General features: G+C 68.4%; 113 protein-coding genes and 1 pseudogene (2 of these 114 cut by a window edge). 48 read left to right on the plus strand and 66 right to left on the minus strand.

Annotation, left to right across the window (positions count from 1 at the left end; translation table 11 throughout):
- Positions 1 to 108, plus strand: the 3' portion of a protein-coding gene (locus tag PFX90_RS16280; protein ID WP_285713720.1) for a 2OG-Fe(II) oxygenase. Its footprint begins 612 nt before the window's first position; 108 of the gene's 720 nt are visible here — the last part of the coding sequence; the start codon falls outside the window, past its left edge; it ends in the stop codon at positions 106 to 108.
- On the opposite strand, the pseudogene PFX90_RS17155 reads toward PFX90_RS16280, so the two are convergent.
- The 14 genes and pseudogenes from PFX90_RS17155 to PFX90_RS16350 all read right to left on the minus strand — a co-directional run bounded on the left by PFX90_RS17155 (position 105) and on the right by PFX90_RS16350 (position 14,010).
- A pseudogene (locus PFX90_RS17155) lies at positions 105 to 543 on the minus strand (ParA family protein). The gene PFX90_RS16280 and the pseudogene PFX90_RS17155 overlap by 4 nt on opposite strands.
- Positions 544 to 654: 111 nt before the next feature.
- The gene (locus PFX90_RS16290) at positions 655 to 1,713 is read right to left on the minus strand and encodes a DUF3667 domain-containing protein (protein ID WP_285713721.1); all 1,059 of its coding nucleotides are present in this window, start codon (positions 1,711 to 1,713) and stop codon (positions 655 to 657) included.
- 70 nt (positions 1,714 to 1,783) lie between these two features.
- Positions 1,784 to 2,515 (minus strand): ParA family protein, encoded by a 732-nt coding sequence (locus PFX90_RS16295; protein WP_285713723.1) that lies wholly within the window; start codon positions 2,513 to 2,515, stop codon positions 1,784 to 1,786.
- Positions 2,516 to 2,716: 201 nt separating this feature from the next.
- A complete protein-coding gene (gene rpoZ, locus PFX90_RS16300; protein ID WP_285713724.1) occupies positions 2,717 to 3,061 on the minus strand; it encodes a DNA-directed RNA polymerase subunit omega in 345 nt (114 codons plus the stop codon).
- A gap of 96 nt (positions 3,062 to 3,157) precedes the next feature.
- Entirely contained in the window at positions 3,158 to 4,369 is a 1,212-nt protein-coding gene (locus PFX90_RS16305) for a methyl-accepting chemotaxis protein (RefSeq protein WP_285713725.1), read from the minus strand.
- 20 nt (positions 4,370 to 4,389) lie between these two features.
- Positions 4,390 to 4,767: a response regulator gene (locus PFX90_RS16310; RefSeq protein WP_285713726.1), complete on the minus strand. Its 378-nt coding sequence runs from the start codon at positions 4,765 to 4,767 to the stop codon at positions 4,390 to 4,392.
- 112 nt (positions 4,768 to 4,879) lie between these two features.
- Complete coding sequence (locus PFX90_RS16315) at positions 4,880 to 5,170, minus strand: hypothetical protein (RefSeq protein WP_285713727.1); 291 nt, start codon at positions 5,168 to 5,170, stop codon at positions 4,880 to 4,882.
- Positions 5,170 to 7,398: a chemotaxis protein CheA gene (locus PFX90_RS16320; protein WP_285713728.1), complete on the minus strand. Its 2,229-nt coding sequence runs from the start codon at positions 7,396 to 7,398 to the stop codon at positions 5,170 to 5,172. The genes PFX90_RS16315 and PFX90_RS16320 overlap by 1 nt, the downstream gene beginning before the upstream one ends.
- Complete coding sequence (locus PFX90_RS16325; protein WP_285713729.1) at positions 7,389 to 7,829, minus strand: response regulator; 441 nt, start codon at positions 7,827 to 7,829, stop codon at positions 7,389 to 7,391. The genes PFX90_RS16320 and PFX90_RS16325 overlap by 10 nt, the downstream gene beginning before the upstream one ends.
- Positions 7,826 to 8,701 (minus strand): CheR family methyltransferase, encoded by an 876-nt coding sequence (locus PFX90_RS16330; protein ID WP_285713730.1) that lies wholly within the window; start codon positions 8,699 to 8,701, stop codon positions 7,826 to 7,828. The genes PFX90_RS16325 and PFX90_RS16330 overlap by 4 nt, the downstream gene beginning before the upstream one ends.
- A 14-nt stretch (positions 8,702 to 8,715) precedes the next feature.
- The gene (locus tag PFX90_RS16335; RefSeq protein WP_285713733.1) at positions 8,716 to 9,324 is read right to left on the minus strand and encodes a HEAT repeat domain-containing protein; all 609 of its coding nucleotides are present in this window, start codon (positions 9,322 to 9,324) and stop codon (positions 8,716 to 8,718) included.
- Positions 9,315 to 10,430: a chemotaxis-specific protein-glutamate methyltransferase CheB gene (gene cheB, locus PFX90_RS16340; RefSeq protein WP_285713734.1), complete on the minus strand. Its 1,116-nt coding sequence runs from the start codon at positions 10,428 to 10,430 to the stop codon at positions 9,315 to 9,317. Before cheB ends, PFX90_RS16335 begins: the two co-directional genes overlap by 10 nt.
- Positions 10,431 to 10,450: 20 nt before the next feature.
- The gene (locus PFX90_RS16345; RefSeq protein WP_285713735.1) at positions 10,451 to 12,022 is read right to left on the minus strand and encodes a chemotaxis protein CheW; all 1,572 of its coding nucleotides are present in this window, start codon (positions 12,020 to 12,022) and stop codon (positions 10,451 to 10,453) included.
- Positions 12,023 to 12,045: 23 nt separating this feature from the next.
- On the minus strand, positions 12,046 to 14,010 hold the full coding sequence (locus PFX90_RS16350; protein WP_285713736.1) for a methyl-accepting chemotaxis protein: 1,965 nt from the start codon (positions 14,008 to 14,010) through the stop codon (positions 12,046 to 12,048).
- A 215-nt stretch (positions 14,011 to 14,225) separates the two neighbouring features.
- On the opposite strand from PFX90_RS16350, the gene PFX90_RS16355 reads away from it, so the two are divergent.
- The 4 genes from PFX90_RS16355 (at position 14,226) to chrA (ending at position 17,274) form a co-directional block, all read left to right on the plus strand.
- Positions 14,226 to 15,026: a helix-turn-helix domain-containing protein gene (locus tag PFX90_RS16355; RefSeq protein WP_285713737.1), complete on the plus strand. Its 801-nt coding sequence runs from the start codon at positions 14,226 to 14,228 to the stop codon at positions 15,024 to 15,026.
- 61 nt (positions 15,027 to 15,087) lie between these two features.
- Complete coding sequence (locus tag PFX90_RS16360; protein WP_285713738.1) at positions 15,088 to 15,432, plus strand: hypothetical protein; 345 nt, start codon at positions 15,088 to 15,090, stop codon at positions 15,430 to 15,432.
- Positions 15,429 to 15,779, plus strand: a complete 351-nt coding sequence (locus PFX90_RS16365) for a hypothetical protein (protein ID WP_285713739.1) — start codon at positions 15,429 to 15,431, stop codon at positions 15,777 to 15,779. The genes PFX90_RS16360 and PFX90_RS16365 overlap by 4 nt, the downstream gene beginning before the upstream one ends.
- Before the next feature lie 151 nt (positions 15,780 to 15,930).
- Positions 15,931 to 17,274, plus strand: coding sequence for a chromate efflux transporter (gene chrA / locus PFX90_RS16370; protein ID WP_285713740.1), 1,344 nt, complete (start codon positions 15,931 to 15,933; stop codon positions 17,272 to 17,274).
- Here the strand turns inward: chrA and PFX90_RS16375 are convergent.
- The 4 genes from PFX90_RS16375 to PFX90_RS16390 form a co-directional block, all read right to left on the minus strand.
- Positions 17,271 to 18,074: a lipid II flippase family protein gene (locus PFX90_RS16375; RefSeq protein ID WP_285713741.1), complete on the minus strand. Its 804-nt coding sequence runs from the start codon at positions 18,072 to 18,074 to the stop codon at positions 17,271 to 17,273. The genes chrA and PFX90_RS16375 overlap by 4 nt on opposite strands.
- Before the next feature lie 21 nt (positions 18,075 to 18,095).
- On the minus strand, positions 18,096 to 18,869 hold the full coding sequence (locus tag PFX90_RS16380; protein ID WP_285713742.1) for a sulfite exporter TauE/SafE family protein: 774 nt from the start codon (positions 18,867 to 18,869) through the stop codon (positions 18,096 to 18,098).
- Positions 18,870 to 18,964: 95 nt separating this feature from the next.
- Complete coding sequence (locus tag PFX90_RS16385) at positions 18,965 to 19,132, minus strand: YezD family protein (protein WP_285713744.1); 168 nt, start codon at positions 19,130 to 19,132, stop codon at positions 18,965 to 18,967.
- A gap of 147 nt (positions 19,133 to 19,279) precedes the next feature.
- Complete coding sequence (locus tag PFX90_RS16390) at positions 19,280 to 19,720, minus strand: RrF2 family transcriptional regulator (RefSeq protein WP_285713745.1); 441 nt, start codon at positions 19,718 to 19,720, stop codon at positions 19,280 to 19,282.
- 142 nt (positions 19,721 to 19,862) lie between these two features.
- Here PFX90_RS16390 and PFX90_RS16395 point away from each other — a divergent pair, with 142 nt between their 5' ends.
- The 3 genes from PFX90_RS16395 to PFX90_RS16405 all read left to right on the plus strand — a co-directional run bounded on the left by PFX90_RS16395 (position 19,863) and on the right by PFX90_RS16405 (position 24,090).
- On the plus strand, positions 19,863 to 21,065 hold the full coding sequence (locus PFX90_RS16395; protein WP_285713746.1) for a phospholipase D-like domain-containing protein: 1,203 nt from the start codon (positions 19,863 to 19,865) through the stop codon (positions 21,063 to 21,065).
- A 67-nt stretch (positions 21,066 to 21,132) separates the two neighbouring features.
- Positions 21,133 to 22,284 (plus strand): GGDEF domain-containing protein, encoded by a 1,152-nt coding sequence (locus PFX90_RS16400; RefSeq protein WP_285713748.1) that lies wholly within the window; start codon positions 21,133 to 21,135, stop codon positions 22,282 to 22,284.
- Positions 22,285 to 22,341: 57 nt separating this feature from the next.
- Positions 22,342 to 24,090 carry a DUF1963 domain-containing protein gene (locus tag PFX90_RS16405; protein WP_285713749.1) on the plus strand — a complete coding sequence of 583 codons (1,749 nt, stop codon included), beginning with the start codon at positions 22,342 to 22,344 and terminating at the stop codon, positions 24,088 to 24,090.
- 48 nt (positions 24,091 to 24,138) lie between these two features.
- On the opposite strand, the gene PFX90_RS16410 is transcribed toward PFX90_RS16405, so the two are convergent.
- Positions 24,139 to 25,659 carry a replicative DNA helicase gene (locus tag PFX90_RS16410; protein WP_285713751.1) on the minus strand — a complete coding sequence of 507 codons (1,521 nt, stop codon included), beginning with the start codon at positions 25,657 to 25,659 and terminating at the stop codon, positions 24,139 to 24,141.
- A gap of 137 nt (positions 25,660 to 25,796) precedes the next feature.
- On the opposite strand from PFX90_RS16410, the gene PFX90_RS16415 reads away from it, so the two are divergent.
- From PFX90_RS16415 to PFX90_RS16425, 3 genes are read left to right on the plus strand one after another with little or no spacing between them, the layout of a single operon-like run.
- Positions 25,797 to 26,330: a UPF0262 family protein gene (locus tag PFX90_RS16415; protein ID WP_285713752.1), complete on the plus strand. Its 534-nt coding sequence runs from the start codon at positions 25,797 to 25,799 to the stop codon at positions 26,328 to 26,330.
- Between the two features lie 5 nt (positions 26,331 to 26,335).
- On the plus strand, positions 26,336 to 27,049 hold the full coding sequence (locus PFX90_RS16420; RefSeq protein WP_285713753.1) for a glycoside hydrolase family 25 protein: 714 nt from the start codon (positions 26,336 to 26,338) through the stop codon (positions 27,047 to 27,049).
- The gene (locus tag PFX90_RS16425; protein WP_285713754.1) at positions 27,028 to 27,471 is read left to right on the plus strand and encodes a cytidine deaminase; all 444 of its coding nucleotides are present in this window, start codon (positions 27,028 to 27,030) and stop codon (positions 27,469 to 27,471) included. The genes PFX90_RS16420 and PFX90_RS16425 overlap by 22 nt, the downstream gene beginning before the upstream one ends.
- Before the next feature lie 219 nt (positions 27,472 to 27,690).
- Here the strand turns inward: PFX90_RS16425 and PFX90_RS16430 are convergent, their stop codons facing one another.
- Positions 27,691 to 28,830 carry a M14 family metallopeptidase gene (locus tag PFX90_RS16430; RefSeq protein ID WP_285713755.1) on the minus strand — a complete coding sequence of 380 codons (1,140 nt, stop codon included), beginning with the start codon at positions 28,828 to 28,830 and terminating at the stop codon, positions 27,691 to 27,693.
- Entirely contained in the window at positions 28,827 to 29,486 is a 660-nt protein-coding gene (locus tag PFX90_RS16435) for a hypothetical protein (protein WP_285713756.1), read from the minus strand. Before PFX90_RS16435 ends, PFX90_RS16430 begins: the two co-directional genes overlap by 4 nt.
- Before the next feature lie 119 nt (positions 29,487 to 29,605).
- Between PFX90_RS16435 and galE the strand changes: the two genes are divergently transcribed.
- The 3 genes from galE (at position 29,606) to PFX90_RS16450 (ending at position 31,548) form a co-directional block, all read left to right on the plus strand.
- A complete protein-coding gene (gene galE, locus PFX90_RS16440; RefSeq protein WP_285713901.1) occupies positions 29,606 to 30,610 on the plus strand; it encodes a UDP-glucose 4-epimerase GalE in 1,005 nt (334 codons plus the stop codon).
- Positions 30,611 to 30,715: 105 nt separating this feature from the next.
- On the plus strand, positions 30,716 to 30,841 hold the full coding sequence (gene ykgO / locus PFX90_RS16445; RefSeq protein WP_017666014.1) for a type B 50S ribosomal protein L36: 126 nt from the start codon (positions 30,716 to 30,718) through the stop codon (positions 30,839 to 30,841).
- Positions 30,842 to 30,930: 89 nt separating this feature from the next.
- Entirely contained in the window at positions 30,931 to 31,548 is a 618-nt protein-coding gene (locus PFX90_RS16450; protein WP_285713758.1) for an HAD family hydrolase, read from the plus strand.
- 142 nt (positions 31,549 to 31,690) lie between these two features.
- On the opposite strand, the gene PFX90_RS16455 is transcribed toward PFX90_RS16450, so the two are convergent.
- Complete coding sequence (locus tag PFX90_RS16455) at positions 31,691 to 32,035, minus strand: DUF8200 family protein (protein WP_285713759.1); 345 nt, start codon at positions 32,033 to 32,035, stop codon at positions 31,691 to 31,693.
- A gap of 210 nt (positions 32,036 to 32,245) precedes the next feature.
- Here PFX90_RS16455 and PFX90_RS16460 point away from each other — a divergent pair, with 210 nt between their 5' ends.
- Together PFX90_RS16460 and recQ are read left to right on the plus strand one after the other, a co-directional pair.
- Positions 32,246 to 32,797, plus strand: coding sequence for a winged helix-turn-helix transcriptional regulator (locus PFX90_RS16460; RefSeq protein ID WP_285713760.1), 552 nt, complete (start codon positions 32,246 to 32,248; stop codon positions 32,795 to 32,797).
- Positions 32,798 to 32,873: 76 nt separating this feature from the next.
- Positions 32,874 to 34,673 (plus strand): DNA helicase RecQ, encoded by a 1,800-nt coding sequence (gene recQ / locus PFX90_RS16465; RefSeq protein ID WP_285713761.1) that lies wholly within the window; start codon positions 32,874 to 32,876, stop codon positions 34,671 to 34,673.
- Between the two features lie 113 nt (positions 34,674 to 34,786).
- Here the strand turns inward: recQ and PFX90_RS16470 are convergent, their stop codons facing one another.
- Together PFX90_RS16470 and PFX90_RS16475 are read right to left on the minus strand one after the other, a co-directional pair.
- A complete protein-coding gene (locus PFX90_RS16470; RefSeq protein WP_285713762.1) occupies positions 34,787 to 35,548 on the minus strand; it encodes a hypothetical protein in 762 nt (253 codons plus the stop codon).
- 396 nt (positions 35,549 to 35,944) lie between these two features.
- Positions 35,945 to 37,435: a YifB family Mg chelatase-like AAA ATPase gene (locus PFX90_RS16475; RefSeq protein ID WP_285713763.1), complete on the minus strand. Its 1,491-nt coding sequence runs from the start codon at positions 37,433 to 37,435 to the stop codon at positions 35,945 to 35,947.
- 284 nt (positions 37,436 to 37,719) lie between these two features.
- Between PFX90_RS16475 and PFX90_RS16480 the strand changes: the two genes are divergently transcribed.
- The 7 genes from PFX90_RS16480 to PFX90_RS16510 all read left to right on the plus strand — a co-directional run bounded on the left by PFX90_RS16480 (position 37,720) and on the right by PFX90_RS16510 (position 43,129).
- Entirely contained in the window at positions 37,720 to 38,730 is a 1,011-nt protein-coding gene (locus PFX90_RS16480; protein ID WP_285713764.1) for an alpha/beta hydrolase, read from the plus strand.
- Positions 38,731 to 38,806: 76 nt separating this feature from the next.
- Positions 38,807 to 38,941 (plus strand): 50S ribosomal protein L34, encoded by a 135-nt coding sequence (gene rpmH / locus PFX90_RS16485; protein WP_026092078.1) that lies wholly within the window; start codon positions 38,807 to 38,809, stop codon positions 38,939 to 38,941.
- Positions 38,942 to 39,185: 244 nt separating this feature from the next.
- Entirely contained in the window at positions 39,186 to 39,587 is a 402-nt protein-coding gene (gene rnpA, locus PFX90_RS16490) for a ribonuclease P protein component (RefSeq protein WP_285713765.1), read from the plus strand.
- Complete coding sequence (yidD, locus tag PFX90_RS16495; protein ID WP_285713766.1) at positions 39,584 to 39,793, plus strand: membrane protein insertion efficiency factor YidD; 210 nt, start codon at positions 39,584 to 39,586, stop codon at positions 39,791 to 39,793. The genes rnpA and yidD overlap by 4 nt, the downstream gene beginning before the upstream one ends.
- Positions 39,794 to 39,875: 82 nt before the next feature.
- A complete protein-coding gene (gene yidC, locus PFX90_RS16500; RefSeq protein ID WP_285713767.1) occupies positions 39,876 to 41,675 on the plus strand; it encodes a membrane protein insertase YidC in 1,800 nt (599 codons plus the stop codon).
- Positions 41,676 to 41,684: 9 nt separating this feature from the next.
- Entirely contained in the window at positions 41,685 to 42,365 is a 681-nt protein-coding gene (gene yihA, locus PFX90_RS16505) for a ribosome biogenesis GTP-binding protein YihA/YsxC (RefSeq protein ID WP_285713768.1), read from the plus strand.
- 8 nt (positions 42,366 to 42,373) lie between these two features.
- Positions 42,374 to 43,129, plus strand: a complete 756-nt coding sequence (locus PFX90_RS16510; RefSeq protein WP_285713769.1) for an energy transducer TonB — start codon at positions 42,374 to 42,376, stop codon at positions 43,127 to 43,129.
- A gap of 7 nt (positions 43,130 to 43,136) precedes the next feature.
- Here the strand turns inward: PFX90_RS16510 and PFX90_RS16515 are convergent, their stop codons facing one another.
- From PFX90_RS16515 to PFX90_RS16545, 7 genes are all read right to left on the minus strand, one after another.
- Positions 43,137 to 43,865 carry a thermonuclease family protein gene (locus tag PFX90_RS16515; protein WP_285713770.1) on the minus strand — a complete coding sequence of 243 codons (729 nt, stop codon included), beginning with the start codon at positions 43,863 to 43,865 and terminating at the stop codon, positions 43,137 to 43,139.
- Between the two features lie 35 nt (positions 43,866 to 43,900).
- Positions 43,901 to 45,802 carry a CshA/CshB family fibrillar adhesin-related protein gene (locus PFX90_RS16520; RefSeq protein ID WP_285713771.1) on the minus strand — a complete coding sequence of 634 codons (1,902 nt, stop codon included), beginning with the start codon at positions 45,800 to 45,802 and terminating at the stop codon, positions 43,901 to 43,903.
- 47 nt (positions 45,803 to 45,849) lie between these two features.
- Complete coding sequence (locus tag PFX90_RS16525) at positions 45,850 to 51,018, minus strand: hypothetical protein (protein WP_285713772.1); 5,169 nt, start codon at positions 51,016 to 51,018, stop codon at positions 45,850 to 45,852.
- Between the two features lie 37 nt (positions 51,019 to 51,055).
- A complete protein-coding gene (locus tag PFX90_RS16530) occupies positions 51,056 to 52,105 on the minus strand; it encodes a hypothetical protein (RefSeq protein WP_285713773.1) in 1,050 nt (349 codons plus the stop codon).
- A 71-nt stretch (positions 52,106 to 52,176) separates the two neighbouring features.
- Entirely contained in the window at positions 52,177 to 52,668 is a 492-nt protein-coding gene (locus tag PFX90_RS16535; RefSeq protein WP_285713774.1) for a hypothetical protein, read from the minus strand.
- Between the two features lie 81 nt (positions 52,669 to 52,749).
- On the minus strand, positions 52,750 to 53,739 hold the full coding sequence (locus PFX90_RS16540) for a hypothetical protein (RefSeq protein WP_285713776.1): 990 nt from the start codon (positions 53,737 to 53,739) through the stop codon (positions 52,750 to 52,752).
- A 283-nt stretch (positions 53,740 to 54,022) separates the two neighbouring features.
- On the minus strand, positions 54,023 to 54,442 hold the full coding sequence (locus tag PFX90_RS16545; protein WP_285713779.1) for a VOC family protein: 420 nt from the start codon (positions 54,440 to 54,442) through the stop codon (positions 54,023 to 54,025).
- A gap of 301 nt (positions 54,443 to 54,743) precedes the next feature.
- On the opposite strand from PFX90_RS16545, the gene PFX90_RS16550 reads away from it, so the two are divergent.
- Both PFX90_RS16550 and PFX90_RS16555 read left to right on the plus strand, forming a co-directional pair.
- Entirely contained in the window at positions 54,744 to 55,406 is a 663-nt protein-coding gene (locus PFX90_RS16550; RefSeq protein ID WP_285713780.1) for a glutathione S-transferase family protein, read from the plus strand.
- A complete protein-coding gene (locus PFX90_RS16555) occupies positions 55,406 to 56,293 on the plus strand; it encodes a S1/P1 nuclease (protein ID WP_285713781.1) in 888 nt (295 codons plus the stop codon). The genes PFX90_RS16550 and PFX90_RS16555 overlap by 1 nt, the downstream gene beginning before the upstream one ends.
- On the opposite strand, the gene PFX90_RS16560 is transcribed toward PFX90_RS16555, so the two are convergent.
- Both PFX90_RS16560 and PFX90_RS16565 read right to left on the minus strand, forming a co-directional pair.
- A complete protein-coding gene (locus PFX90_RS16560) occupies positions 56,290 to 56,901 on the minus strand; it encodes a LysE family translocator (RefSeq protein ID WP_285713782.1) in 612 nt (203 codons plus the stop codon). The two genes, PFX90_RS16555 and PFX90_RS16560, sit on opposite strands and share 4 nt — an antisense overlap.
- Entirely contained in the window at positions 56,898 to 57,365 is a 468-nt protein-coding gene (locus PFX90_RS16565; RefSeq protein WP_285713783.1) for a cupin domain-containing protein, read from the minus strand. Before PFX90_RS16565 ends, PFX90_RS16560 begins: the two co-directional genes overlap by 4 nt.
- 29 nt (positions 57,366 to 57,394) lie before the next feature.
- Here PFX90_RS16565 and dapE point away from each other — a divergent pair, with 29 nt between their 5' ends.
- Genes dapE through PFX90_RS16580 form a run of 3 tightly spaced genes read left to right on the plus strand, consistent with a single transcriptional unit; the run spans position 57,395 to position 60,302 of the window.
- Positions 57,395 to 58,546: a succinyl-diaminopimelate desuccinylase gene (dapE, locus tag PFX90_RS16570; RefSeq protein ID WP_285713785.1), complete on the plus strand. Its 1,152-nt coding sequence runs from the start codon at positions 57,395 to 57,397 to the stop codon at positions 58,544 to 58,546.
- Positions 58,547 to 58,555: 9 nt separating this feature from the next.
- Entirely contained in the window at positions 58,556 to 59,890 is a 1,335-nt protein-coding gene (locus tag PFX90_RS16575; protein WP_285713786.1) for a dicarboxylate/amino acid:cation symporter, read from the plus strand.
- A gap of 13 nt (positions 59,891 to 59,903) precedes the next feature.
- Entirely contained in the window at positions 59,904 to 60,302 is a 399-nt protein-coding gene (locus PFX90_RS16580; protein ID WP_285713788.1) for a GFA family protein, read from the plus strand.
- A gap of 10 nt (positions 60,303 to 60,312) precedes the next feature.
- Here PFX90_RS16580 and PFX90_RS16585 read toward each other — a convergent pair whose 3' ends face one another.
- From PFX90_RS16585 to dapB, 7 genes are all read right to left on the minus strand, one after another.
- Positions 60,313 to 60,750: a hypothetical protein gene (locus tag PFX90_RS16585; protein WP_285713790.1), complete on the minus strand. Its 438-nt coding sequence runs from the start codon at positions 60,748 to 60,750 to the stop codon at positions 60,313 to 60,315.
- Between the two features lie 76 nt (positions 60,751 to 60,826).
- Positions 60,827 to 62,605: a vWA domain-containing protein gene (locus tag PFX90_RS16590; protein ID WP_285713791.1), complete on the minus strand. Its 1,779-nt coding sequence runs from the start codon at positions 62,603 to 62,605 to the stop codon at positions 60,827 to 60,829.
- 86 nt (positions 62,606 to 62,691) lie between these two features.
- Positions 62,692 to 63,339, minus strand: a complete 648-nt coding sequence (nth, locus tag PFX90_RS16595; RefSeq protein WP_285713792.1) for an endonuclease III — start codon at positions 63,337 to 63,339, stop codon at positions 62,692 to 62,694.
- 3 nt (positions 63,340 to 63,342) lie between these two features.
- Complete coding sequence (locus PFX90_RS16600; protein WP_285713793.1) at positions 63,343 to 63,990, minus strand: DUF6891 domain-containing protein; 648 nt, start codon at positions 63,988 to 63,990, stop codon at positions 63,343 to 63,345.
- Positions 63,991 to 64,000: 10 nt separating this feature from the next.
- The gene (locus tag PFX90_RS16605; protein ID WP_285713794.1) at positions 64,001 to 64,969 is read right to left on the minus strand and encodes a YwqG family protein; all 969 of its coding nucleotides are present in this window, start codon (positions 64,967 to 64,969) and stop codon (positions 64,001 to 64,003) included.
- Between the two features lie 3 nt (positions 64,970 to 64,972).
- Positions 64,973 to 66,163 (minus strand): M48 family metallopeptidase, encoded by a 1,191-nt coding sequence (locus tag PFX90_RS16610; protein WP_285713795.1) that lies wholly within the window; start codon positions 66,161 to 66,163, stop codon positions 64,973 to 64,975.
- A 57-nt stretch (positions 66,164 to 66,220) separates the two neighbouring features.
- On the minus strand, positions 66,221 to 66,949 hold the full coding sequence (gene dapB / locus PFX90_RS16615; protein ID WP_285713903.1) for a 4-hydroxy-tetrahydrodipicolinate reductase: 729 nt from the start codon (positions 66,947 to 66,949) through the stop codon (positions 66,221 to 66,223).
- A 143-nt stretch (positions 66,950 to 67,092) separates the two neighbouring features.
- Here dapB and PFX90_RS16620 point away from each other — a divergent pair, with 143 nt between their 5' ends.
- Positions 67,093 to 67,803 (plus strand): NAD-dependent deacylase, encoded by a 711-nt coding sequence (locus PFX90_RS16620; RefSeq protein ID WP_285713796.1) that lies wholly within the window; start codon positions 67,093 to 67,095, stop codon positions 67,801 to 67,803.
- Here PFX90_RS16620 and PFX90_RS16625 read toward each other — a convergent pair.
- The 6 genes from PFX90_RS16625 to mutM form a co-directional block, all read right to left on the minus strand.
- Positions 67,784 to 68,122 carry a hypothetical protein gene (locus PFX90_RS16625; RefSeq protein WP_285713797.1) on the minus strand — a complete coding sequence of 113 codons (339 nt, stop codon included), beginning with the start codon at positions 68,120 to 68,122 and terminating at the stop codon, positions 67,784 to 67,786. The genes PFX90_RS16620 and PFX90_RS16625 overlap by 20 nt on opposite strands.
- 111 nt (positions 68,123 to 68,233) lie before the next feature.
- A complete protein-coding gene (locus tag PFX90_RS16630) occupies positions 68,234 to 68,998 on the minus strand; it encodes a HesA/MoeB/ThiF family protein (RefSeq protein WP_285713799.1) in 765 nt (254 codons plus the stop codon).
- A complete protein-coding gene (locus PFX90_RS16635; RefSeq protein WP_285713800.1) occupies positions 68,995 to 69,411 on the minus strand; it encodes a DUF983 domain-containing protein in 417 nt (138 codons plus the stop codon). Before PFX90_RS16635 ends, PFX90_RS16630 begins: the two co-directional genes overlap by 4 nt.
- Positions 69,412 to 69,651: 240 nt before the next feature.
- Positions 69,652 to 71,055 (minus strand): chromosomal replication initiator protein DnaA, encoded by a 1,404-nt coding sequence (gene dnaA, locus PFX90_RS16640; protein ID WP_285713802.1) that lies wholly within the window; start codon positions 71,053 to 71,055, stop codon positions 69,652 to 69,654.
- 525 nt (positions 71,056 to 71,580) lie between these two features.
- Complete coding sequence (gene rpsT, locus PFX90_RS16645) at positions 71,581 to 71,841, minus strand: 30S ribosomal protein S20 (protein WP_017665476.1); 261 nt, start codon at positions 71,839 to 71,841, stop codon at positions 71,581 to 71,583.
- 151 nt (positions 71,842 to 71,992) lie between these two features.
- The gene (mutM, locus tag PFX90_RS16650; RefSeq protein WP_285713803.1) at positions 71,993 to 72,808 is read right to left on the minus strand and encodes a bifunctional DNA-formamidopyrimidine glycosylase/DNA-(apurinic or apyrimidinic site) lyase; all 816 of its coding nucleotides are present in this window, start codon (positions 72,806 to 72,808) and stop codon (positions 71,993 to 71,995) included.
- 71 nt (positions 72,809 to 72,879) lie between these two features.
- Between mutM and PFX90_RS16655 the strand changes: the two genes are divergently transcribed.
- The 7 genes from PFX90_RS16655 to PFX90_RS16685 all read left to right on the plus strand — a co-directional run bounded on the left by PFX90_RS16655 (position 72,880) and on the right by PFX90_RS16685 (position 80,221).
- Positions 72,880 to 73,635, plus strand: coding sequence for a class I SAM-dependent methyltransferase (locus tag PFX90_RS16655; protein WP_285713805.1), 756 nt, complete (start codon positions 72,880 to 72,882; stop codon positions 73,633 to 73,635).
- A gap of 4 nt (positions 73,636 to 73,639) precedes the next feature.
- On the plus strand, positions 73,640 to 75,196 hold the full coding sequence (gene ubiB, locus PFX90_RS16660) for a 2-polyprenylphenol 6-hydroxylase (RefSeq protein WP_285713806.1): 1,557 nt from the start codon (positions 73,640 to 73,642) through the stop codon (positions 75,194 to 75,196).
- A complete protein-coding gene (locus tag PFX90_RS16665) occupies positions 75,193 to 76,344 on the plus strand; it encodes a hypothetical protein (RefSeq protein WP_285713807.1) in 1,152 nt (383 codons plus the stop codon). Before ubiB ends, PFX90_RS16665 begins: the two co-directional genes overlap by 4 nt.
- 76 nt (positions 76,345 to 76,420) lie before the next feature.
- The gene (locus tag PFX90_RS16670) at positions 76,421 to 78,082 is read left to right on the plus strand and encodes a bifunctional phosphopantothenoylcysteine decarboxylase/phosphopantothenate synthase (protein WP_285713809.1); all 1,662 of its coding nucleotides are present in this window, start codon (positions 76,421 to 76,423) and stop codon (positions 78,080 to 78,082) included.
- Positions 78,079 to 78,531, plus strand: coding sequence for a dUTP diphosphatase (dut, locus tag PFX90_RS16675; RefSeq protein ID WP_285713810.1), 453 nt, complete (start codon positions 78,079 to 78,081; stop codon positions 78,529 to 78,531). The genes PFX90_RS16670 and dut overlap by 4 nt, the downstream gene beginning before the upstream one ends.
- Before the next feature lie 146 nt (positions 78,532 to 78,677).
- Positions 78,678 to 79,211 (plus strand): hypothetical protein, encoded by a 534-nt coding sequence (locus PFX90_RS16680; RefSeq protein ID WP_285713811.1) that lies wholly within the window; start codon positions 78,678 to 78,680, stop codon positions 79,209 to 79,211.
- Between the two features lie 290 nt (positions 79,212 to 79,501).
- On the plus strand, positions 79,502 to 80,221 hold the full coding sequence (locus tag PFX90_RS16685) for an RBBP9/YdeN family alpha/beta hydrolase (protein ID WP_285713812.1): 720 nt from the start codon (positions 79,502 to 79,504) through the stop codon (positions 80,219 to 80,221).
- A 4-nt stretch (positions 80,222 to 80,225) separates the two neighbouring features.
- Here PFX90_RS16685 and PFX90_RS16690 read toward each other — a convergent pair whose 3' ends face one another.
- From PFX90_RS16690 to secB, 5 genes are all read right to left on the minus strand, one after another.
- On the minus strand, positions 80,226 to 80,618 hold the full coding sequence (locus PFX90_RS16690; RefSeq protein WP_285713813.1) for an energy transducer TonB: 393 nt from the start codon (positions 80,616 to 80,618) through the stop codon (positions 80,226 to 80,228).
- Positions 80,619 to 80,724: 106 nt separating this feature from the next.
- Entirely contained in the window at positions 80,725 to 81,396 is a 672-nt protein-coding gene (locus PFX90_RS16695) for a DUF4136 domain-containing protein (RefSeq protein ID WP_419180114.1), read from the minus strand.
- 128 nt (positions 81,397 to 81,524) lie between these two features.
- On the minus strand, positions 81,525 to 82,541 hold the full coding sequence (trpS, locus tag PFX90_RS16700; RefSeq protein WP_285713816.1) for a tryptophan--tRNA ligase: 1,017 nt from the start codon (positions 82,539 to 82,541) through the stop codon (positions 81,525 to 81,527).
- Between the two features lies 1 nt (position 82,542).
- Positions 82,543 to 84,162 carry a murein biosynthesis integral membrane protein MurJ gene (gene murJ, locus PFX90_RS16705; RefSeq protein WP_285713817.1) on the minus strand — a complete coding sequence of 540 codons (1,620 nt, stop codon included), beginning with the start codon at positions 84,160 to 84,162 and terminating at the stop codon, positions 82,543 to 82,545.
- Between the two features lie 45 nt (positions 84,163 to 84,207).
- Entirely contained in the window at positions 84,208 to 84,744 is a 537-nt protein-coding gene (gene secB / locus PFX90_RS16710; protein WP_285713818.1) for a protein-export chaperone SecB, read from the minus strand.
- A 253-nt stretch (positions 84,745 to 84,997) separates the two neighbouring features.
- On the opposite strand from secB, the gene PFX90_RS16715 reads away from it, so the two are divergent.
- From PFX90_RS16715 to PFX90_RS16725, 3 genes are all read left to right on the plus strand, one after another.
- A complete protein-coding gene (locus PFX90_RS16715; RefSeq protein ID WP_419180115.1) occupies positions 84,998 to 85,654 on the plus strand; it encodes a Tim44/TimA family putative adaptor protein in 657 nt (218 codons plus the stop codon).
- Positions 85,655 to 85,709: 55 nt separating this feature from the next.
- The gene (mltA, locus tag PFX90_RS16720; protein ID WP_285713820.1) at positions 85,710 to 86,888 is read left to right on the plus strand and encodes a murein transglycosylase A; all 1,179 of its coding nucleotides are present in this window, start codon (positions 85,710 to 85,712) and stop codon (positions 86,886 to 86,888) included.
- 137 nt (positions 86,889 to 87,025) lie between these two features.
- Positions 87,026 to 87,478 (plus strand): Smr/MutS family protein, encoded by a 453-nt coding sequence (locus tag PFX90_RS16725; RefSeq protein WP_336426504.1) that lies wholly within the window; start codon positions 87,026 to 87,028, stop codon positions 87,476 to 87,478.
- Here the strand turns inward: PFX90_RS16725 and mhpA are convergent.
- From mhpA to PFX90_RS16740, 3 genes are read right to left on the minus strand one after another with little or no spacing between them, the layout of a single operon-like run.
- Positions 87,465 to 88,913: a bifunctional 3-(3-hydroxy-phenyl)propionate/3-hydroxycinnamic acid hydroxylase MhpA gene (mhpA, locus tag PFX90_RS16730; protein WP_285713822.1), complete on the minus strand. Its 1,449-nt coding sequence runs from the start codon at positions 88,911 to 88,913 to the stop codon at positions 87,465 to 87,467. The two genes, PFX90_RS16725 and mhpA, sit on opposite strands and share 14 nt — an antisense overlap.
- Before the next feature lie 6 nt (positions 88,914 to 88,919).
- On the minus strand, positions 88,920 to 89,759 hold the full coding sequence (locus PFX90_RS16735; protein ID WP_285713823.1) for a fumarylacetoacetate hydrolase family protein: 840 nt from the start codon (positions 89,757 to 89,759) through the stop codon (positions 88,920 to 88,922).
- Between the two features lie 4 nt (positions 89,760 to 89,763).
- Complete coding sequence (locus tag PFX90_RS16740; protein WP_285713824.1) at positions 89,764 to 90,711, minus strand: VOC family protein; 948 nt, start codon at positions 90,709 to 90,711, stop codon at positions 89,764 to 89,766.
- Positions 90,712 to 90,851: 140 nt separating this feature from the next.
- Here PFX90_RS16740 and PFX90_RS16745 point away from each other — a divergent pair, with 140 nt between their 5' ends.
- Positions 90,852 to 91,490, plus strand: a complete 639-nt coding sequence (locus PFX90_RS16745; protein ID WP_285713826.1) for a TetR/AcrR family transcriptional regulator — start codon at positions 90,852 to 90,854, stop codon at positions 91,488 to 91,490.
- Here the strand turns inward: PFX90_RS16745 and PFX90_RS16750 are convergent.
- The 5 genes from PFX90_RS16750 to PFX90_RS16770 are packed head-to-tail and all read right to left on the minus strand — an operon-like array spanning position 91,474 to position 94,169.
- Positions 91,474 to 91,845 (minus strand): hypothetical protein, encoded by a 372-nt coding sequence (locus PFX90_RS16750; RefSeq protein ID WP_285713827.1) that lies wholly within the window; start codon positions 91,843 to 91,845, stop codon positions 91,474 to 91,476. The two genes, PFX90_RS16745 and PFX90_RS16750, sit on opposite strands and share 17 nt — an antisense overlap.
- Entirely contained in the window at positions 91,845 to 92,525 is a 681-nt protein-coding gene (locus PFX90_RS16755) for a dihydrofolate reductase family protein (RefSeq protein ID WP_285713829.1), read from the minus strand. The genes PFX90_RS16750 and PFX90_RS16755 overlap by 1 nt, the downstream gene beginning before the upstream one ends.
- Positions 92,525 to 93,004, minus strand: coding sequence for a VOC family protein (locus PFX90_RS16760; protein WP_285713830.1), 480 nt, complete (start codon positions 93,002 to 93,004; stop codon positions 92,525 to 92,527). Before PFX90_RS16760 ends, PFX90_RS16755 begins: the two co-directional genes overlap by 1 nt.
- Before the next feature lie 14 nt (positions 93,005 to 93,018).
- Positions 93,019 to 93,804, minus strand: a complete 786-nt coding sequence (locus PFX90_RS16765; RefSeq protein WP_285713831.1) for a VOC family protein — start codon at positions 93,802 to 93,804, stop codon at positions 93,019 to 93,021.
- Positions 93,801 to 94,169, minus strand: coding sequence for a DUF1428 domain-containing protein (locus PFX90_RS16770; RefSeq protein WP_285713833.1), 369 nt, complete (start codon positions 94,167 to 94,169; stop codon positions 93,801 to 93,803). The genes PFX90_RS16765 and PFX90_RS16770 overlap by 4 nt, the downstream gene beginning before the upstream one ends.
- A gap of 79 nt (positions 94,170 to 94,248) precedes the next feature.
- Here PFX90_RS16770 and PFX90_RS16775 point away from each other — a divergent pair, with 79 nt between their 5' ends.
- The 3 genes from PFX90_RS16775 to PFX90_RS16785 all read left to right on the plus strand — a co-directional run bounded on the left by PFX90_RS16775 (position 94,249) and on the right by PFX90_RS16785 (position 95,735).
- Entirely contained in the window at positions 94,249 to 94,965 is a 717-nt protein-coding gene (locus tag PFX90_RS16775) for a winged helix-turn-helix transcriptional regulator (RefSeq protein ID WP_285713834.1), read from the plus strand.
- A 186-nt stretch (positions 94,966 to 95,151) separates the two neighbouring features.
- Entirely contained in the window at positions 95,152 to 95,421 is a 270-nt protein-coding gene (locus PFX90_RS16780; protein ID WP_285713835.1) for a GlsB/YeaQ/YmgE family stress response membrane protein, read from the plus strand.
- 17 nt (positions 95,422 to 95,438) lie between these two features.
- Entirely contained in the window at positions 95,439 to 95,735 is a 297-nt protein-coding gene (locus tag PFX90_RS16785; protein ID WP_285713837.1) for a hypothetical protein, read from the plus strand.
- A 113-nt stretch (positions 95,736 to 95,848) separates the two neighbouring features.
- Here the strand turns inward: PFX90_RS16785 and PFX90_RS16790 are convergent, their stop codons facing one another.
- A complete protein-coding gene (locus PFX90_RS16790) occupies positions 95,849 to 96,391 on the minus strand; it encodes a sigma-70 family RNA polymerase sigma factor (protein ID WP_285713838.1) in 543 nt (180 codons plus the stop codon).
- A 209-nt stretch (positions 96,392 to 96,600) separates the two neighbouring features.
- Between PFX90_RS16790 and PFX90_RS16795 the strand changes: the two genes are divergently transcribed.
- A complete protein-coding gene (locus PFX90_RS16795) occupies positions 96,601 to 97,203 on the plus strand; it encodes a DUF4142 domain-containing protein (protein ID WP_285713839.1) in 603 nt (200 codons plus the stop codon).
- Between the two features lie 65 nt (positions 97,204 to 97,268).
- On the opposite strand, the gene PFX90_RS16800 is transcribed toward PFX90_RS16795, so the two are convergent.
- The 4 genes from PFX90_RS16800 to PFX90_RS16815 all read right to left on the minus strand — a co-directional run bounded on the left by PFX90_RS16800 (position 97,269) and on the right by PFX90_RS16815 (position 101,996).
- Positions 97,269 to 98,729, minus strand: a complete 1,461-nt coding sequence (locus PFX90_RS16800; protein WP_285713840.1) for an alpha,alpha-trehalose-phosphate synthase (UDP-forming) — start codon at positions 98,727 to 98,729, stop codon at positions 97,269 to 97,271.
- A 110-nt stretch (positions 98,730 to 98,839) separates the two neighbouring features.
- Positions 98,840 to 99,571 carry a trehalose-phosphatase gene (gene otsB, locus PFX90_RS16805; RefSeq protein WP_285713841.1) on the minus strand — a complete coding sequence of 244 codons (732 nt, stop codon included), beginning with the start codon at positions 99,569 to 99,571 and terminating at the stop codon, positions 98,840 to 98,842.
- Positions 99,568 to 100,869, minus strand: a complete 1,302-nt coding sequence (locus tag PFX90_RS16810) for a cation:proton antiporter (RefSeq protein ID WP_285713842.1) — start codon at positions 100,867 to 100,869, stop codon at positions 99,568 to 99,570. Before PFX90_RS16810 ends, otsB begins: the two co-directional genes overlap by 4 nt.
- Before the next feature lie 362 nt (positions 100,870 to 101,231).
- A complete protein-coding gene (locus tag PFX90_RS16815) occupies positions 101,232 to 101,996 on the minus strand; it encodes a hypothetical protein (protein WP_285713843.1) in 765 nt (254 codons plus the stop codon).
- Between the two features lie 414 nt (positions 101,997 to 102,410).
- Here PFX90_RS16815 and PFX90_RS16820 point away from each other — a divergent pair, with 414 nt between their 5' ends.
- Positions 102,411 to 103,163 (plus strand): Crp/Fnr family transcriptional regulator, encoded by a 753-nt coding sequence (locus PFX90_RS16820; RefSeq protein WP_285713844.1) that lies wholly within the window; start codon positions 102,411 to 102,413, stop codon positions 103,161 to 103,163.
- A 27-nt stretch (positions 103,164 to 103,190) separates the two neighbouring features.
- Here PFX90_RS16820 and PFX90_RS16825 read toward each other — a convergent pair whose 3' ends face one another.
- Positions 103,191 to 103,565, minus strand: a complete 375-nt coding sequence (locus PFX90_RS16825; protein ID WP_285713845.1) for a response regulator — start codon at positions 103,563 to 103,565, stop codon at positions 103,191 to 103,193.
- A 12-nt stretch (positions 103,566 to 103,577) separates the two neighbouring features.
- On the minus strand, positions 103,578 to 105,716 hold the full coding sequence (locus tag PFX90_RS16830) for a PAS domain-containing sensor histidine kinase (RefSeq protein WP_285713847.1): 2,139 nt from the start codon (positions 105,714 to 105,716) through the stop codon (positions 103,578 to 103,580).
- Positions 105,717 to 105,879: 163 nt separating this feature from the next.
- Here PFX90_RS16830 and PFX90_RS16835 point away from each other — a divergent pair, with 163 nt between their 5' ends.
- From PFX90_RS16835 to PFX90_RS16845, 3 genes are all read left to right on the plus strand, one after another.
- The gene (locus PFX90_RS16835) at positions 105,880 to 106,122 is read left to right on the plus strand and encodes a hypothetical protein (RefSeq protein ID WP_285713848.1); all 243 of its coding nucleotides are present in this window, start codon (positions 105,880 to 105,882) and stop codon (positions 106,120 to 106,122) included.
- Positions 106,123 to 106,277: 155 nt separating this feature from the next.
- Positions 106,278 to 107,012, plus strand: coding sequence for a Crp/Fnr family transcriptional regulator (locus PFX90_RS16840; RefSeq protein WP_285713850.1), 735 nt, complete (start codon positions 106,278 to 106,280; stop codon positions 107,010 to 107,012).
- A gap of 126 nt (positions 107,013 to 107,138) precedes the next feature.
- A protein-coding gene (locus PFX90_RS16845) for a hemerythrin domain-containing protein (RefSeq protein WP_285713851.1) crosses the window boundary here: on the plus strand, positions 107,139 to 107,475 show its 5' portion. Its footprint extends 230 nt past the window's final position; 337 of the gene's 567 nt are visible here — the first part of the coding sequence; its start codon is at positions 107,139 to 107,141; its stop codon lies off the right edge, out of view.

Here is a 107,475-nt window from a genome sequence, read left to right on the forward strand (position 1 = left end):
TTCAACCGGCTGAACCTTTTCGCGGTCCCCCAATACCACTCGGTCTCCGAAGTCAGCCGCGCCGCGCCCTGCGCGCGCTATTCGGTGACCGGCTGGCTGCGGGGCTAGGCGGGCAGGGCTGCGGTCTTCGCGGCGCGTTGCGCCAGCTTGCGCTCGATCCCGTCCCACAGCCGCGCGAAGGCACCCACCGGCCGCCGCTGCACGGCGCATTGCTCGATCACGTTCACCATCGGGATCGCAGGCCACGCCGGGTTGGCCGCCAGCGCCTCGCGGTGGAGCGTGCGCCGCCGGTCGATCATCGAGAGCACCGGCAGGATCGGCGCCAGCCTGTGGCGCTGGCCCATCCGCAGCAGCATCGCAGCGAGCTCACGCAGCGAGCTGTCGGCCGGCAGCAGGTCGAGCCCGACAAAGCAGCTGGGGTGGATCAGGGTGTGGGCGGGGATGTCGCCGGCAAACAGGCTGCGCGCTGCACCAAGCGAGGTTGGTGGCTATTGTCGTCTTGCCGACGCCGCCCTTTGCGCTGTAGACCGCGATCACCGCCATCTCGCACTCCTGCGTGTGCACCTGCCCTTCGTAAGTTAAGGCGCAAGCGGACCGGCGAGGTGTTTCCGCCGCGGCACAGGCCGAGCGCTAATGCTTGCGCGCCGACGGCGCTCAGAAGGCTCCGAGAAGGCCTAGAATAATCACGAACAGCAACACCACGATCTGCATGCAGAACACAAGCGCGCAGAACCGCCAGAACGCCGAAAAGCGGCTGAGGCCATAGGCATTGCGAAGCTGCTTGTAGAGGTGGAGGGGGGCGCCAATCGCGAACAGCAAAAAGGCCCAGCCGCCGCCATCCGGAATCGTGCTGAGGATCGACATGACGATGAACAACAGCGACATGAAGCTCAGGGAGTAGGTGACGAATACCGCGTGGTCATAGGCCTTGAACTGCCGCCGCCATGCGAACATCAGCCACAGGAACGGCACCGATAGAGGGATCAGCAGCCAGCTGAATTTGTACCCGTTGGCCTGGAGCTTGTAGAGCATAAGGCCCGGGTTCTTCTTCCATTTTTCCAGCAGAACCTTGTCAAACCACGGCATGCCCGTGTTCACGCTGACGACCTTATCCTTCGCGTCGCTCGGGCTTCCTGCCTTGGCAAAAACCAGATTCAGCCCCTTGAGCTCGCTGTCGATCTGTGAGCGGCGGGGGCTTTTGGCGGGTAGGGTGGCGCGCTCCTTTTCAAGCGCTTCCATCTGCTTGCGCACTTCGGTCTGAACCGGATTGTCGCCGTCCGATCCGAACAGATCGTTTGCAATATCGGTTGGCGCTCCGATGCCGACCATCTGGAACACCGCGAACATGGCAAAGACGGTGAACAGGAACATCGCCATCGGGCTGACGAATTTCGCCCGCTCGCCCGCGATGTAGCGGCGGGTGAGCTGGCCGGGCTTGAAGGTCAGCAGCGGCAGCGTCTCCCACAGCTTGCCGTCGAGGTGCAGCACCCCGTGCATGATGTCGTGGCCGATCGCGGCAAGGCTGCGGTGGATGTGGGCCTTCTGGCCGCATTCGGGGCAGAAATTGCCCGAGAACACGGTCTGGCAATTGGCGCAGGTGACCGGCCCGGCGTGGGCGTGCTCCCCCGCCTCGCCGGCCTTCTCGCGGTCGAGCGTGCGGCCGAGCAGCCCGCCCTCGATCGCCGTCCCCAACCCTTCGCCGAAATCGCTCATGCATTGCGCCCCTGCTTCGCCGCGAACTATAGGCGCAATTGCCGCGGGCACGAAAGCGGGGATTTGGCCCCTATTTGCTCGCGAGCTTGCGCTCGATCGCCGTCCACAGCTGCGCGATCGCGCGCGCGGCGGGCGAGCGCGGGGCGAAGGCGCCGACCGGTTGGCGCAGGCTCGCGCATTGTTCGACCGCGCTTGCGAGCGGGATCGCTGGCCAGGTCGGGTTCGCCTCGCGCGCGGCCTTGTGGAGCGAGCGGCGCAGGTCCAGCATCGAGAGCACCGGCAGGATCGGCGGGTGCCCCTTGCCGGTCCCGCGCACTTCCTCGACCACCACCTCGAAGGCGCGGGCCGAGAGCGGCGAGGGTGGCAGCGGCACGATCACCAGATCGGCAGCGCGCATCACCTGCGCGGAAAGCTCGTTGAGCACCGGCGGGCAATCGAAGATGATCCGTTCGTAGTTCTTGCCCAGTGCCTCGGCGAGCCGCGCCAGCCGCTTCTTCTTGCCCAGCTTGTCGAGCCGGCGGTCCAGCGCGCGGATGCTCTCGTCCGCGGGCAGCAGGTCGAGCCCGGGATAGGCCGTCGGTTGGATCAGCTTCTCGGGATCGGCGCCCTCGTCGAACATGCTATCGGCGCTGCGCTTCTTCCTCGGGTCGATCCCGAGGAGAAAGCCCGATCCGTTCGAGGCGTCGAGGTCCCACAGCAGGGTCTTGCGGCGCGAGATGGCGCTGGCGCACCACGCCAGATTGACCGAGAGCGTCGTCTTCCCGACCCCGCCCTTGACGCTGTAGATCGCGATCGATGCCATGCGTCCCGTCCGTGTTGCAGTTTGATTGCAGGGACGAGGGATAGCGCTGCTGCTGCCATTGGCAAGCGTGGGGCGCGGCGGTCAAACGGCGGTCAAACGCCGGTCAAACATGACGCGCGCAAAGCAAAAGGGCCGGCTCTCGCCGACCCTTGCCATTTCTTGTGATGCAGCGCCGAGGGGCGAACCCCCGGGCCCGGGCAATCAGCCGTCGTAATCGCCGCCGAGCGACGAGGTGCGCGCGGGCGCCGAGGCGGTGATCCGCAGCGCTTCGGCCGACTGGCTGAGCGAGCCGATCTCGTCGGCCTCGTCCTCGTCGTCGGGGAGGATCTTCTGGAGGCCGGTCACCAGCGATTCATGCAGGCCCGCCGGGGTGATGGTTTCCTCGGCGATCTCGCGCAGCGCGACGACCGGGTTCTTGTCGCGGTCACGGTCGATGGTCAGCTCGGCCCCGCCCGAAATCTCGCGCGCACGCTGTGCGGCGAGCAGCACCAGGTCAAACCGGTTGGGAACCTTGTCGACGCAATCTTCAACGGTAACGCGTGCCATGAGCGGGCCTTTTGCAAGAATCGCGAATATAGGGAAGCGCGCCAGCTAGGGCGGTGCCCTCGCGAAGTCAAGGAAAAGGCGGGGAGGCCAGCGGCATCAGAACAGCTCGATCCGCCGCACCGGCGCTTCGGCGGCCATGTCCGCCGGGGCCTCGCCCCCGCCGCCGAACACCGCGTGCACCACCTTCTGGCTTTCCATCACATAGCTGCGCTGCTGGTCCTCGAGCAGATCGCGCACGCTGCGGCGGCCGTCCACGCCGTCCGCCGCTTCGGCCGCGAGCGCCCGCAGGTCGCCGAGCGCATCGCCGACCTGGCCGAGCCGCTGCCGCATCACGTCCTCGAACTGCAGGCGCCCGAGAATGTCCGAGAGCGAATGCACCAGATCGCCGTGCCCGGCCTCCATGATCGCGATCAGCTCGCCCAGCCGCGCGCTGATGGCGGCGATCTCGGCCTGCGCCGCATCAAGCTCGCCCATCAGCCGCGCCACTTCCTGCGTGCCGGCATCGTTGCGGCCGGGCATGGCGGCGCTGATCTGCGCCTGCATCCGGTCGGCGAAGGAGTTGATCCGCTGGCCGACATTGCGCGCACCCTCGGCGGTCTGGGTGGCGAGCGCGCGCATCTCGGTCGCGATCAGCCCGAAGGCCTTGCCGGCCTCGCCGTGGCGGTGCGCCTCGACCGAGGCGTTGACGGCGAGGAAGAAGGCCTTGTCGGCGACCTGCGAGATCACGTCGACCGCGCCGCGCAGCTCGTGGAATTCCTGCGCCAGCTGTTCGAGCCCCTGATAATTGCCCGCGATCATCCGGTCGCGCTCGGCGAGCATGGCGCTCAGCCGGGCGATGATCGTCCCCGGCACCGCGACCGCCGCGCGCATGGTGGAAACGCCCGAAAGCGAATGGGCGATCCGCTCGCGTTGCCCGGTCGAGAGGCGGCTCACCACCTCCACCTGTTCGACCACCGCCATCACCCCTTGCGCGACATCCTGCTGCACGCCGTCGATCTGGCCGCGCAGCGTGTCGAGGAAGGGCAGGGTCGCTTCGATGTCCTCGCGCAAGGGTTCGGGCAGGTCGGCGGGGCCGAGAATGGTCACGCCGCCGAAACCGAGGAAGTCGGACGCGCGCCGCTTCATCGGGCCGATGAAGGGCGGCGGGGCGGGGCGCGGGCGCTGGGCGAGCACGAAGGCCGCGGCCGCGGCGCAGATCAGCGCGGCCGACGCCCATGCGCCCTCGACCGCCGCACCGGCGAGCGCGGCGGCGAGCAGCAGGGCGCCGGCCAGCCAGCGGCGCGGGTGGAGGGGGCGGGCGAAGACCACGGGCGCGCGTCTTGCGGGTGTCAGGCCGCCGCGGGCAGCACCTGGCGGACCACGCCGACGAGGTCAGGGCCGGACAGCGGCTTGACCAGCCAGCCGGTCGCGCCGAGGCGGCGGCTCTCCTCGCGCTTGGCCGGATCGCTTTCGGTGGTGAGCGTCAGGATCGGGGTGAATCGGCAGGACGGCAGGGCGCGCGCGCCGCGGATGAATTCGAGCCCGCCCATGTTGGGCATGTTGATATCGGTGATGATGAGATGCGGCCGCAGCCCGCCTTCGAGCATCGCGAGCGCGCGCGCGCCGTCGCTGGCGCTTTCGACGGCGAAGCCGTTCATCTCGAGCGTGCTGCGCAGGCTCATGATCATGGTCGGGGAATCGTCGACGATCAGGATGGTCTTGCTCATGGTGCTGCTTGTCCTTGCCAATGTCGCTTGGCCGCGTGCCGGATTTTTGCCGAGCGGGATGAATTCCGGAGCCACGGCGGCCCCGCGGTAACTACGTAGTCGGGCCGGGCGATCAGGCGGCGACCTTGCGGCGACGCCGCGCGGGCTTTGCGGGCGGCGGGTCTTCCGGCAGGACGAGCACCGGGGCGAGCCAGCGCGCGAGGGTCTCGTCCTGCGGCGCGGCGGTCACGTGCGGCGTCAGCGCCATCAGGCATTGCAGCACCGCAGCGTGCATCCCGGTGCAGGCGGCCAGATCGACCTTGCGCGCGGCGCCTGCGATCAGCCACGCGGCGAGATCGCCCGCCTCCTCGACCGCGGCATGGCCTTCGACCACCGCGCGCGTCTTGTCGTAGCGGATCGGCATCACAGCATCTCCTTCAAGTTGAGCACCAGCAGCACCCGCCCGTCGCCCAGCACTGCGGAGCCGGAAAAGCCGCTCATGTGGGCGAGGATCCCGGCGAAGGGCTTGAGGATGATGTCCATGCAGGTGCCGAAATCGTCGATCACGAGGCCGATGGTGGCGTGGCCCAGGCGCAGGATCAGGACGGATTCGAGCTTGGCCGGATGCGGCTCCATGCCCAGCAGGCTGCGCAGGCGGGCGATGGGGATGACAGCATCGCGCAGCACGATCGCCTCGGCGCTCTTGAGGCGGCGGATGTCGGCGGGATCGACCTTGACGGTCTCGATCACCAGGTCGATCGGAATGCCGTAGGCCTGCCCGCCGAGGTCGATCGTCAGCACCCGCGTGACCGCCATCGACAGCGGCAGTTCGAGCCGCACGTGGGTGCCCTCGCCGCAGCGGCTCTCGAGCGTGACAGTGCCGCCCAGCCGCTCGACCACGCTGCGCACCGCGTCCATCCCGACCCCGCGGCCCGAAAGGTCGGAGACGGTCTCGGCGGTCGAGAAGCCGGGGAGGAAGACCAGCTGCACGGCCTGCGCATCGGTGAGCTGCGCGGCGCGGGCCTCGTCGATCAGGCCGCGCTCGATCGCCTTGGCGCGCACGCGTGCGGGATCGACGCCGCGGCCATCGTCGGTGACGTCGATCACCACCCGGTCGGCCTCCTGCGCGGCGGCAAGGCGCACGCAGGCGGTCTCGGGCTTGCCCGCGGCGAGGCGCGCTTCGCGGCTCTCGATCCCGTGGTCGAGGCTGTTCCTGAGGATGTGGGTGAGCGGTTCGGCGAGCGCTTCGATCACGTTCTTGTCGGCCTCGGTCGCCTCGCCCTCGATCTCGAGCCGGACGAGCTTGTCCTGCTTCCTCGCGATGTCGCGCACCAGCCGGGGGAAGCGCTTGAACAGGTCGCCGACCGGCATCATCCGCACCTCCATCACCGCGCTCTGGAGCTGGCGGGTGATGCGGTCGATGACGGCGTATTTGTCCTTGATCTCGCGCGCGAGCTCGCGGCTGCCGAAGCGGGCTTCGGCATCGCGGGCGAGGAAGGGGAGGGCGTTCTTGGCGACCACCATCTCGCCGACGAGGTTCATCAGCGTGTCGATCTTGGCCTGCTCGACGCGGAGCGTGCGTTCGGCGGGGGTATCGGAGCGGGTGGCGGAGCCTTCCGCGATGGCGAGCGGCTCGGGTTCGGACGCGGGCGGGGCGGTGGCGAGGAGCGCGGCAATCGCGGCGGCAGGCTCTTCGGGCGGCACCGGCAGGCCGAGCGCGGCGGCGACATTGCGCAAGGTCGCCGCGACGTGCGCGCCCCCGCGTGGATGTTCGGCGAGCGCGCGGCGTTGGGCCTCTATCAGCTCCACCGCGAGCGGGCTGAGGGGGCCCGTCGGCGCCTTCGGCGCCTCCGGGTCCGGCGCGGGTTCGGATTCGCGCAGGCCGATGGTGACGGCATCGGGCATGTAGCGGAAATGCGCCTCGACCTCGCTGTGCGGGGCCTCGGACACCAGCCGGAAGACGAGGTTGCAGACATAGGGGTCGAAGGCTTCGGGCGCGGCCCAGGGCTCGCGCGGGGCGAGTTCGGACCACACGAGGCCCGGAAGCGATTGCGCGATCCGCAGGGGATCATCGCCGCTGAAGAAGCAGGATTCGTCGGGGGTGTATTCGATGGTGACCAGCGGCGCGCCCTCGGGCAGCCCGGCGGCATCGGCCCAGGCGTGGCGCACCGCAGCGGCGGCCGGGGCGGGTGCTCCCTCCGCCCCCTCCAGCCCCGCCAGCCGCGCGCGGTAGATCGCGGCGTAGCGGCGCGCGGTCTCCATCAGCTCGGGCGGCAGGCTCCCCTGCGCGGCGAAGAGCTCGACCCAGCGGCCGACATGGTCGAGCCCCTCGAACAGCGCGTCGGCCGCGCCGCTGTCCATCCTGAGCCGCCCCTCGCGCATCGCGCCCAGCAGGTCCTCGCCCGCGTGGACCAGATGCACTAGCGCGGGCAGATCGAACAACCCGGCCGCGCCCTTGATCGAATGCACCGCGCGGAAAAGCGCGCCCATCGCCTGCCCGTCATCCGGATCGCGTTCGAGCGCGAGCAGCGCCTCGCCCGCTTCCTCGAGCAGCTTGCGGCTTTCCTCGACAAAGCTGGCGGCGAGCTGCGCCATCTCGGCGTTCGCTTCGGCCGGCGGCGGGGCGTGGGGGGCGGGCTTCTTCAGCGGCATGGCACACCTGTCATCAGCTTGACCGTCGCCACGAAACGTTCCGGGTCGACCGGCTTGGTGAGGTAGAAATTGGCCCCCGCCTGATAGGCGCGCGCGATGTCGCCCTCGGCGGCTTCGGTGCTGAGCATCACCGCCGGGATCGCCTGCAAGGCGGGCGTGCGGCGCACCTCGGCGAGGAAGGCGTAGCCGTCCATCCGGGCCATGTTGATGTCGACCACGAAGAGGTCGAAGTCCTGCTCCAGCGCCTGCTCGAGCGCCTCGACCCCGTTCACCGCCTCGGCCACTTCGAAGCCCTCGCGCGCGAGCAGCTGGGCGCAGTAGAGGCGCACGGTGAGCGTGTCGTCGACCACCAGCACGCGCGGGCAGGGGGCGGGGCCGCGCGGGAAGGGATGCTCTCCGAAAGGCTGGGGGCCAAAAGGCTGGATCGTCATGAGAGGGGCCTCTGGTGGACGAGGGCTTCGGGAAACTTGCGCGGGGCAAACAGGCCGGAGATGCGGCTCATGCTCTCCGAATGGCCGAGCGCGATGAAGCCGCCCGGATTGAGCGCGTCGTAGAAATGCTCGGCCGTCCGGCGGCGCGAGGGGTCGTCGAAATAGATCAGCAGGTTGCGGCAGAAGATCACGTCGATCCGGCGGATCCGCGCCATCGCGACGGGGTCCGAGACGTTGACGAGGCTGAAGTCGATCGAATCCCTGAGGTCGCCGATGATCTGCCAGCTTTCGGCCCCGCGCTGCTCGAAATAGCGGCTGCGGATGCGCGGGCCCACGCGGTGCAGCGCGCGCGGGCCGTAGACCCCGGCGCGCGCCTGTTCCAATGCGCGGCTGTCGATGTCGGAGGCAAGGATCTCAATGTCGAAATCGCTCGCACGCGGCCAGTCTTCCAGCACCGAAATCGCGATCGAATAGGGCTCTTCCCCGGTCGAGCAGGGGACCGACCAGATGCGGATCGGCGGATCGCCCGGACGCTTGCGGTCGGCGATCTCGTCGAGCATCCGGCGGGTGAGGCAGGTGAGCTGGTAATCCTCGCGGAAGAAATAGGTCTCGTTGACCGTCATCGCGTTGATCAGCGCCTGCAATTCCGCGCCGTCGTGCTCGAACTTCACCAGCGCGAGATATTCGCGCAAGTTCGCGCAGCGGGTCGCCGCGATGCGCTCCTCGAGCCGCTTGTCGATGAAATAGCGGCGGCTGGCATCGAGGCTGATGCCGGTCTTGCGGTAGAAGAAATCGCAGAAGCAGACGATGTCCTCGAAGGCGAAGATCGCCGCGCCGGTCTTGCCGGGATCGAGAGAGGGGGAAGCGGCCACGACCCTGTCGCGCTTCAGCCGTCGCCGAGCCGGCGCAGCGCCATGTCGATGGCGAAGGCGAGATAGGCGCTGCCGGCAAACCGCGCGCGGATCGCCTCCAGCCCGGCGACCGCGCCGGGCGCGCCGGTGCTGCCGAGCGCTTCGGCAAGGTGCGCGGCGACATTGGGCTCGTCCTCGCGCGCGGCGAGCGCGATCAGCCAGTCGCAGGCCTCCGCGCGGTGGAGCCCGGCGGCGAGCAGCACGGCAAAGCTGCGGACATCGGGATCGGCATGGTGGCCGAGCGGTTCGAGCATGGCGGTCGCCGCGTCCGGCATCGCGCTCAGGGCCTCTAGCGCGCCGTTGCGCAGGGCCGGATCGTCCTCGGTGAGGAGCCCTGCCGTGGCCTGTGCCGCTTCAAGACTGCCGCAGTCCGCCAGCGCCGAGAAGGCCGCGGCCCGCACGCTGCGGTCGGCTTCGCTGCGCAGCAACCAGACCAGCGTCTCGACCGCGCCCTCGGCGTCGGCCGCAAGCCCCTGCACCGCGCGGCGGCGGATAGCGGGATCGGGATCGGTCAGGCTCGGCGGCGCGAGCTCCGCATCGGGGAGCGCGAAATCGCTGCGGCTGCCCGCTTTCATCAGGCCCATGAGCTTCTCCTTGGGGCTGGCCGTGCTTGCCCGCGCATCCGGGCATGGGCGACCCGTTCGAGCCGCGCGGCAATCTGGGCGGCGGGCAGGATTTCCGAGGCCCCGCCGCGCTCGACCAGCGCGCGCGGCATGCCGTAGACGACGCAGCTCTCCTCGCTCTCGGCGATGGTGTGCCCGCCCGCCTTGCGCAGCTGTGCGAGCTCGGCCGCGCCGTCATCGCCCATGCCGGTGAGCAGCACGCCGATGAGCGAATCCGCGGTGACGACCTTCATCGCCGAGGCGACGAGGCGGCTCATGCTCGGGTGCCAGGCGTGCTCCCTGGAGGCCGGAACCATCGCGGCGAACAGGCTGCCGCCGCGCTCCTGCACGATCATGTCGGCATCGCCGCGCGCGAGGTAGATCGTGCCCGCGCGCAGCTCGGTCTGGCGGCGCACTTCCTCGACCCGGATCAGGCAGCACTGGTCGAGGCGCTGCGCGAAGTGGCGGGTGACGCTGGCGGGCATGTGCTGGCAGACAAGGATCGGCATGGGGTAATCATTGGCGAGCGCGGAGAGGATTTCCTCGAGCACCGCCGGCCCGCCGGTCGATGCGCCGATCAGGGTCAGCGCCTCGTTTCCCGGGCCATAGGTCGCCTCGCGCACGCGGGGGCGGTGGGGCGCGCGCATGATCGCGTCGCGCCGGGCGACGAGCCGCTGCCTGAGGCCGGTCGCGCGGCGCACGCGGGCACCGGTCGCGGCGAGAACCTTGGCGATGATCACGTCCTCCTGCTCGCGCAGCGCGGTCGAGACCGTGCCGCCCGGCTTGTGGACGAAATCGACCGCGCCGAGCGCCACCGCCTCCAGCGTGGCGAGCGCGCCTTCCTCGGTCAGCGAGGAGATCATCACCACGGGCCGCGGAAATTCCTCCATGATCCGGCTGAGGCAGGTCAGTCCGTCCATCTCGGGCATGTTGATGTCGAGCGTGACGACATCGGGCTGGTCCTCGGGGATCCGCGCGAGCGCCTCGGCGCCGGTGCGCGCGGTCACCACCTCGAACCCGCCGCGGGTCAGGATGTCGCCGATCTGGCGGCGCATCAGCGCGGAATCGTCGACGACGAGCGCCTTCATGGTCGCGTCCCCTCGGGCTGTCAGGCAGCGGCTGCCACGGGTTCGAGGTCGATCAGCTTTTCGGTATCGAGCAGCAGGATCATGCGGCGCGTGTCCGGCAGGTTCGCCACCCGGCGGATCATCCGCCGCGCCGGGTCGGTCATCTCGGGCGCGGGCTTGATGTCGGCCCGTGCGATGCGCATCACTTCGGCGACGCTGTCGACAATGAACCCGGTCTGCGTGCCCGCGATGGTGAAGACGACGATGCGCTGGCGATCATGGTCCTCGCAAGCGGGAAGGCCGAAGCGCGCGCGCTGGTCGACCAGCGGGATCACCGCGCCGCGCAGGTTCATGACGCCGCGGATATAGTCCTCGGTGCGCGGCACCTTGGCGAGATCCTCGGGCACGCGGACGATCTCCTGCACCGTGGCGATCTCGACCCCGAACTCCTCGTCCTCGAGCCGGAAGACGACGAATTGTTCCATATCCTCGGCGCGGGTCGCGGTGCGGCTGGCGGTGTGGGTCATGGCGGCCTCCTGATTGTCCTCGACGTCCTTGATCGCCTCGGCGACGGCGGGGGCTTCGAACATCGCCTCGGCCGAGAGGATCGAGACGAGCCGCTTGCCGCCATCGAGGCGGCAGATCGCGGTGATTTCGGCAAGGTTGCGGTCGGCGGCGAGCATCGGGGGCATGGCATCGACCCCGCTGCGGCGCACCCTGAGCACTTCGTTGACCTTGTCGAGCAGCAGGCCGACGACCAGCGCGCTCGCGCCTTCTCCCAGCGAGACCACCGCCACGCGGTCGGTCTCGGCGGAGTCCTTGGCGGCAAGGCCGAACAGGCGGCGCAGGCTGACCACGGGGAGCAGCCGGTCGCGCAGGGCGATGACGCCGACGACGCTGGTGGCGGCCTTGGGGACGCGGGTCACCGCCTCGGGCAGCTGCACGATCTCGCGCACCGACTGGATCGGGAGGGCATATTCCTGCCCCGCGACCTCGAAGCTGACGAGCTGGATTTCCTCGTCGGCGGCCGCCTCGGGGGCCTGCGCGGCGGCAGCGGAAGCCTCGCCCCCGGCGGCGAGCAGCCCTGCGCCCGCCATGCCGCCCAGTGTCAGTGCATCGAATTCCTGCGCGATCAGCCGCGCGCTATCGAGCACCATGACAAGGCCCAGCGCGCCCTGATCCTTGATAACGCCGCGCAGCAGATCGGAGCGGACGCTGGTCTCGACCCCGGCGGCATCCTCGATCCGCGCGGCATCGACCGAGACCACGCTCACCACCCGATCGACCACGATGCCGACCGGCTGGCCGTGGTCGAGCACCACGACGCGGGTCGCATCGTCGGGCTCGGCGGCCTCGCACCCGAACAGCGCGCGGGTGCTGACCACGGGGAGCACCGTGCCGCGCAGATTGGTGAGACCTTCGAGGCTCGGCGGGGTGAGCGGCACCCGCACCACCTGCGGCATGCGGACGATCTCCTTCACCTCCTCGAGGCCCACCGCGAAGGTCTCGCCGTCGACGGTGAAGACGGTGAACTGCCGCTGGCCGCTGCCCCCTGCCAGCTCTGCGGGCGGGGGGACTTCGCCCGCGGCGGCATCTATTTTCGAATGCTTCATCGCATCGGCCCTTTCGCAGGGGTTCAGGCGTTCGACTGGAGCTCGTCGGCCATCGAGGCGACATCCTCGATCGCCACCGCCAGCTCCTCGGCGCCCTGGCTCTGCTGCTTGGCAGCGCTGGCGGCCTGCGCGGAGGCCTGGTCGGCCTGGGTCGCGGCGGCGGCGATCTGGTTGATCCCGGCCTGCACCTCGGTCACCTGCCTGAGCATCTCGTCGGCGGCCTCGCGGATCGACTTGTTGCCGCCCAGCACCTCGGCCATGTCCTCGGTGACCTTGGCAAGATCGGCGGTGATCGCCTTGTTGGTCTCGACCTCGCCGAGCGCGGCGCTGCTGATCTCGTCGAGATCGCCCGCGACATTGGCGATCTGTTCCTGGATGGTGCGCACCAGATCCTTGATCCGGTCGGCGTTCTCCGAGGATTCCTCGGCGAGGTTGCGGATGTCGTTGCTGACCACCGCGAAGCCCTGCCCGAAATCGCCCGCGCGCGCGGCTTCGACCGAGCCGTTGACCGCGAGCATGTTGGTCTTGATCCCCACCGTGGTGATCGCCTCGACGATCTTGTCGATCTTGCGCGAGACCTGCCCCAGCTGCGTCACCTGACCGCGCAGGGCGGCGTTGCTGTCGACCGAGGCGGCGACCCCGGCGATCATCTCTTCGACCGAAGCGCGGCTCTCGGCGATGAGGCCCGAGACCGCCTCGCCGCGCTCGAGCCCGGTCAGCGCGGCTTCGGCGGAGAGCTGGGCGCCCTTCCTGATCTGCTCCATCGCCGCGCCCGACTGGTTGGCCGCCGCCGAAGCGGTGCGCGCACCGCCCGCGATCTGGTCGATGGCGACGAGGATCTGGCTCGCCGAACGGTTGATTTCCTCGACCGCGCTCGAAAGCTCTTCGGCCGCCGAGGCGACTTCTTCGGCGCTCTTCCTCACGTCGGTCGAGTTCTTCATCTCCTCGGCGACTTCGGAGAGATTCTGCGCGGTCTGGTCGCATTCGCGCAGCGCGGCGGCCTGCTGTTCGAGCGTCGCGGAGACTTCCTCGCAGGCCGCCGATTGCTCGGCCGCCGCGCTGGAAATGGCCTCGGAGCCCTTCTGCGCCTCGACCACCGCGGTCTCGCTTTCGGAATTGAGCCGGGCGATGGTTTCCGCGCCGGTCAGGATCGCCTCCATGTCCTGCCGGATCCCGGCGAGCCGCATGGTCACGTCCGCGCCCTTCTGCGCCTCGCTGCGCGCCGCCTCGGCCGAGGCGAGGATGCCCTCGGCAATCACCTGCACCTCGGCCTGGATCTGGCCGACCAGCGACTGGATTTCCGACGCGCTCTTCTCCGAGGTTTCCGCGAGCGTGCGCACCTCGTCGGCGACCACCGCGAAGCCCTTGCCGTGTTCGCCCGCGCGCGCGGCCTCGATCGCGGCATTGAGGGCGAGGAGGTTGGTCTGGTCGGCGATCCGCGCGACCGCCTTGACGATTTCGCCGATATTGGTCGCCTGCGCTTCCAGATCGCTGACGGTCTTGACCGAGGCGGTCTGGCGCTCCGAGGCGGTCTCGAGCGCGCGGACGGAGGCGTCGATCTGGGTGCGGTTGGTTTCCAGCAGGCGCTGTAGGTCGCGGGTCCGATCAAGCGACACATCGGCGGCGCTGCGGCAGTCGCGCACCAGCGTGCCGATCATCGCGACATTGTGGAGCGATTGCTGCGAGGCGCTGGAGGCCTGTTCGGCACCCGCGGCGATCTGGGTCATCGCCGATTGCAGCAGCTCGAGCGCCTCGGTCGCCTCGGCGACACCGCCGGCGAATTGCGTGCTGGCCGCAGCGATGCGCTCGGCCGCCTGCTGCTGGCGGGCATAGGTGCGCGCGGCGCGCTTCTTCGCGTCGGCCTCGCGGGCGGAAGCGCCCTCGCCGGCGGTCTTCGCCCGCGCCTTGGCGGTGCCCACAGCCTTGTCGGCGAGCACGCCATTGGGGACGCCTGCCCCGTTCAGATTTTCCCTTTTGACCAGCGCCATCACCTTCACTCCAGAATGTCACGGGGCGTGCACCGGCGGGATGCAGGCGCTTTCGAACCGGATCGTGTGGGCGCAGGATGTAGAGCGGCGAGGCGTTCACGGGCCTTGCGGGGGGCATGCGTAATATTGCGGGTTGGTGGTGGCACGGGGAGGGGGGCGGTCCCGGCGCGGCGCGCCCCTTCGCGGGCGGCCTGCGATGGTGTAAGCGGGCGGGCGTGCCCGCGCTGCCGCAGACCCGTTTCGTCACCGCCGCCCCGCCTGCCGCCATCGCGCAAGGCGTGTTCGAGCTGTGGCAGCTCGAAGACGACGGACGGCTCCACGCGGGCCTGCCCAAGCCCTATGTCGAACTGGTCGTCAGCCTCTCAGGCGTCCACTGGTGGCGGCCCGCGATCGAGGGGGCGGAGCATCTCTATTGCGATGCCTGGGTAACGCCGATCCAGTCCGGGCCGCGCTTTGCCCGCTCGGTCGGGCGTCGCCACCTGATCGGCGCGCGGCTTGAGCCGTGGGCGGCGCAGGCGCTGCTCGGTGCGCTGCCGCCCGGTGACGGCATGCCGCCGCCGCGTCTCGCCGAGGTCTGGGACGCCGACGAAGCGCGCGCGCTGGTGGAGCTGCTGCGCGCGGCGGGGAGCGACGCGGCGCGCTTCGCGCTGTTCGGACGCTGGCTCGCCGAGCAGAACGCGCTTGGCGGCGCGCGGCCCGATTTCGGCGCGCTCGCCGATGCCGCGCGCGCGGGCGCTCTGGCCGAGGCGCTGGGGGTGCACCCGCGAACCCTGCGCCGCACCTTCGCCCGCGCCGCCGGGCTCAGCCCCAAGCGCTGGCTGCGGCTCCACCGGCTCGATGCGGTGCTGCGGCGCGCGGGCGGAGCGGAGCAGTCGCTCGCCGATCTCGCGCAGGAGCTGGGCTATGCCGATCAGGCGCACCTCACCCGCGATGTCGGCGCGCTGACCGGCGCGACCCCTGCCGCGCTCCAGAAGCGTGCGGAGAACCTGCCGCCGCATCTTTTTCCGCTGAGCTGACCGCTTTGTTCAATCCTTCCTCGCGCCGCCGCGCCAAAGGAGCGGCAAAGGAGACCACGCGATGACGATGTTGCGCAAGATTGGCGGGGTGGTGGGCGGCGTGCTGGCGACCGGACTGGTGATTGCCGGGGTCGAGACCGCCGGACACAGCATAGCGAGCGGGGAGGCGGTGTTCGCGCTGGCGGTCGCGGGCTACGGCCTCGGCGCGCTGGCGGGTTCGGCGGTGTGCGCGGCGCTGGCGGGACGCAGCCTCAGCATCGCGGTGCCGCTGGTGCTGGGCGTGCTGGCGCTTATCAACCTTTTCGCCTTTCCCCACCCGGTGTGGTTCGTCCCCGCCGCCGCCATCGCGCTGGCGAGCGGCTGGTGGCTGGGCGCGCGACTTGCCGAAAGGAGGTTCGCCCGATGAGCGAGTTCGAGCCGCTGTTTGCCGAGCTGCGCGCGCTGATGCAGACCCATGCCGCTGGGCTGGTGATCGCCGATGACACGCCCGGCCATTTCGTGATGAACAACCCACACCCCGATCCGGCCGCAGGTCGCCCCGAATGGTTCGGCACGGTGGCGATCAAGAAGGCCTATGTCGCCTATCACCTCTTCCCGCTCTACACCCACCCGATGATCGGCGAGGGGATGTCCGCTGCGCTGACGCGTCGGCGCCAGGGCAAGAGCTGCTTCAACTTCAGGAAGCCCGATCCCGCCCTGTTCGCCGAACTCGCCCGCCTGACCGAAACGGCCGCAGCGCTGGTGCGGGGGTAGCGCGCCGGGTCTTGCACCGCCACGCCGGCCCCGTTATCTCCCCTTCCACGGGGCCGAGCAACCTCCCGTCCAGGCCGAGAAAAGCCCAAGCGTTGCCTCGTCATCACCCCTTCGCGTGTCTGCGTGCGGCGGGGCCATTTTCGAGGTAGGCATGGCCGATACGGACGCATCGATTGCTGCACCGGGCGCGGATAGCACCGCACCCTCTTTCTCCGAACTTCTCTCCGCCTTCACCCGCATCGGGTTCCTCTCCTTCGGCGGGCCTGCCGGGCAGATCGCGCTGATGCACCGCGAGCTGGTCGAGGAGCGGGGCTGGGTGGCCGAGGAGGATTTCCTCCATGCCCTGAATTTCTGCCACCTGCTCCCCGGCCCCGAGGCGCAGCAGCTGGCGACGTGGATCGGGTGGCGGCTCGGCGGCGTGCGCGGGGGGCTGGCGGCGGGGCTTCTGTTCGTCATTCCTGGCGCGTGCATCATCCTTGCACTCTCGGTGTTCTATGCGCTCGCGGCGAACCTTGGCTGGGTGGCGGCGCTGTTTCTCGGAGTGAAGGCGGCGGTGCTGGCGATCGTGGTGCAGGCACTGCTTCGGATCGCAGGGCGGGCGCTCGACACGGGGGTCAAGAAGGGGCTGGCGGTAGCTGCTTTTGCGGGGCTGTTCCTGCTCGACTTGCCGTTTCCGCTGATCGTGCTCGGATCGGGGGTAGCGGGCATGGTGATCGCGCGCACGCGGCCCGACCTGCTCGCCTTGAAGCCCGCAAAGGGCGGTGGGACGCTGCCTCCCAATCCGTGGCGCACGACGATTGCTTCGGTGCTGGTGTGGGGCGCGATCTGGGCTGCGCCGATGGTGCTGATCGCCGCGACGCTGGGGCAGGATCATGTGTTGTGGCAGGTGGGCGCGTTCTTCTCGCAGCTGGCGATCGTGACCTTCGGCGGGGCCTATGCCGTGCTCGCCTATATGGCGCAGGAGGCGGTGCAGGGGTTCGGCTGGCTTCAGGCGGGGGAGATGGCCGACGGGCTGGGGCTGGCCGAGACCACGCCGGGGCCGCTGATCCTGGTGACGCAGTTCGTCGGCTACCTCGCCGCCTTCCGCGCGCCCGAGCCCTTCTCGCCGCTGGTCGCCGGGCTGCTCGGAGCGGGGCTGACGACCTGGGTGACCTTCGCGCCGTGCTTCCTGTGGATCTTCGCCTTCGCGCCGTGGATCGACCGGTTGGGGCAGGCGGTGTGGCTCAAGGGCGGCCTTGCGGCAGTGACCGCGGCTGTCGTCGGCGTGATCGCCAACCTCACCGCGTGGTTCGCGCTCCACGTGCTGTTCGCCCGCGTCGGCGAGGTCGAGGCGGGGCCGCTGCGCCTGTCATGGCCCGAACTTGCCAGCTTCGACTGGCGCGCCGGGGTGCTGGCGGCGCTCGCCTTTGCGCTCGCCTTCGGGGCCAAGTGGGGCGTGCTGCGGCTGCTGGCGGTGTGCGCGGCTGGAGGGCTGGCGCTCAGCCTTGTGGGCTAGAGCCAGTGCGCGGCGTAGGCGATGGCGATTGCGGCGGGCACCAGCATCACCTGCGCCAGCAGCGTGCCCGCCAGCCGGCTCAGCGAGACCCAGATCATGGCCCGCCGGAAGGTCGCCTCGCTCACCGAGCCATCGACCACATCGTCGGTCAGCGCCGAGATCTGCGGGTCGATCAGCGCGAACAGCAGGATGGTCGCAAAGCCGTTGACGATCGCGGTCATCTGCGAGGCGGTGACGCGGAATTCGGGGACGAGGTAACCGGCATAGAGCGAAGCGATCACCCCCACCGCCAGCAGCGCCTGCGCCAGCGCATTGGCGATCAGCACGCTCCAGCTGACCCCGCGCTCGCCCTTGAGCGACTTCAGCGTCTCGCCCGAGGGGATCGCGACCGAATCCCGCAAGGTGGCGAGGCCCGAGGGCGTCATCGAGCGCAGGATCAGCCGGGTGGTCGAACGGTTGGTCTGGAAGAAAGTGATCGCCGCGGCGAACACCCGCTGGCCGGTCGGCACCAGCACGATGCCGAGCGCCACCGAGGCAGCGGCGGCGAACAGCACCAGCCTGAGGTCCCAGATCAGCATCGCGCCGTCGCCGGTCGCCAGCGCGGTCTCGATCCGCTTGGCGAGGAAGGGGCCGAGGAAGCCGTTCGAGGTGCGGCTGACCAGCAGCAGCACGTTGAACAGGGCGAAGGACAGCGCGATGCGTCCCGTCCGCACCCCCGCGATCCGCGCCGCATAGGCGAGCGCGCCGATGAGGTTGATCACGCCGGTCAGCGCGCAGATCAGCAGCAGTTCGGTGTCCATTGGGTATCCCGTGGCCCGCCCTTAGATGATCGGCCAAGCCCTGTAGATGCTGTAGGCGCTCGTCACGATCAGCACCAGCGAGACCGCAAGCAGCAGCGTGCGCGGCTGGACGCGGCTCGCCAGCACGGCTCCGAAGGGCGCGGCGACCACCCCGCCGATGATCAGCCCGCCGGTGATCAGCGTGAAGGCGGCGGGGCCCAGGGTCAGCAGGAAGGTGACCGAGATCGACAGGGTGAGCAGGAATTCGGCGGTGTTGACCGTGCCGATCACCTTGCGCGGATCGCCGCCCTGGATCAGCAGGTTGCTCGTCACCACCGGCCCCCAGCCGCCTCCGCCCGCCGCGTCGAGAAACCCGCCCGCCAGCGCCAGCGGGCTGGTGAACTTGGGGTCCTCGAACTTGGGGCTCGAGAGGCGGATCGCGCGCCACAGCAGGTAAAAGCCGATGCCGGTGAGGTAGAGCATCACGAAGGGCCGCGCCGCGCTCGCGTCGATGTTCGAGAGGATATAGGCCCCCGTCACCCCGCCCAGCACCCCGAACGGCACCAGCCGCCGGAACAGCCCCCAGTCGACATTCCTCTGCCACATGTGGCTGAGGCCCGAGGCGCCGGTGGTGAACATCTCGACCAGATGGACGCTGGCAGACGCGCTCGCCGGGGGCACGCCCATGGCGCTCACCAGCAGGGTCTGGGTGGTGACGCCGAAGGCCATGCCCAGCGCCCCGTCGATCATCTGCGCGGTGAAGCCGATCGCGATGAACGGCAGGATGTCGAGCACGAGCTGGGTGATGTCCGGCATGAGGCGGTCCTCTTACGCGACGGGGGAAGGGGCGGGTATTTCGGAAAGTGACGACGACGGCTGCGCTGCGGGTGCGCGGGTCACCGGGCAGGCCGTCAGTCGGTCAGCCGCTTCCTCTCGGTCACGTCGATCTGCATGACCTTGCCGTCATGCACGGTGAGCTGGATCGCGCCATAGCGCAGACGGCCGAGCGCCTCGCTTACCAGCCCCAGGGCCTCGGGCAGAACGCCGCCGGACGCCGTGTCTTTCTCAGAGTGGTCCATCAATGGGCCTTTCCTTGCGCGGGGAGGTGCCCGCCGGGCAAGGAAGTAAACTCTAGCGATTTGCTTGACAATAGGGCGAACGGCGCAGTTTTTCTGTCGCCGGTCGGAAGGTGGGCTTTATGCGCCGGGCCGCCGAAGGCCCCGGTCTCAGACCGTGTCGCCCTCGAACGGGGGGACCGGCGTGATCGGGTCGGACAGGCGGATCCCGTCGAGGATCTGCGCCGTCCGGTCGCGCACGTCGAGCATCAGCGCGCGGGTGCGGCATTCGCCTTCCTCGAGGCAGTTCTGGCATTTCTCGTGGGCATAGCGGCTGGCGCAGGGCACCAGCGCGAGGCTGCCACGCATGTGGCGGATGAGGTCGCCATAGGTGATGTCGAGCGGCGGGATCGCGAGCCAGTAGCCGCCGTCGCGCCCACGCAAAGATTCGACCAGGCCCGAACGCGTCAGCTCGGACAGGATCACGGTCAGGAACTTGGCCGGGATCTTCTGCTCCTCGGCGATCGCGGCAAGCTGCACCGGCCCCTGCCCGTAATTGTCGGCCAGGTGCTGCATCGCGCGGATCGCGTAGCGGGTCTTCTGCGACAGCATGGGGGATCGTCTATCCGCCCCGCAAACTGTGCGGTCAAGGGCGGGAGAGCCCCGAACCCGCGCTCGTCCACGCTCGCAAGCCTGCCCCCGTTCACCGCGCGGGGCTGTCGGGTTGCCGCAATCCCGGTCTAGAAGGGCGACCATGGCCACCGCCCCTTCCGAATCGCTCCCCGAGGCGTCCGCCGACGCCCCCGATTACTGCGATCTCGAGCCCTTCGCCCTCACCGCGGCGGGGCACGACTTCACCTTCTACCCCCACGGACAGGACCGGCTGAAGGCGCTCGTCGCGCTGATCGAGAGCGCGCGCGAGAGCCTCAGGGTGTTCTACTACCTGTTCGACAGCGACACCTCGGGCACCATGGTCCGCGATGCGCTGGTCGCGGCGGCGCGGCGCGGGGTCGCGGTCGATCTGATCGTGGACGATTTCGGCAATGATGCAGGCGCGGAGTTCTTCGATCCGCTGGTCGAGGCCGGCGGCACCTTCGCGGTGTTTTCGCCCAAATGGGGCAAGCGCTACCTCGTGCGCAACCACCAGAAGATGACCATTGCCGACGGCGCGCGGGTGATGACCGGCGGGGCCAATGTCTCCGACCACTACTTCGCCATCCCCGCCGACAACGGCTGGTGCGATCTCTCCGTGCAGATCGAGGGGCCGGTGGTGGAGCAGTTCACCCGCTGGTTCGGCCTGCTCAAGGCCTGGGTCGCCAATGCCGAGGCGGGCCGCACCAGCCAGCTTCGAGCCTTGCGCGACATCGTCAAGGATTGGCAGGGCGGGGACGGCCCCGTCCGCCTGCTGGTCGGCGGGCCGCTGGTGCGACAGGGGCACTGGGCCTGGGTGCTGCGCAAGGACCTCGTCACCGCCACGCGGCTCGATACCGTCTCGGCCTATTTCAGCCCGCCGCGCAGCTTCCGCCGCCTGTTCGCCCGCATCGGCCGGCGCGGGGAAGCGCGCATGATCATGGCCGGCAAGTCCGACATCACCGCCGCGATCGACATGGCGCGGCTGCTCTACGGCAAGCTCCTGCGCGCGCGGGTCAAGCTGTTCGAATTCGCCATCTGCAAGCTCCACATGAAGCTGCTGGTGGTCGACGACATCGCCTATGTCGGCAGCGCCAATCTCGACAAGCGGAGCTTCCGCATCAATGTCGAGCTGATGGTGCGGATCGAGGATGCGGCGGTTGCGGCCGAGATGCGCAGGCTGATCGACCACATGGCTGCAGCGAGCGAGCCGATCACCCCGGCCTGGTACGCCCGTCACAGCACCTTCTGGAACCGGATGCGCTGGCGGATCGCCTACTGGATGAGCCTTGCCGACTACCGCATCAGCAAGGCTGGCACGGTTTAGCCTGTTAGCCGGGGCGGCTAATTATCGTTAACGCGGCTTTTACGGATCGTCCCCTAGGCATGGCCCCATGCGGGGACTGCTCGACAACTTGCGCCAGCGGTTCATGCCGCCGATCCCGGAGGAGATCCGCGACCAGTTCACGCTACTGCGTGCCGGGCGGATGGAGACGCAGACCAACGTCATGTATGTCATGCTGCTCGCCACCACGCCGACCGCGGCGTGGGCGGGGGCGGCCAATCTCCACTGGGCGATCAAATACGGCATGCCCGCGCTGCTGGCGGTGCTGTGCGTGCTCGGCCTGATCGAGAACGCGGTCAACCGCCGCCGCCATCTCAGCCTGCGCCGCGCGCAGCTGCTGGTGGGCAAGGCGGCGACCGTGTCGGGCTGGGTCGCGGTGATGTGCAGCAGCTGGGCGGTGCTCAACTGGTTCGCCTCGCCCCCCGAGGCCCACGCCGCCTTCGCGATGATCATCGCGATGGGCGCGCTGGCGACCGCCTACTGCCTCTCGGCGATCCGCTTTGCCGCGATCCTCAACCTCGTCATCGGGGTTGTGCCGATGTCGACGCTGATGCTGCTCTCGGGCCGCCCGCCGGAGATCGCGGCGGCGACCTCGCTGGTGCTGGCGACGCTGATCCTCGTGCGCTTCATCCTGCAGGGCCACGCGATGCTGGTCGACCTGCTGCAATTGCAGAACCAGACCCGTGACCTCGCGCACACCGACCCGCTCACCGGCCTTGCCAACCGCCGCGCGCTCGACGAGCGGATCGAGGCGCTGCTGCGCAAGGGCGAGGGCGCGCCGCCGTTCAAGCTGGTGCTGCTCGATCTCGACGGGTTCAAGCCGGTGAACGACCGCCATGGCCACGCCGTCGGCGACCGCCTGCTGTGCGGCGTGGCCGAGCGCCTGTCCGAAGTGGTGGGCGAGGATGGCCTCGTGGTGCGTCAGGGCGGCGACGAGTTCGCGGTGCTGGTCCCGCCGCACTCGCGCCTGCAGGACGCCCCGCTCGCCGAGCGCCTGCTGATCGCGCTGGTGCGCCCGCACCTGATCGAGGGCCTCTCCGTCAGCGTCGGCGCCAGCGTGGGCGTGGCGCAATGGCCCGCCGACGGCAGGGACGCCGAAGCCCTGTTCGACTTCGCCGACCGCGCGCTCTACCAGGCCAAGGCGGAGACGCGGGGGCAGCGGGTGGCGGCACCCGCAGAGCAGGCGGCCCTCAGCGCGTAGCGCCGCACAAGGCAGACACGGACGGCACACGCCGCATTCAAAGGCCAGGATATATCGATGTCAGGTTCATGCCTGTTCCTCCAGCCGCTCGTCTCGCAGTCCGAGGATGTTGCGCAGTGCGGGCATCTCGGAGGGAACCCTCACCTGGCGGCCGGTCAGGCCTATCCCGCCCGCGACGGGAAGCCGTACCGGTTTCTGCTGCAGATCGATTGCGCGAAAATGCCGGCAGGCACCTGGAACGGGCTAATGCCCCGATCCGGCTGGATATCGGTGTTTGCCACAGCTGCTGGCCAGTTCGACGTTCGGATAATCTACTCTGATGCCGCCGAGATCGAACATCACAGGCAAGACGCGTGGGATCCCAAGCACACCTCTCTGTCGTATCTCGATGAGCGATATCACAGGTTCCTCGAGGCCCCTGTGGCGTGGCCGCTCATTGCCGTGGAAGCGGCAGACACATCCTGGTCGGGCAGGCACTCGAGAACGGGTGAGAGCTCTTTTCGTCGGTTCCATGAAGCGGGTTGGCCGATCGATTGGGACACCCACTTCCTCCTGATAGACGAAGCGATCCGCAGTCTCGAAGACAGAGCGCAAGGTTTTGCGGACGCGGCAAGGCAGCGGGCGGCGAAGCTGAGCCTGCCAGCGCCGCGCCTGACTGAGTTGCTGTCGGAACTCAGGACATTGGCCTCAGGTCTCGTGGGCCATTGGACAGAACTTTCGCTACGCAAGCCGTTTTCTCCGGCCACGTGGCGCTCCCGGAAGGATGATCTTGTTCGCCTACAGGTGCTGCAAACCGAAGCCGGGCTGGAGCAGAACAACAATGATCTGAAAGGCTTTGTCAATTTGGCCCGGATCGAAAAGGCGAACAATCTCGGCACTGTCCGGTCCTTGCGGTTCCGGTCCCCGTTCTTTGCGCCCACGGATCACGCGGGCCGTTCGCATGCGCAGATCTTGAGCAAGGCTGAAAAGCTTGTGGCCGAACTGGACAATGATCCGGATGTGCCCAAGCAGGATCCCAGAAGTCTCTCACCGGATCGCGTTGCCTTTGCGGACTACCGCTCCAGATACCCTGCCGAGTGGCTGAGATACAAAGAGAAGATCCTCGAGATCAGGGCCGATTTCATCGGCTTCTGGCTGGACAATCAGGAGACCGTGAACGAGCTGATGGGCGAATGGGGACGTCTCCCCTTGCCTGCCAACTGGGTCGAGGCGATTGACGAAGCGTCGCAGATTGCCGCGTGGGCAGAAAAAGAACTGGCCAAAATCACTGCAGGTGCCAGCGCCGCCGACATAGCCTTCATCGAGGAACGCAACGAAATTGCGCGCCAGTCCTCGGAGGCAGCGTTGAAACTCCGCAGCGCGATGAGCGATGCAAAGCTGCAGGATCGCGGCGCCACATATTCGGCATCGGACCATCATCATCTGTTCAGACAGATTGATGAGTGCATCGGGTCTGCGCTCCTCCGGGATTCCTGGAACGTCACTTACGAGACGGTCAGGTCGGAGATCGCCAAACGGCTCTATCGCCACGATCCCCGACAGCTATCGGCCCCGGTGCGGGCTCATATGGAACGCCGGTGGGAACACGAAGCCCACCGGGCCCTGATCCAGGTGGGCGGCGAGCCCGCAGGGGAATGCGACACCCTGACGATGGCGACCGAGCCGATGATCATGATGTTCCAGATCCCGAGCAACGACCTGACGCACTTTGCCCACGGGGACACGGGCGGTCTGGTCATCCTCATTTCGGAAGCGGACCTTCGGGACCGCCGATTTGATCGGGCGACCTTCGATTTCGGATACTAGGCCGCTATGGTGTGCGCTGACCGAGTAGCACCCTGAACGCCGCCCCCGCTATTCGTACCCGTAGTCCGAATAGTCCTTGAAGTTGGGCGAGGTGAACTTGGTGATGTCGCTCTGGAAGTGGAGCGGGACGTTGCCGGTCGAGCCGTGGCGCTGCTTCGCCACGATCAGCGTCGCGCGGCCCACGAGGCCTTCGAACTTCTCCTCCCACTGGCGATACTTCTCCTGCACGTCGGGCGGGCTGCTCGCGTCGGGCGTGTCGGGCTTGACCAAGAGGTGGTAATAATCGCCGCGGAAGATGAACCACACCATGTCCGCATCCTGCTCGATCGAGCCGGATTCCCTGAGGTCGGAGAGCTGCGGCCGCTTGTCCTCGCGGCTTTCGACCGCGCGGCTGAGCTGCGACAAGGCGATCACCGGGACCTGCAATTCCTTCGCCAGTGTCTTGAGGCCGCGGCTGATCTCGGAGATTTCGTTGACGCGGTTGTCGTTGGCGCGGCCCGAGCCCTGCAGCAGCTGGAGGTAGTCGACGATGATGAGGCCGATGTCGTGCCGCCGCTTCATCCGCCGCGCGCGGGTGCGCAGGGCGGCGATGGTGAGGGCTGGCGTGTCGTCGATATAGAGCGGCAGTTCGGCAAGGCGCTGGCTGGCGTAGGAGAGCTTCTGGAAATCCTCGCGGCTGAGTTTACCGCTGCGCAGCGCCTCGGAAGAAATCTCCGCCTGCTCGGCGAGGATGCGGGTCGCGAGCTGGTCGCTGCTCATTTCCAGGCTGAAGAAGGCGACCGGCGCGCCGTAGTTGAACTCGCCGCCCTCGCGCTGCCAGTTGAGGTGCGCCTCGGCGCAGTTGAAGGCGATGTTGGTGGCGAGCGAGGTCTTGCCCATGCCCGGGCGCCCGGCGAGGATCACGAGGTCGGAATTGTGCAGGCCCGAGGTCTTCTGGTCGATCGTCGCAAGGCCGGTGGTCTTGCCCGACAGGCCCCCGCCGGAGTTCATCGCGGCCTCGGCCATCTTGATCGCGGTCATGGCGGCTTCGCGGAAGGTCGCCGCCTCGCGCCCCGTGCTTGCGCCCTCGGCGACCTTGAACAGTTCCGCCTCGGCCTGCGCGATGCGGTCCATCGGCGAGGTGTCTTCCGAGGTGTCGAGCGCGCCTTCCACCAGCCCCCGCCCGACGCTCACCAGCTCGCGCAGCAGGGCAAGGTCGTAGATCTGCTGGGCGAGCTCGCGCGGCACCAGCAGGCCTGCGCCGCTGGCGGTGAGCTGGGCGAGATAGGACGTGCCGCCCAGTTCGCGCAGAGCCTCGTCCGCCTCGAAGAACGGCCGCAGCGTGACCGGCGAGGCGGTGGCGTTGCGCTCGATCAGCGCCAGCACGCGCTCGTAGATGCGGGCGTGGAGCGGCTCGAAGAAATGGTCGGGCCGGATCGGGACGGGCAGTTCCTCGATCACCCGGTTGTCGATCAGCACCGCGCCGAGAAAGGCGGCCTCCGCGTCGAGATTGGCGGGCAGCTTCTTCACCGGAAGCTCTCCGGCGGGGTCTTGCGGTTTGATCGGGGTGACTTTTTCGGGTTCGGCCATGCGGGGCGTGATGGGCGTGTGCGGCCCCTCGGGCAAGGCCAATATGTGTCAACCGGGGTGTCAAGGCTTGTGGATAGTGGGGAGAGATTGTCGAAGTGCTTGAAGTGCGGGCCCTCCATCTGCGAGAGGGGCATGCGATGGCCGACACGCCGCCCGATTCCCTGCCTGTCTCGCCCGCGCCCGGTGCTGCGGGGGCGCAGCGCATTGCCCAGGTGACGCTCGACGAGGCGACGATCCTGTGGCGCAACGCCGATGTCGAGCAGGAGCGGCGGGTCGCGATCTACGACCTGATCGAGGAGAACACCTTCAAGCCGGTGCGCAGCGCCGAGCGCGGGGCGAGCGGGCCCTATCACCTGCACCTCTCGGTCACCGACGGGCGGCTGGCGATGGACATCAAGGACACCAGCGACCAGCTGATGGAAACCCTGATGATCGGCATGGCCCGCTTCCGCCGCCCGATCCGCGAGTATTTCGCGATCTGCGACTCCTATTACCAGGCGATCCGCAAGGCGACCCCGGCCGAGATCGAGACCATCGACATGGCCCGCCGCGGCATCCACAACAACGCCGCCGAACTGCTGCTCGAGCGGCTCGAGGGCAAGGTCGAGACCGACTTCGCCACCGCCCGCCGCCTGTTCACGCTGATCTGCGTGCTGCACATCAAGGGCTGAGGGCGATGGCGAGGGGCTCCAAGCGCCGCGCGCCGCGGCGCTGGCTGCTGCGGCTGGCGGCGCTCGTCGTCCTATTCGGCCTCGCCTTTGCCGCGTGGCTGTGGTGGGACATGCGCAGCTGGCGGCCCGATCCCGAACTCTACCCCGAGCAGGGCGCGCTCGTTCCCGCCGGCACTGCGCCAGTGCGGTTCGAGACGCTGAAGGCGATCGGCGCGCGCTTCGTCTACTTGCCCCTTGCGGCGGGGGCGGGGGCAGACGCGCCCGGCGGCTTTGCCGACCGCTTCGCGCAGGCCCGCAAGGCAGGCCTGAAGGTCGGCGTCGTCCTCCCCTTCGACCCCTGCCTCGGGGCCGACGCGCAGAGCGGGGTCTTCGCCCAGATGGTCCCGCGCGATGCGAGCCTGCTGCCTCCCGCGATCGCGCTCGGCACACTCGCCGACGCCTGCGACCCCAAGGTCAGCGACGCGGCGACCGAGAGCGAGCTAATGACGCTCATCAACCAGGTCGAGCTGCACGCGGGCAAGCCCGTCATCCTCAAGCTCTCCCCCGCCTTCGAGGCCCGCCACCGCACCGCCACCGCGCTCGCCCGCGACCTGTGGCTGGCGCGTGACCGGGCGCGGCCGGATTACGCCGGGCGGCCATGGCTGCTATGGAGCGCCAACAGCGCGCGCGTGACCGAGGCGAGCGAGGAGCCGGTCGAATGGGTGGTGGTGCAGAAGTGACCTTGGACAGCACGCAGGAGCAGGCCCTCATCGACGCGGCCTTCGCCGCCGCGCGCGGGGCCTATGCGCCCTATTCCGACTACCCCGTCGGCGCAGCCCTTTTGTTCGATGACGGCGCGGTCGTCACCGGCTGCAATGTCGAGAACGCGAGCTACGGGTTGTCGCTCTGCGCCGAGACCGTCGCGGTCGCCAAGGCCTTCGAGGCGGGGCGGCGCGGGGGCCTTGCGGCGGTCGCGGTGGTGGGCCTCAAGGCCGACAAGGAGCCCATCACGCCCTGCGGCCGCTGCCGCCAGGTCTTGAACGAGGTCGCAGCCCTCGGCGACACCGACCCGCTGGTGCTGTGCGTCAGCGCCGAGAGCGTGCGCCGCGTGACGCTCTCCGCGCTGCTGCCCCACGCCTTTGGCCCTGCGCACCTCGGCTGAGCGCCCCGCCACGCCCCTGCCTGCGGGGCGCGTGTTGGAGACACATGAGACACTGTCCAGAGGCAGAATCTCTCTGCCTTCTGCCGGGGCTTCGCAGGGGTCTGAAACGGGCGCAGCGCGAGGTTCATGTCCCCATGCTGGCACGGCGCAGGCGAGTAGGAAAGCGGGGGGCAAGGGGCGGCGGAGCGACCGCCGCCGTTCCTACATCCGCGCCGCGAATCAGGCGTCCCGCCCCTCCAGCCACTCCACCAGCGCGGCGAGGCACTCGCGCCCGAGCAGCTTGCAGCGCTCGGGGCTCCAACCCTGTTCGGGCTCGGGGAAATCCGCGAGGTCCTTGTAGGGCATCTCCAGCGTCATCGACACCGCGCCGAAGCGTTCGGCGAGCTGGTTGGTGCTCATGGTGAGGTTCGCGCGCCCCGCAGGGGCCTTTGGGTAGCCGAGCTTCGTCTGGAAATCGGGCGTGCGGCGGTCGAGGATGCGCTGGTAGCGGTAGAAGCCTTCGCCCTGTTCCTCCTTCCACGAGGGGATGCCCTCGAACCCGGCGAGGAACACCGCCGGGATCGCCTCATCGGCATGGACGTCCATCGCGAAATCGACGCCGGTCTGGTCCATCCGGTTACGGATCGCGAGCACTTCGGGCGAGCGTTCGGGGGTGGGATCGGCCCATTCGCGGTTGAGGTTGGTGCCAACCGCATTGGTTCGAAGATGCCCACGCCGCGAACCATCGGGGTTGCAATTGGGCACGATGTGCAAGCGGCACTGCTTGCGCAGCGCCCGCGCCACCGGATCGGCGGGATCGGTCAGGCACTCGAGCGCGCCTTCCATCCACCATTCCGCCTGCGTCTCGCCCGGGTGCTGGCGGGCGTAGAGCCAGACCTGCGTGCTGCCTTCGCCCATCTCCAGACAGTCGATCGGCTGGCCGTCCAGAGTGGTGCCGAGCCGGACGTAATCGACGCCTTCGGACGAAGCCGCCTCGGCGATCAGATCGTGGTGCCGCTCCATCGAATAGGGCGCGAAATAGGCACACCAGAACACCCCGCCCGCAGGGAGGTAGCGGATGGTCAGCGTGCCCCCATCCTCGTCCTTGTCGTAGGTCGAGGTCGCGCGCGCCCAGTAGTCGCGGTCTTCGGAGACGCAGGCGTTGTAGTCGGGCCAGCCGCCCGGATAGGCGCTCGCCGCAAGGCCGGTGAGCTTCAGCACAACCTCTTCGCCCGCGGGCGCGGCCACGCGGAAGTGGAACCACTGGAAGAACTCGGATTCATTGTCGCGCCGGATCGCGAGGCGGGCGGTGTTCCCGCTGATGCCGAGCACGTCGATATTGCCGCTGTCGAACCCGGCATCGATGAAAAGAGAGGTCATTTGGTTCCTTGAAGCTTCTTGACGCTGATCGTCACGGTCTCGCCATTGCCACCGGGGAAGTCCCGGAACAACCCGGCCGCGAGCGTGCGGGCGGCGGTTGTCACCTGCGCATAGGGGGACTTCACCCCGGTGGTGATCTGCGCGCGGCCTTCCCACAGGGTCTCGCCCCCGGTGCGCGAGATGCGCAGTTCGAGCGCGGTGTCGGCCGCCGGCCCCTCGCGCCCGCCGCCCAGGTTGATCCCGACCCCGAGCCCGACGCCCGTGCCGAAATTGCCGCCGCCGCCACCGATCGCGCCGCCCACGCCGACGTTCACCGGGCCCTGCCGCTGCATGGGCGCGGCAAGGACGGGTTTGCGGGTGGAGCGGATCGCGGCGGTCTGGTCGGCGGGCTCGCCCTCGGCAACGACGGTGTAGCCCGCCTTCGTCAGCTCGGCCCGCACCGCATCGGCAAAGGCATTGCGCGCGGTCTGGTTGGCGATTTCCTCGGCGAAAGTGATCGCGATCGTGCCGCGCCCGAGCTCGCTGGCCGAGGGGGCGACGAAGCGGGTGACCTCGACCGGGCCGGTATAGGGCGTGGTCGCGCAGCCCGACAGGGCGAGCGTGGCGGCGGCGAGGGCAACGGGAAGGGGCGGGGCAAGCAGGCGGAAGGGCAACATGGCGCAAATTCCTCTCGTGATCCGCCGACTATAGGCCGCGCGCCTGAACATTCACAGACCGCGAGTGTCTGCTTCAGGTTGAGATTTCTCTAATCGGAATCTGTGATAGGGGCGCGATGATGACCAACACAAAACCATCCGTGCTCGTGACCGGCGGGGCCGGCTATATCGGCAGTCACGCGGTGCTCGCCCTGCGCGACGCGGGCTGGCCGGTCGCGGTGATCGACAACCTGGTGACGGGCTTCCGTTTCGCGGTCCCCGAGGGCGTCGCCTTCTACGAGGGCGACATTGCCGATGCGGGGCTGCTGGCGCGGATCTTCGCCGAGCAGGGGACGCGCGCGATCATGCACTTCGCCGGTTCGGTGGTGGTGCCCGAGAGCGTCGAAAATCCGCTCAAATATTACGAGAACAACACCGCCAAGAGCCGCGCGCTGATCGCGGCGGCGGTAGCGGCGGGCGTGCCGCACATGATCTTCTCCTCGACCGCGGCGACTTACGGCATCCCCGATGTTGCCGCCGTGTCCGAGGACACGCCCCAGCGCCCGATCAACCCCTATGGCTGGTCGAAGCTGATGACCGAGCAGATGCTCGCCGATGTCGCCGCTGCGCATCCGATGAACTACGGCGTGCTGCGCTATTTCAACGTGGCGGGGGCCGACCCCGAGGCGCGCAGCGGGCAATCGACCGCGGGGGCGACGCACCTCATCAAGGTCGCGATCGAAGCGGCGCTCGGCAAGCGCGAATCGGTCGCCGTGTTCGGCACCGACTATGCGACGCCCGACGGGACGGGGGTGCGCGACTACATCCATGTCAGCGATCTCGCCGCCGCCCACGTGCTGACGCTCGAGGCGCTGATCGCCGAGCCCCAGCGCTCGCTGACGATGAACTGCGGCTATGGCCGGGGCTTCTCGGTGACCGAGGTGCTCGACGCGGTCGACCGGGTGACGAATCGCCAACTGGTGCGCAAGCTGGAGCCGCGCCGCGCGGGCGATCCCGATTCGCTGATTTCGAACCCCGCGCGGCTCAAGGCGACCCTCGGATGGGAGCCCAAGCACGCCGATCTCGACACGATCATCGCCCATGCCCTCGCCTGGGAGCGCAAATTGACCGATTTGCGGGGCTGACCGGGCGAGTCCTGCATTGACCTGAGCGCCCGGCGTCGCTAACGGCACGCTTCAATTTCCGCGCGTCGGGACGTTTCCGGCGCGCTTCTCTTTTGGAAAAGCGCCATGAAGATCGTCAACAGCCTCAAGTCGCTGAAGGGCCGTCACCGCGACAACCGCGTGATCCGTCGCCGCGGCCGCACCTATGTGATCAACAAGACCGATCGCCGCTTCAAGGCCCGCCAGGGCTAAGCTGGCGCGGCTGCCCGATGGGCGGCTGACGGACATGGCGGCCCGCCTCCTCACCGGAGCGCGGGCCGCAGGCTTTTGGGGGTCTCGCGATGCAGAAGGCGCCAAGTGAACGGGCAGTGGTGTTCGATGTCGGGCGGGTGCTGTTTCACTGGGATCTGCGCGCGCTGTTCGCCAAGCTGATCGATGACACCCGCGAGCTTGACTGGTTCCTCGCCAACGTCGTGACCGAGGAATGGCATTTCCAGCACGACCGCGGCCGCGCGCTCGGGGATATGGTGCCCGAGCGGATCGCGCTCTTCCCGCAGTATGAACGCCACATTCGCGCCTATGCGGAGCGGTTCAACGAGACCATCCATGCCCCCGTCGAGGGCTCGCACGAACTGGTCGAGCGGCTGGCGGCGGCGGGGGTGCCCTTGTTCTGCCTCACCAATTTCGGCGACGAGTTCTGGGAGGGGTTCCGCCCGACCCAGCCGATCTTCGACCACTTCGCGGACGTCATCGTCTCCGGCAAGGAGCAGGTCGCCAAGCCCGACCCGCGGATCTACGAAATCGTCGAGCAACGCAGCGGGCGGAGCGGGGACGCGCTGTTCTTCACCGACGACAACCCGGACAATATCGCGGCGGCGAAAGCGCGCGGCTGGGATGCGCATCTGTTTACCGATGCGGCGAGCTTGGAAGCGCAGCTAGTTGCGGCGGGATTGTTGTAAATCGGGCGCGTTGGAGCGCTGACCCGGTAGAAGGCACAAAAAGAAAAACCCCCGGCGCCGGGTGCGCCGGGGGTTTATGCTCCGTCCGGTTGGAGAGGGGGGACGCCCGGACAGAGAGGGACTTCGTGTCAGCGCGCGGCTATCAGCCGTTGCACTTGGCCAGTTCCTCGGCCTCGATCGGCTGGCCGAGCACCTTGAAGTTGGCGATTTCGCCCGACTTGCGGTTCAGGCCGCGGCAGATGCGCAGGGGGCGCGCGCTCGCCTTGCCGGCGACGCAGGTGGTGCCTTCGCAGGTCCAGGCGACACCGCCCGCGACGAAGCGCGATTCGCTCGCCGGGGTGGCGAGGGTGGCGCTGTAATAGGCGGTGCCGGCCGCGTTCACCGGAGCGCTGCTGGTGGCGACGCCGAAGCTCGCGCCGGTGTAGACCAGCGCCGAAGCCAGGATCGCGAGCTTGCCGGAGGCGGAGGGGGAGAGGGTCTTGATCATCGCTGTTGTCCTTTGCCTTTTTGTATTCCGAGGCCGCTGCCTCATGGTCTCTGTCACCGTATTTTGCAACGCAACATTTCGATTCGAAACCAGTTGCTATTCGCTACCTATGCCATTAGGTTGTGAGTTGCAACTGAAAACTGAAATTTTTTTGAGAGCCGCGCAAAATCGGTTACACAGACCCCCGGAAGGGGAAGGGACAGGAAACCTATGGGTGATTTGAGAGAACCGCTGCGCGAGCTGATCGAATGCGGGCTGCCGCAGGCGCTCGAGGTGATGGGCGAACGCTGGTCGTTCATGATCCTGCGTGCGAGCTTCAATGGTCTCAAGCACTTCGAGGAATTCCTGACCGAGCTCGGCATCGCCCGCAACATCCTCTCCAACCGCCTCGCCAAGCTGGTCGAGCACGGTATCCTCAAGCGCGAGCCCTGCGCCGACGACCGCCGCAAGATCGAATACCGCCTGACCGAAAAGGGCTTCGACCTCCTCCCCGCGATGCTGGCGCTGCGCCAGTGGGGCCAGAAATACGGTGCCGAGCGGGTCGTCGAAGACCCGGTGCTGGTCGACGAGCGTGACCGCCTGCCGATCGGCCCGGTCTCGATCCTCGCGCATGACGGGCGAATCCTCGGCCACCACGATCTGTGGCTGGTGAAGCCCGAGAACCTCGGCAAGCGCGCCGACGGCAGCATCGCGACGCGCGGCGCCGACCTGGCACAGGGCGACGTGGTCGATCTCGCCAGCAAGAAGGCGAGCATTCGCTGATTTTCTGGCGCTAATCCGTCGATAGGCGCGATGCGGCGGGTGCCCATCGCGCGATGCTTGGGCTAGGGCCGCGGCCATGAGCTTGGCCGTGCCCCCCGAATGCCACGAAATCCTCCACCGCACCTTCGGCTACCCCGCCTTCCGCGGGCAGCAGGAGGCGGTGATCGGGCGCGTCATGGCGGGGGCGCACACGCTGGCGCTGATGCCGACGGGTGCGGGCAAGAGCCTGTGCTACCAGATCCCTGCGCTCGCCCGCCCCGGCACCGCTATCGTCATCTCCCCGCTGATCGCGCTGATGCACGACCAGATCCGCTCGGCCACCGCTGCGGGCATCCGTGCCGCTTCGATGACCTCGGCGGATTCGGACAACGCGGCGACCGCCGAGGCCTTCCGCGCAGGGGAGCTCGACCTTCTTTATGTGGCCCCCGAACGCGCCTCGACACCCGGCTTCCAGAGCCTGCTCGACCGCGCGCCCGTATCCCTGTTCGCCATCGACGAGGCGCATTGCGTCTCCGAATGGGGGCACGATTTCCGCCGCGACTACCGGATGCTGCGCCCGGTGCTCGACCGTTTCCCCGAGGTGCCGCGCCTCGCGCTGACCGCCACCGCCGACCGGGCGACGCGGGCGGACATTCTGGTGCAACTCGGCATCCCGGACCAGGGCCTGATCGTCGCCGGGTTCGACCGCCCGAACATCCGCTACGCCATCACCCCGAGGGACAACGGGCCGCGCCAGATCACCGAACTGCTCCAGCGCCTCGACGGCGCAGGCATCGTCTACGCCCCCAGCCGCAAGCAGGCCGAGGATCTCGCCGCCGCGATCACCCGCGCCGGGCGGGAGGCGGGCTTCTACCATGCTGGCCTGGAGCCCGAACGCCGCGCGCGGGTGCAGGCAGAATTCGTCGCCTCGGAAAGCATGGTGATGGTCGCCACCATCGCCTTCGGCATGGGCATCGACAAGCCCGACGTGCGCTTCGTGATCCATGCGGGGCTCCCGAAGTCAATCGAGGCCTATTATCAGGAGACCGGCCGCGCGGGCCGCGATGGCGACCCTTCGGAAGCGCACCTGTTCTGGGGCGTCTCCGACTTCGCCCGCGCGCGGCAATGGCTGGGCGAAGTGGAGCCCGAGCGCCTGCCCGCCGAGAACGCCCGCCTCAATGCGCTTGCCGCTCTGGTCGAGGCCCCGACCTGCCGCCGCGCGATCCTGCTCAGGCACTTCGGCGAGCACCCGCCCGAGACCTGCGGCAATTGCGACAATTGCCTCGAAGCGCCGCAGGTGGTCGACGCCAGCGAACTCGCCCGCAAGCTCCTGTCCGCAGTCTACCGCACCGGCCAGAGCTTCGGCATCGGCCACATCGAGAAGGTGCTGACCGGCCAGAGCGACGATCGCATCGTCAGCCGCGCGCATGACCAACTCTCGGTCTTCGGCATCGTCGGCGGCGAGGAGGCGCGGCTGATCCGCCCCCTGTCGCGCGCGCTGGTGGCCCGCGGAATGCTCACCGCGACCGAACATGGCGGCCTCGCCCTCGGTCCCGAGGCGCGCCCCGTCCTCAAGGGCGAGGCCGGCGTCACCATCGCCGAGCCGCCCCCCAAGCGCCAACGCCGCGAACGCCGGGCGCGGGGCGGCGCGGAGAGCGCCCCCAACCCCGTCGGCAACCCGCTGTTCGAGGCCCTGCGCGCCAAGAGGAAGGCGCTGGCCTCGGAGCATGGCCTCCCGGCCTATGTCATCTTCCATGATTCGGTGCTGCGCGACATGGCGCTGCAATGCCCCGAGACGCTCGCCGAACTGGGCACGATCCCCGGCGTGGGGGCGAAGAAGCTCGAGACCTGGGGGCCTGACTTCCTCGATGTGGTGCGCGAGCACCTGCGGGGATAGCGCCCTATAACTCCCCTCCCCATCGGGGAGGGGTTGGGGGTGGGGGCTCTGCCCCTGCGAGGGAGGGGCCCCCACCCCCCGACCCCCTCCCCCAAGGGAGGGGGAGATAAGCGTCAAGGCTTCGCCCGCCGCACCGTGTAGTCGATGCGGATGCGCACCCAGCTGCCGAACTGTTCCGCCCCGCCGATCCGCGCAGGCCGGACGCGGAACTGCCATGCAGCCGCCATCACCGCGCGGCCGATCTGCGAGCCTTGCGGGCCTTCGGAGAGCAGCTGGCAGTCCTCGACATAATAGCCCTTCACCGTGCGGCACGCGATCAGCGCATAGCCCGGGCCTTTGGCGGTCGAGAGATAGCCGGAAAGCTCCTGGTCGGTCGGCTCGCGATACCAGCGCGCGGCGTAGAGCGGCTCGCCATTGGGCGCGGTGCCGACCCGCTCGCTGTCGCCCGCTGTCCTCGGGTTGCCGGTATCGGCGGGGCCGGCAGCCGCGCCCGGCCTGATCCGCACGCCGATCTTGCGCGAGGGGCTGGCCGAAGGCTGCGGGGAAGGCTTGGCTTCGGGCGGGGTGGGCGCGGGCGGTGGCGGGGGCGGGGCAGGCTGAGGGCGCAGCACCAGCGGCGAGGGCTGGATCGGCGATAGCGGAACCGGCTGTTCGGTCTGGGGCGTGTCGGGCGCGTCGGTCGCGGGGGGGCTTTCGGCCTCACGCTCCGGGGCCGGTTCGGGCGCGGCGAATTCCTGCGCCTTGAAGGTGGTGAGCTTCTCTTCCGCGTCCTTCTCGCCGACGATGCTCGCGCCGAGGGTCAGCAGCAGCAGCACGATCAAAGCCTCTACGGCGAGCGCGATGGCGAGGCTCTGGAGCTTCCGCCGCCGCGACATGTCGCGCAGGGCCGCGAGCCAGCGGGCGACACCCTGCGGCTCTTCGAAAGCCAGTCGTGAAGGATCCTCGAAAATCGCCGCTGCGCCTTTGCCGGGGCCGGGAGGGGGGCGGCCCTGAGGGCGCGTCTTAGAGCCTGTTCCGGTCAGGGGGAAGCGTTCGCATCGCGTCAGCAATCTCTCCGGACAGGAGCAGCGCGAAGCAGGGGCTGGTTGCCCCTGCAAGCGTTGCGACGAAGCCGGAGGGATTGCTGACGCGACCCCGCAGGGGCGGGCCGATTTTGGCCCATCGCGGCGTCGTTCGTCGGTCACGATGAGCGCGCATCGCTCCCTCCTCACTTCTTGCGCTAGGCCAAAATCGGCTCCGTGCCAACGTTTCCCCCTGACCGGAACAGGCTCTCAACCTGTCATCAGCCGATAGGATAGCGCCTCGGCGATGTGGACGCGGCCAACCGTTTCGCTCCCCGCGAGGTCGGCGATGGTGCGGGCGACGCGCAGCATCCTGGTGTAACCGCGCGCCGAGAGCCGAAGTTTCTCGGCGGCTTGCAAGAGCAGCTTGCGCCCCGCCTCGTCAGGGGTGGCGTGGCCTTCGAGCAACTCGCCTTCCAGTTCGGCGTTGGACCTTACGCCCCGCACCACGGCCCGCTGGCGCGCGGCGGCGACGCGCTTTGCGACGTCCTCGCTCCCCTCGGCGGGCGGCGGCAGGGTCATGTCCAAGGCGCTCACCGCGCCGACGTGGACATGGAGGTCGATGCGGTCGAGCAGCGGGCCGGAGAGGCGGCTCTGGTAGTCGCCGATGCAGCGCGGATACTTGTTGCAGTTCCTCGCCGGGTCGCCCGCATAGCCGCAGCGGCAGGGGTTCATTGCCGCCACGAGCTGGACGCGCGCGGGGAAGGTGACGTGGGCATTGGCGCGCGCGACATCGACGTGGCCGGTCTCCAGCGGCTGACGCAGCGAATCGAGCACCGGGCGCTGGAACTCGGGCAGTTCGTCGAGGAACAGCACGCCCAGATGCGCGAGGCTGACCTCGCCCGGCCTGACCTTCAGCCCGCCTCCGGTGAGCGCAGCCATGCTCGCCGAATGGTGCGGCGCGCGGAACGGGCGGACGCGGCTGATGCGCCCGGCTTCGAGCATCCCGGCGACCGATTGCACCATCGAGACTTCCAATGCCTCGGCAGGGGTCAGCGGGGGGAGGATGCCGGGCAGGCACGAGGCGAGCAGGCTCTTGCCCGATCCGGGCGGGCCGACCATCATCAGGTTGTGACCCCCGGCGGCGGCGATCTCCAGCGCGCGCTTGGCGGTCTCCTGCCCCTTTACCTGCCTGAGGTCATTGCCTGCTTGAGCATCCGCCACCGCGCCGCGCGGGGGTTCGGGGAGGACGAGGCTGCCCTTCAAGTGCCCAAGCAGGCTGGTCAGATCGCGCGGGGCGAGCACCGTCACGCCGCTCGCCCAGCGCGCCTCGGGGCCCTGCTCCTGCGGGCAGATCAACCCGCTGCCGACCGTGCTGGCATGGAGCGCGGCGATCAGCACGCCGGGGCTCGCGACCACCCGGCCATCCAATGCCAGCTCGCCCACCGCGATCCAGTCGCCCAGCTGTTCGGCATCGGTCACGCCCATCGTCGCAAGCAGCGCGAGCGCGATGGGCAGGTCGAAATGCGATCCGTCCTTGGGCAGGTCGGCGGGCGAGAGGTTGACGGTGATCCGCTTGGGCGGCAGCGCGAGGCCGATCGCGGCGAGCGCGGCATAGACCCGCTCGCGGCTCTCGCTCACCGCCTTGTCGGGCAGGCCGACGACGTTGAAGCGCGGCAGGCCGGGGCCGATGTGGCACTGCACCTCGACCTCGCGCGCCTCCAGCCCGAGATAGGCAACCGTCCTCACCAGCGCGACCATCGACAGCCCCCTGCCCTACCCCAAGGCGCTGATTGTGCGGGGTTTCGAAGGGCTTGTCGAGCGCTTAGCGGCGACAGCGCAAGTTGATATAGTTCATGCAGGGGCCGGGTTTGTTGATGGCTCTGTGTTGGAAAGCCCCTGCGGCGATCCAACCTGTTGGACAATGCGCCCGCGGCGATCATGCTTAAGCGCCCCCGCACCGGCCCCTCCGCGCGAATGCTAAGGCTTTTTTAAAGCATAAATCTTGGCGAATTCGGAAGGGGCGGCGGGCGACATTCACGTCCATGAACCGCGCTCTCGCCCTGTTTCTGGCTGCCCTTGCGCTGCTGCTCCCCGGCAGCGGCGCGCTGGCGCAGTCGGGCGCGCGCGTCGTCAGCCACGTCGCCTGGGTCGAGGAATGGGACCCGGCGACCGGCGAATGGGTGCGGGTCGAGGATAGCCCCGCCAGCGTCACCGCCGCAGCTTTCGAGCCGGTCTCAGCCACGGTTACCCGCGCCGGGGCGACCACGATTACCGAAACCATCGTCGAAGAGCCCCAGCCCGTCCGCTTTATCGCGCAGGGCACGCGCCTGCCCGCCGGGGCCGCCGGGATCGCTGCTTTCGGCCCCTTCCGCGTGATCGACGCGCAGCACGCCGCGCTGGTCGCGCCGACCGATGCGACCAGCCCGCAGGCCTTCGCCGCGATGATGGCCGCCTATCCGGGGCTCGAGGTGCTCGAATTCGTTGACGCGCCGGGCACCACGCATGACCTCGCCAACCTGCGCCTCGGCCGCGCGATCCGGGCCGCGGGGCTCGCGACGCATGTGCCCGCAGGCGGCTCGGCGCGCTCGGGCGCGGTCGAGCTGTTTCTCGCGGGCACCCACCGCACGGTCGATCCGGGCGCGCTGTTCGCGGTGCATTCGTGGCGCGACCAGCGCGGCCGCGAGCCTGCCGATTTCGCCCCCGACGCGCCCGAAAACCGCCTCTATCTCGACTATTACACCGAGATGGGCATGAGCGAGGCCCAGGCGCGCGATTTCTACGCCATGACCAATTCGGTGCCGCATTCGGGCGCGCTGTGGCTCGAGGGGGCCGAGATGGCCCGCTGGATTGCCCCCGCCGCGCGCAGCATCGACGCCGATGCGGCGGGCGCGGTGCGGCTGGCGCTGGCCCGCGCCGGGGCCAGCTTCAAGGAGGCACTGCCTTCGCCGGTGCGTCTGCCGCGCTTCGCGCTCCCGGCGCCCGTCGCGGCGCCGCGCCTTGCCTATGCGATGCAAGGCGGCACTCTGCTTGACTCAGGGCTCGCTTTCCCATAACGGCCCGCGTCTGTTTACGGCTTGCGCTTGTCGCAGGCCCCGGTGCTTGTGCCGGTCAGCATTTTTCGAGGATGATATGAAGCGTACCTTCCAGCCCAGCAATCTCGTGCGCGCCCGTCGTCACGGCTTCTTCGCCCGCAAGGCCACCCCGGGCGGCCAGAAGGTGCTCCGCGCCCGCCGCGCCCGCGGCCGCAAGAAGCTCTGCGCGTAATTTTTTGCGCACCCGCCTCCGCGGGTGCGATTTCCTCGCTCACGGGGGCTGAAGCCCCCGTCGCTGCGGGCGCGCGTTCGCGCTTGCGGGCTCCCTTCGGGAGCCCGTTTGCATTTCCGGCCTTGCTGGATAGAGATGGAACGAACCGCGTAGCGGGTCGCAAGGCCGAACGGCCGCCGCGGCTTATGCCGCGAAAGCCAAGCGGGCCGGACGGCCCGCGCCCGGCGTTTGAGGGCGCAAACAAATGACTCAGGCGGCAAGCGCAATTCCATCCATCCGAACGCTGACCAAGCGCTCCGACTTTCTTGCCGCGAACTCCGGCACCCGCAACGCGCGCGCCGGGTTTGTGCTGCTGACACGCCCGAACGAGGGGCAGGGCATCCGCTTCGGGATCACCGTCACCAAGAAGATCGGCAACGCTGTCGTCCGCAACCGCATGAAGCGCCGGTTCCGCGAGTTGCTGCGCGCCGCTCTGCCCTCCGCTGGCCTGCCCGATCACGACCACGTGCTGATCGGCCGCGCGGGCGGGGTCGAGCGGGACTTTCACCTCATGGCCGACGAACTCGCCAAGGCGCTGGAGCGCGCGCGCGAGGGGCGCGGCGATCCGGCGGGCGGGCGGCGGCCTCGGCGGGGAAGCAAGAAATGAAGCACCTCCTCATCCTCATCGCGCGCGGCTGGCAGCTCGGCCCCTCGCGCATTCTGCCGCCCTCGTGCCGCTACTCTCCCTCGTGCAGCCAGTACGCGATCGAGGCGCTCGGCAAATACGGCGCACTCAAGGGTGGATGGATGGCCTTCAAGCGGCTAATGCGCTGCCACCCCTGGGGCGGGCATGGCCATGACCCGGTTCCCTGAGGGCTGAATCCTGCGGGGGTCTGGAAACGGGACCGCCTTACCCCCATAATACACCCACTGTCGCATTTCGCGGGGCTTACACTTGGACAATCGCAATCTTCTGCTCGCCGTGGTGCTTTCGGGCCTGCTGATCCTGGGATGGGATGTCGGCCTCAGGTACTTCTACCCCGAAGCCTCGATGTCAGCACAGACCAGCCCCAAGGCCGCGACCGCCGCCGCCAAGCAGGCCGCTGCCGCCAAGGGCGCAGGCGGGCTCGGCGCCGAGACTGCCGCGCGCAAGGTCGACCTCAAGACCGCGCTGACGGGCGGCAACCGCGTGGTGATCGACACCCCGCGCCTTGAAGGCTCGATCAACCTCGTCGGCGCGCGGATCGACGATATCGAATTGAAGAACTACCGCGAGACGGTGAAGAAGGATTCCGGCCCCGTCCGCCTCTTCTCTCCCGAGGGCACCAAATCCCAGTATTTCGCCCAGTTCGGCTTCGTCGTGAACGGCAACCGGCAGGACCCGAACCTGCTGTGGCAGGCCGACGGCACGAAGCTCACCCCGACCACGCCCGTGACGCTCACCCGCACCGAGGCCGACGGGGTGACCTACCGCATCAGGTTCGCGGTCGACGAGAATTACATGATCACCGCCAGCCAGTCGGTCAGCAATGCCGGCGCGGTCCCGGCGGTGGTCCAGCCCTTCGCGCTGATCAAGCGCACCAGCACGAATGCGACGATCGACCAATATGCCTCGCACTCGGGCCCGGTGGGCGTGTTCGGCGGCAAGCTCTACGATCCGCATTCCTATGCCGAGCTCGAGGAGATCTTCGCGCCGCTGCGCAAGCAGTTCGAGGTCGGCCAGATCTCCGAAATCCCCTCCGACAAGCCCGAAGGCGCGCCCGACTGGCTGGGCTTCACCGACCAGTACTGGCTCGCCGCGCTGGTGCCCGGTGACGGCAAGGGCAACGTCAAGGTCGACGATGCGGGCTTCCGCAGCCTTGGCAGCACGCTCTATCGCACCGACCTGATCTACGGCCCCACCACCGTGCCCGCCGGCCGCAGCCTGACGCAGGAGACGCGGCTCTTCGCGGGCGCCAAGGACAGCCGGATCCTCGACAAGTATGAAGAGGGCGGCATCACCAATTTCGGTCTCGCGATCAGCTGGGGCTGGTTCGCCATCGTCGAAAAGCCGATCCTGTGGCTGCTGCGCACGCTCAACGGCGTGGTCGGCAATTTCGGGCTCGCGATCATCCTGCTCACCGTCATCATCCGCGGGCTGATGTTCCCCGTCGCGCAGAAGGGCTTTGCCTCGATGGCGGCCATGAAGGCGGTGCAGCCGAAGATGAAGGAGATCCAGGAGCGGTTCAAGGACGACAAGCAGCGCCAGCAGCAGGAGATCATGAAGCTCTACAAGGACGAGAAGGTGAACCCCCTCTCGGGCTGTCTGCCGATGCTGATCCAGATCCCGGTGTTCTTCGCGCTTTACAAGGTGCTGGTGCTCGCGATCGAGATGCGGCACGAGCCGTTCATCCTGTGGATCAAGGACTTGTCCGCGCCTGATCCGGCGCACATCCTCAACCTGTTCGGCCTCCTGCCTTTCGTCCTGCCCGAGCACAGCTTCCTCGCCATCGGGCCGCTCGCGGTCTTGCTGGGGATCACCATGTGGCTGACCTTCAAGCTCAATCCGGCGGCGATGGACCCCGTCCAGCAGCAGGTCTTCGCGATCATGCCGTGGATGATGATGTTCGTGATGGCACCCTTCGCGGCCGGGCTGCTGCTCTACTGGGTGACCTCGAACATCCTGACCGTCGCGCAGCAGAGCTATCTCTATTCGAAGCACCCGCAGCTGAAGGCAGCCGCGGCGGCCGAGAAGGCGAAAGCGGCGAAGGGTTAGGGCGGGCGCGTGGACGATCCCGAACTTCAGGCTGCCCGAGAGGAAGCGGCATCGCGGCTCTTTTCCGGCCCGGTCGATTTCCTGCGCTCGGCCCCGCAGCTGCAATTCCTGCCCGATCCGGCGGTGCCCGAGATCGCCTTTTGCGGGCGCTCGAATGTGGGCAAGTCCTCGCTGCTCAATGCGCTGACGGGGAGGAAGGCCATCGCCCGCGCCTCGGTGACGCCGGGGCGCACGCAGGAACTGAATTTCTTCGATGTCGGCCGCCCCGAGGACGAGGGCGCGCTGCCGCTGTTCCGGCTGGTCGATATGCCCGGCTACGGCTTTGCCAAGGCCCCGGTGAAGGTGGTCGAGAAGTGGAAGGCGCTGGTGAACAGCTACCTGCGCGGGCGGCAGGTGCTGGCGCGCACGCTGGTGCTGGTCGACAGCCGGCACGGCATGAAAGACGTCGACCGCGAGATGATGACCATGCTCGACAAGGCCGCCGCCTCCTACCGCATCGTCCTCACCAAGACCGACAAGATCAAGGCGAGCGAGCTGGCCGCCGTCGCCGAAAAGACCGCCGCCGAGGCCAAGAAGCACGTCGCCGCCCACCCCGAAATCCACCTCACCAGCTCGGAAAAGGGCATGGGCATCGAACGCCTGCGCGCCGCCGTGGTGGCCGATGCGCTGGGTGAGGGGTGGATGGGGTAGGGGCCCTGATGCGTCACCTCTCCGCTACCCTTGCGGCACTGGCTGTGCTTGCATCGGCGGACGTCGCCCTTGCCCAAACCCCTGACGCACCGCCCGCGTGGCGGCTCTACGCCTCGCCCGATGGCTGCGCGATCAGCACGCGGCAGGGAGGGGTCTTCGTGCTGCTCAACGTCAATCCCGAAGGCAAGCAGGGCTTGCGCATCCACCACCCCGACCTCGCCATTCCCGACCGCACGGCCAGTCCCGTGACCCTCACCATCGGCGACCGGCAGCTGGCCTTCGAGGGCATGGGCGCGCGCACCAGTGACGGGATGCCGGGCTTCATCATCGGCTCTCGCCGCGATCTGCGCGACGCTTTCGGCGCAGGCGGGATCGCCGAGGTCGCCATCGGGGGCGCCGATCCGGTGGTGATCGATCTGGAGGGACTGCCCGAGGCGCTGGAGCAGCTCGATACCTGCGCCGCCACCCTCGTGCCGCGCGATCCGGCGAGCATCGTCGCGGTCAAGCCGCGCATGACCCGCGCGCCGGCAATCAGGGCAGGCGACCTCCCGCTCGAAGGCGCGACGCGGCGCGAGGTGGGCTGGCGCCTGACCATCGCGCCCGATGGCTCCATCGCCGACTGCGAGATCGTCCGCTCGAGCGGTTCGCGCGCGCTCGACGACGAGGTGTGCCGCCTGCTGCGCACCGACAGCCGGTTCGAGCCCGGCAAGAACGCCGCCGGCAAGCCTGTGACCGCGACCTTCCAGTCGCGCGTGACGTTCTAGGCGCGCGCTATTCCTTCGACCGCCGGAACCCCGCCGCCATCGCCTCGCTTTCGGTGCAGAACAGGCGTTCGGGGCGGGTGCCGTCGTAATAGCGCTGGCCGGGCAGGTGGTAGATGAAGTCGCCGTAGCGGCTGTGATTGCCCTTGATCGCGCAGCCGAAGGCGTTGGTGTAGCGCCGCTCGCGGGCCGGGCGCTCCCGCGGGGCGGCGCGGGCGGGGCGCTCGTCCACCTCGGCGCGGGCGAGCTGCGGCTCGGAGCGGGGATTGGCGGCGCGCCATGCGGCCGGTTCCTCGAACTCGCCTGCCCAGATCCCGAACCCGAGCTGCCGCGCCAGATCGCGCGCCTCAGCATATTCGGGCGGCGCGTCCTCGCCGAACGGGACGGCGAGGCCCCGGCGCACCAGCTCGTGGCCGAGATCGAATAGCCCGTTGTGGCAGGTCGCGAGCGTGCGGCCATAGAGGTCGACGCCTTGCGCGGTGCATTCGAGCGGGCCGGCGGAGAGGATTTCGTGCAAGGCAGCCGCAGCCTCCCTGCCGCAGTCCCATGCCTGCCCGTCGCGCCGGCATTGTTGCGCACTCTCGGGCGCGTCGATGCCGAGCAGGCGGATGCGGGTGCCGGTCATGTCGATGGTGTCGCCGTCGACAACTTCGGCAGGGCCCGCGAGGACATTGGCGGCGGCAGGCGCGCTCGCCGGAACGGCAAGGGCGACGGCGAGGACAATCAGGGGCTTGCGCATGGCCCGAGCCTAGAAGGGGCGAGGTTAAGACCTCGTCACCGCACCTGCGCCCTGAACCTGATCGTGAAGCTCGGTTGGGCGGTGGCGCTCGTCGCGGCAGCCATCGTGCCCGTGGGGGCGATGCGGATGCCGCGCACGTTGGCGTCGAAGGTGCCGGTGGGCGTGTAGTTGTAGGGCGCGACCCCGTTGGTGGCCTGCGAGTAGGTCACCATCGTGTTCGCGTTGAAGGTGTTGAGGCCGCTCGTCGGGGTGCCGTTGGTGAAGGTCACGGGCGTGCCGACCGCGAAGGCCATTTCGGCGGGCATCACGTCGAGCAGCACGATCGAGCTCGCGTCGACCGTGCCCGCGCCCACGTTCCGCACGGTGATCGCATATTCCACCACCGCGCCGGGGATCGCCTTGGGGTTGGTGGTGCCGTTGACCGGATCGGAGATCACGGTGCTCACCTTGCTGATCTCGAGCAGCGCGGCGGCGCGGCGGGTGTTGGTGATGGTGCAGGTGACCGAATCCCCCGGGCGCAGCGTGATTCCGCCGCCAAGCGTGGTCGGCAGCACGGTCGGCGATCCGCTGGTGCCGTTGGTGCAGGAAAGGACCGCGGTGTAGTTGCCGAGGATCGTCGTGCCCGCCGCGACCTCGTCGACCTGGTAGGTGTTCTGGTTGACGACCTGCACCAGACCCGTGTCGCCGGTGCCGGTGGTGATGGTCGTGCCGGTGCCGGTGGTGGTCGAGGAGGCGGTGACCACCCCGTCGTCCATGATCCGCACGGTGAACTGGTCGCCGGTGAAGCGCCGCCCGCCGCCATTGCCGCTGCCGAGCACCTTCCTCACCCTCAGGCGCGGCTGGGCGCCGGCCTGGAAGGTGCAGACCAGAAACTCGCCGAATTCGAGCTGGCCGATATTGGTGTTGGTGGTGTTCAAGTTGTTGGGCAGCGCGGCGCGGGTGGTGCCTGCGGTGTTCACGCAGCTGAGGTTCGCCGCATAGGCGCTGATCGGGCTCACGCTTCCCCCCGCCATCGCCAGCCGCAGCGTCACCGGCACGCCCGCCGACATGTTGAGCACCGAGCCGGTGAAGGGGCCGTTGCCCGATCCCGTGGTCGTGCCCGAGGTCAGCGTGGTGCCGGTGCCGGTCGAGGCGACCTGGAAGGTCAGCTGGTCGGCGCTGTTGGCGCGCGTGCCGAGGATCTGGGTCTGGAGCCGGATCGAGGCGAAGCGGATCGCGAACATCACGCCCTGCAGACCCCCGGCGCGGGTCTCGACCGTCACGCTCGTCGGGCTGCTGCTGCCGAGGATATAGGCCCCGACCGTGCCCCCCGTGCCGGTGATGTTGACCGTGCCCGATCCGACCCCCGTGATCGGCGGCATGGTCGATCCCGAGCTCGGCGGCACCGAGTCGAGCAGCTGCCATGGCCCGCCATTGCTGGTCATGCGGATATATTCGTTCTCGTTGCTCGATTCCGCGTCGGCGACGACGAAGGAATAGACCGTCACCCCGCCGCCCACCGGAGGCGTGATGGTGATGCCCGTGATCGCGATCGTGCTGGTGCCGGCCTGCGCGGAGTAGAGCACCGGGCGGCCCGGGATGCCGATGAAGGCGCTGTTGCCGACCGCCGAGCCGCTCCACGAGGGCGCGGTCACGTCGTTATAGGCCGGATTGGTGCCCGTCACCCGCGCGTTGAAGGTGAGGGTGGAGCCGTCGGGCAGCGTGAAACTGAGGTTCTGCCCCGCTGCCGAGCGCGCGGTGGCATCGTCGTAATCGGTCATGTCGAGCCAGCAATAGGTCTGCCAGCTGGCGGGCGCGGTGCCTTGCGTTGCGGCCTGCGCACAGTCCTGCGCGCGGGCGGCGGGGCTCCATGCGAGCACGCACAGCATCACCAGCAGCGCGAATAGGCGGCGGAACTGCGAAACCCTCCCGAACATCCCGCCGGAATAGGAAATCATGGTAAACACACGGTTAGCAAACCGCCGCTGACGCCCGCCCGCCATGCTCAGCGCCCCAGCCCGAGGAAGTCGAAGCTCGAGGCGTCGAACTTCATCCGCACCGCGGCAAAGACGCCCTTGTCGGTGTTGCGCGCCGGGCCGAAGTCGCCGTCGCGGAAGCCTTCGACGTTGTAGCCGACGGTGACGAGCATGCCCTCCACGGGCACGAAGCCGATGGTCGGGCCGTAGGCGAAGTTGACGGTCTCGTCGTCGAGATTGGCGCGGGCGGTGACGCTGGCGCCCAGTTCGAAGCGCTCGCCGATCCCGATGCGCGCGTCGCTGCCGACCAGCACCGAGGTGCCCTTGAACTCGGTGCCCTCGAAGGCATCGAGATTGTGGCGCGCGCCGAGGAACAGCGCGACTTCGTGGCGGCGCACCTGCGCGCCCGCATCGTCTTCCCCGCGCGGGGAGTAGTTGGCCGAGAAGCTCGCCACCAGCCGCCGGGCGACCGCGTTGCCATCGACCGTCAGCGCGGTGCCGCCCAGCGCCGAGCCGCCCGCGGTCGCGCCGGTCACTTCGTCGCTGCGGTATTCGAGCCGGCCGAGCATGGCGAGCGGCGAGTCCGAGGGACGGTGGGCGAAGGCGATGCTCGCATCGACGATCTCGGCGACCGCGCCGCCGGTGGTTTCCGAGCGCGTCCAGCTCGCGCCCGAGCCGACGAGGCTGCCCTCGCCGAGCTGGCGGATCGCGCCGAACAGCACGCCCTTGCGGTCGGTGGTCTCGCCGTCGCGCCATTCGCCGCGCGCGGTGACGCTCCAGCGGTCCTTGCGCCATGCGCCGCCCAGCGTGACCGCGGTGAAGTCCTCGAACAGCAGCCCGCCGGTGAGCTGGCCGCCGCTTGCCGGGGGCTGGTTCGGGTTGACGAGGTCGCCCACCGGGGGCGCGCCGCCGATGGTGCGGTTGCCGTCGATCGTGGCGTCGAGGGTCAGCGAGGGGCTCACCTGCAGCGTCTGCGCGAGGCCGAAGGCGGCGAAGGTGCGCGTGCCGTTCTCGCCGATGGTCTCCTCGCCGATGGTGGTCGCGATCTTGCCGCCCTGCCAGGGGGCGACTTCGATCCCGCCGCGCAGCTGGCGCGCGTTGAGCCGCTCGCCCTTGGCGATTTCGTAGGTGCCGACCAGCCGCACGTCCTGCGTGATCGCATAGCGCGCGGCGAAGCGGTGGCGGGCAGGGAGATCGACGCTCTCGGCCTTGCCGAGCGCCACGGCGGTCCCGGCGGAAAGCTCCAGCTTGTTGCCCATCAGCCGCTGGGTCGCGCCCGCTTCGAGCACGGTCGAGGCCTTGGTGTCCCCATTGGCGAGACGGTCGGTGAAGTGGACGAGCCCGAGGCGCAGGTTGGTGTTCTGCTTCGTCAGCGCGATCTGGCCCTGCGCGGCGCGGCGGCGCGCGGCGTCGGTCAGGCTGTCGTCCTGCCACAGGCTGCCGGTGAAGGTCAGTTCCTCGGTGATGAGCACGCGGCCATCGACGCCGAACTTGCGCCGCCCGCGTTCGACCGCGTTCTGCTGGCCGATGCCGTAATCGGCGTCGACCTGGCGGGCATAGGCGATGAGGTCGAGGTCGCCGGTCTGGTGCTGCACTTCGGCGAGCCAGCCCTGCGCGGTCTCGCCCTCGCGGCGGCTCACACCGAGCTCGGCGCGCACTTCGGTGTTGTCGCCGATCTTGGCGAGGACGTCGACAGCGCCAAGGTCCGTGCGCCGGGCGGTGCCGCCCGCGCCCTCAAGGCCCGCATCGCTGATCGCGCTCGCGCCGATGCGGATGCGGCCGTCTTCGCTGGTCCAGTCGGCGCGCGCGCCTGCGTTCCATTCAGCCTCGCCGCGGCTGTCGGTCTCGTATTCGATGACGATGAACTGCGGGTTGAGGTTCTCGTCGCGGCTCAGCACGGGCGCGGCGAAGCGGATCGTGCCTGCGAGCAGGTCGATGTCGTAATCGGTGAAGCGCGCGAGCTGGCGGCTCGAGACGATCTGTTCGGGGCGGAAGCGGTCGCGCACTTCGATGGTCACGCGCTCGGAATTGGCGAGGATGCGGCGGTTTTCGAGCGCATAGGGCCCCGAGATGCCCTGGCCCTGCGTCTCCTGACGCTGGAAGCGGCTCGAAATCTGCGCGGCGAAGCCTTGCGCCTTGACGCCGCCGACGCGCGCCTCGCCCATCACGCCGGTGGCGGTGCGGTTGTAGGCGGCGAGCCGCGTCTGGTTGAAGGCGGTCTGGAAGTCGCCGTAGAGCGCGTAGAAGGCGCTGGTCTCGATGCGGACATAGAGCTTCTCGCGGCTCGCGGCGTCGAACTGGCGCGCCGAGGCGTCGCCGAAGACGGTGTAATAGGCGGCCGGATCGATCGCGCCCAATGCGCGCTGGTCGGCGCGCTGCTTGGCGCTGTCATAGGCGAGGGTGAGCAGATATTTGCCCAGCACCCGGCCCTTGGCATAGAGCGCGACGCGGGCGTCATCGCCAAGGTCGCTGTCGAAACGCCCGGCGCGCTCCATGTTGTCGGCGACCGAGCGCGCACCCACGGTGCCTTCGGCAAGGCCGATCACGGTCCATTCGACATTGCCGGGCTCGATCCACGCTTCCAGTTCCTGGCGCCGGGTGATCTCGCCGTCGTCGAAGGTGAAGCCGAGGCGCAGCGAGCCGCTGACCATGGTGGGGGCGAGTTCGATCTTCGCGATCCCCTCGTTGCCGTCCACCACCCAGCGTGCCGCCATCGGGGCCATGCCGGTGAGCTGATTGAGCTGCTGGCGGTCGATCTGCTCGGCGCTCTGGTAGGGGGCGTTCAGAGTGAAGCTGCCCGAGATGCCTTCGCGCAAGGGGCGGTTGTTGCGATCGAGCACGCGGATCGCGATCACCGGACGCGTGCGCCCGTCGGCGGTGAGGTTCGAGAGTTCGCGCAGGAATTCGACCTTGGCGGGGGCGCGGGTGAAGAACACCTCGCGGGTGAAGGTCTTGGAGACCTCGCCGAAGGAATTGATGATGCGCGCTTCGAGCACGGTCGTGTCGGTCAGCAGCGGCACGCCGCGCCACTGGCTGACCGCCCAGGGGCCGGTCTGCGATTCCTGCGTGCCCTCGAAGGCGAGCGGCTCGACCGGCTTGCCGTCGACGAACAGCTGGACGGACTGGCCCGCGCGGTGGCGCACCGCGACCTTGATCGCAGGCGCGCGCGGGTTGGCGTCGGGCGCGGGGGCGAGGAAGCCGTCCTCGCCGTCGCCCAGCGCGAGGTAATCGGTGACGGTCGGGCCGCTGTCCTTGGGCTCGTCCTTGGGGGCGTCCGCGGCGGCGGGAGCCTCGGCGGCGGGCGCGTCCGTGGCGGGCTTGGCCGGGGCCGGGAGCGGCGCGAGCTTGGCGCGCGCTTCTTCGGGCAGCACGGCGTGGAAATCGGCGACGACAAGGCTCCCGCCCTGCCCGATGGCGAAGCGCGAGATCGCGCTGCCCGCGCTGCGGGTGTTGCGGGTGCAATCGACGAACTTTCCGCCCTCGGGCAGGGTCATGGGCGCGACCTGCACCACGTGGGTGCCGGGGACGACGCCCTCGAAGTGGTAGCGCCCGTCGGCGTCGGTGACCGCGAAGCTGCCGTCCTCAAGCATCACCCGCACGCCCGGAATCCCGCGGCGTTGGGCGTCCTCGAGGGTGCAGGGGCCTTCGGTGACGCGGCCGATGATGGTCATGCGGTCGGCGATCCCGTCGCGGTCGATGTCGAGCACGGCATCGGCACGCACCTCGCGCCCCAACGCGTCGCGGGCGGTGGCGAGGTTGACCGCGCGGCCCGGAGGCGCATCGGGGCGCACCGACATGGCGTAGGTCACCTTGGCCGAAGTGCCGGGCGCAATGTCGCCCAGCGCGACGGTGATGACGCGGCCATCGGGCGAGGTGGTGAGCGCACCCGGCGCACGCACACCGTTGATTTTCAACGAATTGGGCCGCAGCCGCAGCCAGCGCGAGGGGGTGTCAGTGATCGTCACCGCGCGGCGTGTGCGCGCGGCATCGGTGTTGCTGACGGTCAGCGTGTAGAACACCACGTCGCCCGGCTCGGCGCGGGCGCGCGAGGCGGTCTTGACGAGGCCGAGATCGGCCGCCGGGCCATCGACGGGGATGTCGACCTCGAAGGGCACGGGGTTGTCGAGCACGAAGATGTCGCCGAACGAACCCTCGCGGATGATATAGGCGCGCCCGTCCGGCCGGGTGAGGCGGGCGAGCACGTCGCGCGGCGCGATCGAGGGCGCGGTGTAGGTTTCGGGCGGCTCGACCACCAGCCGGAAGCGTCCCTGCGCGGTGAGCGGGAACCAGAATTCGCCCGCCCCCATCTGCACCGCGCGGCCCGAGCCGTCGGTGATGGGTTGTCCGCTGATTACGCTGGAAGGCCAGGAGGTTACGCCATCCTCGGCAAAGACGGTCGCGGGCGCGCCGGTGTCGGCATTGACGAGCGTGACGCGCGCGCCGTCGACCGGCGCACCGGTCTCGCTGTCGAACACGACGCCGAAGGGATCGACCAGCACGGTGACGTCGGCGCTGACGAGGATCGCGTCGCTGCCGGGGCGCATCGCGGCGATGGTGATGCGGGTATCGGCGCCGACGCTGAGGCGGCAATCCTCGCGCACCAGCGGCGGGGGGATGCGCTGCGTGCCGATGACGCCGGCGAAAATGCCGCTGTCGGCGGTGGTCTCGAACACCGTCATGGTCTCGCGGTCGCCCTCCGGCGTGGTCAGCACCACGGTGAGGCTGTCGATGACGGTCGGATCGAGGTTGGCCGAAGCGGCTGTAATCTCGAAGAAAAGCGGCTCGCCCCCGCGCAGCTCGTCGGTCTGCTGGACCTTGGCGACGGAAGTGGGAGCCGATGAAACGGCGTTGCCGCCCGGGGTCAGGCTGGCGGTCGCATTGGCGCGCAGCGAGGCGGCGGAGATCCCGCCGGCGCTGCACTGGGGCGCGCGGTAGACGAGCTCGGCCCCGCCGGCATCGCCCGGCACGCGGCGGAAGACGCGGATCGCGGGCGGGGAAGGGGGCTGGGCGGTGACATCGAAGCGCACGGGATTGCTGGCGGTCTCCTGACGGCCGCCCTGCGTCTCCCAGCTGGCTTCGGCGATGTTGGTGACGGTGCGCACCGCGCTGCCGCCACCCGTCGCCTGGGCGTGAACCCCCTCCTGCAACGCGCACAGCGGCAGCAGTGCTGCGCACAGCACCGCTGCGACGCGCCGCAAGAAGGGGGAAACACGCAAGACCTAAGTCCCGATACGCTTAGCGGATCGTGACCCGGAAGTAGAGCGAGCGGGTCTGGCCCGCCGCCACGTCGCTGAGCGTGCCGGTGATGCGGTCACGCCCGCTCACCCCGGCCCCGGCAGCGAAGTTGCCGCCCGGCGTGCCGCTGGCGCAGGTCGCGTTGCCGTTGATGAAGATCCCGAAGCCCGCGCTGTACTGCACGTCCGCCGGAAGATCGTCGAGCAGGTTGACGCCGGTCGCGGTTGCAGCGCCCGCGGCGTTCGCCACGGTGATGCAGTATTCGATCGTCGCGCCCGGGATCGCCTTCGGGTTGTTGGTCAGGTTGACCGGATCGCTCACCACGCGGCTGGTCTTGGCGACGGTCAGCACCGCGCCCGAGACCGTGTAGCGGCCCTCCGCCGAGAACGCGCCGTCATTGGCCGCGTCCGAAACGCCCGCGCCGTCGAACAGCACGGTGTCGACCACGTTGACCTGGTTCGCGCCCGTGGTCGCGAGGATGCGGGTGCCGAGCGTGCCGGCGGTGCCCGAAGTGTGCGCCGCAGCCGTTAGGGCGACGTCGAAGAAGTTGCCGTTCACCGCGTTGATGCCGATGTCGGAGACCACCAGCACGGCGACCGTCGCGTCGGCGGCGACTTCGTCGAGGTAGGTGATCGGACCGGCCGTCAGTTCGTTCGCGTCGAGCGAGCGGTTGCCGTTGGTATCGCGGAAGATGCGGATATTGCTGATGTTCGCCGCCGTGCCGGCACGCAGCGCGGTGGTGAGGGCAAGGTCAGCCGTGGCGTTGCCGAGGTTGGTGACGTCGAAAGCCAGCACGCGGTTGGTCTGGTTCGGCGAGACCGTCACGGGCGAGGCGATGGCGGTGACGTTCACGTTGACGCGCTGGTCGACGGTGAAGCTGTCTTGCGCGACGACCGCGTTCTGGGCGTTGCCGCCGACGTTGTAGTTGACGGTGACGGAGTTGGTGATCGTCGTGCCTGCGCTGGTCCCTGCGGCCAGTGCAGGGGTGCTGGACATCGCGACGAGCGCTACAGCGCTCACCGCACCCAGCAGCTGCTTGGTGGTCTTCATGGTTATGGTCCCGAGTGTTTGCCCCGCGTCAAAAGTGCCGCCCGCGAGGCTTGGCGGTTATCGCCCGCCGGTCAGCGGATGATCACGGGGAAGGCCACTCGCCCGGACGCGCCGGGAGCGATGGTGGCCAGCACCCAGCGGACGTGGGTCACGTCGGCATGGGTGGCGGGACGGCTGGTCCCGTCGGAAGCGGTGACGCTGAGCGTCTTGAGCAGACCCCAGGTCTTGCCGCCGTCGACCGACACCTCGAGCGCCGGATCGGCGTCGGGTGCGAGGCGCACGGCTTCGGGCAGCGGGTTGGTGATCGTGAAGTTGGTCACCACCTCGGTGCTGGAGTTCCTGTAGTTCTGCCCGAAGATCAGGCGATCCCCGGGCAGGAAGCTTGCCGGATCGACCAGCTCGACGCGGGATTTGCCATCCGCATCGGTGACGGTCTTCTCGGACTTGATGTCGCCATCGACCGAGATCGCGGGCGCCGCATCCTGTGCGGCAAGCGGGACGACCGGCGCCGTCAGCGAAACCGCTGCGGCACAGGCGAGGAGAAATGTGGTCACGGTCTTCATGGTCTGGCCCCTGGTGGCTCGCAAGCTTATGTTATCGTTTGCAATCGCCCGGGCTGGTCAGGCCCGGGCGCGCGGATGGGATTACTGGTCGATGGTCACGTTGAAGGTGACGCTGCGGTTGGTGCCCGCGGTCACGCTGCCGAGCGTCACGCTGATGCCGCTGGCGTCCGAGGCGGTCCCGGCGTCGGCGTCGGCCGCGTCGGTCAGCGGCCCGGCGTCGAGCGCGAGCGTGCCCGGGACATAGGTCGTGCCGGCCGGAATGGCATCGGTCACCACGAGGTTGGCGACGCTGCCCGAGCCGCTGACGCGCGCCTCGATGGTGAAGGTCGCGACTGAGCCCGGCACCGCGCTGGTGCCGCCGAAGGGATCGCGCAGGGAGACGGACTTGACGAGCTGGACGCTCGCGACCGCGCTGCTGAGGCGACCGCGCGCGTCGGCAAGCGCGCCGGTCGAGCCGACCACGGCATCGCCGCCGCCCTGGCCCTGGCCCGCAAAGGTGGTGCCCGGCGCGCCGTTGCCGGTCGCGGCGGCGGCGGTGAGCTGGACATTGCTGGTCTGCCCGTCGGCGGCCGTCTGCGGCACGGTGACGAGCACGAACACGGTGACGCGCGCATCGGGCGCCAGCACCGGAGTGGTCAGCGGGCCGGTGAGGACCTGGTCGACGCCTTCGTCATAGGTGCCGTTGCCGTTGCTATCGATGGCCACGCCGCGAATGGTGACGTCGAAGTCGTTGCCGGCCACCGCGGCCTCGGGGGTGAGCAGGAAGGCCTCGGGGCCGTTGCCGGGGTTGGTGACTTCGAAGGTCAGCACCGCATCGCTGCGGGTCGTGCTGACCGGGCCGGTGTCGAGCGAGGTCACGGTGACATCGAGCAGCTCGTCCACGCGCACGGTGACAGTGTTCGAATCCACGCTGCGCGGCGTGCCCGCCTCTTCGAAATTGGCGGTGGCGGTGTTTTCGATCAGCGTGCCCGCAGTGACGCCGCCTGCGAGCGCAGGGGTGGCGGCACCGGCGATGAGGGCGGTGGCGATGATCGAGGCGAGGGGGCCATACTGGCGTGCGTGCTTGGTCATTCCACGGGGAACTACGTAGGAATGGTTAGCATTCGGTTAGCCATCAGATGACGATTCCGGATCGCAATCCCTCCTGCTTCCGGACCGGACCCTAGCCCTTTCGGGTAGTCCGCCGGTTAGCAGAATTAGCTAACAATTTGATTTCGAATGCCGCCGCCGCAGACGCGCGACCGCGCCTCCGCGCCCCGGAAAGCGGCGGATTGCAGGGCATGAAAAATCTAACTTTGGTTAGGCTCTGTCAGCTTGCCGCGCTTGCGGGCATGGGGTCACCGCGCGCCGACGCTCAGGTGGCGAACAGGCTCGCCGGATCGGCGAAGGCCTTGAACTCGAGCGCATTGCCCGAAGGATCGCGCAGGAACATCGTCGCCTGCTCGCCCGGCTGGCCCTTGAAGCGGATGGTCGGCTCGATCACGAAGTCGCAGCCTCCCGCCCGCAGCCGCCCGGCGAGCGCCTCCCAGTCGGCCATCGACAGCACCAGCCCGAAATGGGGGACGGGCACGCCGTGGCCGTCGACATGATTGCTGGCGCGGTCGCCCGCCTGCCCCGGCGTGAGGTGGGCGACGATCTGGTGGCCGTGGAAATCGAAATCGACCCATTCCTCGCTCGAACGCCCCTCGGCGCAGCCCATCACCTCGCCGTAGAAGCGGCGCGCGGCGGCCAGATCGTCGACCGGAAAGGCGAGGTGGAAGGGGGGGAGGGTCATGGGCGTCCTGGCTCCTGTTGCCCGGCGGGGATAGCGCGCGGGCGAGTAGGGAGGAAAGGATTTTCCTACTCGCTCCGCGTCTGTCAGGCCGGTCATTGCCATGCGCCGCCCCCATCTCCGCCCTGCCGATATCACCATGACCCGCACGGAGGCGGCCGCCTTGCTGGAAGGCTGGCGGGCGCGGCGGATTTCTGCCTCTGGACAGTGTCTCTCGTGTCTCCCCGTTCAGCGTCGACAGCGCGCGGATGAACGCCTAGGGGGAAGGCCGGTTGAATCGCGGCAAGGTGGAGCACGCGGCGGCATGAAACTCATCATCGGCAACAAGAACTACTCGAGCTGGTCGCTGCGCGGCTGGCTCGCATTGAAGCAATCCGGCCTGCACTTCGAGGAACTGACCGTGCCCATCATGGGCGAGGAGTGGGACCGGCTGAAGCAGGACATGGGCGAGGTCCAGCCCTCCAGCGGCAAGGTGCCGATCCTGTGGGATGGCGACGCGGTGGTGTGGGACAGCCTCGCGATCCTCGAATACTGCGCCGACAAGGTCGGGCGCGAGCGCTTCTGGCCCAAGGACGACGCCGCCCGAGCGATGGCGCGCGCGATGGTGGCCGAGATGCACTCGGGCTACCTCAGCTTGCGCCGCGAGCTGCCGATGAACGTGCGCCGCCGGGTCGAGCTGCCGGGCATCGCCGATCAGACCAGGCACGATATCGTGCGCGTCCTCACCCTGTGGGCCGAGGCCCGCGCGCGCCACGGCAGCGCGGGGCCCTACCTGTTCGGCACCTTCGGCGCGGCCGACATCTTCTATGCGCCCGTCGTGACGCGCTTCGTCACCTACGGCATCGGCGTCCCCGGTTTCGCGCAGGCCTATATGGAAGCGATTTGCGAGCATGACTGGATGCGCGAATGGACCGCCGCGGCGGAACACGAGGAATGGGTGATCGAGCAGTTCGAGCGGGTCGCGTGATGCGGCGTCTGCTGGCCTTCTTGGTGGTGCTGTTCGCGCTCGCGCCGGTGCCCGCGCTGGCGTGGGGCGAGTATGCCCACCGCCAGACGGCCAGCATCGCGCTCGCCAATGTCTCTCCGCAAGTGCGCGCCAAGGTGCGGGCGTTGCTGGCGCGCGAGAAGGACCTCGGCACGCCGAACTGCCCGCTGAAGACGCTCGAGGATGCCGCCGTCTGGGCCGATTGCGTGCGCTCCGAGGGCTGGCGCTGGGGCTACACCGCCGCGTGGCACTATCGCACCGCGCCGGTGTGCAAGGCCTTCGATGCGCGCGGCAACTGTTCGGGCGGCAACTGCGTCACGGCGCAGATCGTGCGGGCGCAGCGGATGCTCGCCGACGAGCGCCTGCCTGCGGCCGTGCGGCTCGAGGCGCTCGCCTTCATGGTGCACTTCGCCGGCGACGTGCACATGCCGCTCCATTCGGGCGACAATGAGGACCGCGGCGGCAATGACCGCGAGGCCGATTACGGGATCAAGCCGGGGCTGAACCTGCACTCGATCTGGGACGGCCCGCTGGCCGAGCGCGCGATCAGCGATCCGGCCGATCCGGTGGCGCGGCGCTATACCCCCGCCGAGCGCGCCGAGCTTGCCGGGGGCACCCCCGACGACTGGGGCCGCGAGAGCTGGGAGATCGCGAGGAGCTTCGTCTACCCCACCGCCTTCGACACCGAGGACCTGTGCTCGCAGCCGCTGCCCGAGAAGACCGCGCTCAGCCAGGAGGACATCGTCCGCGGCGTGCCGATCGCGCGGAAGCGCGTTGTGCAGGCGGGGCTGAGGATCGCGGGGCTGCTCGAGGCGGCGTTCCGGCCCGGCCCGCTGGTGCCCGACGAACCGCGGCGCCGCCGGGGCTAGGCGAAGGCCTTGGCGATAAACCAGGCGGCAACGCCCAGCATCGCCAGTGCCAGCCCGCGCCGCACGGCGCGGGCGCGCGCCTCGGCCATCAGTGCGGCGCGAGCGTGCTCGGCGAGCAGCACCAGCGCGAGGTGCACACCCGTGGCGATGCCGACGCTGACCGCGGCGAGGGTGAACCCCTGCGCGAGGCTCGGCCGGCCTCCGGCGACGAACTGCGGCATCACGGTGATGATGAACAGCGCCGACTTGGGATTGAGGAGGTTGATGACGAAACCGGCGAGCGCATGGCGGCCGGTGGCGGCCTTGGGCGCGGCGGCCTGCGAGCTCTCGCCCGCCTCGCGCCACGCTTCCCACGCGAGCCACGCCATCATCGCGGCGGCCAGCAGCGAGACGCCCTGCGTCAGCCCCTCGCCGGCCGAGAGGACGAGGCTGGCCGCGAGCACGCTCAGCGCGGCATTGGCGGCAAGCCCCGCTGCCACCCCCGCGATCGCCCCGAGCCCGGCGCGCCGTCCCTCGGACAGTGTGAGCGTGACGAGCCACGCCATGTTGGGCCCGGGCGTCAGCTCGATCAGCAGCACCGCGAGGGCGAAGCCCGCAAGGTCGATCACGGCGTGCGGCGCGCCGCGTAGCGGGTGCCGTCCTTGCGGGCATAGCCCTCGGGGTCGAACACCATGTCGATGTCGGGGTACTCGCCGCTGTCGGCGGCCTTGTCCCCGGCGCTGACGGCGACGAAGACGCAAGGGCTGTCCGAGCGGTTGTGGAGGTGGTGCCCGTTGGCCTCGCCCGCGGGGAAGGCGAGCACGTCGCCGGGGCGGACGGGGGTCTCGCCGTGGTCGTCGATCAGCACCGCTTCGCCTTCGAGCATCACCACCAGCTCGTCCTCCTCGCGGTGCCAGTGGCGGTGCGAGGAGAAGGCGCCGGGCAGCAGGGTGCAATGGCTCGCGCCCATGCGGGTCAGGCCGCTGACGGGCGCGAGGCGGCGATACCAGCGGCCCTGGACCTCCGTGTCATAGGGTGCGGGGTAGCCGGTCGCATTGGTCTGGGGAATCGCGGCAAGATCGAGCTTGGGCATCGGCGGCATCTCCTGCTAGGCCTGCCCTGATGCTCGACACAGCCGACCTTGCCAAGCGCCTGATCGCCGCGCCTTCCGTAACCCCGGCGACCGGCGCGGTGTTCGCCGAGTTGGAGGCGATGCTGGCGCCGTTGGGCTTTGCCGTCCACCGCTTCACCCGCGGGGATGGGCCGGAGGGCTCCGAGGAAGCGCCGGTCGAGAATTTGTTTGCGATCCGCACCGGCCCCGCAGGCTCGAAGCACTTCGCCTTTGCCGGGCACCTCGATGTGGTGCCGCCGGGGGATGGCTGGGCCTCCGACCCCTTCGCGCCGGACGTGCGCGGCGAGCTGCTCCACGGGCGCGGGGCGGTCGACATGAAGGGCGCGATCGCCGCGATGGTGGCTGCGGTCGCCGAAGTCCCGCAAGAGGCCGGCACGATCAGCTTCATCATCACCGGCGACGAGGAAGGCCCCGCGCTCCACGGCACCCGCGCGCTGATCGACTACATGGCGGCCGAGGGCATCCAACCCGACCTGTGCCTTGTGGGCGAGCCCACCAGCGTTAACCGTCTTGGTGATATGGTGAAGATCGGGCGGCGCGGCTCGGTCAACATCTTCCTCACCGTCGAGGGCACGCAGGGCCATGTCGCCTACCCGCATTTGGCCGACAACCCGCTGCCCAAACTGGTCGCGATTCTCGCCGAACTGGACGCGCTGACACTCGACACGGGCACCAAGTGGTTCCAGCCCTCGAACCTCGAAATCACCGAGATCGCCGCGCTCAACAAGGCGCACAACGTCATCCCCGCGCGCGGCGAGGCGCGCATCTCGATCCGCTTCAACGACCTCCACACCGGCCACAGCCTGTCCGAGCGCGTCTGCGCCATCGCCGAGAAGCATGGCGGCAAGGCGCGCCCCGTGATCTCGGGCGAGCCCTTCCTGACCGAGCCGGGGGCGTTCTCCAGATTGGTTAGCGAGGCGGTCGAAGCCGAGACCGGCCTCACCCCCGAACTCTCCACCACCGGCGGCACCTCCGACGCGCGTTTCCTGCGCGCCGTCTGCCCGGTGATCGAATTCGGCCTGTGCAACGCGACCATGCACAAGCGCGACGAGGCAGTGGCGATCCCCGACCTTGCCGTGCTGGCGCGCATCTACGCCCGCATCGCCCGCGCCGCGCTGGCGCTCGACACACCCGAAGGATAGACACCGGCGATGGACCGCAAGCTCACCCTCTACATCCTTGCCGGCATGGTGCTCGGCGTGATCGTCGGCCAGGTGCTCAACCAGAGCCTGCCCGCCGAGGTGATCAAGACCTCGATCGCCCCCTGGTTCAAGCTGCTCAGCGACATCTTCCTCAACCTCATCAAGATGCTGGTCGCGCCGCTGGTGCTCTCGACCATCGTCGTCGGCATCGCCCACATGGGCGACAGCGCCGCATTGGGCCGCATCGGCATCCGCGCGCTGACGTGGTTCATCACCGCGAGCCTCATCTCGATCGGCCTGGGGCTGCTGCTGGTGAACATCTTTCAGCCGGGCGTAGGCGCGCCGATCCCCGACGTCGCCACCGCCACCGCCGCCGTCGGCGAGGTCAAGGAGTTGAAGGCGACCGACTTCATCCTCTCGATCTTCCCGAAGAACGCGGTCGAGGCGTTGGCGACCAACAACATCCTGCAAATCCTCGTCTTCTCGATCTTTGCAGGCGTCGCGCTGTCCGCCATTGGCGAGCGCGGGGCGCCGCTGGTCAAGGGCGCGGATGCGCTCGCCGAGATGATGCTTCAGGTCACCGGCTACGTCATGCGCTATGCCCCGGTCGCGGTGTTCGGCGCGCTTGCCAACGTGGTGGCGGCGAGCGGGCTCGCGATCCTCGGCACCTATCTGACGCTTTTGACCGAGTTCTATTTCTCGCTGGTGCTGCTCTGGGTGATCCTGCTGAGCGCGGGCGCTCTGTTCCTCGGGCGGCGCACAATCACGCTGATCCGCTACATCCGCCAGCCGCTGATGATCGCCTTCTCGACCGCTTCGTCCGAGGCCGCGCTGCCCAAGCTGTTCGAACAGCTCGACCGCTTCGGCGTGCCGCGCCGCATCTCGGGCTTCATGCTGCCGCTCGGCTACTCGTTCAACCTCGACGGCTCGATGATGTACATGAGCTTCGCGACGATCTTCATCGCGCAGGCCTACGGGATCGAGCTCAGCATCGGCACGCAGATCATGATCCTGCTGACGCTGATGATCTCCTCGAAAGGCATCGCCGCCGTGCCGCGCGCAAGCCTCGTGGTCATCACCGGCACGCTGGCGATGTTCGGCCTGCCGGTCGAGGGCGTCGCGATCATCCTCGCCATCGACCAGTTCCTCGACATGGGCCGCACCGCGACCAACGTGGTGGGCAATGCGGTCGCGACCGCGGTCATCACCAAGTGGGAAGGGATGCTGGAGATCGAAGAACCCGAGGTGGTCGAACACCCCCACGCTCCTGCCCACACGGCGGCGGACGGCCGCGCGGGGCTGGAGCTCGATCCGAGCAATTTTGAAGAGGGCGGGCGCGGATGAGGACCGCAACGCCATGACGCTCAACTGCACCTGCGGCGCGGTCACGCTCGAAGTCGCGCGCAAGCCCGACTTCATCCATGAGTGCAACTGCACGCTCTGCACCGAAGCGGCGGCGCGCTGGGGCTATTATCATCCGGCCGAGGTGGCCGTTGACGGAGCCACCTCCGGCCGCCGCCGCACCGACAGGCCGAGCGCGAATGCCGAAGTTCATGCCTGCGGGACTTGCGGGGCGACCACCCATTTCGTGATGACCGAGGCGGCGATAGCGCAGCACGGCAACATGATGATGGGCGTCAATATGTGGCTGGCCAATCCGGCCGATCTCGCCGGGGTCGAAGTGCGCTATCCTGACGGCCTTGCCTGGAGCGGCGAGGGCGAGTGGGCCTATGTGCGCGAGGCGACCGTCCTCTAGCGCGCTGGCCTCACTCCCGCACCTTCACATATTCCACCGGCACGAACTCGCCCAGCCCGCAGCCCGCGCCGCGTTGCAGGGTGCCCGCGAAGTTCTGGAGCGAATAGACGATCTGCTGGCGGCACAGCTGGTCGATCGAGTTCTCCCAGCTGATCGACCGGTCGATCGTCAGGCCGGGGCAGCGGTTGGGGAGCGTCGAGCGGTAGACCTTGCCGCTGCGCATCTCGAAATCGATCACGCTGTCGGAGCGCACGATGCTCTGGCGGATCTGCGACTGGGTGATGCAGGTCTGCCCCTCTCCCACCACCGTCACCGCAGGCGTGCGCTCGGCATCGCGCGCGGCGCGCGCGGCTTCGGCCTCGGGAGACGGCGCGCAGGCGGCGAGCACCAGCGCGGCCGTCAGGGGCAGGGGGGCAAGCGCGAGGGCGAGGTGTGTGCGGGGGGTCATGGCATCTCTCTCCACCGAAAGAATGCGCCCATGATCACCCCCGCGCTTGAACCGCGCCTTAATCCATGAGGGCGCTTCAGGTCTCCTCGCGCTCCATCACGATCTTCACCCCGTCGAAGGGGGTGCGAAGCGTCAGGCGGTTGCCGCGGATCTGGTAGTCGAAGACGAGGTCGGTGTCCTCGATATGCAGCTGGCGCTCGTTGATCGCGAAGCGCTGGTCGATGTCGTCCCCGCGGCGGCGTTCGGTGTAGAAGCCGCCGTCGTCGGTGATCTCGATGATGTCGCCGCGCGCGACGTCCTCGACGCCCTGATGCCGCACGACGCGCCAGCTGCCGACCACCTCGTAGGGCTCGGTCCGGCCGTCCGTCATCAGCCCTGCGAGCTTGGCCGCGCGCTGTTGCAGGGTGCTGACCAGCTTCAGCTCCTCCTTGAGCCCGCTCGCGCCCGATTCCTCCATCCGCTCGGAGAGCTGCGCGAGGATCGCGGCGGCGGCTGCGGGATCGTCGTCCTCGTGATAGGCTGCCAGCGCCAGCCTGGTGCTGCGGAACTGGTCGACCAGCACCTCGGCCTTGGCGAGGTTGGCGGGCACGCCCTCGCTTGCCGCGAGCACCGGCTTCGCATCGCTCTCGCGCCGGTCGGTGATCGCGTCGGTGTAGCTCACCGAGACCTGCGCCAGCGGGCTGCCCCCGGCGGGCGGGGTGCCTTCCAAGGTGGCGAAGATGCCGCCGCCGTTGCTCGACAGGAAGGCGCTGGCGATGGTGACGGTCACGGTCCCCGCGCCCGCGTCCTCGATCAGCTCGCCCGGAACGCCATAGACCGCGCCGACCTTCATGCCGTCCGCCGGGTCGATCGACAGCACGAGGTCATAGGCGACGGGGCTCACCATGTTGCGGAATTCGCGCGCGAAGAGGTCCTTGCCCGAGCCCTCGGTCGGCAGGAAGAACAGATTGCCGCCGCGCACGCTGGAGATTTCGGTCGCCAGCTCCGCGTCGAAATGCGCGCCGACGCCGATGGTGGTCATGTCGACGCCCTTCCTCGAGCCGTCGATGGCCTGCCCCATGAAGCCCTCCGCCGAAGTGTCGCCGACATTGGGGTTCTCGTCGGTGAACAGCATCAGCCGGGTCTTGCCGCGGCTTTGGGGGAGTTCAGCGAAGGCGGTTTCGAACCCGAGCTGGAGCCCGGCTTCCATGTAGGTCGAGCCGTTGATCGTGATGGCGTCGATGGCGCGTTCGAGCGCGGCGCGGTTGCCTTCGACATCGGTCACCGGCTGGTGGACCACGGTTTCCGATCCGTAGATCACGATCCCGAAGCGGTCGCCCTCGCGCATCTGGGAGAGCACGGCGCGCAGCCCCTCCTTGACGCGCTCGATGGGCGCGCCCGACATCGAGCCCGAGCGGTCAACCACCGCGATCAAGCTGAGCGGCTCGGCCTTGTAGGTCTCGGCGTCGACATTGCTGTCGAAGCCGATGCCCACGAACTGCGTGCCCGCATCCCAGCGCGCGGGCTTGGCATGGGTGACAACGCAGAACAGCTGCTCGCACGGGCCGCTGTTCGGCAGGACAAGGTCGTGCTCGCTCAGCAAGCCTTCGGAGGTGAGGCTGGTCGCCTGCGGGAGCTTGCCTGCGAGGTCATCGAACGCGATCGAGCGGAAGTGCTGCACATCCTTCGCCCCGCCCTGGGTGACGCGGACGGCGGCGGTGACGATGATGTACTGATCCGAGGTATCGTCAACCTCGGCCTCGGTTTCGTCTTCGGGCGGATCGGCGGCGGGGTCCTGCGCGAGCGCCGGCGTGGCCAGCAGCGACAGACAGGCGCTCAGCATCAGAGCGCGGCGGGACGACGGTATGAAGCGCATGGCTCATCTCCCCTGTTATGGAGCACGAGACTAACGCGATTCGGGCATCCCGCCTAATGGTATGGTTTTGCAACGGATTTTGCGGATCAAGCGCGCGGATTTTCCAACACTTTCTTGCGGAAGCTGCACAGGTCGGCGACCTTGCAGCGCCAGCACTCCGGGGTCCGCGCCTTGCAGACATAGCGGCCGTGCAGGATCATCCAGTGGTGCGAATCCCGGCGGAAGGGCTGGGGCACGCGCTTTTCGAGCTTGGCCTCGACATGATCGGGGGTCTTGCCCTTGGCCATTCCGGTGCGGTTCGATACGCGGAAGATGTGGGTGTCGACCGCGAAGGTCTCCTGCCCGAACCAGCAATTGAGCACCACATTGGCGGTCTTGCGGCCCACGCCGGGGAGCTTCACCAGTTCCTCGCGGCTGTCGGGCACCGCGCCGCCGTGCTGGTCGACGAGGATCTGCGAGAGCGCGATGACGTTCTTGGCCTTGGAGTTGAACAGGCCGATGGTCTTGATGTGCTCCTTCAGCCCGTCCTCGCCAAGCTCAAGCATCTGAGCGGGCGTCTCCACCTTGCGAAACAGCGCGCGGGTCGCCTTGTTGACGCCGACATCGGTCGCCTGCGCCGAGAGCGCCACGGCGACCAGCAGCTGGTAGGCATTGCCATATTCCAGCTCGGTCTGGGGCGAGGGGTTGTCTTCGGCGAGGCGGCGGAAGAATTCGAAGATCTGGGCCTTGTTCATCGTTCAGCCGAACAGCCGGGACCAGAAGCCGTTCCCGCGTGCGGCTTGCGGAGCGGGGGCCGGGCGCACCCAGTCGGTGCGCTTGTGCCACACGATCCCGGGCACATCGAGCCGCGTCTCGGGATCGCCGTTCCAGTTGGGCGCAAACCCTTGCGCCGTCAGCGCGGCGACGATCGCCGCACCGATCGCGCGCTTGGCCTCCGCCCCTTCCTCGACGGCATCGAAACCCATGAACAGCGCGCCCCCGGCCACGGCCCGCTCGACGTCCTGCCCGTGGTAGAAGGCAAAGCCGCGCCATGTGCCGGGCGGATCGCGGCCGATCAGGTCCCATGCGTCGGAATGGGCATCGCTGGTGGTCACCCCGGCGTTGTGGAGCGCGAGGATGTGGTCCGCCTCCAGCGCATCGAACGCGCGGGCGAGCCTGTCCCAGTCGGTGACGGCGGGCCACCCCGCCTCCGCCGCGCGCTTGGCCGCCATCGCCGCGCGCGCATGATCTCGCACCGCCGCCGCGTGGGGCGCGGCATCGGGATCGAAGGCCATGTCGGCAAGGTAGGTCTCGAGGTCGTCCTCGTTGAAAAAGCCGCCCGCGATCAGTCCGCTCACATGCTCGCGGTGATAGGCCAGATCGTCGAAATCGTCCGCTTGGGTCATGCCTGTGACCTTAAGAGCAATCCCACCAGAAAATCACCCGCGAAAAATCGCCCGCGGCAAGGTCTTCGGCGCGGATCAGCAGATTGGCCTCGCCCACATCGCCCCATTGCAGGTGCTTGTCCGAGGTGAGGCGCAGAAGGCAGGTGTCGTAATCATCGTGGCGGCCTTCCGCGCGAAAATCATACTGCACGAAACTGGGGTAGCCGCCGACATGGTGCGTTTCCGGCGGTGCGACGATTTCGTCCAGCAGGTCTTCCCATTCCTCGAATCCCTCGCGCCGGTGGTGGCCGTGCAGCCGGGCTTCGATCTGCCACTGATCGAGCATGATGGGCATGGTGATGGCCTCGGGCGCGAGCGGCATACCGGTGCGGCTGGCCGTGTCGGAGAGGGCCGAGACCCGCCCGTCACGTTCGGCGGCGGCGAGGTTCTCATGCCGCACCGCGCCCGCACCATTGGGCCGAGACAGCACAGCGACGGTGCTGGCGACGGGATCATCGGGGTTCATGCCCATCAGGTCATCATCGGTCGGCAGGAACACCTGCACCACGCCGCCTCGCGGAAAGCCGGGGAGGGCGGGCATCGCCGCAAAGTCGAGCTGGGCGAGGAATTCCATGCGATTTCCTCGCGGCGATAAGGGCCACTCCTGCTCCTCGGCCAGCCACACCGGCCCGCCGATGCGGCAGCCGTCCGGCGCAGCGGGGCCGGGCTTCGGGCTGAGCCGCATCGCCGGGCGCACCTGCGCGGCGAACCAGGCGGAAAAGTCCGCGTGTTCCTCTGGCGTGATCGGCGGGCCTTCGGGGTTGGCGGCCTCGTATTCGGCGCGCCATGCGCCCAGGCTCTCCTCCGCTGCGCGGGCGCGGGCGGCACGTTCGGGGCGTTCTTTCCACCAGCGCCAGCCCGTACGGAGCGCACGCCACTGTGCCACCACCACGACCACCGCCATGAAGGCGACCGCAAAGACGAAGGCCCCCCAGTCCATCCGTCAGGGCGCAGGCGGCGCGGCGGGCGGGGCCTTGGGATGGGCGGCCTTCCACTCCATCGCCCGAAGGGCACGCTTCTCGACCGAGGGGTGGGTGTAGAACAGCATCTCCTCGAGCGCCGAGGGGCGCGGGTAGCGGTATTCGGCGGTCTTCACCAGGGCGGTTGCCAACGCATCGGGCTCGTTCACGGTTTCGAGCGAGTAGATGTCGGCCTCGGTCTCGCCGACGCGGGTGAGGGTGTTGGTGAGCGGGGTCACCAGCAGGCCCAGCACCGACCCGACCACCGCGAAGACCGGCAGCCCGCGCGGCTCGTCGAGGCTCGCGTCGCTCCCCAGCATCCGCGCGGTCGGCGCGAACAGGCGGTCGAGCAGGAAGAAGAACGCCATCGCCAGCAGCGGGAAGATCACCACGTAGCGCCACACATGGCCGAGCTTGTAATGCCCCGCCTCGTGGCCCGTCACCGCGCGTACCTCGGCGAGGCTGGCTTCCTTGAGCGCCACGTCCGATATCGCGATCCGCGCCGAGGGGCCGAGGCCCGAGACATTGGCGGTGAAGCGGTCGGACTGGCGCGAGCCGTCATACATGAAGATCTTGTCGTGCGGGATGCCGACATCGTCCGCGATCTGTTCGAGCGCGGTGCGCACCTCGCCCGGCGGCACGGGCTTGTAGTCGTTGAACAGCGGCTCGATCAGCGGCGGTCCGGCGAGCAGCGCCAGCAGGGTCACGATGCCGGCAAAGCCTCCGCTCCACAGCCACCAGCGCCTGCCGGTCTTGCGGATCAGCGCATAGACCCCGGCGAGGAACAGCGCGCCCATCACGGTGCCGATGCTCTCGCCGATCGCCATCTGGCCGAGATAGTCGCCGAGCGGCTGGCTGGAGAGGCCATAGCTGCGCTCGCGGTGCCAATCGGAATAGAGATTCCACGGCAGCGCGAGCAGGGTGGAGATCACCAGAAAGGCAGCCGCGACGACCAGCGTGGGAAGAAACCGGCGCGGTTCCTTGAAGCGCGCAGCGATGCGGTCGAGCAGCCTCAGGCGCACCATTATGAAAGCGACCAGCACCGAGACCAGCACCCCGCCCAGCAGCAGCCAGTGATTGCCGGTGGTATAGGCCTGCGCCTTTGCCAGCGCCTCGGGCCCGAGGCTGTCGACCATCCGCGCGGCTTCCTGCGCGGGGGTGAGGGTGGTTGTCATGTCCGGTGATCCCCTGTGTATTGCGCTGACAATACACCGCGGCCCGAAGCGGTCAAGCTAGAGCCCAAGCACGTCGTTCATGGTATAGCGGCCCGCGGGCTTGCCGGTCAGCCACGCCGCCGCCTTCACCGCCCCGCGCGCGAAGATCATGCGGTTTTCCGCCGAGTGCGCCAGCACGAGGCGCTCTTCGCTGCCCGCGAAGATAACCGAATGCTCGCCCGCCACCGTGCCGCCGCGCAAAGTCGCAAAGCCGATCGCGCCTTGCCCCCGCGCGCCCGTCATCCCGTGGCGGCCGCTTTCCATGTTGTCGGCGAGCACGATCCCGCGCCCCTTCGCCGCCGCCTCGCCCAGCAGCTTGGCGGTGCCCGAGGGCGCGTCGACCTTCATGCGGTGGTGCATCTCGAGCACCTCGATGTCCCAATCATCCCCCAGCCGCGCGGCGGCCTCCTGCACCAGATGCGCGAGCAGGGTGACGCCCAGCGAGAAATTGCCCGATTGCAGCACCGGCACCGCGCGCGCGGCTTCGGCCAGCATCACGAAATGCGGCTCCTCCAGCCCCGTGGTGCCGACCACGATCGGCTTGCCCGCCACCTTAGCGGCACCGAGGTTCGCGCTGAGCGCATCGGGCGCGGAGAAATCGACCAGCACGTCGCATTGCGCGGCATGCGGCCCGATGCTCCCGCCCGCGTCCACCCCGACGCACAGGCTGTGCCCCGCATCCGCAATCGCCGCCTCGAGCGCCTGCCCCATTCGGCCCTTGTGCCCGATCACCCCGAATTGCAGCATCATCTTGCCCTTACCTCGTCATGCTGAACTTGTTTCAGCATCCATCTCGCGTCTAGGTGAAACCTTCGCTTGTGGAGCGATGGACTCTGGAAGCGAAGCTGACCAAAGGTCAACCAAGTTCAGGGTGACGACAAGGGAAAGACATGGGCCAACCCCGCAGCATCGTCATCCTCACCGGAGCGGGGATTTCCGCCGAAAGCGGGATCGACACCTTCCGCTCCGCAGGTGGCCTGTGGGAGCAGCACCGGGTCGAGGACGTCGCCACGCCCGAGGGCTTTGCCCGCAACCCCAACCTCGTCCTCAATTTCTACGACATGCGCCGCGCCGCATTGGCGAACGTCGCGCCCAATCCCGCCCACGAAGCGCTCGCGCGGCTGGAGCGGGCGTTTGCGGGCGAGCTGCTGCTGGTGACGCAGAACGTCGACGATCTCCACGAACGCGGCGGCTCGGCCCGCGTGCTGCACATGCATGGCGAGCTGAAGAGCGCGCTGTGCACCGCCTGCGAGATGCGCTCGCCGTGGCACGGGAGCATGATCGACCGCCCCCCGTGCCCCGTCTGCCGCGCGCCCATGCTGCGCCCCGATGTCGTGTGGTTCGGCGAGATGCCCTACGAGATGGGCCGCATCTACCGCGCGCTCGAGAGCTGCGACCTCTTCGTCAGCATTGGCACTTCGGGCGCGGTCTACCCGGCGGCGGGCTTTGTGCAGGAGGCACGGGCGGCCGGGGCGCGGTGTCTCGAACTCAATCTGGAACGCAGCGAGGGCAGCCGCTTCTTCCACGAGACCCGCCTCGGCCCAGCGAGCGTGCTGGTGCCGGAGTGGGTCGAAGAGGTGCTTAGTCGCGCGGCGGAATAGGCGTCGGCGGATTGGCGCCGCGCTCCTTGCTCCAGCTGCGCCCGCCGTCGGTCGGGGCAACCGGCACGCCGTTTTCGGTTCGGCCCGTCACCCGGGAAGGTTCGGCGTGGTGATGATCCGAGACCGTCGGATCGATCGCGCCCGGCGTCCCCTCGACCGGCTCGGCCGGATCCTCGTGGCGCTGGCGCTCGGCGACCGCGGCGTCCTCGTGGTGGTCCTGCGCCTTCTTCGCGCGCAGCAACGAGACCACGCCGATCACCAACCCCATGCCGAGCGTGAACACCGCCAGCAGCATGATCGTGTTGTAGTCGAAATTCATCGCTCCAGCCTCCTTGGGTGAGAGGGGGGCGACCTTGCGGGGCAGGACTATGTTCCGCTGCCCCCGCGCGAATCGTGCCGCGCCGTGGCCGGGGCAGGGCAGGCCGAGCGGTCAGCCGCAGGTGCGGCAGGCGGGGTCCTTGGCGATGCGGATGGTGCGCATCCCCGGCTCGAGCCCGTCGAGGATGTGGAGGCGGCCCCAGCCGGGCTCGCCCAGCAGTGCGGTTCCGGCCAGCAGCACCTTGACCGCCTGGAGCGCGGCGAAGGTGCCCACCCAGCCCGCCATCGCGCCGAGCATCCCGTCGTCGGCGCAGGTGTCGCAGTCCTCGGCATCGAAGGCATCGCCGACGAAGCAGCGGTAGCAGGCCTCGCCGGGCAAGTGCCCCGCGAATGCCCCCACCTGCCCCTGAAACCGGCCCACGGCGGCCGAGAGCAGCGGTATGCCCGCCGCGACGCAGGCATCCGAGACGGCAAGGCGGGTGGCGAAATTGTCGGTGCCGTCGAGCACCAGATCGGCCTCCGCGATAAGGCTTGCGGCATTCTCGGGCGTGATCCGCGCGTCGGAGACGTCGACGCTGAGCGAATCGTCGAAATTGGCGAGCCAGCGCCGCGCCGAGACCGCCTTGCCGTAGCCGACATCACGCTGGGTGAAGATCGTCTGGCGCTGGAGATTGCTCACATCGACCACGTCATCATCGACCAGCGCGAGCCGTCCGATCCCGCTCGCGGCGAGATATTGCAGCGCCGGTGAGCCGATCCCGCCGAGACCGATCACCGCGACCTTGCTCGCGGCGAGGCGCACCTGCCCCGCGCCGCCCACTTCGGGCAGGACGATATGGCGGGCAAAACGTTCGAGCCGTGCGGGGGAGAGACTCACTCGGGCTTGTCCTTGCGCCGCTCCTGCTTAAAGGCGCCGATGCCGTGCCACCACAGGAAGGCAATCACCGCGCCCTTGGTCGGCTGGAGCATGGCGATGAGCATCACGATCGACACCGGCAGCAGGATGGCGAGGGTCAGCCACGCCGAAAGCCCGGCGGAAATCATCGCGATCACCACCGGCGCAAGCAAATGCCCGACCACGAAGATGCCGATATAGGCCGGAAAATCATCGGCCTGCTGCACCGACCAGTCCTGCTTGCAGTGTCCGCAGCGATCCACCGGCTTGAGCCACTTGCTGAACAGCGGAGCCTCGCCGCAGCGCGGACACTTGCCGCGCGCGCCCCGGAGCAGCGCGGGAATCCACCCCTGGGGGAGGGTGACAAGCTCGGGGGAAAGGCGTTGGTGGGGCATGGACAGGCTGTTTACAGCCTGTGGACGCGCTGTCGACAGGCCTGTGGGCAGGGCTGTCGAAAGTGCGGGGAGAAGGTGTGGGTGCGGAGGTTGCAAGTCCCTCCCCGTTCCGCAGGAATGGGGAGGTGTCGCCGCGAAGCGGTGACGGAGGGGTAATACCCCGCCGCTGCTTCAGACCCCTCCGTCAGCCCTGCGGGCTGCCACCTCCCCATTCCTTCGGAACGGGGAGGGACTAAGGCCTCAGCTCTCCAGCTGCCGCAGCAGGCTCCTCACATCGCCGTCCATGTCGGCATCGCGCTGACGCAGATCCTCGATCAGGCGCACCGCGTGGATCACGGTCGAGTGATCGCGCCCGCCGAACTTGCGCCCGATCTCGGGGTAGGAGCGGGGGGTGAGCACCTTCGAGAGATACATCGCCACCTGCCGCGGGCGCACCACCGCGCGGGCGCGGCGCTTGCTGCTCATTTCCGCCCGGTCGATGCGGTAGAATTGGCAGACCGTGCGCTGGATCTCGTCGATGGTGATCCGGCGGCGGTTGGCGCTGAGGATGTCGGTCAGCTGCTCCTCGGCAAGCTGGAGCGACACATCCTGCCCGGTGAGCTGGGCATAGGCGATCAGCTTGTTGAGGCCGCCGACCAACTCGCGCACGTTGCGGGTGATGGTGCGGGCGAGGAAATCGACCACATCCTCGGGCACGCTCAGCGGGGCGAATCGCGCGAGCTTCGACACAAGGATCTTCTTCCTCAGCTCGATGTCGGCGGGCTGGATGTCGGCGACGAGACCCATCGACAGGCGGCTGAGCAAGCGCGGTTCCACCCCGTCCAGCGCCTGCGGCGCGCGGTCGGCGGCGAAGACCAGCCGCTTGCCCTCGGCGAGCAGCGCGTCGATCGTGTAGAGCAGCTCTTCCTGCGCGCTCGCCTTGCCGATGATGAACTGGATGTCGTCCACCAGCAGCAGGTCGAAACTGCGAAGGCGCGCCTTGAACTCGATCGTCTGGCTCGACTTCAGCGCCTGGACGAATTCGACCATGAAGCGCTCGGCCGAGCAGTAGAAGATCCGCGCACGCGGGTGGGCCTGGAGATAGCCGTGGCCGATCGCGTGGAGGAGGTGGGTCTTGCCCTGTCCGGTCGCCGCCTTGAGATAGAGCGGCGAGAACTGCGGCTGTTCGAGCGCCGCCATGCGCTGCGCCGCGTTGCAGGCGAGGATGTTGGCCTCGCCCGTGACGAAGGCGGCGAAGGTCAGCGAGGCATCGAGACCCACCGAGGAGGTAAAGGTCGCATCGCCCAGCGCGCCCGCCGCCATGGCGATCGCGCTCGCCCCGTCATTGGCGGGGCGGCGGCCGTCGTCGAGCCGCAGGTCGGGCAGCTGGCGGCGGCCCGGGTGCACCATGATGTTGACCTTGCGCACTTCCGAGCGCGCGATGCTCCATGCGAGCTGGAGCCGGTCATGGAAGCGGTCGCGCACCCAGTTGGCGGAAAATTCGGTCGGCAGATAGAGATCGAGCGTCCCGCAATCGCGGTTCAGCGCACCGAGCTGGATCGGCTTGATCCACTGGCTGTGGAGCTGGTGACCCAGATCCTTGCGCAGGCCCTGACTGATATCCGCCCAATCGGCGGCGAGATTTACGGCTTCGGAGTCTTCCATCAGATGTTCGTCGGCCTGGCGGCCAGTAGTCCGCGCCTTGTCAGTCCTGTGCACAAGCTCATCCCCAATTCACGTACCGCCTGCGAAGCCTGTCCCGAGGCCGCGCAGACTATTTATCCCAATGCGACAGGCTATGCCTTTCCCTTCCCCCGGAATCGCAATTCCCGAGGAACCCCCCTGTCGGCCAGTTTGTAAAACACCCGGACTGTCCCGCGCCGGGTGGAGTTCATGTAAAGAACGCATCGGCCCGCTGCGCAAGCGCGGACTTTTAAAAAAAGTGAAATAATCCTGTTGACTCGGCTCTACCCCGCAGACTTGCGTTGAAGTGGCTGAATCATAAAGAAAAGCCCCTTGGTTAACGCGCGAATCGCGGTGAATCCTGACATTTGGGGCAGATGCGTCGGTCGCAATTGTCGCAAAACGAAACGGGCCGCGCTCATGGAGCGCGGCCCGTTGCGTCGCTGAAGCCGATCGACCCCGTATTCGCGCGTAGAACGCGGGTGACGGGATCGCAGGCGATTCGAATCAGAGCGTGGCGACTCGCTTGGTCAAGCGCGACATCTTGCGCGCCACGGTGTTCTTGTGGAGCACGCCGCGGGCAACGCCGCGGGCCATTTCCGGCTGGGCCGCCTTCAGCGCGGCAGCCGCGGCTTCCTTGTCGCCGGCTTCGCAGGCCGCTTCGACCTTCTTGATGAAGCTGCGGATGCGGCTCACGCGCGCGCCATTGATGGCGGCGCGGTTCGCGTTGCGGATGATGCGCTTCTTGGCTTGCGGCGTATTGGCCATATTCGTGTCTGTCTCGCGTTTGCTTCGGGCCGCGGGTAGCGACCGGGAAATTGGTTGGCGGTTGCTCGAAAAGAGGCGAGCGGACGCAGGGCCCAACCGCCGGAAAGCAGCGCGCATAGTCGCGAAGCCGCCAAAGGTCAACGATTCTCGCCTACCTCTGGCAGACGGGGCAATACCACGTGCTGCGCCCGCCTTGCGCGATGCGCTGGATGATACCGCCATCATCCCTGCGGCAGGCTTCGCCCTCGCGACCATAGACGTCGAAGGAGCTGGCGAAATAGCCCAGCTCGCCGTCGGGCCGGGCGTAGTCGCGCAAGGTCGAGCCGCCGTCGCGGATCGAGGCTTCGAGCACGTCGACGATCGCGGGCACCAGCCGGGCGAGCTGCGGCCGCGTGACCTTGCCCGCGGGTTTCGTGGGCCGGATGCCAGCGCGCCACAACGCCTCGCACACATAGATATTGCCGAGCCCCGCGACGATGCGCTGGTCGAGCAGGCACAGCTTGATCGACTGGCTCTTGCCCTTGAGCGCCGCCTTCAGATGGCCTGAGCTCAGCCCCGGTCCGAGCGGCTCCGGGCCCAATGCCGCGAATTGCGGCCAGGCCTCGAGCGCTCCCGTCTCCACCAGATCGACCGATCCGAAGCGGCGCGGATCGCACAGGGCGAAGCGGTGACGCTCGGTTTCGAGCAAGAGGTGATCGTGGGTATCGGGCGTCTCGGGATCGATCCGCCAGCGCCCGCTCATGCCGAGATGGAAGATCATCGTCGCCCCGCGATCGAGGTGCAGCAGGCCATACTTCGCGCGGCGCGAGAGCGCGCTCACGGTGGCGCCGGTCATCACCTGCACCAGATCGGCGGGGAAGGGGCGGCGCAGGTCGGCACGGTTCAGCGTGACGCGCGTGATCCGCTCGCCTTCGAGGAAGGCGGCGAGGCCGCGCACGGTGGTCTCGACCTCGGGCAGTTCAGGCATTGCAATCTTCGCACATGGGTTGCCCTGTAACACCCTTTGCGCCCGGCTCAATTCCCTCTAGGGATCGCCGCATGAGCGACAACACCGACGAAACCGTCTCCTTCGGCTACCAGCAGGTCACCCCCCAGGAAAAGACCCGCAAGGTCGGCGAGGTCTTCTCCAGCGTCGCGCGCAAGTACGACATCATGAACGACGCCATGTCGGGCGGGATGCACCGCTTGTGGAAGGACCGCTTTGTGCGCCGCGTGAAGCCGCAGCCGGGCGAGCAGATCCTCGACATGGCGGGCGGCACCGGCGACATCGCCTTCCGCATGGCCGAACGCGGCGCGCACATCACGGTCGCCGACATCAACCAGGACATGCTCGACGTCGGCGCCGAACGCGCGCTCGAACGCGGGTTCGACGAGGAGGACGGCGCGCTCGTCTTCACCTGCCAGAACGCCGAAAGCGTCAGCTTCGCCAGCAACACTTTCGACGCATACACCATCGCCTTCGGCATCCGGAACGTCACCCACATCGACAAGGCGCTGGCCGAGGCCCTCCGGGTCCTGCGTCCGGGCGGGCGGTTCTTCTGCCTCGAGTTCTCGACCGTCGAGTGGTCGGGGCTGAAAGAGGCCTACGATATCTATTCCGAACACCTCCTGCCGCGCATGGGGCAGGCGATCGCGGGGGACGCCGATTCCTACCGCTACCTCGCCGAATCGATCCGCAAGTTTCCGCCCATGCCCGCCTTCGAGCAGATGATCCGCAAGGCCGGCTTCGCCAACACCAAGGTCGAGCCGATCATGGGCGGGCTGGTGGCGATCCACTCGGGGTGGAAGATCTGACCCAGTGACCGCGTCTGTCGTCCACCTCTCCCGCCTCGCGCGCTGGGGCGTCACGCTCGCCCGCAGGCGCGCGCTGGTGGGGATCGAGAATGATCCCAACGCGCCGATTGCCCTGCGCAACCTGGTGCGGCTGGCGCGGCTCGCGACGCTGACCGGCAAGGCGGGCCCGCGCGATTACGCCGGGGCCTTCCGCGCCATCGGCCCGGCGGCGATCAAGCTCGGCCAGAGCCTCGCCACCCGCCCCGACCTCGTCGGCGAGGAGGCGGCGAACAATCTGCTGTCCTTGCAGGACTCGCTCCCGCCGGTGCCCTTCGCGCAGATCAAGGCCGCGATCGAATCGAGCTTCGGCCAGCCGCTCGACAAGCTGTTCGCCGAAATCGACCCCGAGCCGGTCGGCGCGGCGAGCATCGCGCAGGTGCACAAGGGCGTCACCACCGATGGCCGCAAGGTCGCGATCAAGGTGCTGCGCCCCGGCATCCGCGAGAAATTCGCGCGCGACATCCAGACCTACGAATGGGCCGCCGCCCATGTCGAGGCGATGGGCGGTGAGGCCAGCCGCCTGCGCCCGCGCCTCACCATCGCCAATTTCAAGCGCTGGACCAATTCCGAGCTCGACCTCAGGCGCGAGGCCGCCTCGGCCAGCGAACTCGCCGAACAGATGGCTGGCGTTCCGGGCTACCGCATCCCGACCATCGACTGGGACCGCACCAATGGCCGGGTGATGACCATCGAGTGGATCGACGGGGTCAAGATCAGCCGCGTCGACGAGCTGCGCGCACGCGGGCATGACCTCGCCGCGATCTCCGAGCGCCTCGTCATCAGCTTCCTCACCCAGGCGATCAGCGCGGGCTTCTTCCATGCCGACATGCACCAGGGCAACCTGTTCGTGGAGGACGACGGCACCATTGTCGCGATCGATTTCGGGATCATGGGCCGGATCGACCGCCGCGCGCGCCAGTGGCTGGCGGAAATCCTCTACGGGCTGACCACAGGCAACTACCAGCGCGTCGCCGAGATCCATTTCGAGGCGCAATATGTGCCGAGTTACCACTCGGTCGGCGAATTCGCGACCGCCTTGCGCGCCGTGGGCGAGCCTATGCGGGGCAAGCCGGTGAAGGAGCTCTCGGTCGGCCAGATGCTCGACGGGCTCTTCGCGATCACCCGCGATTTCGACATGCAGACCCAGCCGCATCTGCTGCTGCTGCAAAAGACGATGGTGATGGTCGAAGGCATTGCCACGCAGCTCAACCCCGACATCAACATGTGGGACACCGCCGCGCCCTATGTGCGCGAATGGATCCGTGACGAGCTGGGGCCCGAGGCGGCGCTGGCCGACCGGCTCAAGACCGATGCCGAGACCCTGCTGCGCCTGCCCGGCCTGATCCGCCGCGTGGAGGAAATGTTCCCGCCCAAGGGCGGCGCGCCCGAGCCGCCACCGCTCCCTGAGATCCCGCTCATCATCGAGCGTCGCGAGGGGCCGGGCGTGCTCGGCTACCTCGTGGCTGGCCTTGCTGGCGCGGGCGCGCTGTGGGGAGCAATGGCGCTCGGCTGGATCGGATGACGGCCGACGCTCGGCCATCGCTCTTGGAGCGGTGGGAGGCGCTGGGCCGGCCGTTTCCGCACCTGCCCCGCTGGGCGGCGGCGCTTGTGCTGGCCCTTGCCCTCGCAGCGGCTGCCGCCGGGGCCTTGAGCGCGGCGCGTGCGCCGACGAGCGGGCCGGCTGACCGGTCCGCAACGCCGGCGCACGCCGCCGCGCCGCGCACGGAGGCCCATTCCGTCACGCGCGCCAAGGGCGACATGGCGCTCTATGCGCGCATCGCCGCGCGCGTCGCCGCGGGCGAGGGCTACCACGCAGCCGCGCTCGCCGAGCACCGGGCGAGCGGCTACCCGACGCGCCCTTTCGTCACGGTCCGCCTGCCGACGCTCGCATGGTTGCAGGCGGCGATCGGCGCGGACGGCGTGCGCTGGCTGGCCTTGGCGCTGGTCGCGGCCGCCATTGCTGCGCTCGTCTGGAGGGCGGTGCCGCTCGCCAGTATCGAGGAGCGCGTCATCGCGGCCGCGCTGCTCGCCGCAGGCGGCGGCGCGGCGCTCTCGCCGGTGGCCGCGTATGACCATGACTTCATCGCCGGGGTGCTGCTGAGCCTCGCGCTGCTCGTCTGGCGCCCGGAGCGCTGGTGGCCTGCCCTGCTCGCCGCCGCCGCCGCGCTCGCGGTGCGCGAGCTCGCGGCGCCCTTCGTGGTGCTGTGGCTCGCCTTCGCCCTCGCCGAGGGCCGCAGGCACGAGGTGCTCGCGCTCGCCGCCCTGTTGGCCCTGTTCGCGGGCGGCCTTGCCGCGCACGCGCTCGCGGTCGATGCCCTGCAGCTGCCGGGCGACCTCGCCTCGCAGGGGTGGGACGCGCGTGCGGGTTATGGCGTGCCGCTGGCGGGACTTCTCGAATTGACCGGCCTGCGCCACCTCCCGCCAATCCTCGCCGCCCCGCTGGCAGTGCTGCCGCTTATCGGCTGGGCGGGCCTGGGCGGGCGCATGGGCCTCTTCGCGACCCTGTGGTTCACGGGGCTCGCCACCATGATGGCGCTCTTCGCGCGGCCCCAGAATTACTACTGGGTCGAGCTGATCCTGCCCGCCTACGCCATCGGCCTCGCCTTCGCCCCGCGCGCGCTGGCCGAGCTTTTCGCGCAGGCGACCGAGCGAATCTCAAAGCAAATTTAACCAAACTTTGCGATTGCAGGCGGGTGCACTATGTGCGCAAGAACCCCGGCATCGGCGTGAGAGGCGATTTGGCGAGATGAGCGAGCAGGCAGACGCAGCGGGTTTTGCCCCACGCATCCTGCTGGTCGTGGGCGGCGGGATCGCGGCCTACAAGGCCTGCGAGCTGGTGCGCCTGATCCGCAAGGGCGGCGGGGACGTCACCTGCGTGCTCACCAAGGGCGGGCAGCAATTCGTCACCCCGATGTCGCTCGCTGCCCTGAGCGAGAACCAGGTCTACACCAATCTCTTCGACCTCAAGAACGAGGCCGAGATGGGTCACATCCAATTGTCGCGCGAGGCTGACCTTGTGGTCGTCTGCCCGGCGACCGCCGATCTGCTCGCCAAGATGGCCGCAGGCATCGCCGATGACCTTGCCACTACGCTGATCCTCGCCACCGACAAGCCGGTGATGGCCGTGCCCGCCATGAACGTGCGGATGTGGGAGCACGAGGCGACCCAGCGCAATATCGGGCTGCTCAAGGCCGCGGGCGTCACCGTGCTCCACCCCGACAAGGGTGCGATGGCCTGCGGCGAGTTCGGCTATGGCCGCCTGCCCGAGCCCGAGGCGATCTGGCGCGAGATCGCCGCCCATTTCGGCGTGGTCGTGCCCGAGGCTCATGCCCCCGCACGCGGTCCGCTAATCGAAGTTGAAGCGCTCGAGCCCGAGGAAGAGGACGACGGCGCCGCCGCCATGCCCGAAGGCGGGCTCAGCGGGTTCTTCTCGCGCATCATCCCGCGCTCGACCGCCAAGCGCACCCATGACGAGATCGAGGCCGAATACGAAGATCTGCCCGAGACGATCCCCGAGGACCTGCTGCCCGAGGAGCCCGCGCCCGAATTCAACCCCGATTTCGCCGGGCCGCTGCTCGCGCGCAAGGGCAAGGCCGGGGCCGCGCCGCCAATGGATGCGGGCGCGGTCAATCACCTGATCGACCCCCGCAAGGCCCCCCCGCTGCCCGCCGTACCCGAGGTGCCCGAGGAGATCGAGGACGAGCTCGGCGAAGTGCCCGGGGGCGAGGATTTCGCTCTCGAGCCCGCACACCGCCCGCTCCACGGCCGCCACGTTCTGGTCACCGCCGGGCCGACCTGGGAGGCGATCGACCCGGTGCGCTACATCGCCAACCGCTCGAGCGGCAAGCAGGGCTTCGCGATCGCCGCCGCCGCGGCCGCGCTTGGCGCGCGGGTGACTTTGGTCGCGGGGCCGGTCGCGCTGAAGACCCCCGCGGGCGTCAGCCGCATCGATGTCGAGAGCGCGCACGAGATGCAGCAGGCCGTCCGCCGCGCGCTGCCCGCCGATGTCGCGGTGATGGTCGCCGCCGTCGCCGACTGGCGGCCGCGCGACTATCAGGGCCGCAAGATCAAGAAGCGCGAATCCGCGCCGCCCGTGCTGATGCTGACCGAGAACCCCGACATCCTGATCAACCTGTCGGCAGGCAGCCATCGCCCCGGCCTCGTGGTGGGCTTTGCGGCCGAGACCGAGAAGGTGCTCGACAACGCCAAGGCCAAGCGCAAGCGCAAGGGCGCGGACTGGATCGTCGCCAACGACGTGTCGGGCAGCGTGATGGGCGGCGATCTGAACCGCGTCACCATCGTCACCGCGGAGGGGGTCGAGACGCTCGACGAAATGCCCAAGTCTGCCGTCGCGATGGCGCTGGTCGAACGCATCGCCGCCGCGCTCCACGCGGAGGCGGCTGAGTGAGCGTCAAGGTTGAGGTAAAGCGCCTGCCGCACGGCGAGGGCCTTCCGCTCCCCGCCTATGCCACCAGCGGCGCGGCGGGGATGGACGTGGTGAGCGCCGAGGACGTGACCCTTGTCCCGGGAGCGCGCCACGCGGTCGCCACGGGCCTTTCGATGGCGATCCCCGCAGGCTTCGAAATCCAGGTGCGGCCCCGCTCGGGGCTGGCGCTGAAGCACGGCATCTCGGTGCCCAACACCCCCGGCACGATCGACAGCGACTATCGCGGCGAGCTGAAGGTGATTCTGATCAACCTCGGCAGTGAGCCCTTCGCGATTCAGCGCGGCGACCGCGTGGCCCAGCTGGTGCTCGCGCCGGTGGTGCAGGCAGCGTGGGACGAGGTCGCGGAGCTTGACGCGACCGAGCGGGGCGAGAGTGGTTTCGGGTCGACCGGGGGGCACGCCGGGCTTTAAGGCGTTCGTTGCTCTCTTTGTTCGGATCGGTTAAGTCTTCGAATACGAAGGTATTCTCGGAGCCTATGGCTATGCCTATTCGACTTGTAACTCTTCTCATCTTCTGTTTGGCACTCAGCGGATGCTGGGTCTCGGATCGGTCATTAATGCCTGCTGCTGAACGCGACTCGTTCGAGTTTACTGGATCGTTTTTCACTGATGACCAGGAGTTCTTTTTGACACAGGACGAGAGCAAGGTTCTAACAATAAACACTAAAGAGTTAGGTGAGAAATCATATCGCGCTACAGTTGATTTACTCCGTGAAGAAAAAGAAGAAGTATCATCTGAAATATGGGGAAATGACCCTTCGGTCCCCGGTTTTGTTAGACATTATTTAATAGAACTTGAGATAAGAGTAGAAGATAAAAATCCAGTTTTTTACTACGAGATTTTAGAGGTATCGAAGGTTACCGCAAGCTCGTCAATATCGGTTACAAATTTTGAAGTTCAGTGTAATTCTAGCATATTTAAATTTGCACGTGATGAGGCCTATGTTGGTTGTGTCTTCGACAACTATAATAGTGTCCGCTCTGCTGCTCTCGAAACACTGGCATGGTATGATGACCGTAGAATGCCGCTGGCTTTGACCCCCCAAGAGTATACGCGTTCGAAGCCTCAATTTGAGCAAAGCGTGCCCTGATTAGGCCGACCTCCTAACCGGATCCGTCCATCAGGCCACAAAACGGCGGCGCCGATCTCTTTGCATGGTCGGAAGGTTCGCGTATGCAGATTTATCAGGAAAGCTTGTTCGGCCTCGAAAGCTGAGCCTTCGCCGCTGCGCCGGCCCGTCAGTCCAACCGCACCACAACTCGCCGCAAAATCCCCCGCTCCCGTCGCCAGCCTCTTGTCAACCAAATAAGTTGAGTTATCTTCGCCAGAGTCGGACCATACCAATGGACGGTCATCAACGCCCTTTGAAGGAGCGCCGACATGGCCATTACCCAGACCCATTCTCTCGAACTCACCCCCGAGCGGCTTGCCGATGATCCGCTGATCCTCATCATCCCCGGTCTCGGCAACAGCGGCCCCGATCACTGGCAGACCCAGTGGGAGGCGCAGATCCCCGATGCCGAGCGGGTCGAGCTCGGGATGTGGGACGATCCGCATCGCAACACCTGGGTGAACAAGATCAACCTCGCGGTGCACCGCGCCGGGCGGCCGGTGATCCTCGTCGCGCACTCGCTCGGCTGCCATGCGGTCGCCTGGTGGGCGGAATACGAGCAGCCCGCCTATGGCAACCCCGTGGTCGGCGCGCTGCTGGTCGCCCCGCCCGATGCCGAGCGCGCGGGGGTGGACGAGCGGATCGCCCGCTTCGCCCCGACGCCGCGCCGCGCGCTGCCCTTCCCCGCCTTCCTCGCCGCGAGCGAGAACGACCCCTATTGCTCGCTTCGCAATGCGCGCGGCCTTGCCGCCGATTGGGGCGCGACCTTCGCCTATGCGGGCTCGATCGGGCATATCAACGCGGACAGCGGGATCGACGACTGGGCTTTCGGGCAATTGCTGCTCGCCCAACTGCTGCGCGAGCATCGCACGCGGCAGGGGATTGGCCGCGAGGACGAAACCGCCACCCGCCGCCGGGCCGCAGCCCGCTACACCCGCCTGCCGTGGATCCAGAGCGCCGAGGGCGCGCGGCGGGCGAACGAATGGTGAGGCTTTAGGGCCGGTCTGCCTGCGCCCCGGTCTCAAGCGAGGCCGGGGCTTCGGGCACCTTCCAGTGCATCCACTGCACATAGCGGCCCGCAACCGCCTTCCCGCGCTTGTCGCGCGCGGGGGCGAAGCGCGCATAGCGGGTGAGGAGCCGGCAGGTGTTCTCGTCCAGCCGCGCATTGCCGCTGCTCTCGACGATCTCGCACGCCCTGACCCGGCCATCGCGTGTCACGGCAAGGGCGAAGCGCACCGAGCCGCCTTCATCGCAAGCGTGCCAGTCGCACATCCCGTCGATGTTACGGGGCCAGGTATCGGGCGACAGCGGCACCGGCGCTGTTTGCGCCAGGGTGGCGGCCGGGGCAACGAGAGCGATCAGAGCAAGGAGGGCGGGACGGATCACACTGCGGATCATACGCGTGAAGCAGGCAACAAAAAAGGCGGCGCGATCCCCTGCGCCGCCTCTCTTTGTTCCCGTCCAAGGGTCTCTTGCGGAGTGTCCTACACCATCAATCGACGGCGCGCACGGTCTTTTCGCTGTCGTCGCGAATCGTGATGCGCACGGTCTCGCCCGAATTGCCGGGGAAGCCGGTGAACAGCGCGTCCACGAGGTTGGGCACGAGGCGCGGCAGGCGGTTCGAGCGCGACACCGCCTCGGCCTTGCCTTCGAACAGGCGCTGGCCATCGGCGCGGCGGTCGATCTTCACGTCGACGCCGCTGGTGTAGATCGTGTAGCTGCGCACATTGGGGCCGCCCAGGAAGGGGTCGTTGAAGCCGAAGCCCCAGCCGCCACCCCAGCCGCCGCCCCAACCGCCCCAGCCGCCCCAACGGCCCCACGGGCCGAAGCCGGCGCCGACGCCCGGATCGGTGCGCACGCGCTCACGCCCGCCATCGACGCGGTAGTCGAAGCGCACCAGCATGTCGGCGGTCTCGGGCGAGGCAGCCTTGGTATAGCCGAGCTCGGTCAGCTCGGCGGCGACCGCGTTGGCATAGTTCGCGAACTCGAGCCCGCCGGCCAGCTTGGGGTCTTCCGCCACGACCGCGAAGGTCTGGCCTGCAGGTGCAGGCAGCGGCACGGCGAAGCGCGAGACGTCCGCCTTGAACGGCGTGGCGCAGGCCGAAAGCCCGAGGGCGAGAGCGACGGGGAGGGCGAGGCGATTGAAAGTCTTCATCGAAGGCATGATGGCACAACCTCTGTCTGGCGGCCATTGCAATGAAGGCAACGGCCTTTACCCGGGATACTCTATTACGCGCGAATGAACGGCAATTGAATATCCGTCGATAGTAACAAGCACTTCGTCGCAAATGCCTAGTGTCGCACCAGCCCCAGCGCCTTGTAGGCGGCATCGAGCGTCGGCGTGCCGCGCTCGCGCGCCTTGGCGGCCCCGCGGGCGAGGATCGCGTCAAGGGCTTCGCGATCCTCTTTCAGCGCCACGAAGCGGTCGCGGATCGGGCCGAGTTTGGCGACCAGCAGATCGGCCAGCGCGGGTTTGAACGCGCCAAAGCCCTGACCGCCATATTGCGCCAGCACCGCCTCCACCGATTCGCCCGACAGCGCGGCGTAGATGCCGACGAGGTTCTTCGCCTCTGCCCGCCCTTCAAGCCCAGCCTCTTCGGATGGAAGCGGCTCGGGATCGGTCTTCGCCTTCCTGATCTTCTGCGCCATCGTGTCGGCATCATCGACAAGGTTGATGCGGCTCATGTCGGAGGGGTCCGACTTCGACATCTTGGCGTTGCCGTCGCGCAGGGACATGATCCGCGCCGCCTCGGCCGGGATGATCGGCTCGGGCAGGGTGAAGACGGGGGCGTCCTCCGAAGCGAAGTCGTTGTTGAACTTCTGCGCGATGTCGCGGGCGAGCTCGAGGTGCTGCTTCTGGTCCTCGCCCACCGGCACATGGGTCGCCTGGTAGAGCAGCACGTCGGCGGCCTGGAGCACGGGGTAGGTGAAGAGCGCGACCGACTGCCCTTCGCGGTTCTTGCCCGCCTTGTCCTTCCACTGGGTCATGCGGTTCAGCCATCCCATGCGGGCCGTGCCGTTCAAAAGCCATTGGAGTTCGGCGTGCTGGGGCACCTGCGCCTGATTGAACAGAACCGAGCGATCAGGGTCGATCCCGCAGGCCACCAGCGCCGCGACCATCTCGAGCGTGCCTTGATGCAGGGTCGCCGGATCATGCGGCTGCGAGAGGGCATGGAGATCGGCGAGGAAGAACAGCGCCTCGGAACCGGGCTCCAGCGAATCCTGCATCGCCGCCCAGTTGCGGATCGCGCCCAGGTAATTGCCCAGATGCAGATTGCCCGTCGGCTGGATGCCGGAGACCACGCGCATGTTATTCAACCTCCAGTATCTCGTCATCGGCCTTGGTGCGGGCCGGTCGCTGCCGCCGTAGCTGGCCGATAAGGTCCTTGTCGAGCGCGCCGACCGCGAAGGCCGCGCCGAAGAACACCGCGCCGCCCGCTGCGACCAGCGCGGTGAGCGACCACAGCTTCTCGAACAGGTTGCCCGCATAGCGCTCGGTCATCAGCGGCATCAGGAACCACAGCACGCCGGTCATCGCGCCCGTCGCGATCAGCTGGCGCGCGATGCGGCTCACCAGCTTGGGCGTGAAGTGGAACCAGCCGCGCCGGTGCAGGATCGCGTAGAGCAGCAGGCAGTTGAGGCTCGCCGAGGCCGCGGTCGCGCCCGCGAGGCCGACGATGCCGTAGCGCTCGACCACGTAGAGGTTCACCGCGATGTTGAAGATCAGCGAGGCGAGCGCGGTCCAGACCGGCGTGCGGGTGTCCTCGCGCGCGAAGAAGCCGGGGTTCAGCACCTTGACGATCACATAGGCGGGAAGGCCTGCGACCAGCGCGACGACGATGTTCGCCATCAGCGCGCCGTCTTCCATGGTGAACTTGCCGCCCACGAAGAACGCCGTGCAGAAGGCGGGCGCGCACACTGCCAGGGCGGCGGCGGCGGGGAGGGTGAGCAGGGTCGCGATCTCGAAGGCGTTGCCTTGCAACCGCTGCGCCTCGGCATTGTCGCCGGTGTGGATGTGGCGGCTCAGCATCGGCAGGATCGCGGTGCCGAGCGCAATCCCGACGATCCCGAGCGGCATCTGGTTCAGCCGGTCGGCGAGCTTCAGCAGCGTCAGCGATCCCTGCGGCAGCGAGGTGGCAAAGAAGGTGTCGACCAGCTGGCTGATCTGGTAGATCCCCGCCCCGAAGGTCGCGGGCAAGATGAGCAGGCCGAGCTTCTTCACCTCCGGTGTGAAGCGCGGCATCTGCACCTTCAGGCGCACGCCCGCGCGGCGGGTCTCCCACGCGAGGTAGACCAGCTGCGCCAGCCCCGACAGCGAGACGGCGGCGGCGAGGATCTGCACCACCACCACATCATCGCCGCTGTCTCCGCGCAAGCGATCGCCGAGCAGAATGCCCGAAATCAGGAAGATGTTGAGCAGCACCGGCGCCGCCGCGCCGGGGCCGAAGCGCGAGCGCGCGTTGAGCAGGCCCGAGAGCATGGCGACAAGGCTGATGAAGAACAGGTAGGGGAAGGTCACCCGGCTGAGCAGCACCGAAAGCTCGAACTTGCCCGGCACCGCGGCATATTCGCGCGCCAGCAGCCACACGAGCCCCGGCATGACAATCATGCACACGCCGCTGAAGGCGAGCAGCACCCACATGAACACGCTCAGCACATCGTCGGCAAAGCGGGTCGCCGCCTCCTCGCTCCCCGGCTCGCCGTCGCGCCCGTGGAGCGCGCGGCTGTAAAGCGGCACGAAGGCGACGCTGAAGGCGCCCTCGGCAAACAGGCGGCGGAAGGTGTTGGGCAGGGTGAAGGCGAGCTGGAAGGCATCCGCCGCCAGCCCTGCGCCCAAGACGCGGGCGAGCAGGATGTCGCGGGCAAAGCCGAACACCCGGCTCACCGCCGTCAGCCCGCCGATCGTGCCGACGTTTCTGATAAGACTCATGGCCTGATCAGGCTCATCGCGCCAGCCCCCTGCCGGGCGCTATGCTCACGCGTTGCCGGTAACGGGCGCGATCGGATCGCCGCCCGCGGCTTCCTCGGCACGGCGCGCGGCGAGCTGCTGGGCGTAGATCCCGCCGAAATCGACCGGATCGACCATCAGCGGCGGGAAGCCCGCATCGCGCACGGCATCGGCAACGACGCGGCGGGCGAAGGGGAACAGCAGGCGCGGCGCTTCGGCATAGAGGAAGGCGTGGCCCTGCTCCTCGGGCACATTGCGCATGCCGACGAGGCCGCAATAGGCGAGGTCGACGATATACATCGTGCCGCGCTGCGAGGCGGCGGTGAGCGTCAGCTTGAGCGTCACCTCGTGCACATCGGGGCTGATCTTTTCGGCGCCGATGTTGAACTGCACGTCGATCTGCGGCGGCTCGGGCCATTGAAAGACGTCGGGCGCGGCCGGGTTCTCGACCGAGAGGTCCTTCACGTACTGGGTGATGATCCCGACGGCAGGGCTGGTGTCTTCGCCGTTCGGCTGCGGCCCGGTGTTGTCGAGGTTGGTGAGGACGCCTTCTTCTTCGGCCATGGTCTTGCCAGTCTTTCAAAATGAGTAATCGGTGATGCGCCCGCTGCACGAAAACCGCGCGCTGGCCGCCTGCGGGCGCGCCTAGCAGGGGCGCGGGGTCGCCGCAACTGCGCGCCGTGCCGATTTCATTTGCCCCGCACCGCAACCTATCGGGCGTTGGCGAATTGTAATGACTCCCTATTTAAGGCAGGGTGTTGTTTCTCAAAATGGCGCGGCGGTTCCTCCCACCCGCGCCAGATGCGACGATCGGATTGTGCCAGTGCTCGAAATCGTTCTCCTTGCCATGGTGGCCGCGTTTCTCGGCCTGCGCCTCTATTCGGTGCTCGGCCGGCGCGCCGAGCAGGAAGAGGAGCCGGTGCCGCAGCGTTTCGAGGCGGACGAGCCGCCCGCGGTTCGCCCGGCCGCGATGCCCGCCCCCGTGCAGCCCCCGCGCGCGGCCGAGCTCGAAGGCGTGATGCCCGCGGTCGAGCGGGCGCTGCGCGAAATCGCCGCAGCCGACAGCAAGTTCAACCTCGCGCAGTTCCTCGACGGCGCGCGCGGTGCCTACCGCATGATCCTCGAAGCCTTCTGGAAGGGCGACCGCGAGACCCTGCGCGAGCTGTGCGACGATGATGTCTATGCCGGTTTCGTCGCCGCTATCGACGCGCGCGAGGCGGCGGGCGAGACGATGGACAACAAGCTGATCCGGATCGAGGAAGTGCGGATCCACTCGGCCTCGCTCGACGGCAAGACCGCGCGCATCGCGCTGCTGTTCGTCGCCGACATCGCCGCGGTCACGCGCGACAAAGACGGCACCGTGATCGCCGGCTCGCTCGACGATGCGATCGAGAGCCGCGATGTCTGGACCTTCTCGCGCAATGTCACCGCGCGCGATCCCAACTGGCTGCTCGACGAGACCGACGAAGGTTAACTTCGGGGGTTGAACTCCGGGGCTTTCGCCCCTCCCGCCGACAAGGAGCTGATCCATGCGCGCGCTGCTTGCTCTGGCCTTGCTGCTGGCGCTGGCGGCCTGCGGGCGGGTGGTGCCCCAGCCGGCGACGAGCACCCCCGTCGCGGCGACCGCGGCCAATGCGGTGATGGCGGGCGTGGCGCTCGGGCCGTCGCTCGCCGGGCTGAACCTCGCCGATGCCGACGCGCGCGGGGCGCTGGCGAGCTTCATCGAGAGCTGCCCCAAACTGCTCGCGCGCGAAGATGCGAGCGGGCTGACCCGCCGCGAGGACTGGCAGGGGCCGTGTGATCGCGCCCGCTCGGCTTCGCCTTCGCGGGCCCGCGCCTTCTTCGCCGAGAATTTCACCCCCGTGCAGGTGGGCGACGGCAAGGCCTTTGCGACCGGCTACTTTGAGCCCGAAATCGCCGGCAGCCGCACCCGGCGCCCCGGATACGAGGTGCCGGTCTATGCCATGCCCGCCGATCTGGTGCGCGGCTGGCCCGATGACGTGAAGCCTTCCGAGCGCACCGGCCGCCCGCCGCTCGGGCGCTATGACGTGCAGGGCCGCTTCGTGCGCTATTACGAGCGGGCGGAGATCGAGGACGGGGCGCTGGCGGGCAGGGTGCCGGTGATCGCCTGGGCCGCCGATCCGGTCGAGTTCTTCTTTCTCCAGATCCAGGGCTCGGGGCGGTTGCTGACGCCGGAGGGCGAGGTGATCCGCATCGGCTATGCCGGGCAGAACGGGCGCGAATATGTCGGCATCGGCTCCCTGATGCGCGAGCGCGGCCTCTTGGGGAGCGGGCCGGGGCAGTATTCGGGTTCGATGCAGGGCATCATGGCCTATATCCGCGAGAACCCGGCAGAAGGCCGCGCGCTGATGCGCGAGAACAAGAGCTGGGTGTTCTTCACCGAATTGAAGGGCGACGGGCCGCTGGGCGCCTTGGGCGTGCCGGTGCGGCGCGAGAATTCCGTGGCGGCCGACCCCGCCTTCGTGCCGCTGGGCGCGCCGGTATGGCTCGATCTCGACCGGCGCGAGGCTTCGGGCATGTGGATCGCGCAGGACACCGGCGGGGCGATCAAGGGCGCGAACCGTTTCGACACCTTCTGGGGTGCGGGCGCGGATGCGCGGGTAATCGCGGGCGGCATGAGCGGGCGCGGGCGCGCTTTCGTGCTGCTCCCCAAGGAGGCCGCCGCACGGCTCGCCAAGCAGCGATGAGAACGCCGCGGGGGCTTTCGGTCGGCGAGCAGGCAGCCTGGGCGCATCTGGCGGCAAGCGTGAAGCCACTGCCGGGGAAGAAGCGTCCCAGTCCTCCCCGTTCAGGGGAGGGGGACCAGCCGAAGGCTGGTGGAGGGGTGAGCAAGGCCGCACCGGCTCCGCCGGGCAAGTTCGTCAAACCGGCCAAGGTCGCCCCCAAGCCCGTGACCAAACCGCGCGTGCCGGCCACCACCGCACCTCCGCCCGATCCCGGCCTCGATTCGCACTGGGATCGCCGCGTGAAGGGCGGGCGGCTGGAGCCCGACCTGACGCTCGACCTCCACGGACACACGCTCGACACCGCCTATGAGCGGATCATGACCGCGCTCGATCAGGCGCGTGCGATGCAGGCGCGGGTGGTGCTGGTGGTGGCGGGGCGCGAGCGTCCGGTCGACCCAGCCGACCGCATGGCGAAGCGCGGAGCGATCCGCGCCAAACTGCTCGACTGGCTCGCCGCGAGCCGCCACGCCGATGCGATAACCGCGGTGCGCCGCGCGCATATCCGCCACGGCGGAGAGGGCGCGCTCTACCTGATCCTCAAGCGCCGCTGAGCCGCGCAGCCCAAGCCTTCTCGAGCGCGGCGGCGGTCCCCGTGCCGAAGACGTAGCGGTCGGGGCGGACCAGCACCGCCTCGGCCCCGTGGGCTGCGAGCCACCGGGCGATGTCCGCGCCGAAGGGGCCGAGCCGCGCGGTGGCGGTGTCGCGCCGGTCGATCAGCCAGAAGCCCTCGCCCAGCGCATCGTCCAGCCGCTCGCCAGCGGTGCCGGTGAACTGCGGAAAGTAGCTCCCCGCACCTGGCGTTCCGGCGAGAATCGCGCCCGCGCTCAGCGGCGGATAGGCTGGCGGGCCATCGGGCAGCTTGCCCAGCGCCTTGGCGAGCCCGAGCTTCGCATCGCGCATCCACGCGCCCCGCCGGCTGGTGGTGCACACCATGCGCCCCATCATGATCGCCATGTCGATCGTGGCGCGCAGGTTGGGTGCGCGTTCGGGCTGGTAGGTATCGAGCAGCGTGTCGTCTGCCTCGCCCTTCGTCACCGCCGCGAGCTTCCATGCGAGGTTCGCCGCGTCGCGCAGCCCCGAACACATGCCCTGCCCTGCGAAGGGCGGAGTCTGGTGCGCGGCGTCTCCGGCAAGGAGAACCCGCCCCTGTCGCCAGTTTTGGGCAATCCGGGCGCGAAAAGTGTAGACGGCGGTGCGCTCGATCCGCACCGCGCCCGCGACGTTCCACGGGGCGAGCAGGCGCTCGACATTGGCGGGGGCGCTGACCTGTTCGGGGGTCTCGCCGGGGAGAATCATGAACTCCCAGCGGTGGCGGCCTTCGCCCATCAAGACGCAGGTGGTGGGGCGGGCGGGGTCGCAGATCTGCAGGTTGGCCGTGGGGAGCCGCGCGGGGTCATCGACCAACACGTCGACCACCAGCCATGGCTCTTCGAAGCCCAAGTCCTCGAAGGTGATTCCGCAGGCCTTCCTGACCGGACTGCGCGCGCCGTCGGCACCGACGAGGTAGCGGGCGCGGAGCGTGCGCTCGCCTTGCGGCGTCGCGAAGGTAGCGGTGACGCCTGCGGCATCCTCGGCGAAGGAGTGCATCTCCCACCCGCTGCGCAAGGCATCGGGCGCGCGACCGGCGAGCGCGGCGCGCAAGGCCGCCTCGACCGAGGGCTGGTGGATCATGTTGGCGACCGGCCAACCGCCCGGGCCGATCCCGGCCGCGCCGCTGAACGCCATCAGCACCTTGCCGCGCGCGTTGCGGAACTCGTAGGCATCGGCGCTCCGGCTGGTCGCCATCACCGCCTCGGCCGCGCCTGCCTCCTGCAGGATGCGCATGCCTTCGTGGTCGATATGGGCGGCGCGGGGGAGGGGGAAGATGTCCGCCTCCTTCTCGGCGACGATCACGCCGACCCCGTGCCGCGCGAGCAGGCTGGCGAGCGTCACCCCTGTCGGCCCGCCGCCGACGATCAGCACGTCGCAGTCGAAGCCCCCCGACATGGTGGGTCAGCCCTCGGCGACCATCGTGCCTTCGATATGGCCGATGCGATCGATTTCGGTCCGCACCACGTCGCCCGCTTTCAGGAATTGCCGCGGGTCCATCGCCGCGCCGATTCCGCCTGGGGTGCCGGTGAAGAGACAGTCGCCCGGCTCCAGCGTCATGCCGACCGAGAGGTGCTCGACTTGCTGCCACACATTGTAGACGAGGTGCTGCGTGTTCGAGTTCTGCCGCTCCTCGCCGTTGACGTAGCAGCGGATGCCAAGGGTGTGGGGATCGCCGATCTCGTCGGCGGTGACGATCCACGGGCCCATCGGGGCGTGGGTGTCGAAGCTCTTGCCCAAGGCCCATTGCGGCACGGCATGCTGCCACATGCGCTCGGTGACGTCGTTGCCGACGGTGTAGCCGAAGATCGCCGCGGGCGCGTCGGCGGCGGCGATGTGCTTGCCGCCTGCGCCGATAACCGCGACCAGCTCGGCCTCGTAGTCGGGCGTCATCGTGCCGCGCGCGATGAGGATGGGGTCGAAGGGGGCGTTCACGGAGGTCTGCGCCTTGGTGAACCACACTTGCCGCTCGGGCGTGCCGAGGCCGCTTTCAGCGATGTGGTCGGCATAGTTGAGGCCGATCGCAAAAATCTTGCCGGGGCGCGGGACGGGGGCTTCCAGCTTGACCTCGGCGAGCGGGATGCTTTCGCCCGTCGCGGCCTTGGCTTCGAGGCCGGGCTTCAAGGCCTCCCAGTCGCGGATCAGGTCGATCATCGTGCCGGGGACGCCGATCTCGACCACTTTATCGCCGACGACGATCCCGGTGCGGGTCTTGCCGGCGTGGGTGAAGGTGCAGAGTTTCATGGGGTCAGGCTTCCTTGGGCGAGCGGGAGAACAGGCGCTTGATGCGCAGTTGGAGCGCGGTGATCCAGGCGACGAGGCCGGGGGGCGGGGCAAGCTTCCCCGCGAACATCGGGTGCGGGGCGCCCCACTGGACGGCGAGCAGCGCCTGCATGGTCTGCTTGGCGGGCGGATCGGCGGCGGTGAACAGGTCGCCGTCGGTCCAGTGCTCGAGCTCGTTGCCGAAGGGGTCCTTCCAGTAGTCGAAGATCTGGCTGCCCATGATGTGACGGCCGACGCCCCATGCCGCCTGCCGCTCGCGGGCCTTGAGCCACTCGTGGCCGCACATCAGGTCATCGAGGCTCTCGACCTCGAAGGCGGCGTGGAGCAGGCCGAGCGGGCCGGGCAGCTGGGCGAGGAAGATCGTGTGGTGATCGGCGGGGAGGTCCCCCCGGTCGCAACGCATGAAGGCGCCGAGCGGGACATCGGGTGCGGCCTCGATCTCGTCCGAGGTGAGGAAGCCGAAGCGCTCCTTCCACCAGCGTTCGGAGGCGCGGAAGTCGCTGACCTTGAGCACCGCATGGCCAATGCGGCGCACGTGCGCCGGGGCGGGTTCTAGGCGTATCGTGGCGCGCTGGCGCGGCTTGTCGGCGGCGGAGTTGAACCGCGGCGCGGCGCAGGGGACGGGCGCCTCGCAGTGCTGGCCCGCGACCACTTCGACAAGGTAGCCGTCGGGATCGGTGAGACGCACCACCATGCCCCCTCCGGGCTCGTTCAGGGGCTCGACCGTCACGCCCTCATGCGCAGCGAGGGTTTCGAGGTCGGCGATGCTCGCAGCCCTGAGCCCGACCGCGAGAAACCGCGCCTCGCCCGGCTCGGTCACGTGCACGAAGGGCCGCCCGTCGCTGCCCTTGCCGTAGAGCCGGCCCGCGTCCTCGAAGCATACGAGGCCGAAGTCCTCGAGGAACCCGCGCATTACGGACAGATCGGGACACGCGAAGCGCACATGGGCGATGTCTTCTATCCGTATGACCGCCATGACCCCTCCCCGAGTCGATTTCTGACTATTTGGTCAATTAACTTGAACCTGACCAGATAGTCAAGTATGGAGCGCCCATGGCCACCCAAGCCCTCTCCCCCCGTATCCGGCGCACCCGCGCCGCGCTGATCGCCGCGGGGCTCGATCTGCTCGCCGCGCGCCCGATCGATGCCATCGCGATCGACGAGGTCGTTGCCGCAGCCGGCGTCGCCAAGGGAAGCTTCTTCAACCACTTCGCCGACAAGCACGCCTTCGCCGCGGCGGTCGCGGCCGAGGTGCGCGCCGAGGTAGAGGCGGAGGTCACCAAGGCCAATTCCGGGCGCAGCGATGCGGTCGCGCGGATCGCGGGCGGCATGGCGGTCGCCGCCGGCTATGCTCTGCGCCAGCCGCGCCGCGCGCGCGTGCTGCTGCGCGACCAGAGCGTGGCCGCCGCCGCCGACCACCCGCTCAACCGGGGCTTACGCGCCGATATCGACGCCGCCCGCGCCGCGGGGCACCTGCGTGCCGAAGCCGCGACAAGCGGCGTCGCCTACTGGCTCGGCCTGTGTCAGGTGGTGATGATCCTGCTTGCCGAGAGCCGTCCCGCACCCGCCGAGGCACAGGCGCGGCTCGGCGAGATGCTGGCGATGGGCCTCGCCGGCCTCGGCGTCCCCGAAGCCCACGCCGCCGCAGCGATCGGCGAGGTGCTGGACGGCAGCCTCAGTCGCGGCACTTGAGCTTGATCACCTCCCACGCAAGGCGCGAGGGGTTGCCGCCTTCGCGCCGCACCTCGTTGTCGATGCAGCGCTCGCGGAACGAGCGGGTGTCGGCCGCGCTGCCGCGCACCTGCCGGTCGAGGTCGATGACGTCCTGAAGCTCCTGCCGGGTAAGGTCGCCCACCGCGCGGCGCCCGTCGCGCAGCGCCAGCAGATTGTCGCGGGCGCGGGCAAAGCGGTCGAAGCCGGGGAGCGCTTCGGGTGGCACCTGCGCCTGCGGTTCGGGGGCGGTGCGGGCCTTGACCTGCCCCTGCACCTGAGCCTGGACCGGAAGAGCCGAAGCCACCATCGCCGCGAGTGTAACCAGCTTCCGCATCACCATTCTCCTCGCGCCATCGCCTCCTGCCGTGCCGCCTCGCGCGCGCTGTCCATCGGCGGGGGCGAGGCCTCGGCCATGGAGGGCAGGGGGCCTCTTTGTTCAAAGGTGACGATGAGCGTGCCCTGAACGCTTGCGCGGCTCTCGACCAGCGCCAGCAGGCCGGGCGCGGTGCCATCGCCGAACAGCCGCTTGCCCGGGCCGAGGACGAGCGGGAAGATCATCAGCGTCAGCCGGTCGATCAGCCCGGCGGCGAGCAGCTGCGGGTAGAGCGTGCTCGATCCCTGGATCACCAGATCGGGCCCCTCGGTCTGCTTGAGGGCGGCGACCGCGTCGATGCTGCCGAGCTGCTCGCTGTTCGCCCAGTCGAGCTGCGGGTTGCCGCGCGAGAGGACATATTTCCGGCAGGCGGAGAAGGCGCGGGCCATGTCGCCGCCATTGGGATCGTCGGGATCGACATAGGGCCAGTAGCCCGCGAAAATGTCGTAGGTGCGCCGCCCGAGCAGCAGGTCGTAGTCGCGCCCGAACAGGCGGTCGATCTCCTCGCCCACCGCGGGATCCCACAGGCCGAACACCCAGCCCCCCGAGGCAAAGCCGCCGGTGGTGTCCTCCTGCACGCCCCCCGGGCCCTGGATCACCCCGTCGAGCGAGACGAAGGCGGCGGCGTGGATCTTGCGCATCAGCCCTCTCCCCGCCGCGCCGCGTCGATCGCGGCGACGTCGATCTTGCCCATCGTCATCATCGCGCCGAAGGCCCGCGCGGCTTCCTCGCCGCCCGCCGCGAGCGCTTCGGTGAGGGTGCGCGGCGTGATCTGCCAGTTGAGACCCCAGCGATCCTTGCACCAGCCGCAGGCGCTCTCCTGCCCGCCATTGCCGACGATCGCGTCCCAGTAGCGGTCGGTCTCGGCCTGGTCCTCGGTCATCACCTGGAAGCTGAAGGCCTCGGTGTGCGGGAAGATCGGGCCGCCGTTGAGGCCGAGGCAGGGGATGCCGAGCACGGTGAACTGCACGGTCAGCACGTCGCCCGCCTTGCCCGAGGGGAAATCGGTGGGCGCGCGGTGGACGGTATTGACATGGCTGTCGGGGAAGGTTTCGGCATAGAAGCGTGCAGCCTCTTCCGCCGTGCCGTCATACCACAGGCAGATGGTGTTCTTGTGCATTGCTCTCCCCCTCCTCAGGCCCGCCGCGGGCCGACCATTCCGAAAATCGCACCCGACGGATCGCGCGCCGAGGCCGAGAAATCGCCGCCCGGGATTTCGTCCGGCCCTTGCAGCAGGGTGCCGCCGCTCTCTCTCACACGGCTGGCGGCGGCATCGATGTCGGGCACTGCGAAATAGAACGTCCAGCCATTCGCCTTGCCGCTGTTGCCGACCGGCATGATCGCCCCGATCATCCGTTCGCCGCGGTTCAGGAAGCGGTAGTCGCCCAGTTCCCCCATCGGCATTTCGCCCTCCTGCCGCCAGCCGAACAGACCGCAGTAGAACCCCTGCGTCCCGTCCTGATCGCGGGCTGCCAGCTCGTTCCAGACGAAGGTGCCCGAGGCAGGCGGCGGGGCGTCATATTCCATCAGGTAGATCGGCACGCCTTCGGGATCGGCGGCGAGGGCGCAGCGCCCCATGCCGGGGATGGCGAGGTCGTCCATCAGGATCTGCCCGCCCCGGCGGTGCAGATTCTCGCTGGCCGCGCCGAGCCCATCGACCGCGACATAGCCCGCCCAGACGGGCCGCGCGCCGCCCGCCAGCATAGCCTGATCGAGGCCGAGCATCCCGCCGATCGCGGTGTCACCGGCAAGGATCACGCTGTAGCTGCGTCCGCCAACCGCCCCCTGATCGAAGCGCCAACCGAACACCTGCGCGTAAAACGCCTGTGCGCCCGCCGGATCATCGGTCATCAGCTCGTGCCAGGTGAAATCGCCCGCAGTCGCCGTGCCCGGCGCAGGCGCTTCTGCCGCCGCGCTCATCCTGCCATATCCACGACCGGCACATAGCCGCCGAAGATCATGCGCTTGCCGTCGAAGGGCATGGCGTTGGTGGCCTGATCGATGCGCGGGTCCTTGAAGTCCTCGCTCATCATCTTGGCGAAGACGGCGTCGCGAGTGGCCTTGTCGGGCCATTCGATCCAGCTGAAGCAGACCGATTCCTCCGCCGTGGCATCGACCGCGCGGCGGAAGTCGGTGACCTTGCCTTCGGGAACGTCGTCCCCCCAGCATTCGACCACGCGCAACGCGCCCAGTTCGATGAACAGGCTGTCGGCCTTGGTGGCATGGTCGATGAAGGCCTGGCGGTTTGCCGTCGGCACGGGAATGACGAAACCGTCGATATACATGGTGTTTTCCTCCTCTCGTGTCGCTCTTGGCGACTCGCTCCCTTGCGTCTTGTCGAGCCGAGAGTTACTTTCGTCAACGATGAAGTCACCAAAAGTAACCAAAAACGGGACGAGCCGAGTTTCCGCCGCCGCGACAGGGCACGGGCGCTGGTACAACGACGCCTGCGGCACCGCCTTCGGGCTCGAGGTCATCGGCGAGCGCTGGGCCTTGCTGGTGGTGCGCGAGTTGATGCTGGGCGCGCGGCGGTTCTCCGACCTGCGCGTCGCGCTCCCGGGCATTTCGGCCAAGGTGCTGACCGAGCGGCTGGCCGCGCTCGAGGCCTCGGGCGTGGTCGTGCGCCGGATGCTGCCGCCGCCGGGCAAGGCGCAAGTCTATGCGCTGACGCCCTGGGGCCTCGCCGCCGAGCCGTTGATCCAGGAGTTCGGCCGCTGGGCGGCGCAATCGACCGCCCACGATCCGCGCCTGCCGCTCTCGGCGGTTTCGCTGATGCTCTCGATGCGCACCATGCTCGACCGCGAGGCCTGCGCTGCCTTCATGGGCCGCATCGGCTTTGTGATCGACGAGGAGAGCTTCGTCGCCGAGCCGCAGGGCCGCGAACTGCCGATCCGGCGCGGCGATCCCGATGGCGCCGATGCGGTGTTCCACGCACCCTCCGCCGACGTGATCGCTGCAGGCGTCTATGCCGGTGTGCCGTGGGAAGAGCTCGAGGCAGGCGCAGGCCTCGCCATCACCGGCGATCGCGCGCGGGCGCTCGCTTTCGTAGCGATGTTCTCGCTGCCTCCTCCGCTCGCCTGACGCGCACAGCCCGGCCATCGCACCTCTCCCGCGCCGATAGATGGCCGCGCAGCTGTTGCATCCTCTACAACATAGGTGAGGGCGCATTCTCCCGAGCCTGTCAGGCAGTCACCTGTCGAAGCCAAGCGGCACCCGGCCAGCCAATGGCCGCGTGCGCGCGACGCCTCTCTCGGCAAGGAGACAATAATGAACCTTATCCTGATCATCATCGTCGGTGGCATTCTGGGCTGGCTTGCCAGCATGGTGATGCGCACCGATGGCCAGCAAGGCATCTTCCTCAACATCGTCGTCGGCGTGGTCGGCGCACTTGTTGCCGGCTTCCTCATCAACCCGCTGATCGGCGGCGGGAACATCACTGCGGGCGATTTTTCGATCAGCGCGCTGGTCGTCTCGTTCCTCGGCGCGCTGGTGCTGCTGGCGATCGTCAACCTGTTCCGCCGCGGTTCGGTCCGCTAAGGCTTGGAGTGCATAGAATGAAGAAAATCAACATCTTCGCCGCCGCAATCGCGCTCGCCGGTGCGAGCCTTGCCGGCTGCGACAGCCCGGCCGAAAATCAGGCCGAAGACACCGCCGACGCGATCGAAGCGCAGGCCGAAGCCACCGCCGATGCGATGGAAGAGCAGGCCGACGCGCTCGACCAGACCACCGACGGGGTCGATTCCGCCGCCGAGCAGAACCTCGAGAACAAGGCCGATGCCGTGCGCGAGAACGCCGAAGCCAAGGCCGAACAGGTCGAGGAAAATGCCGAGAAGGCGACACCGCCGCAATAAGGCCGTGAGACTGTCGGGCGACGCGGGTTTCGAGGCACACGTCCCGCGCCGCCCCCATGCGGGCTCGCTTCCATCCGGGAGCGGGCCCGCAGCTTTTTCAGGCCTCGGGCTTTTCAGGCTTCCGGCAGCGCCTCGCCGCTGGCGATGATCTGGCGCATCGCCGCGCGCCCGCGGTTGATCCGGCTCTTGACCGTGCCGAGCTTGCAATCGGCGACTTCGGCCGCCTCCTCGTAGCTCAGCCCCGCGCCCGCGATCAGCATCAGCATCTCGCGCTGGCCGTCGGGCAATTGTCGCAAGGCGCCCTCGAGATCGGCGACGTGGATGCGCTCTTCCTGATCGGGGGCCTGCACCAGCAGCCGCTCGGCCGCCTCGGGCTCCCATGCGACCAGCCGGCCTTGCTTCCTCACCGCGTTGTAGAACTGGTTGCGCAGGATCGTGAACAGCCACGGACGGAACTTGCTGCCCGGCAGGAAGGTATGGCGCGAGGACCAGGCGCGGACCATCGTCTCCTGCACCAGATCGTCGGCCATCGCCATGTCGCGCTGGCGGCACAGCGAGCGCGCGAAATTGCGCAGCGCGGGGAGCGAGGCGGTCATCTCGTCGGTGAAACAGGGCGGCGGCTGTTTTGAGGCGGTCTCGCAGGCTGGTTTGGGCATCGCACCTTGTCCTTCGTGTCCCTCCCCCGGCACCGTTGTCGGCGACCTCGGCGGCGGGTTCCCTAAACTCGGCAAGGATTTGGCCGCGGCCTCGCGCGCCGGGGGCGGGCTAATCGGGGTCACTGGCCTATGTAAATTCATCCCCCGCCCCGCTGGCCTAGACCCTTGCGCGAACCGGCCCGAAGGGGCGCCGAAGGGAAGGAATACTGATGCGACTGGCACTGACGATGGCCGCGAGCCTGCTGGCTCTGACCGCCTGCGACGGGCGCGACACGCCGGATGCGTCCGCCACGGCGGACATGATGGCGAACAGCCAGGCCGACGCCGACGGGGCCTTTGCCGAGACGCCGCCTGCCGCGCAGGAATTCGCCCAGACCGTGGCGATGTCGGACATGTACGAGCTTGCCGCCGCACGCCTCGCGATGAAGCGCGCCGAAGGTACGCCGACCCGCGAATTCGCGCAGATGATGATCACCGATCACACCGGCTCCTCGCGGGCGCTGAAGGATGCGGTCGCGGCCTCGGGCCAGACGCTGGCGATGCCCGACAAGCTCGATGCCGAGCATCAGGCGCAGGTCGATATTCTCGAGAGCCTCAGCGGCGCCGATTTCGACCGCGAATATATCAGCCAGCAGACCGCCGCGCACCGCAAGGCGCTGACCCTGCTCAAGGCCTATGGCGGTGCGGGCGACAATGCCGAGCTGCGCCAGTTCGCGCAAAGCACGATCCCGACGATCCAGAAACACGCCGACTGGCTCGACAAGAATTCGCCGATCCCCGGCGCGGCGATGGATGCGACGCCCGCGCCCTAGGCTGTCTCCTCAAGCAAAAGCCCCCGCGCGGACGCCCTGTCCGCGCGGGGGCTTTTCTTTGCGTGTCAGCGCTTGGCGCCGGCCGCTTCCCGGAGATCGGCGACGTTGCTGTGCGCCAGTGCGGCCTCCGGCTCCTCGGCGAGCGCCGCCATGAAAGTCTCGGACCACCAGCGCACATCCCGCCGGGTGATGGTCTCGAGCATCGCCCGGTGCCGCTCCTGCCGTTCGGCGAGCGGCATGGCGAGCGCGCGGGCAATCCCTTCGGCCATGTCCTCGATCGCATGCGGATTGACCAGCACCGCCTGCGGCAGTTGCGCTGCGGCCCCGGCGAAGCGCGACAGCACCAGCACCCCCGGATCGGCCGGGTCCTGCGCGACGACATATTCCTTGGCGACGAGGTTCATCCCGTCGCGCAAGGGGGTGACGAGGCCGACCCGCGCCGCGCGGTAGATGCCGAACAGCTCGTCGCGCGAATAGCCCTGGTTGACGTAGCGGATCGGCACCCAGTCGATCGAGGAATAGGCCCCGTTGATGCGGCCCGACAGCGCGTCGAGCTCCTCGCGGATCTGGCGGTAGCTCGCCACGTCCCCGCGCGAGGGCGGGGCGATCTGGAGCAGGCTGACCTTCTCGTGCAGCTCGGGGTGATCGGCGAGCAGCAGCTCGTAGGCGGCAAAGCGCTCGGCGAGGCCCTTGGAATAGTCGAGCCGGTCGACGCCGACGATCATGTCGCGCCCGACCGCGCTCACCACCAGCCGGGTCTCGGCCTGCCTGGCGGCGATCGAATGCACCGCGCCCGCGAAATCGGCGACGTCGAGGCCGATCGGGCAGACCAGTAACCGCGTCAGCCGCTCGCCGAGGCGCAGCGTTTCCCCCTCGAGCGTCGCCTCGAACTGGACGGTCGCATAGTCGATGAAGGCCTGCCGCCATTCCTCCGACTGGAAGCCGATCACGTCGTAATCGAGCATGCCGCGCGCGAGCTCGCGGTGGCCGGGGAGCGACATCAGCAGGCTCGGCGGAGGCCAGGGAATGTGGAGGAAGAAGCCGATGCGGTTCTCGAACCCGCGCTTCCGCAAGTGGCTGCCGAGCGGCATGAGGTGGTAGTCGTGCACCCAGATCAGGTCGTCGGGCGCAATCAGCGGGCTGAAGGTGTCGGCAAAGCGCTCGTTCACCCGCGCATAGCCGCCGGCAAAGTCGCGCGCGATCTCGGTCAGGTCGAGCCGGTAGTGGAACAGCGGCCACAAGGTGCGGTTGGCAAAGCCGTTGTAATATTCCTCGATATCCTGCGCTTCGAGGTCGATCGTCGCGGTCGCGACCCCGTCGGCGCGCTGGAAGGCGATCTGGCCGGTGAATTCCCCGGTCTGCTTGCCCGACCAGCCGAACCAGATGCCATTGCTCTGCCGCAGAGCGGCGGCGAGGGCGACCGCAAGGCCGCCGCGGTTGGCGTTGTCGACTCCGGTCTCGACCTGGACCCGGTTCGAAACCGCGATCAGGCGCGGGGTGTGGGCTTGCGTTTGCGTGTGGGGCATGGGTGCCCTTTGGTTGCGGCCGCCGGGCCGGAGGGGGTGCGCGCCGGAGCGAAGGCTTCGCCCCCGGCGCCGGGGGTGCCTTCGCCCATGGGGCGCGGGCAAAAAACCGCCTATGTGATGAAAGCGGCCCGCTTGCCCGCCGCAAGCGCCCGGATGCCTTCCAGAACCGCTGCCGGATCGGCCAGCACGCCGTCGGCATGCGCGGCGATGCGGCTGCCGACCGCCAGCCCGCGCCCGCCCAGCGCGCGCGCGGCCTCGATCGCGGCAATGTCGGTGAAGTCGTCGCCGATATAGAGCGGGCTGCTCCCTCGGAACGGCGCCATCGCCATGATCGCGCGCACCGCATCGCCCTTGTCCGCGCCGGGCTGGCGCAACTCGTAGACCATCTCGCCTTCCTGTATGACGAGATCGTGCGCGGCGGCGCATTCTTCGGCCCATGCCCTGACCTGCTCGTGCAGCCGCGGGGCGAGGCGGTAGTGGAGGCCGAGGCCGTGGCTCTTGAGTTCGATCACCACGCCCTGCGCAGCGCCGAAGCGGGCCTCGGTGGCGCGCGCAAGGCTGGCGAAGATGCGGGGCGGGGCAGGCGCGCGGACGCGTCCGTCGTGGCGCAGCTCCTGCCCGTGGCTCGCCGCAACCGTCACCGGCCACAGGGCCCGGCCCCACAGCTGATCGAGCTGACCCAGCGAACGCCCGCTGACGATCGCGAGCCGGCCGTCGAGGCGCTCGCACGCCGCAGCGATCAGTGCGCGCAGCTCCTCACTCACCATCACGCCGTCGGGGGTGCGCGCGGTGGGAACCAGCGTGCCGTCGAAATCGAGCAGCAGGGCGAGCGGGGTGGTCACGCGGCAGGCCCGGGTTCTTCATCGGCGCGGATTCCGGCGAGCACCGCGCCTGCGCTGAGGCCGTGGACAGCCGCCGACAGCGCGATCGTCACGAGCACCACCAGCCACAGGTCGGCCAGCATCGCGACCGGCGCCATCCCGGCGGCAAAGGCGAGGTAGTAGAGACTCCCGATCCCGCGCACGCCGAAGGCGGCGGTGACGAAGCGTTCGCGCGGGGGGAGGGCGGTGCCCGCCAGCGACACCCAGCCGATCAGCGGGCGGATCGCGAAGACCAGCGCGGTGGCGATGGCGACATGAACCAGCCGCACGTCGGCGGCATAGGTGCCCAGCGCCGCGCCCACCATCAGCAGTAGCACCGCGGTCAGCGCATGCTCGATGGCGAGGTTGAAGAGGTGGAGGTCGCCGTGGAAGGCGTGGTCGCGCTCGATCCGGCGGAACACGAGGCCCGCAACGAAGCAGGCGATGAAGCCGTAGCCGTGGATGAGCTCGGCCAAGCCGTAGCTCACGAACACGCCCGCCAGCGCCAGCACCCCCGAGCCGGTCGCCGAGAGCGCGTTGCCCGCGGGCCAGCGGAACACCATCTGCCCGAGCAGCCAGCCGACGCCCGCCCCCGCCGCCGTTCCGGCAAGGATGCGGTAGACCAGATCATAGGCCAGCCACTCGCCCGCCTCGGTCATCGTCAGCCCGGCGATGGCGGCGAGCGCGAGGTAGACGAAGGGGAAGGCGAGCCCGTCGTTGAGGCCCGCCTCGGTGGTGAGTGCAAAGCGCACCGGATGCTCGCCGCCCTCGGTCGGCGGGCCGACCTGCACGTCGCCCGCCAGCACCGGATCGGTCGGGGCGAGCACCGCGCCCAGCAAGAGCGCGCTCGCGAGCGGGAATCCCGCGGCAAGGCCGGTGAGGGCGATGGCGCCGATGGTCAGCGGCATCGCCACGGCGAGCAGTCGCCACGTCACGCCCCAGCGCGCGAAGGGCCGAACGACGTCGAGCCGGAGGCCGGTGGCGAACAGCGCGACGATCACCGCCATCTCGCTCAGGATCTCCCACCATTCGGGATCGGCGATCGGCCGGAACAGCGGCGGATCCTCGGGAAGCACCAGCGCGCACAGGCCCCCGGCGAGGATCAGTAGCGCCGAAGCCGCAGGCTCGCGGCCCGACACGAAGCGCGGCAGCCAATAGGCAAGGATGATCGCGGCGCCCGCGAAGAGCAGGAATTGGTGATAGGACATCGTGGTGGTGCTCTGCCGCAGGAGGCGGGGAAGGCGTGGCGCGGGCATGGCGGTGCCGGTGCCGCGGGGCACTAAACCCGGATAGGAACGCAGGCGGTGGGCAGCGCGCGATGCCACGACAAAAAACCCCGCCCATCGCTGGGCGGGGAGTTAATTTGGGGCAATGACCGGACGAAGTGGAAACCTAACGCGCGTCCAGTCACCGAGTCACCAGAGGGATCGGGATACCCCCGGGTAGGCAGATGCTGCCCGTCTCGCTCCCGGCACGCTTTAACCTAGATTGTATCTGCGAGAATTGTCGGATTTCGGCATAGTTGAAGCCTCGGCGGCCAGCCTCGCGCCGGACAAAAAACCGCGCCCCGGGCCAGGTCGGCCGGGGGCGCGGGGGTAGGAAAGACGGCAGCGGACGGGGGCGTGTCCGCTGCCGCTTTCGATCAGCTCGTGGTGGACCCCGATTTTCCGGTGGTCTGGCTACCCGAGCCGGCCGAGCCCGTCGAACTTGTGCCGCTGCCCGATTGACCCTCGCTCTGGCGCTTCTTGCGCCATTCATCGAACTTGCTGTTGAACTCGTCCTGCTGGGTCTGACGGTATTCGTTGTAGTCGTTGTCGAACTGCTCCATCTGGCGCTGGCGCCACTGGCTGTAGCTCGGATCGTGGTGGTGGCCCCGGCTGCCCTGACCCTGCTGGCCCTGACCCCACTGGCTCTGCCCGTGCTGGCCGTGGCCCATCAGGGCATCCTGCCCGCCCTGACCACTCGAGCCGAAGCCGCCCCGGCCCCCGCCATAGCTGCCCTGGTTGCCGTATCCGCTCTGGCCGTAGCCGCCGCTCTGGCCGTCATTGTCCTGGCCATAGCCAGCGCTCTGCCCGCCGTAGCTGCTCTGGTTGCCATAGCCGCCCTGCGCGCCGGAGGGGCCGCGGCCCTGACCGAAATTGCCCTGATCATACCGGCCCTGACCGTACTGGTTCTGCCCGTACTGGTTCTGGCCATAGCGGCCCTGATCATGCTGGCCCTGCTCCTGCTGGCCGAAGCGGCCGGGGCGGTTGCTCTGGTCCCAGTCGTTGCCGCCTTGACCATAGTTGCTTTGGCCATAGCTGCTCTGGCCGCGCTGGTTGTCGCTGCCCTGCTGCATCTGGTTCTCGCGCTCGCGGCCCTGATCCTGGCCCTGGCTCTCGCGGTTCTGATTGCGCTCGTTCGCCATGTCTTCATCCTTTCCTTTGAGGATCGCCGTGCGGCTGGCCGCCGCGCTGCATCCGGATTGCAAGGTGACAGGCGGGCGGCGCGGACCCCTTATCCTGCATTACCCACGCTGGACGCCCCGCCGACATCGCGGGACGCCCTGCCGAAAGCAGCGATTCGACTCGGAAAGAGAAGCGCTGTCTGGGTGCGCGATCGCCCGAAACAAGACCGACAAACCTTTGCAATCGTCCCGATCAGCAAGGCCGGACCTGCGGTTTCGTTTTTGCTTGGAGGCCTCAGCCATCGAATCTACGACAATCTGCAATCAATATCGGGCGAACCGACGGGATTCGACACACAGCCTAACTTTTGATTGAGATATAAGAGAGCGCATCGGGGACAGTGCAATTCCCGCAACACTCTTAGGAGCAAGCACGTGGTCAATCCCTTCCTGTTGCGACTGATGCATGCCGCCGAACTCGGCGATCTCGAGATCGAGGCGGTGGAGGAACTGTGCCGTCAGCCGCGCGACGTGGGTGCAAAGAAGTACCTGTCGCGCGATGGTGACGAGATGCATTCCTTCCCGGTCGTGCTCAGCGGATGGGCCGCGCGCTACCAGATCCTGCGCAACGGCGCGCGGCAGATCACGCGGCTGCTGCTGCCGGGTGACGCCTTCTACTTCGATTGCTCGCCCAACGGCATCGCGATCGAGGAAGTGATCACGCTCAGCCCCTGCAAGATCGTCAACATCACCCATGCCGACATGCGCCGGCTGATCGACCGCTTCCCCACCATCGGCGAGGCGATGCGGTCATATGGCTGCATGGAGAACGCGGTGCTCGCCTCGTGGGTGGTCAATGTCGGCCGCCGCGACGCGCTCGAGCGGATGGCGCACCTGATCTGCGAGGCGCATTACCGCCTCTCGCTGGTCGATGCGCATCAGGGCCAGCAGATCTACTTCCCGTTGACGCAGGACGACCTTGCCGACGTGCTCGGCCTCACCCCGGTGCACATCAACCGCAAGCTCCAGCAGCTCCGGCAGGAGGGACTGATCACGCTGCGTTCGAAGCAGCTGACGATCCACGACCTGCGCACGCTCCAGCAGATCGCGGGCTTCGATCCGTCCTATCTCGCGCCGCGGGTCCAGACCGCGCGGGAGCGCGAGCGGCTGAAAGTCATCGCCGCCTGATCCCTTCTCGCCGGACGGGGGCGCGCGCTAGCGGGAGCCTCCGGCGGCGTTCAGCAGCGCGGCCATGATCCGACGCGCGTCGGCAGGTTTGGTCAGATAGCCGCTGCCTGCCAGATCATCGGGCAGCATCACCGCATCATAGCCGGTCAGGAACACGAACGGGATCGCGCGCGCCTTCAGCTCGCGGGCGAAGTCGAACGACAGGCCGTGGCCGAGGTTGATGTCGATCAGCACCGCATCGATCCGCCCTTCCTCGAGCAGCGCGGACAGATCAGGCACCGTCGCCGAGACCGCGATCACCTTGGCCCCCGCCGCCTCGAGCAGCTGGCGGCAGTCCTGCGCCTGGTAATAGTCGTCCTCGACGATCACGATGCGGTATCCGGACAAGGTTCGGTCGGTCATCGGACGCTCCCGTCAGGATCGCGGATCGAGAATGCTGCCGGCGTCGACCAGCGGGAATTCGAGTTCGACGAGGACGCCGGTGTCGTGGACATTGAAGCGCCCCGTCCCCTGCAGCTCGTAAGGCACGCGTTCCTCGATCAGCTTGCGGCCGAAGCCCTTGCGGTTCTGCTTGGTCTTGCGCAGCTGCGCCCGTTCCTGCCAGCGCAGGGTAAGCCATTGCTTGTCGCCGCGATCCTCGGTGGCCCACACGATCCGGATATAGCCGGTATCGCCGAGCGCGCCGTATTTGATCGAATTGGTGGCGAGTTCGTGGATCGCCAGCGTCACGATCTCCGCCGCGTGGGGGGAGAGCGCGATTTCCGGCCCCTCGACATGGCATTTGTCGTCCTGGACGGCGTGGACCAGCAGCTCCTCGCGCACCAGTTCGGACAGGTCGACATTGCGCCCGGGCGAGCGGGTGAGGGTGCTCTGGGTGCGGCCCATCGCCTGCAAGCGGCCGATCAGGTGATCGACATATTCGTCGACATGGCGGTGGCTGGGGGCCGAGAGCCGCGCGACCGAGCGGACCATGCCGATGAGGTTCCTCACCCGGTGCTGCAATTCGGCGACGAGCAGCCGCTGCCATTCCTCTTCGCGCCGGCGCTGGGTCATGTCGATCATCGCGCCGAGCATGCGCACCGGCTTGCCCTGCTCGTCATAAAGGAAGCGCCCGCGCGACGACAGCCACACGACTTCGCCATCGGGGCGGCAGACGCGGTATTCGTTGATGTAGTCCTGCCCGCTCTCCATCGCCGCGTTGACCCGCACATCGGTGGCTTCGCGGTCTTCGGGATGGACGCGTTCTTCCCACAATTCGTAGGTCGGGACGACCTCGCCGGGTTCGTAGCCCATCATGCGGTAATGCTCGTCCGACCAGGTGATCTCCCCGGTCTCGACGTTCCAGTCCCACAGGCCGACCCTGCCGATCTCGCTCGCCACCCGCAGCATCTGCGCGCCGTGGGCCAGCTCGCGTTCGGTGTTGCGGCGGCTGGTGATGTCGGTCGCCATGCCGAACCATTCGGTGACCTTGCGGTCTTCGCCGGACACCGGAACGGCGCGCGAATAGAGCCAGCCGATCTCGCCGTCGGGGCGGATGTAGCGGTGCTCGATCTCGATCGGCTCGCTGACGGCAAGCGCGTCGTCGACCGCCTTGCGCACGGCAGCACGGTCGGCCGGGGCGACGAAGCCTTCGATCCAGTCGCTGGCGCCGTCGACCTCGCCCAGCAGGCTCTTGCCGCCGAGCTGTTCCATCAGCGTGCCTTCGGGGTTCATCCGGAAGATCAGGTCCGAGGTCGCCTCGATCAGCGACTGGAGCCGGTTCTCGCTATGCCGCAGGGCGAGCTCCATCGCCTTGCGCTTGCCGATGTCCTCGAACAGGATCCCGAGCGTGTAGGGTGCGGTCTCGCCGATCGGGAAGGCGAAGACGTCGAACCAGCGATCGAGCGCCGCCGATTCGCTCTCGAACCGCTCGGCCTCGCCGGTCAGCGCGATGCGGCCGTAGGTGGCGATCCACTTGTCCTCGATGTCGGGCTGGAGCGAGCGCATGGTCTTGCCGACCGGGTCGGTGAGGCCGGACTGCTCGACAAAGGCGTCGTTGCCCTCGATGAACAGGTAGTCGACCGGGCGGTTGTCGGCATCGAACAGCACCTCGATGACGCAGAAGCCTTCGTCGATGGCATCGAACAGCTGCTTGTAGCGCGCATCGGCCTCGCGCCGCTTTTCGCGGGCCTGGTGCTCGCTCGTCATGTCGCGGATGCGGGCCATGAGCGCACGGCGCCCGGCGTAGCGCAGAGGTGTCAGGATGACCTCATAGACGGTTGGGCTCTGGGCGCCTTCGCGCACGAGCACTTCCGGCGTGTCGCCGAGGATCACGCGTTCCAGATCGGCCGTCCAATGTGCCAGCATCCCGGGAAAGTGCTGGCCAAGGGTCTGGCCGGCCAGATCCTCGGTCGCGAACATCGCGCGCAAGGTCGGATTGATGGCGAGATAGCGCCAGTCGGTCACAGCTTCGCCCGGCGCGCCGACGGGCTCGAAGATGCAGGCCGCATCCGGGAGCGCGTCGAACGCGGCGCGGAACAGGCTGTCGTCGGTCTCGGAAGAGTATTCGGCCATGCCCTCTGCTTTCGCGCTGTCCGCCACCATAAGACCGCGTTCTAAAAGCTGATTAACATATGTTACATGGGCCGAAAGCCCTTGGCGGTGTGCTAAATCAGGATAGGGACGCAAAGGGCAGAGGGGCGCAGGCGGGAAGACCCATTCAGCGGAGATTCCCCCCATGCGCATGATCCTCACTTTGCTGGCCCTGGGTGCCGGTGCCTACGTCCTCACGCGGCGCAAGGGCAGCGGTGATGGCCCGCACAGCGCCGCCTTTGCCGACGGTCAGCCCGCCCACGGGCCGCAACCCGTGCGCGATGCCGGCCCCGAGGCGATGCGCGATCCCCCGCGCGGAGACTGGAACAAGGTCGACGAGGCCAGCGACCAGAGCTTCCCCGCCAGCGATCCGCCTGCAACCTATTGATCGTGCTCGGGCCGCCCTGCTCGGGCTGCCGCGTTTCCCTGTCGGGCAAACGCAAGTTTGCTGGCCATGAAAGTCACCTCGGTTAGTGTCATCGCACGCGTGTTCTTCTTGATGATGCCGGGCTCCCAGCCCGTCCTAGCCGGGGAATGACGACGATGCCGACACTGACTGCCGCAGGGATCGAGCCCCTGTTCCGTCTCCTTGCGCGCTATATGCCGCTCGAGGAAGCCGATCGCCGCGCGCTCGCCAAGCTCGAGACGGGGCCGGTGTGCCACGCCGAGGCGCGCAGCGATATCGCGCGCGAGGGCGAGAACCCGACCGTCATCCGCCTGCTGATTTCAGGCTGGGCGTGCCGTTACAAGGACCTGCCCGACGGGCGGCGCCAGATCGTCGGCTTCTTTCTGCCGGGCGATTTCTGCGATCTCAACATCTACATCCTGTCCGCGCTCGACCACTCGATCGGCGCGCTGACGGCGGTGCGCTACTACGAGATCCAGCCGCAGCAGTTTCAGGACGTGATCGACGCGCGCCCGCATCTGCTGCGCGCGCTGCTGTGGCACGAGATGGTCTCGGCCGCGATCCAGCGCGAGTGGCTGCTGTCGATCGGCCAACGCTCGCCGCTCGAACGGCTGGGGCACCTCTTCGTCGAGCTCTACTATCGCCTCAAGGCGGTGGGGCTGGCGACGGGGACGGGCTTCGACCTGCCGATCACCCAGAACCACCTCGCCGAGGCGAACGGGCTCAGCCTCGTGCACATGAACCGCACGGTGCAGGAAATGCGCCGCGAGGGGCTGATCGAGCTGTCGGACCGGCAACTCAGGATCGTCGATCTCGACCGGCTGAAGCGGGTCTCGATGTTCAACGACAACTACCTGCACTTCAACCGGTAGTGGCGGCAATCCGTCCGGGCTGCATCATCGGGCAGTAACATAGGCACGTGCCGCGGCCGCGGGCGAGGGCGACAAGGGAGCATCGTTCCATCCGGCCCATGGTCGGCCATGCCCGAGGAGAAGCCCGTGCCCCGCAGTTCTCGTTCCCCCGCCGCCGGCATCATCGCCACCACCGCCAGAAGCGTGCTGGTCACCGCCGGGGTTGCCGCCCTCGCCAATCTCGGGCGCAAGGCCCTCACCCAGGCCCCGACCGCGATGGCGCGCGACTGGTGCGAGGGGCTCACCCGCGAACACGAGGCGACGCTGGCGGCGATCGACAAGCTGATGGCGACGTCGGCCGATCATCCCGGCAGCCGCACGATGCAGCTCAACGCGATCAAGCACATGATCGCCAAGCACGCGCTTCAGGAAGAGAACGTCATCTACCCGATGATCGCGCGCGAGGCGGGCGATGCGGCGGGCG

Source organism: Erythrobacter oryzae, from assembly GCF_030271515.1.
GTDB classification, from domain to species: Bacteria; Pseudomonadota; Alphaproteobacteria; order Sphingomonadales; family Sphingomonadaceae; genus Erythrobacter; species Erythrobacter oryzae.

What these genes read in the sequence shown, in the direction of transcription:
- PFX90_RS16430 (WP_285713755.1), bottom strand. Translation starts at nt 28,830, where the DNA reads ATGACCTCTCTTTTCATCGATGCCGGGTTCGACAGCGGCAATATCGAC.
- PFX90_RS16600 (WP_285713793.1), bottom strand. Translation starts at nt 63,990, where the DNA reads ATGACCCAAGCGGACGATTTCGACGATCTGGCCTATCACCGCGAGCAT.
- PFX90_RS16470 (WP_285713762.1), bottom strand. Translation starts at nt 35,548, where the DNA reads ATGTCGCGGCGGCGGAAGCTCCAGAGCCTCGCCATCGCGCTCGCCGTA.
- nth (WP_285713792.1), bottom strand. Translation starts at nt 63,339, where the DNA reads ATGAACAAGGCCCAGATCTTCGAATTCTTCCGCCGCCTCGCCGAAGAC.
- PFX90_RS16770 (WP_285713833.1), bottom strand. Translation starts at nt 94,169, where the DNA reads ATGTATATCGACGGTTTCGTCATTCCCGTGCCGACGGCAAACCGCCAG.
- PFX90_RS16755 (WP_285713829.1), bottom strand. Translation starts at nt 92,525, where the DNA reads ATGCGCAAGATCCACGCCGCCGCCTTCGTCTCGCTCGACGGGGTGATC.
- PFX90_RS16320 (WP_285713728.1), bottom strand. Translation starts at nt 7,398, where the DNA reads ATGCCGCTGAAGAAGCCCGCCCCCCACGCCCCGCCGCCGGCCGAAGCG.
- rnpA (WP_285713765.1), top strand. Translation starts at nt 39,186, where the DNA reads ATGACTCAGGCGGCAAGCGCAATTCCATCCATCCGAACGCTGACCAAG.
- PFX90_RS16575 (WP_285713786.1), top strand. Translation starts at nt 58,556, where the DNA reads ATGGACCGCAAGCTCACCCTCTACATCCTTGCCGGCATGGTGCTCGGC.
- PFX90_RS16335 (WP_285713733.1), bottom strand. Translation starts at nt 9,324, where the DNA reads ATGGGCCTGATGAAAGCGGGCAGCCGCAGCGATTTCGCGCTCCCCGAT.
- PFX90_RS16535 (WP_285713774.1), bottom strand. Translation starts at nt 52,668, where the DNA reads ATGAAGACCGTGACCACATTTCTCCTCGCCTGTGCCGCAGCGGTTTCG.
- PFX90_RS16580 (WP_285713788.1), top strand. Translation starts at nt 59,904, where the DNA reads ATGACGCTCAACTGCACCTGCGGCGCGGTCACGCTCGAAGTCGCGCGC.
- PFX90_RS16750 (WP_285713827.1), bottom strand. Translation starts at nt 91,845, where the DNA reads ATGCGGAAGCTGGTTACACTCGCGGCGATGGTGGCTTCGGCTCTTCCG.
- PFX90_RS16795 (WP_285713839.1), top strand. Translation starts at nt 96,601, where the DNA reads ATGCGACTGGCACTGACGATGGCCGCGAGCCTGCTGGCTCTGACCGCC.
- PFX90_RS16480 (WP_285713764.1), top strand. Translation starts at nt 37,720, where the DNA reads ATGAACCGCGCTCTCGCCCTGTTTCTGGCTGCCCTTGCGCTGCTGCTC.
- PFX90_RS16460 (WP_285713760.1), top strand. Translation starts at nt 32,246, where the DNA reads ATGGGTGATTTGAGAGAACCGCTGCGCGAGCTGATCGAATGCGGGCTG.
- dapB (WP_285713903.1), bottom strand. Translation starts at nt 66,949, where the DNA reads ATGCTGCAATTCGGGGTGATCGGGCACAAGGGCCGAATGGGGCAGGCG.
- PFX90_RS16415 (WP_285713752.1), top strand. Translation starts at nt 25,797, where the DNA reads ATGGCCGACACGCCGCCCGATTCCCTGCCTGTCTCGCCCGCGCCCGGT.
- mhpA (WP_285713822.1), bottom strand. Translation starts at nt 88,913, where the DNA reads ATGTCGGGGGGCTTCGACTGCGACGTGCTGATCGTCGGCGGCGGGCCG.
- PFX90_RS16515 (WP_285713770.1), bottom strand. Translation starts at nt 43,865, where the DNA reads ATGCGCAAGCCCCTGATTGTCCTCGCCGTCGCCCTTGCCGTTCCGGCG.
- PFX90_RS16540 (WP_285713776.1), bottom strand. Translation starts at nt 53,739, where the DNA reads ATGACCAAGCACGCACGCCAGTATGGCCCCCTCGCCTCGATCATCGCC.
- PFX90_RS16545 (WP_285713779.1), bottom strand. Translation starts at nt 54,442, where the DNA reads ATGACCCTCCCCCCCTTCCACCTCGCCTTTCCGGTCGACGATCTGGCC.
- PFX90_RS16455 (WP_285713759.1), bottom strand. Translation starts at nt 32,035, where the DNA reads ATGATCAAGACCCTCTCCCCCTCCGCCTCCGGCAAGCTCGCGATCCTG.
- PFX90_RS16400 (WP_285713748.1), top strand. Translation starts at nt 21,133, where the DNA reads ATGCGGGGACTGCTCGACAACTTGCGCCAGCGGTTCATGCCGCCGATC.
- PFX90_RS16610 (WP_285713795.1), bottom strand. Translation starts at nt 66,163, where the DNA reads ATGACAACCACCCTCACCCCCGCGCAGGAAGCCGCGCGGATGGTCGAC.
- cheB (WP_285713734.1), bottom strand. Translation starts at nt 10,430, where the DNA reads ATGAAGGCGCTCGTCGTCGACGATTCCGCGCTGATGCGCCGCCAGATC.
- PFX90_RS16835 (WP_285713848.1), top strand. Translation starts at nt 105,880, where the DNA reads ATGCGCATGATCCTCACTTTGCTGGCCCTGGGTGCCGGTGCCTACGTC.
- PFX90_RS16405 (WP_285713749.1), top strand. Translation starts at nt 22,342, where the DNA reads ATGTCAGGTTCATGCCTGTTCCTCCAGCCGCTCGTCTCGCAGTCCGAG.
- PFX90_RS16625 (WP_285713797.1), bottom strand. Translation starts at nt 68,122, where the DNA reads ATGAATTTCGACTACAACACGATCATGCTGCTGGCGGTGTTCACGCTC.
- rpsT (WP_017665476.1), bottom strand. Translation starts at nt 71,841, where the DNA reads ATGGCCAATACGCCGCAAGCCAAGAAGCGCATCATCCGCAACGCGAAC.
- PFX90_RS16565 (WP_285713783.1), bottom strand. Translation starts at nt 57,365, where the DNA reads ATGCCCAAGCTCGATCTTGCCGCGATTCCCCAGACCAATGCGACCGGC.
- rpmH (WP_026092078.1), top strand. Translation starts at nt 38,807, where the DNA reads ATGAAGCGTACCTTCCAGCCCAGCAATCTCGTGCGCGCCCGTCGTCAC.
- PFX90_RS16635 (WP_285713800.1), bottom strand. Translation starts at nt 69,411, where the DNA reads ATGCCCCACCAACGCCTTTCCCCCGAGCTTGTCACCCTCCCCCAGGGG.
- PFX90_RS16670 (WP_285713809.1), top strand. Translation starts at nt 76,421, where the DNA reads ATGAGCGAGCAGGCAGACGCAGCGGGTTTTGCCCCACGCATCCTGCTG.
- PFX90_RS16365 (WP_285713739.1), top strand. Translation starts at nt 15,429, where the DNA reads ATGAGCGAGTTCGAGCCGCTGTTTGCCGAGCTGCGCGCGCTGATGCAG.
- PFX90_RS16360 (WP_285713738.1), top strand. Translation starts at nt 15,088, where the DNA reads ATGACGATGTTGCGCAAGATTGGCGGGGTGGTGGGCGGCGTGCTGGCG.
- galE (WP_285713901.1), top strand. Translation starts at nt 29,606, where the DNA reads ATGACCAACACAAAACCATCCGTGCTCGTGACCGGCGGGGCCGGCTAT.
- yidD (WP_285713766.1), top strand. Translation starts at nt 39,584, where the DNA reads ATGAAGCACCTCCTCATCCTCATCGCGCGCGGCTGGCAGCTCGGCCCC.
- PFX90_RS16380 (WP_285713742.1), bottom strand. Translation starts at nt 18,869, where the DNA reads ATGCCGGACATCACCCAGCTCGTGCTCGACATCCTGCCGTTCATCGCG.
- PFX90_RS16665 (WP_285713807.1), top strand. Translation starts at nt 75,193, where the DNA reads ATGACGGCCGACGCTCGGCCATCGCTCTTGGAGCGGTGGGAGGCGCTG.
- PFX90_RS16590 (WP_285713791.1), bottom strand. Translation starts at nt 62,605, where the DNA reads ATGCGCTTCATACCGTCGTCCCGCCGCGCTCTGATGCTGAGCGCCTGT.
- PFX90_RS16775 (WP_285713834.1), top strand. Translation starts at nt 94,249, where the DNA reads ATGAAGTCACCAAAAGTAACCAAAAACGGGACGAGCCGAGTTTCCGCC.
- PFX90_RS16425 (WP_285713754.1), top strand. Translation starts at nt 27,028, where the DNA reads ATGGGTGGTGGTGCAGAAGTGACCTTGGACAGCACGCAGGAGCAGGCC.
- PFX90_RS16390 (WP_285713745.1), bottom strand. Translation starts at nt 19,720, where the DNA reads ATGCTGTCGCAGAAGACCCGCTACGCGATCCGCGCGATGCAGCACCTG.
- PFX90_RS16530 (WP_285713773.1), bottom strand. Translation starts at nt 52,105, where the DNA reads ATGAAGACCACCAAGCAGCTGCTGGGTGCGGTGAGCGCTGTAGCGCTC.
- PFX90_RS16325 (WP_285713729.1), bottom strand. Translation starts at nt 7,829, where the DNA reads ATGACGATCCAGCCTTTTGGCCCCCAGCCTTTCGGAGAGCATCCCTTC.
- trpS (WP_285713816.1), bottom strand. Translation starts at nt 82,541, where the DNA reads ATGCGCGTGGTCTCCGGCATCCAGCCGACGGGCAATCTGCATCTGGGC.
- recQ (WP_285713761.1), top strand. Translation starts at nt 32,874, where the DNA reads ATGAGCTTGGCCGTGCCCCCCGAATGCCACGAAATCCTCCACCGCACC.
- PFX90_RS16735 (WP_285713823.1), bottom strand. Translation starts at nt 89,759, where the DNA reads ATGAAACTCTGCACCTTCACCCACGCCGGCAAGACCCGCACCGGGATC.
- PFX90_RS16840 (WP_285713850.1), top strand. Translation starts at nt 106,278, where the DNA reads ATGCCGACACTGACTGCCGCAGGGATCGAGCCCCTGTTCCGTCTCCTT.
- rpoZ (WP_285713724.1), bottom strand. Translation starts at nt 3,061, where the DNA reads ATGGCACGCGTTACCGTTGAAGATTGCGTCGACAAGGTTCCCAACCGG.
- PFX90_RS16790 (WP_285713838.1), bottom strand. Translation starts at nt 96,391, where the DNA reads ATGCCCAAACCAGCCTGCGAGACCGCCTCAAAACAGCCGCCGCCCTGT.
- PFX90_RS16620 (WP_285713796.1), top strand. Translation starts at nt 67,093, where the DNA reads ATGGGCCAACCCCGCAGCATCGTCATCCTCACCGGAGCGGGGATTTCC.
- PFX90_RS16830 (WP_285713847.1), bottom strand. Translation starts at nt 105,716, where the DNA reads ATGGCCGAATACTCTTCCGAGACCGACGACAGCCTGTTCCGCGCCGCG.
- PFX90_RS16825 (WP_285713845.1), bottom strand. Translation starts at nt 103,565, where the DNA reads ATGACCGACCGAACCTTGTCCGGATACCGCATCGTGATCGTCGAGGAC.
- PFX90_RS16585 (WP_285713790.1), bottom strand. Translation starts at nt 60,750, where the DNA reads ATGACCCCCCGCACACACCTCGCCCTCGCGCTTGCCCCCCTGCCCCTG.
- chrA (WP_285713740.1), top strand. Translation starts at nt 15,931, where the DNA reads ATGGCCGATACGGACGCATCGATTGCTGCACCGGGCGCGGATAGCACC.
- dapE (WP_285713785.1), top strand. Translation starts at nt 57,395, where the DNA reads ATGCTCGACACAGCCGACCTTGCCAAGCGCCTGATCGCCGCGCCTTCC.
- PFX90_RS16475 (WP_285713763.1), bottom strand. Translation starts at nt 37,435, where the DNA reads ATGGTCGCGCTGGTGAGGACGGTTGCCTATCTCGGGCTGGAGGCGCGC.
- PFX90_RS16315 (WP_285713727.1), bottom strand. Translation starts at nt 5,170, where the DNA reads ATGCCGATCCGCTACGACAAGACGCGCGCGGTGGTCGAAGGCCATGCC.
- PFX90_RS16345 (WP_285713735.1), bottom strand. Translation starts at nt 12,022, where the DNA reads ATGAAGCATTCGAAAATAGATGCCGCCGCGGGCGAAGTCCCCCCGCCC.
- PFX90_RS16290 (WP_285713721.1), bottom strand. Translation starts at nt 1,713, where the DNA reads ATGAGCGATTTCGGCGAAGGGTTGGGGACGGCGATCGAGGGCGGGCTG.
- PFX90_RS16760 (WP_285713830.1), bottom strand. Translation starts at nt 93,004, where the DNA reads ATGCACAAGAACACCATCTGCCTGTGGTATGACGGCACGGCGGAAGAG.
- PFX90_RS16520 (WP_285713771.1), bottom strand. Translation starts at nt 45,802, where the DNA reads ATGATTTCCTATTCCGGCGGGATGTTCGGGAGGGTTTCGCAGTTCCGC.
- PFX90_RS16695 (WP_419180114.1), bottom strand. Translation starts at nt 81,396, where the DNA reads ATGCCTTCGATGAAGACTTTCAATCGCCTCGCCCTCCCCGTCGCTCTC.
- PFX90_RS16350 (WP_285713736.1), bottom strand. Translation starts at nt 14,010, where the DNA reads ATGGCGCTGGTCAAAAGGGAAAATCTGAACGGGGCAGGCGTCCCCAAT.
- PFX90_RS16385 (WP_285713744.1), bottom strand. Translation starts at nt 19,132, where the DNA reads ATGGACCACTCTGAGAAAGACACGGCGTCCGGCGGCGTTCTGCCCGAG.
- PFX90_RS16785 (WP_285713837.1), top strand. Translation starts at nt 95,439, where the DNA reads ATGAAGAAAATCAACATCTTCGCCGCCGCAATCGCGCTCGCCGGTGCG.
- secB (WP_285713818.1), bottom strand. Translation starts at nt 84,744, where the DNA reads ATGGCCGAAGAAGAAGGCGTCCTCACCAACCTCGACAACACCGGGCCG.
- PFX90_RS16655 (WP_285713805.1), top strand. Translation starts at nt 72,880, where the DNA reads ATGAGCGACAACACCGACGAAACCGTCTCCTTCGGCTACCAGCAGGTC.
- PFX90_RS16800 (WP_285713840.1), bottom strand. Translation starts at nt 98,729, where the DNA reads ATGCCCCACACGCAAACGCAAGCCCACACCCCGCGCCTGATCGCGGTT.
- mutM (WP_285713803.1), bottom strand. Translation starts at nt 72,808, where the DNA reads ATGCCTGAACTGCCCGAGGTCGAGACCACCGTGCGCGGCCTCGCCGCC.
- PFX90_RS16395 (WP_285713746.1), top strand. Translation starts at nt 19,863, where the DNA reads ATGGCCACCGCCCCTTCCGAATCGCTCCCCGAGGCGTCCGCCGACGCC.
- murJ (WP_285713817.1), bottom strand. Translation starts at nt 84,162, where the DNA reads ATGAGTCTTATCAGAAACGTCGGCACGATCGGCGGGCTGACGGCGGTG.
- PFX90_RS16815 (WP_285713843.1), bottom strand. Translation starts at nt 101,996, where the DNA reads ATGGCGAACGAGCGCAATCAGAACCGCGAGAGCCAGGGCCAGGATCAG.
- PFX90_RS16420 (WP_285713753.1), top strand. Translation starts at nt 26,336, where the DNA reads ATGGCGAGGGGCTCCAAGCGCCGCGCGCCGCGGCGCTGGCTGCTGCGG.
- dnaA (WP_285713802.1), bottom strand. Translation starts at nt 71,055, where the DNA reads ATGGAAGACTCCGAAGCCGTAAATCTCGCCGCCGATTGGGCGGATATC.
- PFX90_RS16555 (WP_285713781.1), top strand. Translation starts at nt 55,406, where the DNA reads ATGCGGCGTCTGCTGGCCTTCTTGGTGGTGCTGTTCGCGCTCGCGCCG.
- PFX90_RS16745 (WP_285713826.1), top strand. Translation starts at nt 90,852, where the DNA reads ATGGCCACCCAAGCCCTCTCCCCCCGTATCCGGCGCACCCGCGCCGCG.
- PFX90_RS16740 (WP_285713824.1), bottom strand. Translation starts at nt 90,711, where the DNA reads ATGCGCGGGTTCCTCGAGGACTTCGGCCTCGTATGCTTCGAGGACGCG.
- ykgO (WP_017666014.1), top strand. Translation starts at nt 30,716, where the DNA reads ATGAAGATCGTCAACAGCCTCAAGTCGCTGAAGGGCCGTCACCGCGAC.
- PFX90_RS16605 (WP_285713794.1), bottom strand. Translation starts at nt 64,969, where the DNA reads ATGGACTGGGGGGCCTTCGTCTTTGCGGTCGCCTTCATGGCGGTGGTC.
- mltA (WP_285713820.1), top strand. Translation starts at nt 85,710, where the DNA reads ATGCGCGCGCTGCTTGCTCTGGCCTTGCTGCTGGCGCTGGCGGCCTGC.
- PFX90_RS16765 (WP_285713831.1), bottom strand. Translation starts at nt 93,804, where the DNA reads ATGAGCGCGGCGGCAGAAGCGCCTGCGCCGGGCACGGCGACTGCGGGC.
- PFX90_RS16680 (WP_285713811.1), top strand. Translation starts at nt 78,678, where the DNA reads ATGCCTGCTGCTGAACGCGACTCGTTCGAGTTTACTGGATCGTTTTTC.
- PFX90_RS16375 (WP_285713741.1), bottom strand. Translation starts at nt 18,074, where the DNA reads ATGGACACCGAACTGCTGCTGATCTGCGCGCTGACCGGCGTGATCAAC.
- PFX90_RS16410 (WP_285713751.1), bottom strand. Translation starts at nt 25,659, where the DNA reads ATGGCCGAACCCGAAAAAGTCACCCCGATCAAACCGCAAGACCCCGCC.
- PFX90_RS16295 (WP_285713723.1), bottom strand. Translation starts at nt 2,515, where the DNA reads ATGGCATCGATCGCGATCTACAGCGTCAAGGGCGGGGTCGGGAAGACG.
- PFX90_RS16450 (WP_285713758.1), top strand. Translation starts at nt 30,931, where the DNA reads ATGCAGAAGGCGCCAAGTGAACGGGCAGTGGTGTTCGATGTCGGGCGG.
- PFX90_RS16685 (WP_285713812.1), top strand. Translation starts at nt 79,502, where the DNA reads ATGGCCATTACCCAGACCCATTCTCTCGAACTCACCCCCGAGCGGCTT.
- PFX90_RS16510 (WP_285713769.1), top strand. Translation starts at nt 42,374, where the DNA reads ATGCGTCACCTCTCCGCTACCCTTGCGGCACTGGCTGTGCTTGCATCG.
- PFX90_RS16550 (WP_285713780.1), top strand. Translation starts at nt 54,744, where the DNA reads ATGAAACTCATCATCGGCAACAAGAACTACTCGAGCTGGTCGCTGCGC.
- PFX90_RS16310 (WP_285713726.1), bottom strand. Translation starts at nt 4,767, where the DNA reads ATGAGCAAGACCATCCTGATCGTCGACGATTCCCCGACCATGATCATG.
- PFX90_RS16780 (WP_285713835.1), top strand. Translation starts at nt 95,152, where the DNA reads ATGAACCTTATCCTGATCATCATCGTCGGTGGCATTCTGGGCTGGCTT.
- PFX90_RS16435 (WP_285713756.1), bottom strand. Translation starts at nt 29,486, where the DNA reads ATGTTGCCCTTCCGCCTGCTTGCCCCGCCCCTTCCCGTTGCCCTCGCC.